This is a genomic window from Bacillus sp. DE0042, from assembly GCF_007680225.1.
In the GTDB taxonomy this organism is placed as follows: Bacteria; Bacillota; Bacilli; order Bacillales; family Bacillaceae_G; genus Bacillus_A; species Bacillus_A wiedmannii.
The window spans coordinates 244,408-341,162 of sequence record NZ_VEJP01000004.1 but is presented as its reverse complement, the minus strand read 5'-3'; the positions used below and the strand labels follow the sequence as shown (position 1 = coordinate 341,162).

Below are 96,755 nucleotides of genomic sequence, written 5' to 3'. Positions count from 1 at the left end.
TTCCACGATCACTTCCATTGGTTGGTGGCGTTGTATTTCCACGGTCACTTCCATTAGTTGGTGGCGTTGTATTTCCACGATCACTTCCATTGGTTGGTGGCGTTGTATTTCCACGGTCACTTCCATTAGTTGGTGGCGTTGTATTTCCACGATCACTTCCATTAGTTAGCTCACTTTGCTTTTGCTCTTCTGGTTTCTTTAATTCTTCTGGTTTCTTTTGCTTTTCTTTTTGCTTATTTTCACTCGGCTGTTCAGTCGTATTTGCTATTTTTGTATTTGGAGAAGAATCACGCTTCTCACCTTTAATACGTAATTCGCTACCTTCTTGAACTACACTGTTCGGCATTTTAAATCGCGACTTATCTGTAGCAAACTTACTCATCATTTCTTTAAAAATCAATTGAGCTATTTTCGTATTTTTACTACTAATATAATCATCTTTACTATCCTTTGTATATCCGGTCCATACTGCCATCGTATATTGTGGTGTATAACCAGCAAACCAACTATCACGTGTTGCGCTTTCTGGTAGATTATATTGTGCTATTTGTTCTGAAGAATAGTTTGTTGTACCTGTTTTACCCGCTATATCTAAAGAACCTATATTGGCTGTTGTACCCAAACCAGATGAAACAAAAGTACGAAGCATATCAGTAATCATATATGCTGTGAAATCCTTCATAACTCGTTTTGTTTTTTGCTCAAAGTTTTTTGATTTTCCATCTGGATAAACGACTTTCTTAACAAAATACGGCTTCGTATACTTACCACCATTACCAAATGCCGCATAAGCACCTGCAATTTCAGTTGGAGACGCTTCATTTGTACCAATCGCTGTTGATTCGGTCGGTGCTACATTAAAAGTAATACCTAGCTTTTCAGAGAAACCTTTTGATTTATTAATTCCTACTTCTTTTGCAGTTTTTATTGCCGGGATATTTCGGGACGTCTTCAATGCATCACGCATTGTAATTGGTCCTAAATGCTTTCTATCTGCATTTCTAACTTCTTGTCCTGTTGAATACTTAAATGGAGAGTCATCAATTTGATGGTAAGTAGCCCATTTTAAATATTCAATTGCAGGAGCGTAATCAAAAATTGGTTTCATCGTTGAACCTGCTGAGCGATTTAATTCAATCGCAATATTATGTCCTTTAAATACAGCTTTATTTTCACCACGTCCGCTACCAATTGCACGAACTTCTCCTGTTTTCGTATCCATAAATGTGAAAGCCCCTTGAAATTTCTCATTTGGATAATTAATAATATCTTCATTTAAAAGCTTGTCCGCAAAATCCTGTGCCTTTTGGTCTAATGTTGTATAAATTTCTAAACCATCAGATCCAATATTAGCTTCTGGCAACTCTTTTTCAATTTCTTTCACAACGGCATCCATAAACGCAGGATATGGCATTTCTTTTTGTTCAGTTGCTCCCTTAAGTCCTTCTGTTACTGGAACTTTTGATGCTTCATCCATTTCTTTTTTTGTAATATAACCATGTCGATTCATTAATTCAAGAACAACATCTCTTCTTTCTGTTGCCTTTTGAATATTTTGTTCTTTCGTTGGATCATAGTTATTAGGCGCTTTCATTAAACCAGCAAGCATCGCAACTTCTGGTAGTGTTAAATCTTTTAATTCCTTACCATAATAGTTTTGTACTGCTGTTGCGATTCCGTATGAACGGTTGCCTAAGTAAACCTTATTTAAATACATCTCTAAAATTTCATGTTTTGAATACTGTTTTTCCAGCTTATACGCTAAATATATTTCTTGCGCCTTTCTCTTTGACGTTTTTTCCATCGATAAGAAGTAATTTTTAATAACTTGCTGCGTAATCGTACTTCCACCTTGAGAGCCGTAATCACCTTTTAGGCTGACTAAAACTGCACGTGCAGTACCTTTAAAGTCTACGCCACTGTGCTCGTAAAAACGTGCATCTTCTGTCGCTAAAAACGCATTTTCTACTAATTTAGGAATTTGATCATACATAATATTCGTTCGTTTCTCTTTCCCATACTCATATATCAATTTCCCATCTTTATCATAAATTTTTGAGGATAACGGGTTAACAAGTTTTGTTTTCTCAAGTTTTGGCGCGTCCTTGATCATAACGAAAAAAGTAGCAACCCCTGCGACTAACCCCACAATACCTAGTAATAAACAACTAATTAAAAATTTACGAAAAAATGGGGTTTTCCCCTTTGGTTTTTGTTTTTTAGAAGCTGGCTGTTTTTTCTTTTTAACTTGTCGTCGCTCCTCTCTAGAACGATGATTTTCTAACATGCTATATTCTCCTGCCTTTCAATTCTCCTGTTGATTTACTTAAAATTTTAGAGGTCACCTTCAGAAATATACTTATATTTTAAAAGTGTGCTAACCGGAAACAGTAAATCCCCCCTAATATATAGATTATAAAAACTTAGATTAACTCTTGATCTAACTATTTCCTCTCTATTCTTTATAATAATGCTGCTCCTTAAAGTAAGAATATTGTTTGCTGTTCTTCATCTTTTTGTTATATAACCAAAATTTTAAATATTACATCATTTAATAACCAGTCTAAAACAATGGTTCATGTTAACATAATCAGCATGAAAAGAATCGACTACTAATTTTATCCTATAGTTTGTATGGATACAGGGAATCAGAAAACAAAGGTAAAATCAATGCCCTCACTTGAGAGCATCTTAGGATTACATTGAATAGACAATTTAAGTAATAAATTTGTTCCACTTTAAGATGAGAAAGAAATTTGAGTTTGTATAGTAACGGAGCAGAAACGTTACTAGGGGTACAGCAACGAAAATGGAATTTCATAGAAAATCCAATCTTAGCGTGACGGGTATGGGTTACCATAAACATTCTGGAACATTACCCCACTAAGCAAAAAATCTCACTTTTCATCTTTTTCAGATAAGAAGTGAGATTTTTCATTTTTGTGTATTTCTTTTGCTTAACTTGATTGTGACAGAGTTCTACCCAAATAGACGTAATTGTTTACTTTTCTTTAATATTCAAAAAATTGACAGATCTCCCGTCCTCAGTACCTAAAGCCGTTTTTACTTTATCTAATTCCTTACTTAATTCTGGTGCTTTCCCTTGATTGACTAAATTAAGATTCCCAAAAGATTTATTAAAAGATAAAATCTGTCTAGTCTTTTCTTTCCCATTTATTTCTTTAAATAATGTATCATCTACTATTAATAGGATTACATTGGATCCACTACGATATGGCGCTAGCCATACATCACCTTCGTATTGAGTACTCATTTTTTCCGCATCATATGTTATTTCTTTTAAGTCCTTATATTCTTTATTTGCAAATAAGATAGTTTCACCTTTTTTTGATTTTGGTAATGAATCCACAGGATCTGAAGATATGTCCCCCTGATTATTATCTCTTTCAAGTATAAGCCCCTTTTTGACCATTTTTTCAGCAGTTGTTCTACTAATAAATAGTAAATTACTAGGAGTATCCGCCCCAGCATCCCCAAACTGTGTTGGGAGCTTTATGTTTAGTTTGTTATTATCAATGCTACCCTCTTTTATTTTGAATTGGTCTTGTGATATGGTTATATCTTTGTATAGGTCTATAATAGAATTTCTTGTTTGTTCATTTAACTGCTCTACCTCTATTGAAAGCCCATTTGCTGGGGAATTTTTTGTACCAAATAATGAACATGCTCCTAACATGGCAATCGAAATACCAGATACTATTAATAATCCAAGTCTTTTTTTCAACCTATATTTTCCTTCTTTAAATTATATTTGAATTAAAAAATTGTTTTATACATTTTTTTCAAGTATTGAGCACGAACAACGAAAAAGTATATAATTTGCAAAACTAAGAAACAAATTAATACCATAATTGAACTACCCAAGACTGAAAAATCGGCTAATTCTTGTAAGGCCGTAAAAGCTACTGCACTATGTGTAATTGCTATTACAATGGGTAAAAAGAATAGTAATGCAAGTTGACGTGACACAATTTTCTTTAATTCAGGTTTACTTAAACCAACTTTTGCTATCATTTTATATTGCTGCTGATTTCGTTCTAAGTCTGTGTATAATCGGAAATATAAAAAGCTTGCAGCAAACGTAAAGAAAACAATCCCTATTAATACACTCATAATAGATGCAAGTCCAAAACCTTGCTTCATCACTATCCATTTAGAAATTAAAGAAAACAATGTATATTGTTCGTTGTATACTATAGGCTCATTTATACCTTCATTATCTTTCTGAATAGCAGATATAATTTTTTCTGCAACTTTTTGCGTGTTCTCCCAATCCTTCACAATAAAACCATTAATAGTGGATTCACCATGGTGATCCTCTGGATCCACTATCATTTTATTATATACAGCATCTGGTATAATAACTGTCGTTATGCTTGTATCTTGTAGTTCTTTTGGCGTTAGTGTTTTATTTACATGCATATCTATTTTTATATTTCTATGCGACAATCGATAGTTATTTTGATTAGATTTTGTTTTAGTTACTTTTCTTGAAGGTATGACAAAACTATCATTTTCTTCTTTTAAGCTTTCTTTTTCAAAACCAAATGCCTCAGCTAACTTATTATAATCACTTAGTTTTATAACGCTTAATAATATATTACTGTTATAAAGGGTATCTGGAATTTGTTTTATTGAATAAGTTACTTGTTTGAAATTAAACCCACCATTATTGAGTTCGTTTTCTATTTTTTTTAGATGCTCTTTTTCTAAAGAATTTTTAATATAAGACTGATAAGTAAATGCAAAGGGACTATTCGATTCCGCCATGGATGAATTCCCTAACCCCATACAAGTCCCCACTGCAGTAAAGGCAACGGCTGATATAATAGTGACCATAAAAAACATTTTTGCATTATCTTTTAATTGATACACTAAATCTGAGATGGTGAGTATATTTGTTTTCTTAAAGAAAATATTATCTCTTTTCTTTAATGTACGTAGCACATACACACTGAGCTGTGTAAATAAAAGATAAGTCCCAAGTACAACAAAGCTCACCCCTGTTGCCATCATGACTAATAAATAATTTATATCCTTGTAATGTATTGCTTTAACACTATGGAAAACAGCCGCATATCCTAGTCCAATACAAATGAGCGCTAATAAGGATAACCATAAGGATGCTCTAGGTTCTGGCTTTGGCTTATCCTCTGCTTTTATTAATTCAACTAGTTGTTCTACATTTACTAGTCGAGAAGTGAATAGAGAAATAAATAAAAAGAGCAACAAGAAAGCTCCAAATGTTATTCCAATTGCTTGAAAGGGTACGTAAAATGGGAGTCCTTTATCAATCATTAATAGATTGTTGCTCATAATTAAGATAAACTTAGAGAACGCCAATCCAATTGTAATTCCTGTTAAAATAGAAACGATGCCAATTATTATATTTTCAATAAATACTAATGTATTCAGTTGTGAACGTGACATCCCATGCAGCATTAGAATCCCAAAATCTTTTTTTCTTGTTTTTAAAAATGCACTTACAGAATATAGGATAAAGAAGAATGAGAAGAAAAATATTAATCCCTGCGATATCTGTAATCCTGATTTTGCAAATGTATTGATTGTTACACTGGTGGCAAGATCCCCTTGTAAATTAGGATGAAATGCAAGTAGTGCATAAGTAAAGAAAATCATAATAGCAAATGTACTACTTAAAAAATGAGCCAAATATGTTCGTTTACTTCGAATGATGTTATTAAGCGCGAACTGCCGAAAAGTCATGTGCATTTCCTCCTAATAATGCTAAAACCTCTAGAATTTTTTGATAGAATACTTTGCGATTATCTCCACAGTAAATCTCGTTGTATAACTGTCCATCTTTGATAAACACAATTCGATCACAATAACTGGCAGCCATTGCATCATGTGTGACTAACATCATCGTTGTACTATTTTCTTTATTAAGCTTTGTCAATAATTCCATCACATCACAAGCAGATTTTGAATCCAGATTTCCTGTAGGCTCATCCGCAAGTAATAATTTTGGATTATGAATAGTAGCACGCGCGATTGCTGTTCTTTGTGCCTGCCCACCTGAAATTTCATACGTACGTTTATCTAATATTTCAGTTATCCCTAGTTTTTTAGCAATAGCTTCAACTTTCCCTTCCATTTCTCTAGGGCTTACACCATCAAGTGTAAGTGGAAGAACAATGTTTTCTTTCACTGTCAATGTATTAAGGAGATTAAATGATTGAAAAACAAACCCTAATTCACGTCTTCGAAATAAAGACAACTGATCTGGAGATAACAGATATGGATTTTCTCCATGAATTAATACTTCTCCTGATGTTGGAGCATCTATAGTAGACACCATATTTAAAAGCGTTGTTTTACCGCTCCCAGATGGTCCCATAATTCCTACAAATTCACCTTTGTTTATTTTTAAATCAATATGGGATAATGCTGTATAAGAAATTTTCCCTGGATAAACTTTCCCTAAATCTGAAACATGTAGTATCTCCACAAGTATTTCACCTTCCATTTCTCTTTTCGATACATGAAGTGTAACCTATATATAGTATGTCTAATATCGATTTCCCTAACATTTATCTAACAAGTTTGTAAGATTCAAAAGAAAAAACCGATGAAAGGTATACCTTTCATCGGTTAACGAGATGCAAATGGGAATACTATTCTAACATTTGTTCCCTTACCTACCTCAGATTCTATCTCAATCTTATGATTTAATTTTTCACATACTTCTTTAACAAGATATAATCCCATTCCCGTAGACTCTTTAAATTTTCTACCATTTTCTCCAGTATAAAATGGATTGAAAACACGAGGTAAATCAGCGGTAGGAATACCCACTCCATTATCTGTTACTTCCAAAATAATTGCTCTTCCTTTTGAATACGCCGATACTATTACTTTCTCTTTCTTACTTGATGAATATTTAATTGCATTCGACAGTACTTGATTGAGTATAAATCGAAACCATTTCTTATCTGTTTCTACAATAAGATTCGGATTCACTTTTACCTCTGGATACACATAACTACGTATAAACAAACGTTTATTCTCATGAATTACAGAATCAATCATTCCCACTAATTGCAATTTGTCCACATGAAAATCCTGTTCAAATGTTTCTAAACGTGCAACATATAAGACCATTTCTAATCCTTTTTTGATTCTTTCAGTTTCTTCATTAATACTTTCAAATCGAGAGTCATCCGCATCTTGTGTAATTAACTCAATAACAGAAAGCGGTGTTTTCATTTGATGAACCCATTGATTCATAAAAGTCATTTGTTCTTCTTGTTTTCTTTCCCATTTTTTTAATTGGCTTTGATAATATTGATATTGAGTTTGTAGTAATGTTTCTAAGGCCATTGATAATGGAGTCAAATTACTATCTTTTATTGACTCATTTAAAGTTTCCATCGGTGTTGATAGACGTTTGTAGAATGAACGATGACTATAATAACGATATATTAAATAGCCCATTAATAAAAAAACACCCAAAAATACAGAATATAATGCTGTTAAGATATGTGGATAACCATCAAACCAATATATAAAAAGAATGATAAGCAATTGAGCAAATGTATAACAAATGAGTGGAATATGTTCTTGTAAAAATAATTTCATTATTCCTTTCCTTCCTTCTCCCAAGTGGCATGCAAACGATATCCAGCACCACGAACTGTCTCCAGTGCGTTTTCAATACCTAAATCATGCAATTTTCTTCTAATTCTACCTATATTTACACTCAATGTATTCTCGTCTATATATGAACTATCCCATAGTTGTTCTAAAATCACTTCACGTTTTACAAGGAGCGGAGACTTTGTTATCAATATTTCCAATAAAGTCGTTTCTTTTCTAGTAAGTAAAATTGTCTTATCATTTAGTTGAATTTCCATTCTTTCTGGGAACAGGAATAATCCTGATTGCTCAACTATTCGTTCTTTTACTTTAGGAGCATATTCACCGTATGCTCTTCTGAGTTGACTACGGATTTTGGACATTACAACTTCATAATAAAAAGGTTTCGTAATGTAGTCATCACCACCATTTTCTAAAGCCATAACTTGATCCATCTCTCCACTCCTTGCAGATAGAAATACAATTGGACAAGTAGAAATAGCTCGTATTTGGCGACACCAATAATAACCGTCAAAATTAGGTAAATTTACATCTAATAGCACTACATCTGGTTTTATCTCTTGAAATATATCTAAGACATTTTCGAAGTCCTCTATAATAACACTTTGGTATCCATATTTTTTAATATGAGTTCCCAGTAATTCAGCAATTTTCATATCATCTTCTACAATCATGATTGTATTCATAACGTACTCTCCTTTAATTTAGGCGCAATTTCTAAAGTTCATTTTTTATTTAATATTTTACTTTTGTAAAAAAGATGATATCTTACCTACCCCCTCAAATGCAATAAGTATCCAATAAAAAAGATTCCGAAATACATTATAACTTTTCTCATAGAGTCTCTCCCGTTATGTGTAAGAATAGTATAGTATGTATTATGTAATTCAATATATTTCCTTGGATAGAATAAGTTTCTAGTTTAGAGACACTTTTATATCGCCATATCGAAAAATTGTATCAGAGGATAACCGTGAGGTATCGGAACGGAGTGAATAGATGAACGAGTGTTTTTCATTAACATATGAAAATAAGATTTTTAGGAGAGTGATGACTACTGCAAGCATTGTCATACTTTTTTTCATCGTAACTGGTTGTGATTCTGGTCAAAACGATGCAAAGGATGTAAAGGACATTCCACTTAACTGCAAATTAGATTCCCTTATTTCAGAAAGTATTATTGCCTGGAATCTAGACAAATTAAATCATACAGAAAAACAATTTGAGACACCTGTAATCTATGGAACGGAAATGAAGGATGAAAAAATGTATGTCTACCTTCATTCCCTCATGCAAGGATACAACCGCGAAACACAGACAATTGGCTGGAAGCAAATGTTTTCGATACGACAATGACTTGTTTACCATACCATTTTGCTTTATATTCCAACATGGTTCGAAACTGTGACCAAGATACTTCACTAATTGCTTTTGCTAACTTACGATTTTTTAACATATTCGATACTTGCAAATCCTCTATACCAATAACATCGTGGTTTTTGATGATTTCAGTTGAGATTTTTTCCAAGTAATCTTTTCTAGCATTTGATATGTATTCATGAATTCTAGCTACCTTTACTCGCTGTTTATTCCAGCGACAAAATCCTTTCATTCTTCTAGAAAGGAAACGCTGTGCTTTCGCCAACTTATCTTCTAATGATCGGAAAAACTTCGGATTTTCATAGGGTGTTCCATCTGACAAAATGGCGAAATCTTTTAGTCCTACATCTACTCCAATGTAAGAATGTGTTTTCGGAAGTTCTTGTACTTCTGTTTCAACTAATAGTGACACAAAATATCTACCAGAAGGGTTCCGTCTAACTGTAGCATTTACAATACGTCCCGTTATTTCACGACTTTTGGCAAATCGAACAAGACCTAGTTTTGGCAATTTTATTTTGTTTCCTACAACGGCAATGTTTTCATTTGTTTGTTTTGTGATATAAGATTGTAAGTGATTTTTCTTGGATTTGAAACGCGGGGCACTATTTTGTTTTTTGAAAAATCGTGTATACGCATCCGCAAGATTGCGAACAGACGACTGAATCGCAATACTATCCACTTCTTTGAGCCAAACAAACTCTTTCTTCATGGCAGGCAGTTTGGCAGAGCATGTACCATATGTTAAACCTTTTCCAGTTTCTTTATATGCGTGATTCCATAGGGATAGGAAATAATTGAATACAAAGCGAGAACAACCTATCGTTTTATTAATTAGAATTGCTTGTGCTTGATTTGGATAGATACGAAACTTATAGGCTTTCTTAATCATCATTTGATTCACCTCCATTTCGGTATATAACTATTATACACCGAACTTACATTCGACACATAGTAAAGTAACACTTTCTGTATGTCGAACAATTAAGATGGCTTCCTGCCTTCCCTTGTTCGAAGCCCATTCATATCCCACCTACTCACTATGATATGACCCTTCAAGCCCCTTGAGGAAGGAGTCTTCTTGGCGAAAATGATAAAAGCTACACTCCTACTTAGTGTTTTGTGGGCATTTTGGCATCTTTCGCATTTCTTAACGGCTGCCCAAAGAGGTGGACCAACTTCTGATCTTTCTATCCTATATATTCATTTAAAAATTTTTATTTTGATGTGTTTACCAATCTCAATCATTCTTACTTGGATCTACAACTGTCATCACGGCAACTTATTTATTGTTATGCTTGTTCATGCGAGTGTAAATACGTTTAACTTGGTACAAACTCATTCCACCAACTCAGTTTTAAAGAATACGGATATATTTGTAGTGATAGAATTAGGCCTTGTAGCTTTGCTTATACTTATTTTTACACAAGGCAACCTTGGATATAAACAAACTACTAATGAAGTAGCGTTCAGTAAGAATGAAAATATAAGTAAATAGATACGAAAAGCATAAAAATGAACTTTGAAATTCATGTACTCATTCCAGATTCCACACAAGATCCTGAGGTAATGGGACTACTTGTGGAAAGTAAAACAATGCTAAGAGAAATGTTAACACAAGAATAATGCAGCAAACGGACATGCAAGACGTGATATAGAAATAAGGGTTTCTTCACTACATCAAAAGAACCTTTTTAATTTTCTTAATATTAATATTGTTAAAAATATTAATATATATTATTATAAATAATGGTATATTAGTAAATTTTAGTATTACATCTTTTCAGCTTGTGAACTATGACTTGGAGGCGTTGTTTTGCGTAAAAAATGGAAACTTGGACTAATGAATACTCTTCTTGCCTGTTCTACCTTTACATCTGTTGCATTTGCAGCAGAAAAACCAGTCGATCAACCTAAATGGGAGGAATGGATAAACGGACATGCAAAAATATTAAATGAACCAACTTCCCAAACAACAGAGGATTTATCATTTCTTAAAGAGGCCGTACAGGACAAGCGTATTGTTGTACTTGGTGAAAGTACGCATGGTGCAAAAGAAATGAATCAATCCAAAATTCGTATGATTAAGTACTTACATGAGGAAATGGGATATGATGTGATTGCTTTTGAAACAGGGCTTGGGGAAGCAGCAGCTGTTCAGCAAAATTTTGATAACTTAACCGCTACGGAAGCGATGAAACAATCTTTATACGTTGTATGGCAAACAGAGGAAGTAGAACAATTATTTACCTATATGAAAGAACAAAAAGAAAAAGAAAAGCCACTCACATTAGCTGGTTTTGATATGAATTTGTTTTATAAATCTTCATTCCACTCCTATGCAAATGAATGGTTGCAAAAAGTAAGTCCTGAAGTGGCGAGTGAATTTAATGCAGCAGTGTCAGAGTTAATTGAACTGAATAAATATTACGATCCAAAGAAAACATATCCCTATGATCAATTTAAAATGGAAATACAACCCGTAATTAACAAGTTGGAAAAGGTTAGAACATTTATTCAGAATCATAAATCTGAATTGACTCAAGTTGCGCCTCATGCTTCCTATGATGTGAACTTTCTGGAGAAATCTATTAATATACGGATTGATGCGATTAAAACGCATTTAGATGCTGAAATGAAAGTTAAAGGTGGTATCTACTCACCTAAAATTGCAGACTACGCTACCTATATCCGAGATCAAAAAATGGCACAAAATCTCGCATGGCTCACCGAAATGCAGTATAAAAACAAAAAAATCATTGTGTGGGGGCATAATTATCATATTCGAAAACAAAATTCAAAAATGATATTAGACTTTACAAAGGTGCAGCAATACAATTATGTTGGCCCAAATATGATGGATTATCTTCCGCATCGCATCAAAGACCAAATGTACACAATTGGTGTATTTGCGTATAGTGGAAGCAGTTGGGATGATGTTAATGAATATATTATTCCTGTACATAATCAACATGAAGAACAAAGCGTTGAAAAAATTATCAGCACGGTGGGAAGTCCCCATGTTTTTGTTAACCTAAAGGGAGAAAGTTACCGACCAGAAACTTCATGGATGTTTACTCCTACTGCAGCAAGTTATTGGGGAATAAAAGATAAAGAAGAAATCATGATTCCGACAGAACAATATGATGGCATTCTCTGGTTAGAAAAGACGACGCCTTCTGTACTGAAGTAAATACAAAAGCATCCTTACAATATAAGGATGCTTTTAATTATATTTTTATAAATTCTTTTTCTATGAATAAATCTTTGTACATATACGTTTTAAATAGTGCTTTCTAATAATAAGGAAGTAAATAATTTGCATACAAATAAAGCTTATTAATACAACAATTGAGCTTTGAATAACGGACATTTCCTTACTTACTGTTTGTCCTAATTGATGAAACGTTAGAAATGCAAAACTGCTGTGAATCATAGCAACTACAATCGGTAAGAAGAATAGTAGCATCATTTGTCTTGTCACAATTTTCTTCAACTCACTTTGACTTAAACCTAATTTTGAAATCATTTGATACTGTTCTTGATCACGTACTAAATCAGTAAATAGACGGAAATATAAAAAGCTAAGCGTAAATACGAAAAATACAATCCCCACCATTACACTTGAAATAGAAAGTAATCCGTTTTGTTGTTTCAATTCGATCCATTTTAAATACAAGGATGAAAAGGCATAATAATCCTCTTGATTCATACCAATAAACTTCGTAAGGTTTGAAGAAATCGCACTTGTTTCAGACCAATTTTTAACGATAAAACCGTATATCGTGTAATCTCGGAGTACGCCTTCTTCTTGAACAATTAGGACCTTATTATACACAGCATCAGATACAATAACAGGGCTTTCAACCATTGCTAATTCTGGGATATAAATTGATTTTTTTACAGAAAGCAGAACCTCTAGATCACCATGTTTTATAACAAAATCCTTTAAATCTTCTGCACTTTTTTCGTTCTTATTTAGTCGTATAGCAATGCTATCATTTTCATTTGTTAATTTCTCAATTTTATACCCTAAATTTTTTGCGTATTCATTATACGCAGAAAGACTAATTAACGACAATCCGTTTAGTGATCTTTTAAATTTTGTTGCTACAAGGTCATAAGAAAATCCAGATTCTTTTAATTGTTTTTTTATCTCTTCAATATGGGCTTTTTCTTGTGTATTCCCCTTATCAGATCGATAGGTAAATGCATATGGGGTCTCATGTTTTGCCAATTCAGGATTTGCGATAGCTGTACAAACTCCAATTGCTGTAAAAGAAACAGCGGAAATAATTGTAACGATAAAGAACGTATTTGCATTATCTTTCATTCGATACATTAATTCTGAAATAACAAGGAGATTGGTTCTATTAAAGAATATAGTTTCTCTATTTTTTAAAGTGTGTAACACATATACACACAATTGAGTAAACAAAAAATAGGTTCCAAATACAATTAATACGACACCTACTCCTACGAGTAGGAATAATTGATTCAAAGTCATGTAATTTACCGCGGCAATACTGTGGTAGACGCAGGAGTAACCCGCTCCCAATAAAATAAGTACCAATAAGGATATCCAAACAGACACTTTGGGTTCCATTTTTGGCTTTTCCTCTGATTTTATGAGTTCTACAAGCTCATTCATTTTCACCATTTTTGATGTAAACAATGAAATAAGTAAAAATAAAACAACAAAGGACATAGCTGTTACTACCATAGCCTTTAATGGAAAGTAAAATGCTAACGTATGCTCTACTCCTAATAAAGACCCACTAACTAGTAAAAACAACTTAGAAAAAATTACCCCCAGTCCGATACCTACTACTATAGAAGGGATTCCAATCAACATATTTTCGAAAAAAATTAATCGATGAAGCTGCTTATGAGACATTCCTTGTAACATTAATAATCCAAACTCTTTTTTTCTATTTTTTAAAAATGTACTAACAGAATAGAAAATAAATAAGAAAGAAAAAACAAAGATTAAGTAATAAGATAAATGAAATCCTATTTTCCCAAATGTACTCATGATGGTACTTACATGAGTCAGTTCGCCTTGTAGGCTCGGATGAAATACAAGTAGCCCATAAGTGAAAAAAATCAATACCGCAAATGTACTACTAAAGAAATGACCAAGATATATTCGTTTATTCCGTAAAACATTATTGAATGCAAGCTGTCGAAAAGTCATGTTTTTTCCCCCCTAACATAGAAAGACTATCCATAATATTTTTATAAAATAATGGACGATCGTCATTGTAGCAAACTTCATTATATAGCTGTCCATCTTTAATAAAAATAATGCGGTCACAGTAACTTGCAGCAACAGGATCATGCGTTACTAACATCATTGTTGCCTTCTCTTCTTTATTTAATAGTGTTAATATCTCCATTACGTCTTGAGAAGCTTTAGAATCTAAATTTCCTGTCGGCTCATCGGCAAGAACCAATTTAGGAGAGTGAATGAGTGCACGAGCAATCGCTGTTCGCTGCGCTTGTCCTCCTGATATTTCATATGTTCGTTTATTTAAGATTTCGTTGATTCCTAATTTTTTCGAAATAGATTCTACTCGTTTATTTATTTTCTTCACATTCATGCCATCTAATACGAGCGGAAGAACCATATTCTCTTTTACTGTTAATGTATGCAACAGATTAAAGGATTGAAAGACGAATCCTAATTCCTGTCTGCGAAATAAGGCCAAATCATTGACCGAAAGCTGATACGGATTTTTACTATTAATGAATACACTACCTGATGTTGGTGAGTCAATAGTAGATATCATATTCAATAAAGTTGTTTTTCCACTACCCGACGGTCCCATAACCCCAACAAATTCCCCTTCTGTAATTGTTAAATTAATATTTGAAAGTGCTGTATGTGAAACATTTCCTGTGTATTCTTTACTAAGTTCTTTTACTTCTACTATTTTCATATGAGAAATTCCCTCCAATTTTATCTACTAAGAATGAGATTTGATAACTAATGCATGCCTACATTTTGACTTAATCATTTGTTTCAGCTTTTCTTATTTAAGCTGTCATACTTGTTCGAATGTATTAAGCAGTAAAATAACTTGCTATCGTACCTCAGGATTTTTAAACATGTTTCTGTTTTTCATTGTAGTAGTATGGTTGTTTTTCTCATATTGAATTATCTTTCATTTTTCTTACACGCTTGAAATGTTTCTGAAAACACAGTCTATAAGCCAAAAAACATAATTTTTTTGAGAGATAGCATTAAGGAATTTTTCATATGCACTGTACTATACGGTACTAGATTTCCATATAGATTTTATTTGCAATTCATCGTATTTTCTTTACCGTTCACCAAGTTCTTCCTATTTTTAAAATGGAACAAATTTATTACTTAGAGTGTCTATTACGTGTATTCCTAAAAATATGAAAGGACTTATTATTACCAAAAGTAAAGTGATGTAAAAAAGTGTGTATTGAAATACAGCATTAAAATGTTACGAGTTTAATACTTTCACAGGTGGACTATTACAAGTGTAATTAAAAAAAGAAACAATCCAAACAACGTCTGTTCATTCATCTAAACGTTTTAATTCTGCTTAACCTGTTAAAATTCAACTTCAAAAGTATTGTTATCCTATACACACTTTAATTCACATCGGTATTTAAAATACCAAAACAAAATCCATATATTCTTGAAAGAGGTTGAAAATTTATGTTCGTTTTAAACAAGTTCTTTACCATTACACATTACAAAAAAATTGTACCTGTCGTATTACTTTCATGCGTAACACTAATAGGCTGTTCCAATAGTAATACTTCATCTGAATCACCTAAACAAACGAAACAAACAAATCAAATTAAACAAGAAAATACTGGTAATGATTCTTTTGTTAAACTTGAAAAAGAATATGATGCCAAGCTTGGTATTTATGCACTGGACACAGGTACGAATCAAACTGTTGCTTACCATGCAAATGATCGTTTTGCATTTGCCTCTACATCTAAATCATTAGCAGCGGGAGCTCTTTTACGTCAGAATTCAATAGAAGCTCTTGATGAAAGGATTACGTATACGCGAGAAGACCTTTCTAATTATAATCCAATTACTGAAAAGCATGTGGATACAGGAATGACGTTAAAAGAACTTGCAGATGCTTCTGTTCGATATAGTGACAGTACGGCACATAACTTAATTCTTAAAAAATTAGGTGGTCCATCCGCATTTGAAAAAATATTGAGGGAAATTGGTGATACTGTTACTAATTCCGAGAGATTTGAACCTGAATTAAATGAAGTAAATCCAGGAGAAACACATGATACTAGTACACCAGAAGCGATAGCTAAGACACTTCAATCATTTACATTAGGAAATGCACTTCCAACTGAGAAACGTGAACTATTAGTAGATTGGATGAAGAGAAATACAACTGGAGATAAATTAATTCGTGCGGGCGTACCAAAAGGATGGGAAGTAGCTGATAAAACAGGTGCAGGATCTTATGGGACAAGGAACGATATTGCAATTATTTGGCCACCAAATAAAAAACCAATTGTACTTGCCATCCTTTCTAATCATGATAAAGAAGATGCAGAATACGATGATAAACTCATTGCAGACACAACCAAAGTCGTGTTAGATACTTTAAAAGCTACGAATAAAAAATAATAGATTATTGGAGCGTGTAATATAAACCGTGTAAGTAACCTACCATGCTAGATAGAGGGTTACTTCACGGTTTTTCTTTTTCTAAAATTATTAAGAAGGAGTGGTTACACTTATAGTTAGATAGAAAAGAGATTCAAAATCCGTGAAGTTAGCTCAATCAATTTTTGAAGCTTACCAATCGGAAACTGTTGAAGATATTCAAGAGGCTTTGAAAGACATCGGTGGACCTTTGTTTGAGGCCATGGTTCAGGGCAAAATGAATCACCATCTTGGTTACGATTTAAACTCAAAAAACGGAAAGAACACGAAAATTGTCGTAATGGATACCCACACTTTGGATACCTAAAGTGCCACAAACTTTGCGGTCATTTAGTAGCACTCCGTATCCAATCTCACTTTCATCCCATGCCTAAAGGCTATGTGCTTTTTTGTTGGGGAAAGATTGTAAAAGAACCCCCTAACAAATGGAATGGCGATCATATCCCCCAATTGGTCAATCTTGTTGAATCAACTTATGGTTAACGTTAAATTTGCCAAACTTATTGAAAAATACAGAATCTACCTACCGTGATTTAAATCCGTCGTTTGTTCGATAAGATAATTTGATATATCTGTGTTGGTGCCATTCCTCAAGAGGAATTTCACTAAATCTTGTTTTTGAAGAACAGGATTAATAACTGCTACATCTAACTGACTCAGAATCTGAACGATGCCATGATGTGAAACACTCTTGATTGTTTTAAAAAGTTCTGCATCACGTTTCTTTCGTTCGGCGGATTCTTGAGGATACCCAGTATTGAACGGTTCTTCAAAAAGTTTCTCAAGCGTGAAGCGAAGATTTAGTTCGCCCGCCCAACCGAAATTCAATCCAAGTGGCAGTGATGCACAGTTTCCGTTATTTATCCTACCAAACAGAAACGCATCTGTTGGAGTTGGCAGATAACCACTAATGACATTCGGAAGTGTATTACAGGCAATCGACATACCAACACCGCTACTACATCCAGTGACGACAAAATCAACTGCGCCTGAATTTAGAAGTAGACCAACAGCTAAGGACACTTGTATATAGCTTAACTCCGAATCTTCAATTGTAACACCAAAATTAAACACTTCATATCCATGCTTCGCCACTGCCCTTTTTGTTTCTTCAAAAATCAGTTCATTTTTGCTAGTTTGGGTACTTGCTTGTATCACAGCTATCTTCATTCTTCCACGACCTTTCGATTTAATTATCACACATACCGAAAGTCAAAAGTAGATAAAAAAGATAAAACCAATCTTACCTTAAAATTTGCTATTCTATGTGTTCGTTTCAAAAACTTACACAGATTTCTTTACAATCCCGGTTATTCTTTTTCATTTTTCCATCACAATATTTTGACGTTTTTTTATGTATTTTGAGAGGTATTGACCATTTAATGTTACAAAAACGGTTATTCTTCCATTTCTAAAGAAAAAGTTGGGGATTCCCCCAACTTTTTTATACATCTATTTTCTTATTAATCCTGTGGATGTAACCTGATATGTTCTTTTCTTACCTATATATTCCTGTTTTCCATTCTCAAGGTTAGTTAAAGTCGCTCGCGTTTTTTCCTTTGCTGCTTCCCCTTCTAAATGAGTAAATTCTATATAATCTCCCACTTTTATAGGTACTGTTTGGGTTTCAGCATTTTGTTGTCTATTTCCCATGATTTCCTTATTGAACATAACACTACCGGATGAGCTTTGGACCTTAATACTTGCATATGTACTATTAAAGTAAACATGCGGTACGCCAGCTTCTAATTTGATTTTCAGCTCTTCTGCTGTTTTATTATAATCTACTTTAGCAATTTCTCGATCACTATATCCTTTTAATGACCATGCAAATTGTTTTCCATCTAGAATCGTTGTCTCTGGCATTTTTTCAACTTTTTTTAATCCCTCTATTGTAACCTGATATCTTGCTGTCTTTCCAATAGTCTCATTTTTGTTATTTTCAAGATTTGTTAATGTTGCGCGTGTCTTTTCCTTTACTGCGTCTCCTTCTATATGAGTTAATTCAATGTAATCCCCCACTTTTACAGACACAGTTTGGCTTTCGGTATTTTGTTGTCTATTCCCCACGATTTCCTTATTGTATAATACGCTACCAGATGAGTTTTGGACCTTAATACTTGCATATGTGCTATTGAAGTAAGAATGCGGTACACCAGCTTCTAATTTGATTTTCAGCTCTTCTGCCGCTTTATTATAATCTACTTTTGCAATTCCTCGATCACTATATCCTTTTAGGGACCATGCAAATTGATTCCCTACTAAAATATCAGAATTTCCATTTGTAATTCCTACTTTTTTCTCTACAGTTCGATCAAATATGTCTGTTAATGTAATTTTAGCAAAAGCCGTTTGAGGCAATTGCATAGTTTGACTTACCTCAGTTTGGTAGGACTTAATATTATCAATTACTTTCAAAGGTTGTCCCATTAACTTTTCATTGTCATAGATTTCAATTTTCCCTTTAAACTGTGGGGTACTTTGTTCTTTCAATTTCCAAGACACATTTAATTTTTCAGCTTCAAAGCGAATATTTTGAATATCAAAATCTAAATTTCCCATTTCTGGTTGACTAGGCTGATTTATATTAAAAGTTTTTCCAGTACCAATTGTTGATTGAGTATTTCCTCCTGCCTTAACCCATATATATTCTGAATTTGCTCCTCCATCGTATTGATAAGATGTATCATGTTGCCCACTGATACGCTGATTATTCCAAGAATTCCATTGTTTATCTGAAACTTTTCTACTGTATCCATTTTTTAGGCGTGCTTCTCTTACATCGTTTCCATTACCAGCCCAGTCCTCTTGGAACATCGATAGACCATAATTAAATGCAACATTCGCAACTGGATGATCCATAATAGCAACTAACTTCCATTGATTTAATTTATTATCTTTTATCCATTGGCCAAACTTTGTATGGCCATCTTCTTGCCAAGAACGTAGAGTCATTCGATACCATTCACTATCTTTCCAATTATAAGTTGTTTGTACCTTCAGACCTGTTCCTTCTCCACCAAATCTACCGGCTTCTGAAGTCGGCGATAAATATTCAGCTTTTATTGCTTGGTTTGATGCTATTGGATCCCAAAGCGCAAAATGAAGAGTACGTTTACCGGTTTGATCAAAGCCACTTTGTTGTTGGAAGCCAGCATAACCACCACCCTCTCCCCCCTGATTCCAGTTATGCACAGCCCAATACGTATAAGGTGCTGTTTGGACTGGTGACCAGTCTATGCTAATGATATCTGAAGCAGCAGTATTTTGTGGTGTTACATAAACCGATGGAGCATGAGATCGGATTGCTGCCTCTGTACTAGAAATTGGTGCTCCATACATTGACATCATGGTGCAAGCCGCAGTAATTATAACAATCTTTTTTAGTCTTCTATTTGTTTTTTCTTTAAACATAACTTCCTATCTCCTTTTAATTTATTTTAGTTACATTGAATAATAACGATGTACATACTATTAAACAAATTATGTAAAAAAATAACATTAGCTATATTACCTAGTTATGTTTAATGTTTTTTTCACTACTATTACTAATTAAATTATAGTATTTAGTAAGAAAATCGTATGATTTGTGACTAAATGTTGGCTAAAAATATTATAAAAATTCATAAATATATAGTTTTAGATTTTTATGCTGAAAGACTCCTTTGATATTTCATGATTTTTCAATAGATTTATTTCCTTAATTACTCGCGCTATTAACTATAAATTTGTTTACGGAAATAACATTATGTAAACATACATCGTGATAATTAGATAAAATAGCTTATCAATTTGCACGTGTCTTTTCAATAGATTAAAAGAGCCCACAAAAAACGTAGACTCCTTTAATTACCTAAACATTAAATATTGCAACCGCCCAAAAATTAACATTAAATTCTTCTGTTAGCTTATTTAATATTTAATGAAGTAGATAATGTATTCCAAGGTGCATTTGTAGATGTGTTTTGATATTTGAATTGTCCATTTTGTTGTCCCGAAGCATCCCATTTATATTCCCATCCATCAACTGTTCTATCACCATTAATATCAATCATCTTAGAATCTACTTTTTTTAGTTTTTGACCACTCATTTGAGCAATCGGATTTCTACCATATCCCATTTCATTTGTATAAATGTATAAATAGCTTCCTCCATGATCTTTAACTGTACTAAAATTGTTTGCACCGATAAATTCAACTCCGCCTAATTGAGATTCAACTTTTACTACATTTAATGATGTTAATGGTGGTGCAGGTGCCGCAGATACATCTGTCGCTATGCCAACTGTTGCCCCCACTACTAATGACGAAACCCCTAGGATCATCCTTTTTAGCATACAATCATCCCCTTTATATTTAATACAAATTGATTCTATCATACTAATTTCATATACTTTCTTCCCTGTGAAAGAGTTAACAAAAAGTACCTATTTATATATGAAATTGTGCATATTCATTGCATTTTTACTATTTGCACTTATCATTAATCCTACTACAGCATAATTGGTTCTCTACCTTTATGGACTTTCAACACTTGGACTCGTTTCAAGGTGGCTTTTGTAAGAGCTAATAAATGGTGCGTAGTTCGGTTATTTAGCAAATAAAAAATAAAGTTGCAAATCCAACTCTATTTAAGCCGGCTTTTCTTCTAGCATTATAAGCAAGATCCACCACTTGCATCGATTAACTCACCAGTTATCCAACGGCTGTCTGATGAAGAAAGAAAACCTACAATATCAGCTATATCATTAGGTTCTCCCCACCTATTAAAAGTCGATAAACCTGCAGCATATTTTTGGCCATCTTTATTCCTCAATGTCTCAGCGTTCATTTTTGTATTAATTATACCCGGGAGAATTGCATTTACTGTAATACCACGAGCACCAAGTTGTTGTGCTAAAGTATGAGTGAGTGTATTAATTGCCCCCTTAGATATACTGTAGGCAAAAACACTTGGGGTGGCTACTCGTGTAACAAATGATGAAATATTGATAATCCTTCCTCCATCTTTTAAACGTGGCAAAGCCTTTTGAATAATGAAAAATGGAGCCTTCACATTAATATTCATAACCTCATCAAAAGACTCCTCTGTAGATTCCTCTAACGTTAAAATCTGCCCAATTCCAGCATTGTTTACAAGAATATCAAATGTAGTATTACCTATATGTTTTTGAAGAGATTGATCCATCATTAAATACAAGTTATTAATGCCGTTAAAAGTACTTAAATCTGCACTGATTGCAAATGCGGCACCGCCATCTTGTTTAATTTTATCCACTATACTTTCTGCTTCTTCTTTTCTTTTACTATAGTGAACTACAACTAACGCACCAGCCTGTGCCAAATGTAAGGCAATACTTCGTCCTATTCCCCTACTAGCCCCTGTTACTAATGCAACTTTCCCCTTCAATTTATTCATCTCATCATCCCCTTGTTTAAAATTCTACTTAGTTATATCACAGGATACTCTTTGAATTGTTGCTCACTAATTTGGTTTCCTTAAAGGACCAAGATTGTATTGATACTAATTTTATTAAATACTAAACATCTAATTTTCTTTTTATGGTATAGTGCACCCATGTCCGTTAAGCTAGGAAAAGTGAATACCACAAACAAAGAAAAGTATTAGTTTTAGATTGTAGTACCTGAAAAATATCTAGTTTCTAAACCCTTGTTAAGAAGCCACGATGAGCAATTATACTAAACCAATAATGAAAAAAGGATCTGATATGAATATCAAATCCTTTTTTACTATATATAATTATTTCACTGCTTCTCTTAATTCTTTTCTAGCTTTTAATGCCGGTGCTTTAGAATCAGTAATTCACACTTCTGTAACATTATCATATAAGGTTTTAACGAATTATGTGTTAAACTTTATTCCAAGAAGTCCTTTACTTTTAGAATCGACAATTCTTCAATACCCTTAGACTTGCCCTACGTCCCCTGTAGGGCTTTTTTCGATAAACTAACATATTCTTCTTGTACACTTTCTGAATTTTATCTCTACAATTTTGTATCCACTTCAATGTTAAATCTTTTATCAAAATAGAAGTTTAAAAAAGAGCATGAAATAATACACATTAATTTGAACGAATATTAAGATACATTCCCAAGGGTGCTGATACATACTTTCTTTAAATCAGAAAAAACAAATCCTTATCTACACAGTTTTTGAGTGCCTTATGACGTCTTTTTTGCAAAAGAATCTTCACAATTCATATATAAATAACAAAAAATATATGGACTCTATTTTCAAATCCATTACACTTATTCCTTTCTTAATTAACCCTTTTTATAGTTAATTTAGAATCTTGCTTTTGAGTTCTAAACCCTAATGCAATAGCAGCTCCAATACAGCTAGAAAAACAACCAACAAACAAATACGGGGATGGATCTGACTCACCGATTAAAACGGAAGCTATTCCTCCAATTACAGGGAATAGCGCCACCATATACCCACTTCGAGCTCCTCCGATTTTTTCTACAAGCTTCAAATAGAATAACCATGCTAAAAAAGAAGCAAACAGAGTTAAATATAGCAACATACATACATATGAAAACGATGTGGGAAACGTAAATTTTTCCCCTTGAAATAATACAATTCCCCCCATCAATATACTACCTACTGTAAATCCAATTGTATTTGCAAAGATAGGATTCACCTTGTGTTTTGCATTTCGTGCCGAGCTCGCATCACCTATTGCTGTAAGAAGCGTACCTAAGATTGCGACCATAATTCCTTTTATATCATTAAAACCTTGAAAATTATTTAAATTCGGATAGATGAGAATGCATACTCCTAATACACCTAAAATTCCTCCAACCAAAACGCGTGAATGTAACTTTTCTTTTAAAAAAATTCGAAGAGCGATTGGGGTCAAAATCACCTTTAATGAAAAAATTAACGTTACAATTGCCGCAGAACTTAAAATTGTAGCGTAATAAAGGCATAAATAGCTTAATGCAAAGTTACATACACCAAAAATCATTATAAATGGAATATCTTTTTTTGTTGGCATCCCTCTTGGGCGAAGGAACCAAATAAGAATCAAAAATAAAAAAGCTGTCATAACCAAACGATAAGTTAAGGATAGTTCTAGGCTGACAGGAGTTCCTTGAATTTTTACCGCAATAAAGTTGATTCCCCATACAATCAAACAAAATATGTACATAAATATTGTCATAAACTTTCTCCTAGATTAAATTTTGTATGAATTCATTATTTATTTATACTGTCATTCCTAAAAGGGACAGTTTACAATAAATATAAATGACAGATGAGGTGTTCCAATAATGAAGGAACTAATATTTAATATAAATCGAAAAAGTGAAAATCCTATGTATCAACAAGTTTATCAATATATACGAACTCAGATTTTATCTGGAAAATTAGAAAAAGGTAAAAAGTTGCCATCAATTAGACAACTTGCTATCCAATTAGAGGTCAGCAGAAACACAACTCAGGTTGCCTATGAACAATTACAATCAGAAGGATATATTCAAAGTGAGAACAAAAAAGGATTTTTTGTAGAGGCTATTATATCGGATGAAACACTAAATTTTCAACCTATCAGAGAACCGCATCATGAAACAAAGCATGCTGCCATGAAAACTATTGATTTTAAGATTGGGACAGTGGATCAAGAAAACTTCCCTTTGAAAAAATGGAGAATGATTACTAACAAAATTATTAAAGACTCTAGCATGTTTTCATACGGAGAAAAGCAAGGCGACATTAAATTAAGGAAAGCACTAGCAGATTACTTATTTCAATCAAGAGGAGTTAATACTTCTACAGAACAAATTATTATTGGTAGTAGCACACAACATTTGTTATTACTTTTGTCACTGATGTTAAAGCAAGACTATAATTATCTGGCCGTAGAAGACCCTGGATATAACATGGCAAGGGAACTTTTTTTTCTTCAATCATTTATTATTGATCCAATTCCTGTAAAAGAACGAGGTATCCAAGTCGATCTACTTTTAAAATCGCCTTCTAGACTTTTATATGTGACTCCTACTCATCACTTTCCGTATGGGGTGACTATCCCTGTCAATGAAAGACTAAAGTTAATTGAATGGGCCAAAAAGATGGAAGGCTATATTATCGAGGATGATTATGATAGTGAATTTCGATATATCCATCAACCTATACCGTCTCTTCAAAGTTTGGATTCTAATGATAGGGTGGTTTATTTAGGAACTTTTTCAAAGGCACTCCTCCCCTCTGTCCGTGTCAGTTATATGGTTTTGCCTAAGCGGCTAATTAATGAATATAAAAAGATACTCCCTTTACTTGAACAAACATCCTCATCTATTCATCAGCAAACATTGGCAACTTTTATGGATGAAGGATATTGGTACTCGCACTTAAGAAAGATGAAAGCTTTGTATAAACGTAAAATGAATCTATTAAATAAGGAATTATCAAAGCACTTTAAGGAATATGTCAAGATTAAAGGTGGTAGCTCCGGCATTTTCGTTATTATTGAAGTGAAAACAAAAATGAGTGAAAAAATGCTAATTGAAAGAGCACATAATCACGGCATTATAGTATATCCTTGTTCAAAATATTTCTCAGAATATTCACCAGAATATCCGCATATTCAACTTGGATTTGGTAATTTATCTGAGGAAGAGATAATAAAAGGAGTATCTCAATTAGCAAAAATTTGGTTCTAATAGGAAAAGAGATAGAACAATTAATGAATGATTTTATTTAATTACGAATAGAAATCCCTCTAGTATTTTGAAATTTTTACACAAAGTGATATTTTACTTTTTTATATATAAAAAAGACACCTTTAAGGTGTCTTCCTCCAAATTAATAACCGAATGTTATATCATAAACTTTCTCAATTATTATGAATTTAAACATTACTTTTAAATATATCCTTTTAACATATTTTTTGAGAAACGATTAGGATATAGAGCAATAAGCATTTCATATGGACTTCCTTTCCAATAGCGTTTTAACGGTGTCCATAATTTTTGTTTTATTAGCCATTTTTGATTAAATACTTTTAATAGCTGTTTTTCATCCAATTTTTCTTTTTCTTCAATAGTCCACCTTAACGCCTCTAATGCTTTACGTTTAGACCAATATCCAACAGGAGTAACTTTAAATTCCCATTCTTTAAAACGGTCTCTATACAAATCATTAATCATTCTGAACGGACTATTCCCCCAAAACATTTGACATACTGATGCTAATCCATGGGTTTTTAACCACTTTATATTGTATATATCAAGCAATTGTTTAGGAGTTAATCTCTCTTTTTCTTCAATGGTCCATTTCAAGGCTTCTAATGCTTTTTCTTTAGTCCAGAAGTTATTAGGAGTCATACCAAATTCCCATTCTTTAAAACGCCTTGGATACAGATCATTAATCATTGCATACGGGCTACTATTCCAATACATAGCCAGAGGTGCACTAAGCTTATTTTGTTTTAACCATTTTTTCCCGTATAATCCTAAGATCTTTTCTTGTGAAAGGCCCTCTTTTTCCTCAATAATCCATTTCAAAATTGTTAATGCTTTTTCTTTAGTCCAAAAATTTAAAGGAGTCATACCAAATTCCCATTCTTTGAACTGATTTGGATACAAATCATTAATAGCTTTAAAAGGGCTATTTTCATACCTATGTTTGAGTAACCCTCGTAGCCTATACTTTACAAGTAATTTTGTGTTCCATTTTATTCTTATGTCTTCCTTATTCCATTTTAAAATACTGTTAAGTAAATATGTTATTACCCTCCGCGCCATTTTATTATCTTTATCTTCTTTCCATGTATTTGCAGGGAATTTATTTCTTTTTCCATCTAATATTTCCTGATAAATATCTTCTATAGCAACTTCTTTCATTAACAATATATAAATCCCCCTACATTTTGTATTAATATTTATACACTATCATTATTTTTAATCAATATATCTATATTAAATAATATAATTAAAACCCAAATTAAAATCAACACAAAATTTGTTTTTTATAAAAATTCTAATAATTAAATAAGTAAATTTTTATTTTAATTTTCTAATTATTAGTTTATACTAATTTAGTATTGTTATATTTAAATATAAGGAGTGCATTCGTATGGAGAAGCTTAGTAAAAGTGATATTATTCGTACTGTTCCGCAAAGCGGTTTTTTCGGACACCCTAAGGGGCTGTTTACCCTATTCTTTACAGAGTTTTGGGAGCGATTCTCTTACTATGGGATGAGAGCAATATTACTTTACTATATGTATTATTCAATCTCACAAGGTGGTTTAGGGATGGATCATGCGACCGCAGCGTCAATTATGGCCATCTATGGATCTCTCGTTTACATGTCTGGCATTATTGGTGGCTGGATTGCAGATCGTCTATTAGGTTCAAGTAGAACGATTTTTTGGGGTGGAGTTTTAATTATGATAGGTCACCTGATTTTAGCACTACCAGGGACTATAAGTACTTTATTCATATCTATGGTGTTTTTAGTACTTGGTACAGGTTTATTAAAACCTAATGTATCTAGCATTGTTGGTGATTTATATAGTGAAACAGATACTCGACGTGACTCAGGTTTCAGTATTTTTTATATGGGTATTAATTTAGGAGCTCTTTTATCTCCTTTTATTATAGGGACACTTGGTCAAAAGTATAACTTCCACCTAGGTTTTGGTGTTGCTGCAATTGGTATGCTATTAGGCTTAATTATTTTCGTTCTTACAAAAAAGAAAAATCTTGGTTTAGCAGGAACACAAGTACCAAATCCTTTAACAGACATCGAAAGAAAAAAAGTTATTATACAGTTTAGTATTGGTACAATAGCTATAGTACTATTTTGTATTTTAACGATACCAACAGGTATTTTAACTATTAATAGATTCACTTTATTAGTAAGTATCTTAGGTATTCTCATTCCAACTGGTTACTTTATTTTTATGTATCGTAGCCCGAAAACTACAAAAATTGAAAAGTCTCGTTTAATTGCTTACATACCATTATTTATAGCTGCTACAATGTTTTGGGCCATTCAAGAACAAGGAGCTATCATTTTAGCTTCTTATGCTGATCAGCGTACTCAATTAAAATTGGCCGGGATTGAACTTCAATCTTCATGGTTTCAATCATTAAACCCAATTTATATTGTTTTGTTAGCACCAGTATTTGCTTGGTTATGGATAAAGCTTAATTCACGTCAACCAAGTACGGCTAATAAATTTGCTATTGGTTTACTATTTGCTGGTTTATCCTTCTTAGTTATGATTATCCCTGCATATATCCATGATACAGAATCCCTTGTAAGCCCTATGTGGTTAGCGATTAGCTTCCTATTAGTAGTAATCGGGGAACTTTGTTTATCACCTGTAGGTCTATCAATTACAACCAAATTAGCACCAGCTGCCTTCTCTGCTCAAACAATGAGTCTGTGGTTCTTAACTAGTGCAGCTGCACAAGCTATAAATGCTCAAATAGTTCGATTATATAATCCTGAAACAGAAATTATTTATTTCGGTGCAATTGGTGGCCTTTCAATCATTTTAAGTGTAATTTTATATTTTATGGCCCCAAAGATTCAAGTTTTAATGAAAGGCATAAAATAAAAAAAACTGTGCTAAAAACTTGTTATAATGCGGGTTTTTATGCACAGTTTTTTTGAATGACTATTTAGATTTTTCTATATGTAACATTCCAAAATATTTATCGTTTAAATTAACCCCCGCATAATGTAAAATTAATTCCACTTTTCAGTGCTCCGTCCTATCGAAATGTGTGCTTTTCATGCTTTATATTCTACTAGCAATGTATTTTTGTATTTAATCGTCGATTATAGTTTGTAAAATGCGAACATTTTTTACTGAGCCGATTTTTACGCCTTCCTTGTAAATAGTGTTGAATATATAAATGCTTACTTCTTTTGGTGTTTTGATTTTTCTTCAACAGGAATCTGCATATTCATAATTATCTGTCCTTCTGAATAAAACAGATTCAATTCATGTAAATCTGATTCAATTACATTACATGATCTAAACTGTAAACCATTTCTCTCTATATAGTCTGTAATATTTGTATATATTTGATGTCGTACTTCATCGATATGCTCTTCTGTACATACGTAATCAACACAAAGATAATTACCTGCAGGTATACTAAGAATATCAACATGCTCTATCTCTGTATCATTCAAAACAGGATAATAAACTGATAGTCCCAGATCATCATTGAATAGATTCTTAATAGGACACATTGTTATAAATTGTTCTTGAAAAAATTCACCTTGCTTAAAAATAGAACGGAATTTATCAAAAAAGGATTTTACACTATTAAAATCTTCTCCTTTGATGTGATAATATTTTCTTTCCTCAAAATAGACACTCTGAATTTCATTGAAGTTTTTACTTCTATTTTGTAGGAGATCGAGGAGCCTAGTAATTTTCTTTTGCATTTCCATATATCGATAAATTTCAGTTTCAATTTCATCTTTTTTGTTCTGTAGGATATTTATATTGTTTATTATTTTTCTCTTATTTATTACTAAATCAATTTCTTCAATTGAAAAACCTATATCTTTACAAAAGAAGATTTGGCTAATTCTCTGTAGTTCTTCATTTCCATAAAACCTATACTTATTTTTACCTACCTTTGGCTGAACTAATCCTTTTTCTTCATAGAATCGAAGTGTTTCTTTCGTTGTATTAAAAATCTTAATTACATCACTTTTAGTTAACTTATAGCTATCCATCTAATTATATTGCCTCCTATTAAGGAATAATATTTATACTATAAACTATGTGGTTACTTCATAGTCAATAAATAAAAAGAAATTCTTTTCACACCAAAAATGGTCGTTTAAGGAACCTTATTGAATTATTACGAGACTAACAGAAATACTTCCAAAAACCATTTCCAAAACTCATTACCAAAAACAAAGTACCGTAACAAACATTAAATATCGTTTATGGAACCCTCCTAACTCGCTGTAAACTCAAGTTTTTCAACTTAGAAAATCCTTAGCGTACGAAATTCGCGTTATGTTGGTGGGACCCCATCACCATCAAGCTAAGCTTATATAAGTTTAATTTCATGTGAGATTTTTTCTTTTTTCTAAAGATCCATTGCAAGTTCTTTAAAGATTTGCATACTAAATAAGCCCTATTGGGTTTCAATTTTTTTGATTATGCTACAGGATTGTAAGACATAGTAAAGTCATATACGATGCCTAAAATATCAAAGACTGTTTTCTTCTTGTACCGGTGAGATTTTCTCCCGTTTTTCTCTAAAAGATAAAACAAACGCAGTAAAACTTTTGATAATTCATGGATGCCCTGCTGTAATCCTTCATAAAACAATAGATAATAATTTTTTATCATATAGATGGATTTGTCTTCACTTAGCTCTTTCTTTTTCTTATCCAAGAGTAACTGACGCATTTTGAACATCGTTGATGAACAAAGTAAAATACTAATAAGTTGTCCATATAAATGGCATTCTAAGCGCTCTTTCTTGATTTCTTTGCACTTGTCAATTTGAAAGAAAGATTTCCATGTTTTGAACAAGATTTCAATTTGCCAGCGTAATGAATACAGGTCGTGGATATGTTCCGTTGGAACATTTTCTGCAGAAAGATTCGTTATATACACGTTGATTCCACTCAACCTTTTACTTCGTTCTTTGTAGGTAATACCTTTCTTCTTTTCTTTTTTGGCTTGTTCCTTCAATCTTTTCTCTGTTTGTTCTTTTGTTAATCGATGAATAATAACACGAGCTGGTAGTTTTTGATACTGCCCAATGTATGCTTCTGAAATCTCTATTGTTTGACCAGGGGTCAATTGATTCATGAGTTCTTCCATATCTAACTGAATATATATTGTTCCTTTCTTCACGGTCCCATTTCGAAAATAATCTGGATTATCATTCTTACAATAGATTCGAGAATTTAATTTCAAACGTGAGATATAGTAAGCTCCTTTATCATGGATCTTCTGTAAATCATGTAAGTCGAAATAACCTAAATCTCTTATGCACAAGTCCTTTGGTTGCATGGATTGTAGGCTTGTTGAACTAAAAGTTTTATCATTTTCTCTTCCTTCTCCTACATAAACGTGCAGAAACTTTCCACTCAATAGGTCATACTCCAATTGAATTTTAACTCCTGCAGTATGGCTACTTCCACCTGAACCTTGATAATGTGAAGAAAACTGATCTGGAAGCTGAAATGTTGTAGAATCTAGAATCCGAATATGCTTAAAAATCGTGGTATATTGATGAATTATTTCTTGTGTTGAATGGATTCTTTGGGTTAGAAGGTTAGCTAGAACTTGTTCAAGAAACTTTACTGCGGAAGCATTAAATCGTTGGTTAAGTCCTTCAGGACTTATAAGAACACCTGTAGATACTTCAAGACAGCTACATAATTGCGTGAGGGATGTACTTGCAACCTGTTGACTAAGCCATACACATAAAGCAACTAACTCCTGTGCTTGATATTTACTCTTTCGCTGAACGAATCCTTTTTCTTTGGCTAAGTGTTCTAGAACATGAGAAGACATATGTCGTTGTAATTCTTCAGCAATCAGTTGAAGTTCATCAAGAATCGAAAGATTCATAAAAAAACGCCATCCTTTCTTATAATTCTACAGAAAGGATAACTTCATTTTTGCTGTATGGATAGTGTAAAATCTTAGCTTGATATCGATGTAACGTGACCCAAAATAGCGGACAATCTACATCAGATAAAATACCAAAATATACCTTTAAAATGATATAATAAAATATAGAATACTATACATAAAACTACAGGAGGCTATTAATGGATAAAATTTTTGAACATATGAAAACCAGGTTCATTTTAATGTGGGCCATTATCTCTTTTGTAATAATGATGTTTATTTTACCTTTATTATTCACAGAAATTCCTAAAGATGTACAGTTGAATATTGCTCTTATTATTTCAATTTATGCTATTCCTATGTTTTGGATTGGCTTTAAATTTAAAAGATATAATATCTCGTTTAAAACTTACTTGTCAAAACCATCTTCCTTTTCTTTCAGAAAAATTTTTGCATCAGCAATTATGACTATGATTTTCGGGTTAGGTATGTTATTGCTAATCGTAATGGTATTCTCATTAATACCCAAGAGCACTTCACTAGAGGGTACAAACGAAATAGTTAAAACACAAAGCATATGGTTTGTTTTAATGAAAGCTATAACTCTTTCTTTCGTCGCTCCTATCTGTGAAGAAATTTTGTTTAGAGGCTTTATTCTTAGTCGTTTTACATATAAATTCGGAATAAAAAAAGCAGTTATATTCTCTTCCATCTGCTTCGGTGTTTTACATCTAAACAATGTATTTGGAACCACAATATTTGGGATTATTTCTTGTTTAATGTACTTGAAAACGAAAAGTTTATTCCCTTCTATAGTAGCTCACATGGTTAATAATATAATTGTAGCTTCAAGAGATATCTTTTCTGCATTAAAGTCTACAACTACAAGCACACCTTCAGCGCAACCTGAATTAACTATCATTCTTTTAATGTCTGTTGTGCTAATAGCAATTGGATTAATGTGGATTATTCCTTTTATTAGAAGACATTCTGAACTATTAAGATATGATAGTTTACCGCCTTTAAAGTACACAACAACCTAATTAAATTTGTATGGTGTAAAAAAAATAGTAATAGAAGTTTTTGAGTAGTAAACGTAATCATTTATAGTACAGAAAAGGATAGATAAGGCTAAAATGCCTTTATCTATCCTTTTCTCTCATATATTATGTGAAGGATTTTTTTGTTTTGGGGTTGATTTGTTTTCTTAGGTTGATGGGCATGGGGTATCTTCAGCATTTCGGAAACAAACCACGCTAAACAAAAAATACAATAAGCTGCCCATATGGACAGCTTATTTCCATAATTATCGTTATTGGAAGTTATAAGCACAGTTTGTATTATGTTTAGGTAAATCTCAATCTTCATTAAGCATATAAAGTTCCTAAAATAAATCAAATATGATATTAGTTATGTAAGTTTCTAAGAATGCAGCAACGATAATTATAGGTAAAGTTAAAACAACATAAATTTTTATTACTTCTAAAATCTTTTTACTAAGAGATACTCTTTCTTTATCCTTTTTGAATATATTTTTTAATTTGATTCTAATAAATTTATTTAATTCAAAAAGAATAGCCGCAAATAAACAAAAAGCGAAAATTTCAACAAGGTAATGAGGGATGGATGAAATTATCATCCCTAAACCTTTTTTAAAACCAACTTGTAACGCAATTCCAAAAGAAACCCCAAGAAGTGAAGCAGTTAAAATTATATGTATAACATATAAAAATTGTATTGGAATCAAGGCTAATATAAACATTTGTAAAGGCACGATAAAACCATTATTAACAATGTATTTCCATGCCTTTTCTATACCTATTGATTCCTTTACTTGATCTGGTAGCCTATTCCCTATTCCTTCCAGTATTTCTTTTAGATCTGGATTGATTATAAAAGTTATTATGGTTGCAATAACTGTTAGTGTTATCCCTAATATAAAAAAGTTAATAGCTCTTTTAAATACAACCTTATTAATTACATTCGAAATAACTCCCACCCCTTTTCTAAATTTTACCATCTTAATAATGCGGTAGTAAAGAAAATTTTCTTGTATATCGTATACATAATCGGTTGACATAACGTCTCATTATCAGTAGTCAACAATGCATAAAATTTTCGTTCTGGGGGTAATTAAAAATCTTAGCTTGATGGCGATGTGGTGGGACCCCATCCCCATCAACTTAAGAAAAATAAGCGCCCCCAAAACGAAAAAAATGAGCTGACTTCTCAAAGTAACTACCTGTAGAGAAAGTGAATTTTGGTTTTGGGGGTACTTCAAAACCTTAGCTTGATGGCGATGTGATGCTACCCCATCGCTATCAAGCTAAGCTTATGCAAAGTCAATTTCAGGCGAGATTGTTTCTTTTTTCTAAAGGGCAAGTGTAGATGATTGAAAGATTTGCATACGAAATAAACCCTAACGGGTTTCACTTTTTTGAATTAAGCGGCTTGATTATCAGACATGGTACAATTGTAAACGACACCTAATATATCAAAGACTGTTTTCTTCTCATATCGATGAGATTTTCTCCCGTTTTGCTGTAGGAGATTGAACAGGCGAAGTAACACCTTTGATAGCTCTTGAGTGTTTTTTTGTATAGTTTGGAATAGAAGAAGAAAATAGTCTTTAATCATATATATGGCTTTATACTCACTAAGCTCTCGTTTTTTCTTTATAAGGAGCAATTGGCGCATTTGAAACATGATAGAAGAACAGAGTAGAATGGCAATCAATTGACCATATAAATGGCATTCCAATCGTTCTCGTTTTATCTTTTTACAATGATGAATGTGAAAGAATGACTTCCACGTTTTAAATAAAATTTCGATTTGCCAACGCAAAGAATGCCAGTCATGTACCTGTCCCGTCGGGACAATATCTGTAGGGGTGTTTGTCATATATACATTGATACCACTGAGTCGTTTACTACGAGGAGAATACTTCATTCCTTTCTTTTTTTCTCTTACAGCTTGATCTTGTAATCGTTTTTGTTGCTGTTGTTTTGTTAATCGATGAACAATTACACGAGCTGGCACTTTATCAATCATTCCTACATAAGCATTAGCTATTTCACATGTTTGTCCTGGTTGAAGGGAGTTCATTACCGTCTCCATATCTATCTGTATATACTCTGTACCTTTCTTAATTCTTCCATCTTGAAAATAATCAGGGTTAGGATTTTTTTGATACATACGTGTATTCGACTTGATACGAGAGATATAGTAGGCCTCTTTATCTTGTATATATTGAAGGTCTTTTAAATGAAAATAACCTAAATCTCGGATACATAAATCATTCGCTGTCACAGTTGGGGCACACAGAGAGCCGTAAGTGCGATCATGTTGTTTACCTGGACCTGTATGAATATGAAGGAACTGTCCACTTAACAAATCATACTCAAGTTGAATTTTTATCCCAGCCGTATGGCTGCATCCTCCTGCACCTGGATAAACCGATGAAAATACATCCGGGAGTTGAAATGCAGTTGAATCTAAAATACGAATACGCTTGAAAACAGAAGTGTATGGAGAAGAAATTGGCATAGATGCGGCCAGTTTTTTGCTTAGTAGTTCGGCTAGTAGGTGTTGTAAAAGTTGACGGCAGCCTTATTAAACCGTTGATTCAGTCCCTCAGGACTGATGAGTACTTCTGTTGATGCTTCTAAACAGCTAGATAACTGAGTTAAAGAAGTCATAGCTACATTTTGGCTCAACCATACACATAAAGCGACTAAATCTTTTGCTTGGTACTTACTGGTTCGTTGTACAAAGCCAACGTCTCTAACAAGATCCCGTAAGGTATTTGGAGATAAAAAACTTTGAATCTCTTGAGCAAATAGTTGTAATTCGTCAGACACAGAAACAGACATAAAAAACGCCATCCTTTCCTATGATTCTACAGAAAGAATAGCGTATTTTTTCATTTTAGGGGATACTTCAAAATCTCAGATTGATAGGTATATAGCATTTCTGTTAAGTCAATTACAGGAACCAAAATTAATTACTTATTTTTCATTTCCACTAAAATTTTTGATATTGCTATCCATAAATTTATAAACATTAAAGTTCCGAAAATATCAGCAACAACTACATAATGTCCTATAAATAGGTTTTCAAAGTGAAATAATGGAGTGTTATAAATGGCTATTAATAAAGATATAATCATCGAAAACAGAAAAATTTTTTTCTTAGTTATCATATAACTGCAAAACAAGAACGTATAATAAGCCCAAAATTGTGCAGCATACCAGGCATGAGATAGCCGAATACCTGCTTTTGTATGCAGAGTTGTTAAAACCAGTACGAATAATACAAGTAATGCAATTAATGGAGCAAATTTAACGAATTGTAAAAGGTTTAAATAGCGCATGTTTGAACTTGGATGGTTTACTCCATACTTAAATACCCATTTCTTTATATAATGAATAAAAAATATAAAACCCAAATTAATAATTAACAAAAAAAACATCATTATTATTCCTTCTTTTCCAATGTATTAATCAACTAAAAAGTTAATTGATAGTTTATTTAAACTTATCTTTATTAAACTCTTTTTTTGGGTAATCTTCAAGTTTGTTTAAGTGGAATGGGCATTTTTTTCGAGTATTTGGGGGAGTGACCATTGTCATCACCCTAAGAAAACAGGTCACCCCAAAAACGATAAATAAGCTTTTTCGTTACAAGAAAGCCTAAAAATTTCGTTCTGGGGGTATAATAAAACCTTAGCTTGATAGCGATGGGGTACCGCCACATTGCCATCAAGCTAAGAAAAGCGAATATCCAAAACAAAAAAATGAACTCAATTCTCATAGATAACTAACTGTGAAGAGATAAATTTTTTGTTTTAGGGGACATCAAAATATTAACTTGATGGGTTGGGTGCTACCCCTTTATGTAAAAAACGCTAAAAACAAAAACTGGAATTTATTGTTTTAGTTAATTCAATAAGCACGAATATCATCACATTCAGTATTTATACAGTTTAACTCTACAAATTGCACATCTTTTTGGCGATTTAACAATTCTTTTTTATTCATATTGTTCCAATTAAATACTTCTGTATGAGAAACTAGGCATTTTACTTTCACAGTAGTTGTAATTCTCAGAAGTTGTTCTCTATCCTGCCATGTTGATATAAGACATGGCATCTCTAGCTCTATTAAAACTTTTTCTCCTACGGCAAAATTATTCATAACACTGGGTGCATCTGATTCAAAAATTTCACATTCTGTTGTTTTTGAAATGACTTCTGCCCAATCATCTAAATAGGCAATACCTTTTAGCATAATGGGAAGCTGCTCTATCATTTCAACTTTTTGTGTTATAACCTCCAATAATAAGGTTTCAGCTAAAATATCAATCTTTTCTTGTTTCAATATTAAATTCCCTCCTTAATCGACGAAACAAAGAAATATTTTCTATATTATATTATGAATTGATCCTTGAAAGAAAAATAAATAAATGCTCTATACAATTCTATTTAACATAACGCATTATTATCGATAGCAAGAAAAAAGTGGATCCCTCCTCTAATAAGGCATCCACCTATTCATTATGTGTTTCTATACTTGTTTTGTTCTCTTTGCTATTACAAACTTCAAAAAAGCCACAAATAGCAAGAAAAGCGGTATTATTTGAATAAAGAAAAATCCTTTCCAAAAATAAAATGGATTATTATATGTAAATTCTGTTGCCGCCTCATTTGTATAAGAAACAAACGAACCAACCAAACAAGATATTGGAATTATGAGTATATTTATCGCTAAACAAACCATTATCAATGATATATTTTTATTCTTAATTTTTGGTGAACCAGCCTTGATAAATAAAAATGTTGCAGTGCCGAATATTAGAAAAAGTGGTATCACATAAAAAATCCCCATAATATCCCTCCATGATTTTGATTGTACCATCAGCAAAGACAATTTTGTACAAATTCGCATAAATAGGGTATTCATGTGATGTTAACAAAACGTCTCATTATCAGTAACATCGAAAAGGGGAACCATATTCTCACAGAAGAACCTTCTTTTTTGTGCTATGGATCTAAGTATTTTTTGTACATTCCTATCCTAGCTCGGTTTTAGAGTTCTCGTTTGTTACTGAATTAGTCGAAAATCCGCATAAAAATTTGCATACTCTTAACCGGGGGTATTTCTACAAACCTGACGATACCCTTCACATAAAATCTCCTTTTGTACAGAAATAATAGAGTTGTTGTAAAAATGCCGGTCATGTTATTCAGCAATTGGGCCAGATTATAGAGTGATTTTATTAATTGTTTCGTTAACATTGTAAGAAGTGTATTTAAATCAACATGGCATTTTAGTTTAATGGAAAATGTTATAATATTAATAAAATTTTAGAAATGCAGGGTGAAAAATGAAGAGTATTAAAAGATTCATTCAAGTCATCTTAGTAAGTACACCACTCCTAATTCTTAGTGGATGTTTCTCTAAAGATGATCTGAATCAACCAATACAAGAATATTTAAAAACAAACTATGGAATACAAGGTGAATTTTCTGTTATTAAGACAAGTAATGATTGGCTTGTAGATATTGGCCATCAAACTTATGTAGAAATAAAAAAGCCATATCGTGCTTATCCGTTCTTAATGATTGAAAAAGATACTTTGAAAATATTAAAAGATGATAGTGACGATATCTATCTCGAACAATTCAAGGGTGCATATATTGAGCAACATCCAGAAGTAGTTCAAGTAATGAAGCAGATCATAAAAAAATATGGGTTAGTAAAATATCCTAATAAAGCTGTCCCAGAAGAAAATGGTCCTATTCGTATATTTCCTTACGACAACATCGGAATAAATGTAAATGATCACCAAAATCTACTTAGTGATTTTAAAAAGACTCAAACGATAGATACTACTGAACTTTTATCTACATTAATACCAGGTGACCACCGAAATGAAAGTCGTAATGGCAAGTATTTAGGTGTGGTGAATTTTCTATTTGAATTTGACATGTATAAAAATAAACATCCTATTCCAAAAGCCAAAGATCTAATTGTGGATTTTCAAAAAAGTAGAGTATTAACAAAAGGAATATACAGTATTAAAATGAGAGTAGATGATTCAAACCCTGATCGTTACTATATGGGGTCGGAAAATAATAATAATATAGCTTTGTTTGAAGTCGATGGAAATGGTGAATATACCATAATTGCCACTCCTAAAAGTGAGGATTTATATGATACTTACTATTATGGTGATTATGCAGCAAAAAAAATATAGAATAGAATTTTAGGTTGAATTATCACAAAGAAGTATAGACTTAATTCAGTAGCATGTAGTCTATTAAAAAGTACATTCTTTTCTTAAAACACTACAGAAACAACTATATTTTAACCCCGTCCTAAAATTAGAACGGGGTTATGCTTGTTTTTGGTTTTAAAAATTTAATAGATTTATTGTCCTTTTACAATTTAAATTAGAAATTGCTGTATTACAAATAAAAAGGATCCGATATGAGTATCAGATTCTTTTTCTCTTAGTATACTTATTTCACTGCCTCTTTCAATTCTTTTCCAGCTTTAAATGCAGGTGCCTGTGAGGCAGCAATTTGCATTTCTTCACCTGTCTGCGGGTTACGACCTGTTCGTGCAGATCTTTCACGTACTTCAAATGTACCGAATCCAAGAATCTGTACTTTCTCTTCATTTGCAAGAGCTGTTGTTATAGCGTCTAATACAGCTTGTGTCGCTGTAGCAGCATCTTTTTGCGTAAGTTCTGCTTTATCCGCAACTACTTTTGTTAATTCTGTTTTATTCATTTTCTGCACCTCTTTATATGTAATTAGGGATTATTATAACGTTCCTATACTCCTAGTGCAATTATTAATAACGTATAAAGAAAGCACCACATCACCACCAATCTGTGAAAAACAAATAGCCCAAAACGAAAATATAAGCCGTTTTCTTTCAAAAATACATGGAATCTTCATCCTGGTTTGTTATAAAATTCTTAAGTTGATGGGAATGGCCCATATAGGCAGCTTATTTACATAATTTTCGTTATTGGAAGTAAAGTAAACCCCTCTTATTGGGGTACGAACACTGTTCTTGTTATAATTAATCTTTTTCAGAACGTCTATAATCCTCTTTTAAAAAATATATGTAAATATAATAAAAAACGAATGATTAATAGAAATATTCTACGCCACTCATTTTTTATCGGACTTCTTTTTACTGTACTTTTATTTTCTTTATGAGTTATTAGAAAAATAATTGTCTATATAAGTCTTTATTTTTTCAAAATCCTTTTCCATAAATAAGATTGCTGGTACTTCAATTATTGGAAGATTATTTTCATTATCAAAAGGTGGACACGGTTTGGGAACTACCAAATAGTCAACTGAGTTTTTATCCCTAATATAATTAATTGAAACATCATAATACTTAGAAAAATATCCCTTCAAATCATCCTGATTCCTTAAAAATGGTAGAGAAAATATTGAACCATAATTTATACCAGCGTCGACAATTAATACAAAGCATATTTTTTTCATGATACACCCTCCTCGTATAATAAGTTTTAAGTTAATAACTGTTCCTTGAAAATTAAATAGTTTTTATCTTCAAGAGCTACATCAAAAAAATGATGTATGGGTAAAATTTAGTCTTGGATACTGGGGGATTTCCCTACCTTATTCAAAGAAAGGCATTACATGCTATTCCGAATGCAATAAAACAAATAAAATACTAAGACAACAACAGTAATAATACTCGATGCTGTTCTGAAAGTTTTGTTTTCATACGTTTTATTTAACAAGAAGAAGAACAAAACGACCCAGACCCCGTTGGAAAAGAATGATGTTAGTGCATTGAAAACAACTCGAAACGCAAACATAGAGTCTTCCATTAGTTTTCCACCTCGCTTTTTCCTTATTATACCATTTACAAAAAGTGATGTGTCGTGTTTTTCTTGTATATTCTATACATGTGAGGTTAACATAACGTCCTATTATTGGTAGTCAGGAAAAAGGTGGAACCCTACTCTCACAAGGGAAACTCCTTTTGTGTTCTAGCTACCTATATAATTTTTATACATCCCTATTATAGTGCGGTTTTAGGTTTCTTGTTTGTTACTGATTCAGTCAAAAAACTGTATAAAATCGTGCATAATCTTAATGTGGAGGTTTTTCAAAATACTGGCGGTATTCTTTTGATCATAAAACAAAAGTAACAATTAAAAATATTTATATATATTAATATTAAAATTAATGTTATACTAAGATTAACCAAGAAGCATCCAAGATTTTTTGATTAATCACTACATTTTCCTTAAAGCAATATCAACAAAAAAAGACACTGTATAGTGTCTCTTTTTTATGTTTCATGCCTTTGATCAATAGTAAGAGGATTTATACCTATGCCCTCCTATTGCTTATTGGTGTTAGAATTGCTGCTCCCACAAGCAGAATATCTGAAAGACACTCGTATAAGAGTGTCTTTTCTTTATGTAAAAAATTATTTTTAACAAAATCTCTTTATAAAAGAACTCATGTTCGTATATAATAAGAACATACGTTCTTTATTTAGGGAGGAATCACAATGTATGACTATTCTATCTTACCGAATAGAATCATCTTATGTGTTGATTTACGTAGCTTTTACGCTTCTGTAAGTTGCATCAAAATGGGGTTAGATCCTATGTATACAAAATTGGCAGTAGTCGGTGATGTAAATAGAAACGGTTCAATCGTTCTAGCTGCCACTCCCCCATTAAAAGCATTGGGAGTAAAGAAGATGGCCAGATTATACGAGATTCCTCGCAGAAAAGACATTCTTGTTGTAAATCCAATTATGGGTACTTACATTAAATGCTCTAATTACATAACAAAGCTAGCTTTGCAGTACGTTCCTATTGAGGATTTTCACCAATATTCCATCGATGAGTTCTTCATGGATATTACGGATAGTATTCATTTATTTGCTAACGATCCCTATGAATTCGCATTGAAATTTAAACGTGAAATATATGCAAAAACACGGATTGAATGCACAATAGGGATTGGTCCTAACCCTTTAATGAGCAAAGTAGCTTTAGATATTGAAGCAAAGAAGAATAAAAACGGCATCGCTTATTGGAAATATGAAGATGTCCCAACAAAATTATGGAGCATACGACCGCTTAATAAATTTTGGGGTATTTCGTACAAAACGGAAGAAAAGTTGAATCGAAAAGGAATACATTCTATAGGAGATTTAGCCAATTATCCTCTTAAATACTTAAAACACAGCTTTGGTAAGATTGGAGAAGAATTACACTTACATAGCTACGGAATTGACTTTAGTCGCATTTCAGAAAAATATGTTCCTGCCACAACTTCTGTTGGGAAAAGCCAAATACTCATGCGCGATTACACAATAGAAGAATTTCCGATTATTCTACTGGAACATATTGAAGAAGTTTGTTATCGGCTTAGAAGACAAAATAAACTTGCTCAAACCGTTCACTTTTCAGTCGGTTATAGCAAGAGTTATACCGGTGGCATTAGAAAAACACATACTTTAAACCGCCCAACAAATTTAACGATGGATATTTATCATATCTGTACATACTTTTTACATCAACAATATACTGGCGAACCCATTCGCAGCATAAACATATCCTTAACAAACCTAATTCAAGAAGGGGAAGAACAAATTTCTCTTTTTGATAATGTCACGAAACGAGAACAAGAAATAAAGTTAACAAAAGTAATGGATGAAATACGCACAAAGTTTGGGAAGAACAGTATTTTACGAGGGATTTCCTACACGCATAGCGCTACAGCTAGACACAGAAACACACTAATAGGAGGACATAAATCATGAGTAACGCCAATATGCCAAAAGGAAGAGGAATGGTAAAATTCACTCCGTTTGCAGTAATGCCTGAACAGTTTGCTGGTATTCGTGAAATCATCAAGGAGAAAAACAAAGTAACTCGGCCGATCTTAACCGCTGAAGAAAAAGAACTGATCGAGAACATGTTGTTATGTTCCTTATTATCTGAAGAAGAAATACTAATTACATATTATGAAGATGGTTATTTACTCTCTAGCTATATGACTGTTGTTGGCATTGACCAGCAAAATAGTGCAGTCATATGTACCGATGCTTTTTATAATAAAATGAAACTACAATTTTCTAATATAATAGACGTAAAATAGAATAGATTTAAGCGATCACGTTTGGATTGTTATAAAGGAGTGTATAAAATGCAAGGGAATCAGATAAGAAAGGATATAGCAAGAAAGGTTATTCATAACAATATAAATAACTATCCCCATTTAAATATTCCTATGATTATCAACGAAAAAGTTGGAATGATTTACGAAGTTTTAAGCGTTGGCTTTCATAATAATGATGCAGCAGCAATGATAACAACGGACGGTTTCGCTACAACTAGAGTAAATACACTGATTGTATCAGTAAAAAACGATAATGGTAGCATTCAAGTATACCGCTTACCTTCAGAACTGGAACATTGGGTACTTTCTTGTATGCGTGTTGCTTCAACAGGAAAAAATCCGTTCCCATGTAAAGTTGCTTTTGGAATCATCGATACTAAATTTTATGTAGAACTCAAATAAAAAAAGTGCTTTTCCTCAAAGCACTTTTTCAAAGGGGGTTACCAATCCCGACGGTCATCGCGATCGAAATCACGATCACGGTTACGCCTGCGACGACATTCATCACAATCGCAGTCACGATCACGTCTACAACGACGATCATCAAAATCTCTATGTCTGCGTCTACAGAACATTAAATCATTCCAAAATCTATCACAATCTCTGAAGTGCTCAAAACGACAATCATCTCTCATGAATATAATTTCCTCCTCATATTAAATAGGATTCATTATATTCTATGTTTAAAAATAGAAAACAGCTTGTTTACTAGTCTATCTTCTTTTCCTATTTTCATTAACAACAAACAAGACGTCCCCCCCCCCCGATCACAGCAGCACCTATGATACAATTTCAGGTAAAGGGCAACAATATTGAAATGGTATACATCTATTCTTTTTAAATTTGCTCATAGTTCTTAGCTTCCTTGCACTATTCACGACTATTGTGGGAATTATAATAATTGTTCGCTTGATTACTTATGGCACAACAAATCTAACTTAATAAAATCTGAAGGATCCATCTGAATCTTAAGTAGCTGAAGACGGTGAGGAAATTGCGTTTATTCATAACGGTGATACATACGGAAACTATTAAATCTATAGGATGTTTACATCATCCGAAAAAAATTTACTTTACAGATGAATAAACATCCTACGATTGTTAATCAGTCATCATTAACTCTTCAATTACTTTAATATTATTAAGGGTCTCCTCATCAGTTGGTAAGAAACGAAGAACCATTTTATTATGATGATAAGTCTGTTTATAGTCTTTTAGTTGAAAGTAGCAAAATGCTAATTGTTTATGCGGTAACCAAGTTTTAAAGGGTTGTTGTTCAATGAAATGAGCAGAATTAGCTGAAGGTGCTTCTATAGCTTGATTATACCAATAGGCAGCTTGATAAAACTGATTATTCTTAAGAAAGAATTCACCTAGGCGACAGCTAAATTCCGGTTGAGGAACATCGTATTCCAAAGACTGAAATGTGATTTCTATTTCTTTTTTAAAATTTCCGATTAGATGATAACAACTAGCTAATTTATGCATAACAAAAAGCCTGTGTTCTAATTGGATATCTTCGTAGTCTAAGAACTTGTTATAAAATTCAATGGCTTGTTTATATCTTTTATGTTTATGTAATTCTCTGGCATAATGAAATATATCGTGAACTGTCATTTTACCTTTATTTTTTTTCAAAAATTGTTCATATAGTTTGAGATTTCGATCTGATTCAATATCAGCATAATTTTTTTTATGGGTGACTATGATGCCACTTTCGAGAGAATTATACTGTTCATGAATACTTAGTTCTTCATGAACAACGCCGTGCCATTGAAAATTTTTACTTCTTTTAACTAATCTATTGCGGCGAATGCTGGTTAAAACATTATTGAATTTATCAATTTCCGCATGATAAATCATGGAAACCGCATCAATTTTTTGAGTGAGTGATTGTTTTAAATCAAGTAGCTTTTTACGTTCTTCTGGTAAAAGTATATCATCGGCGTCTAACCATAAAATGTAGTCCATTGAAGCTTGATGGAAAGAATAATTTCGAGCTGCTGAGAAATCATCTATCCATTTAAAATCTAAAATTTGTTTCGTCCATTTACTAGCTATTTGTTTCGTTTGATCTGTTGAGCCTGTATCTACAATAATAATCTCATCAGGGATGTCTTTAACTGATTCTAAACATCTATTAAGTGTTTCAACTTCATTTTTTACAATCATACATAAACTAATTGTAATCATCTGAGCACCTCTGTTATAGATATCTTTATTTTATTTGAATTTAGATTTCCCACCTAAAACGTAGTACCTAAACGAATCTCAATAGGTGGGGCTGTAAGTAGTTCTCGTTGTGGTTTTATACCTCGTAGTTCAACTATCATTTCAAGAACAATATTCCGGTACTTATTCACATCATCTAATATCTCTGCCCCTGTTTTCGAGAATGGTCCGGTCACAACCTAAATGTAGCTTTTTTTCTCCCATAAAATCACCTCATTTTAGTTTATTTTTATTTATGTTGTTCTTAAAAAATGCTAAGTGTAATTTTTCACATGAGATATTAGCTTAATTTTTGGTACAATCCATGACCATCAAGCTAATTTTTTGAATTATCCTCAAAACGAAAAATTATACTATTAAAAGTAAATATGGATTCCGAATGCAATCAATTATTGCAAGTATGCTATCTAGCTGCATAGCTAATGTTGTGAGTCATACCTGATTAAACGATTTCTATAACAACGAAAAAGACTCTCCTACAGAATAGAGTCTTTTCTTATAATATTTACATAGTTTTCGGATGTGAAAGTAACCTTAATTATCACTCTTAGTGTTTTATATTCGCTTTAAGGATTGACTCCTACTCCAAATGGACCATTCCCCACTGGAATAGTCGTAATCACGCTATTTGTTAGCCCATCAATCACAGAAACGCTGTTACTATTTAGATTTGTTACGTAGATAAGGTTAGTAGATGGATTAACTCCTACTCCAACTGGATTAATCCCCACCGAAATAGTCGCAATTACAGCATTAGTCGCCCCACTAATCACGGAAACGTTATTATTATAACCGTTTGCTATATAAATTTGATTAGTAGATGGATTGACTCCTACTTTCTGTGGAGCATTCCCCACCGGAATAGTCGCAATCACGCTATTTGTTAGCCCATCAATCACAGAAACGTTATCGCTCGCAGTATTTGTTATATATATTCGATTGATTAACGGATTAACTCCCACCCCTTGTGAAGAAATCCCCGCCGGAATAGTCTTAATCACGCTATTTGTTAGCCCATTAATCACGGAAACGTTGTCACTAATAAGATTTGTTACGTAGATAAGATTAGTAGATGGATTGACTCCTACTCCAACTGGAGCTCCCCCCACCGAAATAGTCTTAATCACGCTATTTGTTAGCCCATCAATTACGGAAACGTTGTCATTATTAGCGTTTGTTACGTAGATAAGATTAGTAGATGGATTGACTCCTACTCCAACTGGAGAACTCCCCACCGAAATAGTCGCAATCACAGCATTAGCCACCCCACTAATCACGGAAACGTTGTTATTATTAGCATTTGTTATATAAATTCGATTAGTAGATGGATTGACTCCTACTCCCCGTGTAGTACTCCCTACTGGAATAGTACTAATCACGGCATTAGTCGCCCCGCTAATCATGGATACGTTGTTATTATTAGCATTTGTTACGTAAATTCGATTGGTAGATATTAACCCCGTTGGTCCGGTTGACCCAGTCGATCCTGTCGGAAATGTAAAAGGAGGAATTGATGGAAGTTTCGAACCAATTAAATTCGGATCGAATGCCAATCCGTATAGAATCTCATGTGATTCAAACTCATTTTTCTCTGACATATGTCACCTCCGAAAATATTTATCATATCTTAATAAATGCAGTTAGGTGACAAAACGACATTAATAAGGTCTTCATCTTTTATATGTTTAATTGACGCCCTAAAAAAATACTTTATATTATGAAAACATGATAACAACAAAGACATACTGTAATTTTATTTCATCATAAAAGAGATTTTTTATAGAATCGGAAATTCTACCGTACAAATATACTTTTTACTGGAGAATTTGCTGAATTTATATACTAATTACATTCTCCCGGTCCCGGACCACATTGACTCAGATCTTCAGCAGCAGCAAGCACTAAATTAAAAAGATCTGCGTTTTTTTGATCAAAAACCGGGCTAAGTACAATTTCTTCACCATCTTGCTATATAGTTATAGAAACTTCTAGATATCGTCTGTCAAAAGGATTCAACCAAAGTCCAACACCCGCCCCATGTCCATATGGATTTCCTAACATTTCAACCAGGCCATTCCCTATCCTTCTAGTTCTCCTGTTACGCCGTACATAATCCTTGCATTATCGTAGTTATCTGGATATCCAATAGCATGAAATTTTCGAGGGAATGGAAATCCATAACTTAATAGGGGTAGCACCAAAACAAAAAAATGAGCTAATTTCTTAAAATGACTAACTGTAGAGGAAGAAAGTTCTCATTTAGAGGGTACTTCAAAACCTTAGCTTGATGGTGATGTGGCGCTACCCCATCGCTATCAAGCTAAGCTTATGCAAAGTCAATTTTAGGCGAGATTGTTTCTTTTTCTAAAGGGCAAGTGTAGGTGATTGAAAGATTTGCATACGAAATAAACCCTAACGGGTTTCACTTTTTTGAATTAAGCGGCTTGATTATCAGACATGGTACAATTGTAAACGACACCTAATATATCAAAGACCGTTTTTTTCTCATATCGATGAGATTTCCGCCCGTTTTGCTGTAGGAGATTGAACAGGCGGAGTAACACCTTTGATAGCTCTTGGGTGTTTTTTTGTATAGTTTGGAATAGAAGAAGAAAATAGTCTTTAATCATATATATGGCTTTATACTCACTAAGCTCTCGTTTTTTCTTCATGAGGAGCAATTGGCGCATTTGAAACATGATAGAAGAACAGAGTAGAATGGCAATCAATTGGCCATATAAATGGCACTCCAATCGTTCTGATTTTATCTTTTTACAATGATGGATTTGAAAGAATGACTTCCACGTTTTAAATAAAATTTCGATTTGCCAACGCAAAGAATACCAGTCATGTACCTGTCCCATCGGGACAATATCTGTAGAAGTGTTTGTCATATATACATTGATACCACTGAGTCGTTTACTACGAGGAGAATACTTCATTCCTTTCTTTTTTTCTCTTACAGCTTGATCTTGTAATCGTTTTTGTTGCTGTTGTTTTGTTAATCGATGGACAATTACACGAGCTGACACTTTATCAATCATTCCTACATAAGCATTAGCTATTTCCCATGTTTGTCCTGGCTGAAGGGAGTTCATTACCGTCTCCATATCTAACTGTATATACTCTGTACCTTTCTTAATTCTTCCATCTTGAAAATAATCAGGGTTAGGATTTTTTTGATAAATACGTGTATTCGACTTGATACGAGAAATATAGTAGGCCTCTTGATCTTGTATATATTGAAGGTCTTTTAAATGAAAATAACCTAAATCTCGGATACATAAATCATTCGCTGCCACAGTTGGGGCACACAGAGAGCCGTAAGTGCGATCATGTTGTTTACCTGGACCTGTATGAATATGTAGGAACTGTCCGCTTAACAAATCATACTCAAGCTGAATTTTTATCCCAGCTGTATGGCTGCATCCTCCTGCACCTGGATAAACCGATGAAAATACATCCGGGAGTTGAAATGCAGTTGAATCTAAGATACGAATACGCTTGAAAATAGAAGTATATGGAGAAGAAATTAGCTTAGCTGAAGATAACTTTTGGTTTAGAAGTTTGGCTAAAACTTGTTGTAGAAACTGGACGGCTGCGGCGTTAAATCTTTGATTTAGTCCTTCAGGACTGATGAGTACTTCTGTTGATACTTCTAAACAACTACATAACTGGGTTAAGGAAGTTTTTGCTACACTTTGGCTTAGCCATACGCATAAAGCTACTAACTCTTGTGCTTGATACTTACTTGTTCGCTGTACAAATCCAACATCTCTAGCTAGATTCTGTAAGGTATTTGGGGATAAAAGACTCTTTATCTCCTGTGCAAATAATTGTAAGTCGTCAGATACAGAATTAGACATACAAAAAACGCCATCCTTTCCTATAATTCTACAGTAAGAATAACGTCTTTTTTGCTTAATGAATAGTGTGAAACCTTAGCTTTATGGTAATGTGACCGTACCTCATGTAGTCACAGTTTTTATTTGTATTAAGACATTCGAAATGATTTGCCACGTAAAGCTGCTATGTAGCAAATAATAACTACTAAGCATAGGCTAACCATCACCAAATACAATTGTGGTGCAAAATGGATAATCAACCAGCCACCAAGCACTGGGCCTAAGAAGCCACCTAAGTTTTGAAATTGCATAAAACCAAGATATGTTGCTTTTTGATGCGCGGGTGCAATCATTTCGACTATAGCACTCGTCATTGGGAAAACAAAAATTTCACCAAGTGAGAACACAACCATACCGACAATAAAAAGTGTCCAATTATCAGCGAAGTGGAAGATTAACATACCAAGTGCTAATAGTCCGCCCCCGAAAATAAGACTTGTTTTGATTGCTACTTTTTCGCTTAAAATGCCGAGTGGCAATTGAAGAATTACGATTGTTGCAGCATTAATCACAATTAGAACTGAATATAATGCTACTCCGTCTGCCATAGTTAAATTAAGCAATTGTGGCATTGTTGCCTCTGTTTGCATATATACGAAATTGCAAATAACACTCGCAATAATGAGCAACATAAGTGTGCTATCTTGTAAAAGAACACGCATCAAGTCGCCAATATCTTGCGTAACATTGACCGTATTCTGCTCCTCTATACGTCGTAAAGTGATGACTAAGAAAATCGCATACAATAAGTACATCGTTGCAGTAATAAGGAATGGAAAACTTATTGATGATGCTTTTGAAATGACAATACCGAGCAAAAGGCCGATCACAGCTGATAAATTGATGGCAGTATATCGAATTGAAAATAGGCGACGACGCCTATCTTCGTCAGTATAGTCAATCATCAAAGCTTGTGAAGCTGGTTCAAAAAATGCACGACAGATACCGTTGAGAGCATTGCATAGAACGAATATCCAAACAGAGTTTGCGAATGCAAAGCCATAAAAGACTATACTCCAACAGAACATCGATATGATGATAATTTTTTTTCGGCCAAACCGGTCAGTAAAGAAACCACCGAAGAAGCCACCAAATGTCGCAGTCAATTGTGAAATACCGACTGCTAAACCAATCATAATTGGTGAGGCATGTAAATCATTTTGTAAATAAAGTGCTAAAAATGGTATCGTCATAAAGCTAGCTGTGCGGGCGAAGGTCGTACCACCGAGCAGCTGCCAGACGAGGGGGTGAAAATAATCCATAATAAAAACCTCCTGTATTAACATGCGTTTGCTTATGCTAGTATGAAGTGTGGAGTTAGTCTATAGTCAAGAGGAGTTTTTAACTTGGAGAGAAAAAACCTTAAAACCTTAAGTACAGGAGAATTTGCTAGTTATTTTGGGGTGAAAAAAGACACCTTGTTTTATTATGATAGAATCAATCTTTTTAAACCTGCCGGTAAACTTCCCAATGGTTATCGATATTATACCTACGATCAAATTAATACATTCTCAACACTCCAATCTCTTCGGAAAGTGGGAGTTTCGATTGAGGAACTAAAAGAATATCTTAATTCTCCCAACACTTACAAACTTGTTGAAATGGCAAAACAGCAGACAGTTCTGGTGGAAGAAGAAATTGAGAAATTAATTCAAATTCGTCGTTTCTTTAAGGGTATTATTTCAATGGAAGAAGAAAGAAAAAACGTTGAAGTTGGGAAGGTTTATATCCAAAAGACACAGAAAAAATCTATTTTCTTAAGCGATGTAAATTCGAAAAATAGCATGACCGATTTTGATTGGGTAAAACATTTTAGCAAGCAAATAGGCTTGTTTGTTCCTGCTCCTATTGGATCTGTGATAACAAGAGAGAGCCTGATTCAAGAAAGATATGAGGAGGTAGATCACTTATTTTGTTATAGTGATTTAGAAACAGGTCAATCAAAACCAGGAGGAATTTATGTCATATATTATCACCAAGGATCTTATAAAGATATTGAATCCGCATACCACAATATCACGGAATTTATCAAATCAGAGGGCTATGTTATTGAAGGAAATGCCTATGAAGATTACTTCTACAATCCATTAAGAACTAATAATAAGGAGGAATATCTTACTAAAATTAGTATACAGGTAACAAAGTGTTTAAAGAGTTAAAGCTATAATGTTATCTTTGTTTAGTAAAAATTAAAAATAGGAAAAACAATTGCAGCGAGTACTTTTAAAAAAAGTGATAAAAAGAGAATCGAACTTTATGTTTAGTAGGGCATACCCCATCATCAAGTTGAAATTTTAAAATACCCCCAAAACGAGAAAATTGTACGTTTTAATCTGGAGACGTCAATTTTCTCATTTTCGGGTATTTGCTTTTCTTAGCTTGATGGTGATGTGGCGCTACCCCATAAAACACATAGAGCGATATCCCCCTCTATATGAGTAATAGCGATAGAACGATTTATTTTTTAACTTTTTATGTACATGTGTACAATTACACATGTACATAAAAAAGATCCCTTCATACAAAGGGATAGAGCGGTACAACTTTATTTCAAAGGTACAACAATCTGCTTGATATAAACTGCATCTACTTATATAAGAAAGCTTATAGAACACCATAAAAAAAGGGCTGTAAGCCTCTCCTCTTACAATCCCTCATTAATCACCATTAAAGGATAAAGCGTTCATCTAATACCATATACCCATATAAAATTATACTCTAATTCCACATTATTTATAACTAAAAGGATGCGGATATCGACTCCTTTTTTACCTATTCCTTTTCTTCATCATATTTCAAATTTACCCACCTATCTTTTAACTTTAGCCCATTTATAGTTAAATTCTCCACCAAAATCGTTGGTCACAATATCTTTGACAAAAGAACGTTGTAAATATGATCTTCCTTGGTGGTAGATCGGCGCTACTGCTCCATCTTCTAATAAGATTTTCTCTGCTTGTTTCATTTCTTCCCAACGAGCCTTTTTATCATCAGCTAAATCGGTTTTTACTTTATAAATTAGTTCATCATATTGCTTATTTGAATACTTATCAAAGTTATATGTACTATCTGTCTTGACACTCCCACGGCTAAAGCCGCAAGTCCTACACCTTACGGTGTAACGGATGGGATTCCTGAATGACTAAACGTTCGCAGTCCATTTCTGTTTTGAACAGCCTTCAAGATGAGGGTGTGTCATCACCCCTCCTAAGACAGACCATATAGGTTCTTAGGCTGATTGACTATTACCGCCAACCACAGTTGCGTAGCGAATGTTCATCGCTCCAACGATATCGCGGTGTTTCTCAAATCCGCATTGACACTTATACTTTCTATCTTGTGCCTTGTTCTTTTTAGTGCATTTTGGACATGTTTGACTTGTATAAGAAGGGTTCACATATTCAACCTTTATACCAACTAACTTTGCTTTGTACTCGATGAATTGCGCTAGGCGAAAGAATGACCAAGTGTGTAGATTTTTTTCGTTTTTACGGCTTGTTCGTGCCGTCTGTCTGATGTTCGTTAGTTGCTCTAATCGAATGACAGAGATAGTATTATTCGTTGCGAAATCAACGATTTCACGACTCACTTTGTGGTCTTGGTTTTGCATCCACCTTTGTTCCTTATCATCAAGTTGTCGAAGGGCATTTAGTTTCTTAGCTTTTCCTAACTTCTTACGAACACTACGAAACTTACGTTTCATGTATTTGTTTTTCCTACCGTTTCCAAAGAAACGAACTTTATCATCATCTGTGATGGCTACCGCAGGAACTTTGAGACCTAAGTCTACTCCTAGAATTTTCGTTCCTGTTTTTTCTATTGTAGGGACCGTGACAGATATCTGAGCGATCCATTTACCAGATTTCTTTGTGATACGAAGTGTACCTAACTTGTGCTTCAACAAGTCGAAGTTGCGATTATGTTTGTCGATTAATAAAGCGCGAACCTTTAAACGTGTTGACTTGCCATTTACCATAAACGGGATTGAAATGTGCGTATAGTCAAATGAATAGTTTTGGTTATTCCACACACAAACTGGTCTTTTTAAAATCGGAACGATTTTGTATTTACTCTTTTTCACTTTTGTAGAAAATACACTTTTCGCATCTTTAATCGCTTGATTTTCGACCGCACTTGGAAGGTTGGCTTCAATATCCTTTGTGCTTTTCTTCGTACTTTGTTTCGCTTCAACCATTTCAAATACCAGTGTATTGATGAGTTTAATATAATCGGAACTACTTTGTTTCAATAGCCTGATTTGTTCTTTTGTTGGAAGCAATTTAGTTTTGACCGTGATGGTTTGTGTCACAAATTTCACCCCCTCGTTTTTTGACTTTCTACATAATGCTTTATTGTCTCACTTAATACATTCCCAGCAGTAGAAACAAAATAGGAACGCGTCCACAGACTTGGCAAATGTTGAAGATGAGGAAATTCCTCTCTTAATTTTTTAGAAGTCACTCCCTTAATTTTCGCCATTGTATCAGCAGGACTAAGTGTTGGAAGTGTATTCAAGAACAAGTGAACGTGGTCTTTGTCACATTCCATTGCGACAATAACAATATCCAGTTCGTTACATATCTCTTGGACCAACTCTTTGAAACGCTCTTCTACTTTTGTGTTAAGAAAAATCTTTCTTCTATATCGTGGGCAAAATACAAAGTGGTAGTTAATTAACGATACGGTTGTTTTAGTTCTTCTATAATCGTTCATCATGTTGACATTGTATCAGTTAATCAAACGAACTGCGACAAGAAGGTTGAAAAAATAAATAATACCCACACTTTGGATACTTAAAGTGCCACAAACCTTGCGGTTTTTTGGTAACACTCCGTATCCAACCTCACTTTCATCCCATGCCTAAAGGCGATGGGCTTTCTCGTTTGGGAAGGGCGGTAAATAAGTCTAAGAAAGTAATAGGATCAGAAATATCAGTCCCCCCGACATCAATACCTATATCATAATCTCTACTTAATAATAATTTTTATCTTCAATACGGTATGTGAAATTATAAAAAAATACTCTATAAGATTATATTACAATTCACCGGAATCAAGGCTGTTTGTAGTAAATAAAGGTTACAGTCTTCAATATAAATGTCAGTCATCTTTCAATAACGTATACCTTTGTGAGTTATTATACAAAATTCACATGTCGGAATGAGTATAATGCCAAACATGCAATACTCTCAAGAGCTGCCGCTTAAAGGCTACATATACAACGTTCTTTTTAGTGTATATTTTCATTGCAATTAACTATTTTGTAAAATTTCTCAATCCACAAAGTACTATCTATATAAAATGAGTTCATACATATTTATTAAATACATTTTAAGTTCATATATAATTAAATAATTTAGGAGCTGATTAGCATGGCAAGTAAACCACTAGTAATAACGCTTCCTCCTATATCAAAAACCAAAATTACTTTTTATTCTTCTTCTGGTGAAGTAATGAAGCACACTTTTTTTACAAACGAAACTTCAGAACCTATAGCAACGTTTGCATATTGTCCTATAGGATTTGAAAGATTTGAAACGAAAAAAATGCCCGTCCTTATCAAATAATTTTTTCATAGACAATTCCCTAAGTCCACTTGATTTCAGGGGATTATTTTATATCAAATAATGCTTTTCATTTAAATCCAATTAACTATTATTTGAAAAATAAGAAAAATTTATCTGATGTTTTTTCTTAATACTCATGATATTATTTTGTTGCTGATGTTCATCAACCCGAGCATTCAGTAACACCATCCACAGACTCTACTCTCATCCTTCCCTTTTGAGAGTAGAGCTTCTATTTATAAAACCTTCCTTAACACTCTGTATATTTGTACAAAATTCAAATTTTGTTTAATTAAATACTTCAATTACATGTAAAAATTACGTAAAGATTGCTATGATTCAATCCTTCCACTCTAGAAACGTTATATAATGAAATTGCAAACATTAGGTTTGCCCCTTTCTGTACGACATAACTAATTGCTAGGAGCAAATCCTAGCCTTTTTATTTACCCCCAATTGATCTGAATCCCAGATTTCCTCTTTCTTATTATTAATTCCAAACTGCTTCGCAATCATTTTCGCAGCTTTTTCTAAAGTCATACCATCTACATCTTACTTACTCAACGCCACTAACTGCTCAATAAGTACAACATTAAACCCTATATATTTCCTTTTCCCTCGACTATTCTTCCTTGCATCAAACCCTTTACATTCAAGAACATTCGAATACTTTCTAAGTGTGCTATCACTTACTCCTAAACGACCATAGGCCTCACTGCTATACTATTCTCCGCTTCCGACATAGCGCTACGCCACCTCCTATTAGAGAATTTCAATACATAGTGGCTGATACCTTTAGCATCCATCGACTAAGCTCGCACAGTTTTTTCCATATTTTATCGAAATTATACACTTCCACATAAAGCCATAATTAAAGATAGAAACCTTTTAAATAAACCCATTACATAACAAAAAAGAAAAACATCTCTGAACAAATCATGCAGCAGATTAGATTTAAATCTCACTTATTCTTAAAAAGGGATTACTACTTATAAGAAAACCACAGTGAATACAGATTAGAAACCATCTCTTAATATGTAATTTATTTATATCTACAGGTTTACAATGAAAAAGAATGAAGAATCATATTATGTAACCTTTACGAACGCAAAATAAGAAGGGAATCATATTTTAGATTCAACTCCCTGATTTATGTTTATCGGTTTATCCAGGTGTAAGAGGATACAGCCATACGGCTGGGATAAAAATTCAGCTTGAGTATAATTTGTTAAGGGCGCATTCCTAGATATTCATACAGGTCCAAGTAAACAACATAATCGTACTTACGGCTCTCTGTATGTCTCAACTGTGACAGCGACTGATTTCTGTATCTAAAGTATGAAAATCAGTGGCGAATACATCGCCATACTATCTATCTCTTTAATCTAATCGGTCATATTCTTTTCTAATAATCTGATTACATTGAACATAAAAAGATTTTTATTTAAGCCTATAAATTCACAGTATACTTCTCTATAGGTTCGGTAAATAATATAATGTATATTTTTTCACAAAAAGGGCTATGGAGGAGATATAATTGTCTAAAAACCTAAAATTAGCATTTTCTGGTGGTGGGTTTAGAGCGTCTTTTTATGCATTAGGAGGATATAAGCGTTTAGTTGAGTGTAAGTTAGACCAATCTATATCTAGTATTAGCTCTGTTTCTGGTGGAAGTATTACTGCTGCCGCTATCATGATTGCACTACATAAAGGCGGTTCCTTCCGTAATGTACATGATTTTGAAGAACGTGTGATTAACCCCTTAGTAAAATTAGGTCAAATCGACCTGCGAACAAAGTTACTTACAAATTCCTTTACAAAACAAGCATTATCTTTTAAATCTATTCGAGAAAAATGTAGTAATGTACTTCCAAATTTATTGGATGAGTATCTATGTGAAGGGATTCGAATGAAAGACCTAAAAAGTCTTCCTATAGACTGGTATTGCAATACAACATGCTTAGATACTATGAGGATGTTTTATTTCTCCACTGATCATATGTATGGAACTTATATTGGACAAACAACTAATATAGATGATATTACGGTTTCTTATGCTGTATCTACCTCAGCAGCTTTTCCATTATTATTTTCCCCTATTTCTTTATCTCTAGAAGATAAGGTATTTAGTGATCCAGAAAATAGAATGCAAGGCAGCCCTTTATTACAATTTGAAAAAATTTGGTTTTCTGATGGAGGAGTATTCGATAACATCGGAACTGAACCATTAATCTTGCCAGATGGCGAGATTAAAACAAATAAATATCCGGCACTTGCAAAGCATAGAAAAGAACCAATGAAATTTATTCCTAAAGCTAAAAATGAAATTTATATTGTTTTAGATGCCTCTGCATCTGAAAAAGTATGGAAAGAAAATGAGAAGCCTTCATATTTTGAATTGAATAAAAGGATTTTAGACACCTCTAATAGTCAAATTGTAGTATTAAGAAGGAAATTATTACGTAATCTAGATCCAAAAACATACCCAGGATTACAACTCATTCTTAGTAAGCCTATTCAGACTTTATTAGATAAGAATAATAATCCTTTCTATACTGACCAAATCCCTTTACCAGACTATCAATTGCCACCTCGTTCTACAGATAAAGAGGATATTGAAATGCTTTTAGCTGGGCTTCGTACAGATTTAGACGGATTCCATGACAGTGAAATTCATACCTTAATACGTGCAGGGGAAATCAGAATGGACATTGCATTAAGGACGTTACTACCAGAATATATGAAGAATATGAAAGGAACCTCTAATCCTATATTTCCATCTGAAGATTTAGAACACCTTAAAGATATATTACATAAAGGAGGAAAACATAGATTTACAGGTAGCTTTTTTCAGCACCTTCATGATACTGATAAGTATTAAAAACGTAAACAAAAAAATGTGCATTTCCCCTAAAGATGTACATTTTTCTGTTTTTGATTGTATGACCATTCGTTGAAAGAATTTCCTCATAACTATTATGATACGTAAAATTTTTATTGGTTGGATTTGTTGATGGCTATAATAATGTCATACATCCATATACTCATAATAGCTGTTGTATCTCTAAAAAATAAAAGAACGGCATCTAAATAGCTCAGAACCCCTAGAAAATGATAACGACTTACACTCAATTCCATATAAAATATTTGCTGAAGGATGTAAGTCAGTTACAGGCACTATTTCAGTTTCTCTAAAAAAAATCTTCAGTTTTTAAAAATGTGGCAAACTCATCATCTAAAGTTGCTAGTGATACATTATGTATTTGTTCAGACACAAAAATAGGCTGTAGAGAAGATTTTCTTCACAGCCTGAGAAAACACTTCTCTTAAGATAGAGAAGTGTTTTTCTTTCATTACTGATTTGAGCTAGAAGATTGTGATTTTTTTGCAGCTGATTGTGCATTTTGTTTTTGCACAGAATGCACATCTGTTTCAGTTGCAAACTCTGTACCATAACTAGCATTTGCACTTTGAGCACCAGAAGCTTGTGCTTTCTTTGCTTCTGATTGTGCATTTTGTTTTTGCACAGAATGCACATCTGTTTCAGTTGCAAACTCTGTACCATAACTAGCATTTGCACTTTGAGCACCAGAAGCTTGTGCTTTCTTTGCTTCTGATTGTGCATTTGCTTGTTTTACTGCTTGTACATTCGTTTCAGTTGCAAACTCTGTACCATAGCTAGCATTTGCACTTTGAATGCTAGCACCAGAAGTTGCCTTGTTATAACCTTGTTGTTTTTTGTTCATCTTTCTCACCTCCACAATTAATAATGTAACCAACCCATTTAAAAACTATTCTTAATTATATTTTTAAACTTCCACATATTATTTTAATCTTCATTCAAACTACATATTATAGAGATGAAATTATGTACATAGGACGAAATATGAATGAACTAACCATGCTTTTAAGAAATGAATGGAAAGAAGAAGAAATATTAATTACATATTATAAAGATGGTTATTTACTCTCTAGTTATATGACTGTTGTTGATATTGATATTGATCCGCTAAATAGTGCTGTCATATGTACCGATGCTTTTTATAATAAGATGACACTACAATTTTCTAACATAACAGACGTAAAATAGAATAGATTTAAGTAATCACGTTTGGATTGTTATAAAGGAGTGTATAAAATGCAAGGGAATCAGATAAAAAAGAATACAGCAAGAACAGTTATTCATAATGATATAAATGACTATCCCTATTTAAATATACCTATGATTATCAATGAGAAAGATGGAAAGATTTACGAAATTTTAAGTGCCGGTTTTTATACTAATGATGCAGTAGCAATGATAAAAACGGACGGTTTTGCTACAACCAGGGCAAATACACCGATCGTAACAGTAAAAAACAATGATAGTAACATTCAAGCATACCGCTTACCTTTAGAACTAGAATATTGGGTGCTTTCTTGTATGCGTGCGGCTTCAGCAGGAAAAAATCCGTTGCCATGTAAAGTTGCTTTTGGAATCATTGACACTAAATTTCATGTGAAATTTAAATAAAAAAAGGGGCTACTCAATTTGATCCCCTTCTCCCTTAAGTTATATAAACATCACTTCTCTATATTGTTTATAGGAACAAATACATTTTTTGCTTCGACTGTTAGAAACTATTCTCCCCTATGTTTATCTTCAGGTTTATAAATTTAGCGCACTCTAAGTGCAATATAAGGCTTCATTCCCCAAGTAGTAGATACTGTATTTCCACAAGCCATATTTCTACCAGAATATCTTATTGCCCCGGCTTTAAAATCAAATGTATCAAATCGTTTAAAGGTCTCTAATGGACTTTTCCCTTGAATTGCTCGTCTAATAACATCTGCAGCTATTTCATTAGCTACTCTCCTCATTTCAGCCGTAAACTTGTGTTGTGCATCAGTTTGTATAGATGAAATCGTACGATTTACTAATTCATTTATCCAGGCTAGGAAGGGACCTGGATTAGCGCTAAATACAGATACGCCTGCAGCTACTGCTCCCTGTAATACATCTTTTTCTGCAATGTCATTAGACCAAGCTGTAACCCAACCACCATTTTCGATTTTGAGTTCTAATTCAAACTTATTTGTCAGGTATCCAGTATGACCGTGACACACAGGAGGTATTACAGAAGAAGGATGATGCACTGCATGATCTATCTCATGCCCTAAATGATCTAATCCACTGCTCACCCAACTCATTCGTTCCGATTCAGAATAATGAATATCATGTATTGACGTTCCATTGTATTCATTATTCCATCCTCCATAATGCCAATTACCATAACAATTATAATGATACTCTGGATAATATAATGAATAAAATGGAGTTAATCTAGATAAATATTGTGGAGAGTAATTACTAAATTGACCACATTGAATTATATATAAACCATATGGATTAATTAACATCATAATTCCCCCTATAACCCTTTACTTGAAAGCAATATATGGTAAACAAGGTCTGTTAGGTACTTGTCTAAATTTAAATGGGTATAAATTGGAGGATTGCTAAAAGGTGAATTTGATAATAATGAATAAAATTTCGAATAGGAGACAGTTTTCTATTTTTTCACTTCAAAAATAGACTGGCCCATCTAGTTTCAGCATACACATTTCTCTAACAAATTTAACCCAGTAAGTGAAGGAACAAGTTTCTCTTTTGGATAACGTGACGCAGTAAGAACAAGAAATGAATTTAGCGAAAGTAATGGATGGAATACGAAAAAAGTCTTGGAAAACCAGTATTTGACGAAGGATTTCTTACACGCATAGCGCCACAGCTAGATACAGAAACACGTTTATAGGAGTAGCATCAAAAGGAGCTGAAACCGAAATATTTGCCTTTGATCAGAAATAAAAAAACAAAAGTTATATATTAGACTTTTAGTTTTTTATTGATTAATTTAGGAACTAAACTGAAACTCTCGCATAATATGGTAATTAGGAAAAACAGTTTTGGAAACAAAGCGTCCTTTCCATCGGGGCAACCCGAAGGGAAGACCGATGTCTTCCCGCCCTACATAAAAAGACCACCTTAGGGTGGTCTTTTTGGTTCTGGTGCAAAAATCATTTAATAACATGCCTATCAGGTTAAGAATACAAATCACCCCATGCCCATTGACTTAAGAACTCCTACTACCCCCAAGTGTGAAAAAACTTTATTCTTTCTAAATAGCTAACTAAAAAAGATGCCATTTTTTATGAATCTTTCAATCTTCTTCGAAAGTAAACTTTTGAATAGAAATTCACTTTCCATTTCATCAATAAGAAAAACCACAGCAATTGCTGTGGTTTTTCTTATTGCCCTGGCTAAAACTATGTTGTAAATACTCATGGCATTGTATGTTGAATTTCAATTATAAGTTCCAATGTAAACTTTTAATTTGCTTACATTCATATCCCCTTAAATATTAACTTCAACCCAAATCCACTGGTACCATTAAAACCACTAACAAAAGTATATATTCAAAGCACTATAAATAAAGAGACTAAAATACCTATTAATAACTATTTACTATTCTGTTTTTTATCAATATTCGTAATCAAAGAAGCTCAAACCATATATGGGGTACAGGCACATCGCTATCAAGCTAAAATTTTATAGTACCCCCAGAACGAAATTTTGTATTAACTTGTAACAAAAAATCTCATTTTTTCGTTTTAGGGTAATTCTGAATTCTTAAGTTGATAGGCATGGGATGGGACCTCTAGAATTTAATAATCTATTCATATCAATAAATTAGAACAACGATATTAAATGTAAATTAAACCTTTCTAACCTTCTGTCTACCATTTTTAAATTTAGAAAATGGTAACAATTTCTTAAAATATACTATTAGAGTCTAGATGTTTTAAATAAAAATTTATATAAAATGTAGAAGAAGACAGCCGTCAGAGCGCCTTGCCATAAACTTATGTTATACGAAAGAAATGGATGTTTTTTAAAAAAAATATATATAAGTATTGCAGAGCCAAATGGAATAGAAACTGCTAATCCAAATGAAATCCGGCTTTTCCAATTCATTTTTACATCAAAAGAAAAACCTTTTAATATATGAAAAATAATATAAATGCCCCCAGTAAGGATTGTGACAGATAATAAAGTACCTAATATATCAAATGATACACCTTGAAGTGCATGTTTTTTTGGAGAAACTGAAATTATCATTGCGGATATAGTATCTATTCCAAATTGCATAGCCAATAATAGACTTACAATAAAGCCTATAGATGCAAATTTTTCAAACATTGTTTGCTTAGGTAACGCAGTAATTAATTCGTCACAATATGCTTGTAAATCATCTCCAAAAATATCGTAAGCCGTTTTACCTTCTTTTTGAGACTCGAGAAGATGATCTAAAATCTCTAATAATAGTTCTTCCGATTGTTGCTCCGGAACATTGGAACAACGTATATACACCAAGATGTTCCCATAAGCCAATTCATTTTCTTTTGTTAGCAGTTTTCTTTTTTCATTGTTAACTTTGATCATTTCCTCAGGTTTCACTGTTTTTTCTCCCCTTTAATAACTGATTTACAGTTGTCGATACCATATCCCAACTTTCCTTAAATAACTCTAATTGATCTAACCCCTTCTTTGTTAAGTGATAATACTTACGCTTAGGTCCTAAATTAGAAGCTTTTAAAGTTCCCTCAATGAGTTTTTCTTTCTGCATGCGTAATAAAAGTGGATAAATACTGCCTTCGCTTACAAATGTAAAGCCATATTGATTTAACTTTGCGCTTAATTCATACCCATATACCTCGTCTTGTGAGATGATATATAAAATACAGCCTTCTAATACACCCTTTAGCATTTGGCTATGCATCAATTCATCTCCTTTCAGTATGTTGCTATACAAGTTAGCTTACTTTTAAATTGTAGCATCAAGTAACTTGTTTTGCAAGTTACTTGACAGTCATTAAACAAATAGTAAAAATAAGATGTAAATTGCTTTTGATCACTATTTTAAGTTTAATTCTCGAACCACAATGTAATATTTCAATTTTTAAATTAAAAACCTTAAATTAATTCAATACATTTTTTATTAGTGAGATCCCGTCTCATCGCCATTAAGTTGAAAATTAATTGGTGCACAAAACGTAAAAAACGAACCGAATTCACATAAATAACTGTAGAGAGATCAAATTTTCGTTTTGGGGGTATTTCAAAATATTAGCTTGATAGCGATGTGATGCTACCCCTATAAGACCTTTCCATTTTTTTATTTAACATAATTCACCTCCAAAAAACTACTGTCATAACTAATAGATGCACAATATAAGTAAAGTAATACAATATAAAATTGTCATTAATAAAATTCTTTGAATCAATCAAAATCTCAAAATTAAACCAATATCATAATTTAAAAAACATCTCATACTACAAAAGAAATATATTCAAATCCAAAAGCTTTGCTCGAAAATCCCAATAAAAAGGGGAATAAAAGGTGGGCAAGATTCATAAGTAGGATTTTCTATAAAGTTAGAAAAATAGACAACAGACATAATTTATAAATCACTATATACATCAAAAAACTTTAAAAGCCGTTCCAAATAAAGGACAAGCCGCATTTATTAGTAGTAACCCCATTAATGAAAGGAGGATGTTTTAATAGAATGGGTAAATACAACTATTACGAGAAATATAACGATTGTTCATGGAATAAACAACGTAAAAAGTATCACTTTGAGGATTGTAACGATTATTCATCATATAAAAAATGTGATGATCCTTATATTAAAGTACGTGTAGATTGTTGTGATTCTAACAGAGATAATACAAGGGAATCAGCATTCAGAGCTACTAGCGCTACTAACCAAGCAGTTGCAGCAAATTCAACGATTCAAGTATTGTATCAGAATGAACAATTTGACTTAGCAAATGAATATAATACTACTACATCCAAATTTATTCCTAAAAAAGAAGGGGTTTATAACATTATAGGATCTGTACATTTTCAACCAACTATACAGACTACTCCTTATCAAATAACTGTATCTATTTCAGTAAACGGTGTGTCTATAGGACCCGATAAGGAAAGCCATGGTGCAGTAAATATAGCAGGCATTACAAGAGATACTATTGTGGAAACAGTTGATATCTTAAGATTAAATGCCGGGGATATAGTTGAAATAGTTGCTACACCTAGTTTAGCTGGCCAATTTTTAGCAGGTAACGGCACACGTTTTGCAGCATCTAGAATTCCATCTCCTTCCAAATAGCAAATACAGTAGTTCAAATTGTGGAAGGCACCTTAGGGTGTCTTTTCTTTTTTAAAAGGACCTGCTCAATTACTCTATAAAAACATAAAATAAAATGAACCCGTTAAGACACTTGAGTGAACCCTTGTTTTACCCTCTTACCAAAAGGAGGATCTATTATGGGATTTGGTGGTAGTTGTGGCGGCGGCTTTGCTGGTGGCTTTGCTTTATTAGTTGTATTATTTATTTTATTAATCATAGTTGGAGCTGCTTGCTTCTGCTAAAAAACCATCAGAAAAGACACTCTTATATGAGTGTCTTTTCTTTATTCCTAAACAAACTTTCTCATTCATTCCACAAAAACATACAGTAATATAAACCCAGTAAAACCTTCGGATGTTAATTCTATAAACAAACAAAAGATGTGACCATGGTAAAAGAAATACTTATTCATCGCACACCACAAATCTAACTGGAACATATTAATTATATTAAGAAGAAAATGATGTTATTATTAAACAACTTTCATATTCACATAAAAAATCCACACTTAACTAGACTCATATACTCACACCATCCTTTCTAGACGAGCATAAGATGTACTAACGAACGAAAGGGGGTAATTTTATGGGTTTTGGTTTTGGTGGAGGTTGTGATTTTAATAGATGTGATGATCGGAGAGATCATCATAGAGATCATCACAGAAAAGAAGAGAACAATAGACAGGTGAATAATAATCCAGAATTAGCACAGTTCTTACACACATTAACTCCTGGTACTTGTATTGTTATTCAATATGATTGCCAACCACCTACAAGTGCAACATTCCAAGGTTTTCAAGGGAACAACGTAATTATTTTATCTGACTTTGATTGTTTCCCTGGATTAGCACGTATTGCGATTAACAGAATTAACGTAATCTCTATAAATTCACCTGATTGTAATCGATTCTGTTGCAAGCGTAAGCATTGTAGAGAAGATGAGCATAAACATGATCATAGCGATGATTATTAAAAATGTATGAATAGAAATACCTTTCCTTTAATTTTATAAGCCACTTTGCAGAAAAAACACCTATTAAAAAATAGGTGTTTTTTCTTTCCTAAATTTAATGAACTGAACGTAAATAACAAACCATTCCATATATCGGACATATACTATTGTAAGGTCGGCATCCAAATGACCCAAATAAATACCCACGCCAAGAAATAAAACTACAAAGTATTTCTTGGCACCTTTTACATAAAACAAATAAATTTACTAAAAATGTACAAGTTAATTACCAAATTATTCTTATTATATAAATAAGGATTAATGGATCCTATAACACCAATCCACAAAGTTATATATATTTAACTATCTAAGTTTATAAACCTAATTAAAAGTGATTCGTTTTGAAAAAAACAATTCATGTGCTAATTCTCCCACAGTAAATTTTTTCATTCGATTAACCATCATAATCATTTCATTTAATCTTTTCGCCCTAGACAACGTATCTCCTACATAACTATGACATAATTTGGAGGCGTTATAATATATAGTCATGGGAAAAAATTCATCTTTATTTTTTGTTTTATCTAGATTTCTTTAAATTATTTCTAACCGCACTTCCCGAAAGAATTCTCCTGACTCAAGCGTGTGCAAGGCGATAGCCCAACCGTAAGTGAAAGATGAATTACGGTTGGCGTAAGCCAACATATTTGATACCATATACTTTTGTACAAATTGTTTAAAATGTGTTATAAACCTGCTCACAAGTTGCGGCTGTTGGTTGAAAAAAACAGTGTTTTTTATAACGTCCGACAAGAGGCTGATTATACCATTGTTGAGGACAATCGGCTGGTGGCCTAAAATACCATAAACTAAATTTTCCAGGCCAATACCTCTCTCCATTGATTACTCGACGAGCTAAGCGTTTTTCACTTTCTCTTGCTCTTTGATAGAAATAACCATGAGTAACAGCTTCAAATGCGTGTTCTTGGAAAATCATTTGTCTAATGGTACGAAGATTTTTAAAATCGGAACAATTAGCTCTTATTCGGTTAATTCCTACATTTCCGACAAGCAACATACCCTGAGTCCCTTCTCCTTCAGCTTCTGCTCTCAGTAATCTCGCTAAAAGTGCAATATCTACATCTGTAGCGTTAACAACCCCCATGACTTCACCTCCATTATATTTTCTTCTTATTAGTATTGCTTATTAGTTAGGATAATGACTTTTTGCATAATATAGATTGGTATGTCTGCGAAGTATGGCAGATAATTACTCTTGAATATGGACTCTTTCATGGAAGGATTTGTATTGTTATTGATATGGGGCTTAAAGGTAGAACAACAGGTGAAGAAGAATTGCTAAATAAACTCATGAATAGAGGTATTCATAAGGATTATTTAGTTTCAATAGTTGAGTTTACTTATTTATATTTACTTTTGAAAAATATGATTCAAGTTAGTATTTTATCTTTTTCCGACATGCGTTTCCTCAAAATAAATAGAGAGACACTTGTCTCTCTTCAAAAAGTACTTTTGGGAATTTTAAATTGTCCCTCTTAGTATCAAACCTAGAACGGCCATAATTATCGTACTGATAATAATCCGTAAAATCCATGAGGTATTCGTGCTGATTTTTTCTAATTGCTTATTAATTGTAGAAATGTCTTTCTCGTTAATTATTATTCGAGTTTCTAAATTACGAATATCACGCATGATCTCTTTTTGTTCTGATTTTAGACTGTCAATTTTCACATTTATGTCTTCCATATACTCACGCCCTTATAATATCTTAATAGAACAGTCTTTATATATTATGAGACAACCTTTTTCGCTGTGAATGTATACGAGTTATTTCCAAGTTGAATCTTTATTTTATACATCTTTCCCGATCGTATTAATCATTACTAAACTAGTACAAGCATTTGTTAATTGACTGACGGTTGTACTAATTAATCAAATTCGGATGTTTTGTTAGAACTTAAATCGAATCTCAACTACATTCTTCATATTTTAATATTATCAATAAAAAGTTTAGAAAATCCATGAACAAAAAACGAGTGTAGTGAGAAAACGCTCTTTTAAAGAATTTTATCAATTTCAATGGTTATTACTGCCTCTATGTTTACACGTACAGAACATTAAGTGTCCATCTTGTTCAATAGAAAGAGAGCATCCATGAGGGTAGATGCTCTTAATGTAAGAGGAGTTCTAACTGAAAATTAGAATAGGAGGAGGAGTGATCAAGCTCGTCCTCTATTCTAATATATGCTTGTTCTCCTTGAAAGGTGAAAAATAAAAAGACACCTTAATTAGGTGTCTTTTCGGGTATAAGAGATAGATACTATGTGAAAAGCCTTTCTGTATCATTGTATGATTATCAATTCTCATTATACATAAAATAGCTTTTAAATACGTTTATTGTGTATTTTTATAGTAATTGATTTTTTCGCGAATAGCGGTCACAATAAATCCCTCAATAGTGCTGTTTGTTTCTTCGACTATTTTATTAAGTACTTGATATTCTTTACTGGAAATCGTAATTGATTTTGTCCCACTACTGCTATCTAAATAGACGCTATTATTAACACGTTTCACTAATTTTCCTTCAATATAGATAAAGCTGAATTTTAAAAGGAAAATAACGAAAGATAACATGGCGCTAATTAAGGAAGATGAATTCTAATTTCGTTCATATTAATATTAGTTGTATAATTTATATACAACTAATATTAATAACATGTTATGGACACCTTTTTATACGAAAAGATATTAAATTGAATTGAATTGAATTTAATTGGTGATGTATACGTTGATTTGAACAAGCCCTACCTTTACGCTCCTTGAGGAAGGAGTCTTCTTGGCTAAAATGATAAATTCTAATGAAAAAATTATTAGTAGGCTTAATCATTGATACGAACTAACTTGTTTTTTAATCATTTCCCATATATTTAAATAGACCTGTTTTACTCCACTCCTGTATTGTTAATTTATTTGCACAATTCAATTCAAATTTACATATACTACTATGCACATGTATTCAGATTACATTTGGGCGTGTGATCTGAAACCTACTTTTTAAAAAGCGCTATATAAGCGCTTTTTTTCATGCATAAGTAAGTTCCATAAAATGGGGTTTTTATACAAAAGATACACAATTAAACAAACATATGATATATTGCATCCTTTCTTTTTAGAGTGGATAGTCATTACAGAAGGGCACTTTTCGAAGGGCTCTTACAATTACATACCAAATAGCGTTTTTGTTAAACCTTCACTTTAATCCACTTTATTTATGGTATAATCTGTATAATTAATTTTTTCAAGAAAGGCTAAAGTAATGAGAAAATACTTCGGTTTCGTTTCAATGTTGTTAACTTCAATTTTATTTTTCAGTTCTTTTTCTAGGTATATCCACTTTGATTTTTTTACTGCTATTTTTATACTCTCTATCTCAATTGTTTTAGCTATTCTTGCTCCAAAAGGCGATACAGCAAAAAAAATTACTTTTACTATGTTAATCATTTTAGGTATTTTAATTGCTTGCGTATTAATTATCGCTACTATTATTGGCGCAGGGTTAGCTGAATCACAGCTACAACATTTGAAATAATTCTTTTTCTCATAAATGACGATTTTGTTCAATAAAAAGAGAACATCCGGGGTAGCAGATGCTCTTAATACGATTGGAGTTTTAACTGGATAAATGGAATAGGGTGCAGTTAAGCTCGTCCTATACTTTAATATATATGAAAAGTGAAAAGTAAAAAGACACCTTTATTAGGTGTCTTTTCAGAGTGCCGGAGGTAACCTATATGTTGGATATACCTTCTATATCATTGTATGACCATCAATTCTTATTATGCCTAAAAAGGTTTTAAATACGTTGATGTGAACTACTCGCCACTTAGCAAAGCTTGAAGTCGGAGCTTCTCAATTCCGTGACGAAAGTAACCTTTCGACTCCCTGAGCGTTACTTCGGGGTGTTCCACCCCTAGATGTCCAACGCATGGATGCTCTTTTGGTACGGTTGCTATTTTACGCAGGAACCGAATGGCTTGGTTTTCGTACTCTATTTTCTTCCTGCAGCCTTCTATATCAAGTTATCAAAGAACTTCATATAGCTAGTTTATCAAAGTTTTTTGGCTATGCCAAACCGAAATTCATCTCCCACCTATCGTTGGGATACGCCCTTCACACACTTGAGGAAGGAGAATTCTTTCGGGGAATACGTTAAATTTTAGTGAAGAAATATTAATAGGCTTAATCATTACATCATTGATACGAACCAACTTGTTTTTTGAAGTATTCTCCATATATTTAAATACAACCTATTAATTTTTTGGGATTCATGTTAAATTTATACTCTTTCCCGCCGTTCATAAATACTTTTACTCCACTCCGTTATTGTTAATTTATTTGCACAATTCAACTCAAATTTTCATATGCTACTGTGTACTACACATACAGCTAGATCACCTATGGGCAGGCATGATCTAAAGTCCACCTTTTAAAGTGCGCTATATAAGCGCTTTTTTTCATGCATAAATAATCTCTACAAAATGAAATTATTATTATTATATTCCCTTCCGAATAACATTTCCAATCCGGTTTATACTATAACTGTAGCTTTAAAGTTACACAACCTAACTTGTAGGGCCTAATTTTCCTTTGTACAACAAGTCGTTAGCTAGTCAAGCTGGCTGCTTTGTTGTGCTAAATGAAGTTTTCACTCGAATTTACGCTTCAATTCGTTCCATACCAAGCACACACCTTTTTAGAGTAATAATATCAGTATGTCCAAGTTTTATAGATTTTTTGCACAAGAACCAAAAATAATTTTTATTAAACCAATTTCATATTTACATAAAAAATCCACACTTAACTAGACTCCTATACTCACACCATCCTTTCTAGACGAGCATAAGATGTACTAACGAACGAAAGGGGGTAATTTTGATGGGTTTTGGTTTTGGGGGAGGTTGTGATTTCAATAGATGTGATGATCGGAGAGATCATCATAGAGATCATCACCGAAAAGAAGAGAACAATAGACAGGTGAATAATAATCCAGAGTTATTACAATTCTTAAGAACATTAACTCCTGGTACTTGTCTTGTTATTCAATATGATTGTCAACCACCTACAAGTGGAACATTCCAAGGTTTTCAAGGAAACAACGTAATCATTTTATCTGACTTTGATTGTTTCCCAGGATTGGCACGTATTGCAATTAACAAAATTAATGTAATCTCTATAAATTCACCTGATTGTGATCGTTTCTGCTGTAAACGTCGCAGACATTGTAAAGAATGTGACGAACATAAACATGATCATAGAGAAGATTAATAAATTTTAATTAAAGGAAAAATCTTTCCCTTAATTTATAAGCCAATTTGCAAGAAAAAACACCTATTAAAAAATAGGTGTTTTTTCTTTCCTAACTTCATTGAACTGAACGTAAATAACAAACCATTCCATATATCGGACATATACTATTGTAAGGTCGGCATCCAAATGACCCAAATAAATACCCACGCCAAGAAATAAAACTACAAATTATTTCTTGGCACCTTTTACATAAAACAAAGAATTATTAAAAATGTACAAACCTAATTGAAAATCTGTACATATAATGTATTCTACCTTTCTATTATTATATTGATGGGATTTATCTTATATAAATCCCTTCTTTTTAAAATATTTAAATATTTCATTCAACCTACATAACATAATAATCCCTAAAAACAAAATAATCCCTAAAAACAAAATAAGAAAAGATAAGAGTCTTCCCCTCTTATCTTTTCCTAATATTTATTAAAAATTCTATTAAACTACTCGTTGAATACTAATAGCATCTAGGCTTGTCATATTAAGGTTCGCAGCAGCATCCACCCAAATAAGAAATCTATCCTCTATACGAATAAAGACTCCTATTCCATCGATCTGATCTCCATCTGAAAAACTCTAATTTTATCGCCTTCCCGTAAAGCATTTAATCTTCTTCGTCTTTTAAGATTCCCCAATTCCCTTATTTCCTCACGGTCTCTTTTTCTTCGATTTCTATTACATTCATCACATTCACACCTACGTTCAAAAGACATTTAACATACCCCCTTTTTCCTAAAACACTTATTTGCACTATATATTATGAAAGAAATACTTTAATGGATTAGATGTTCTTCCTTTATCAATTGCCCAATTAGCTAATTTATTTAAAATAAAAATTACTAATTTCAACAATTGTACAAGCCATTTTGTATTACTTACATACATTAACAATGAGATGATAATCATCTTACACCCCAAAACCCTAAATTACCTGTTCGGTAACTATCTTTAAAAGATAGAAAAAAGGACAGTTTTTAACTGTCCTTTTTTATTTTTACTAAGATACATATTTTAGAAATTAAACACCCCTTACTAATAAATACATATATTATATAGCGCCCCAACACACTGATAGATACAACTTCATTAACAAAGAAAGGACTTATTTTCTATCTGCCAAGAATTTAGGCTCTTTTTACACTGTTTTACACCCGTTTACATTAATATCCAGATGTTATTTCCCTTCCATATATCAATTCTACGCTTTTTATCCTACATTTATTAGTCATGAGAATTTCTATCACCCTCAAAAAATATTCTTAGCGCTGTTAAAATTTTCTTAACGTGAGCTTTTGGAGTCTGTGGTCTGCCCCCTTCACAATCAAGCTAATAAAAAGAAATGCCCCTAAAATCGCTTAATTTGATAGGTATTTTGTGAGACACCCCTCAGAACAGGTTTCATTTAAATTCTATATACCTCTTTCAAATAGATACAATCTGTGCGTTAGAACCGGATTTACTATTAATACAAAAATACTATCATTGGATTATCACAAAACAAAACACACAATAGTAAAGGGATAACATATTATATAATGCTAAATAAATTTCATGTAAGGTAACTGTATATATTCCTATAATAAAGTATCCACGTAGGAGGTAGTTATATGTTTGATGAAAATGAAATACTTCAAGCTAATGCATTGAATCCAAATTTAATTGGCCCTACACTTCCACCAATTCCGCCATTTACTCTACCAACAGGAGGGACGGGCCCAACGGGAGCAACAGGAGCAACTGAAAGTTGTCTTTGTGATTGCTGCGTTTTACCTATGCAGAACGTTTTACAACAACTTATTGGGGAAACAGTAATTCTTGGCACTATTGCAGACGCGCCCAACGTCCCCCTCTTTTCTTTTTATTTACTATCACTTCCGTAAATGATTTTTTAGTTACAGTTACAGATGGTATCACATCCTTTGTGGTCAATATTTCTGATGTAATAGGGGTAGGATTTTTACCACCAGGGCCATCTATAATATTATATTACTTCCACCTGTAGACTCAGGATGCGAATGTGATTGTCGTGAACGACCAATTAGGGAATTACTAGATACGCTTATTGGTTCTACAGTGAATCTTTTAGCAAATACTGGTTCTACTGCAGCAAATTTTAACGTGGAACAAACAGGTCTTGGTATCGTTCTAGGTACTTTACCTATAAATCCAACTACAATCGTTAGGTTTGCTATTTCAACCTGCAAAATTACAGCTGTGAACATTCTCTAAAATTTAGAGATGTATAATAAAAAATAGCACCAAATGCCTATCTATCACCCTAACATTTTGAAGTACCCCCATAATGAAAACTCTCTTCATTATTAACTACTGATAACAAGAGAAATGTGAAATATACCCTTTTTAAAATAAATATAAGGTAGAATTTTTATTTTTAGGTATATTACATGGGCTGGAGTTAAAAGTCAGTTTTTTGTTTCTCAACTATTTATACGGAATTTTCTATTATTTCGTTTGTCATTTCCAATGAACCTTGATAAAATATGAATTACATATCGAAACACCCTTATTGGATACCTGCGCCTCTCTGTGCAGGTATTATTGATGTTAGTTTTTAAATAAAGAATACATTTTTCTCATTCCTTCCTGATGCTTTCACGCATCGAAATATCATTTCTCTTTCAAGAAAATCCAAATCATTTTCAACATTTGCAATTCGTCTAAAGGTATCCATTTAACATCGGTTTAATTTTCATCTAGATTATCTGAAAGACAAGGTATCTCCCCTTCTTTTAACTCATATTCAAAAATCATTGTTAACGAAGGAACTGTTCCACACTTCTCTTTATTTTTAAAAGGTGCATGTTCATATAAAAATTTAACTTCCTAATGTTTTTTCGCCTGTTCATCCAAGTATAGGTGGATGCAGCCATACAATGGGAAGGAACTTTAGCATGAGTATGGTCTTATTTATTAGACAGTTCCTACATATTCATACAAATTCAGGTAAACAAAATGATCCAACTTTATTTTAAATCTAGTATCTTTTCTTTCTTATATTCTTTTTAATGTATTCATAAATTTTATCCATGACAAACGTTTCATGTTCTATCCAAATGGCTTCAGCTTCTTCTAATGTAACTACTCTTACTAATTTCTCAATTGCTGTGTCTTTAACTAAAAATGTAGCTACAGCACCTGTAACTGTTGAATATTTACTGATAACTAAATTTATAATGTTATCAATCTCTAATACTGTATCGTTATGAGAACCATTCTCATTTTGACTACTTTTGTTTGTTATTTCTTTATCAGACAGTTCTTTTAATCGGGAATTTAGAGTGAATTCTATATAACCTATTGGAGAACTAATATCTGAACGAAATCTTATATCCTCAATTATTTCTAATACAATTTCTTTATGAGCTTCCCATTTTTTTAACACTTTAGGAAATACTTTTTCTTTACAGCGTTCTTCAAATCTTTTAATTTTTTGTTCAAATGTATTGGGCTGTTGAAATTTATCTAAATTCTTTTCAAAATGAACTAAATTGTTATCTTTCTTTTTTTGGCTATAGATAATAAATTTGATTTTTTGTACTTTCCTGCCTAATTTAATTTCTTCAAATTCAAAAGAAATATCTGTTTTTTGATTCAATTCTTTTTGAGATGGTTTTAACACACGTTGCTTAAAATTTGCATAGTTAGGGTATATATCCATTGCATCTAAGTAATACCTTAAATTTTCAAGACTAATTGTACGTTCCTTTAAATCTTCATATTGTTTTAGTAGTTCATAAATACGTATAGCGTATGTACTTTTCAATTTAATAACATTAGCTAATCTATAGCTTGTAAACTTGTTGCTTAATTCTAATAGAAATGGCTTTAATAGTGGATCGAAACGCATATCAATTGTTCCTTTATTTCTGTTGTAAATTGCTGAAGACAGCCAAGATACCTGTATCAGCTCTTCCCCAGTACGAATTTCAATTACTTTTGATAATAATTCTTTAGTAATTTTACTTAACTCCGAATATTTAGTAGATCCATTTAGACCAAGTAGATCATGAAAATGTTTAATCGAGAATGTGTAGGTTTTAAAATCCCAATCATTAGGTTCAATATTACTAGCCAAACAAAGTAATATTTTTTGTTCTACTAAATTCAAACGTGAATTTGCTTCAATTAAAGTATTTGATTTTGAAACAATATTATTTTCTTTAATCTGCAAATCTTTACTATCAGACATACCTACATACGTCCCTTCTTTCTTACCTCTACTGTTCTACTAACTATAACAAATATATTCCTTTTGTTACAATTTATTTTTTACCAATTCAGAAAATTCAATTCTCACTATTACAGTTAAAAAAACCTTTGCTATATACATAAGTATTCCGAAAGTCATTTGAATAGCAATATTATTTTGAAAATATTTACAGTTATAAAGTATATAACCAAATTTGTTATCTTTAGAACTGTTTTGTTATGCTTAAAATCAGATTTGTTATTTTTAGAACCATTTTTGTTATAGTTAAAACTATTACCTTTAGAACTATTTTTACTAAAGTTAAGCAACCAAATTTGTTATCTTTAGAACTGTTTTATTATGCTTAAAATCGAATTTGTTATTTTTAGAACCATTTTTGTTATAGTTAAAACTATTATCTTTAGAACTATTTTCGCTAGAGTTAAGCAACCAAATTTGTTATCTTTAGAACTGTTTTATTATGCTTAAAATCAAATTTGTTATTTTTAGAACCATTTTTGTTATAGTTAAAACTATTATCTTTAGAACTACTTTTGCTAGAGTTAAGCAACCAAATTTGTTACCTTCAGAAATGTTTTTGCTAGAGTTAGGCAACCAAATTTATTACCTTTAAAACCATTTTTGTTATGATTAAAACCATTTTTGTTATGATTAAAACCATTTTTGTTATGATTAAAACCATTTTGGTTACCTTTAAAACCATCTTTGTTATAGTTAAGCAACTAAATTTGTTACCTTTAAAACCATTTTTGTTATGATTAAAACCATTTTTGTTATCTTTAAAACCACTTTTGTTATAATTAGGAGTTATAATCCCTTATATATCAAGACATTCCATGCCCTTAAAACATATAAACATATAAACATATAAAACATATAAAAGAATTAATATATAAAACAAGTAAAACATGAAGTATTGAATGCATACACTTATTATCATTTTTTAAATAAAATTCCCATGTTATAAAACCAAATTTGTTATATTTAGCTTAAATAGACAAATGAACGTTAATTAACCACAAATCATTTAGGAATATTTAACTGGCATTTTAGTTATATACTTGATTAAAAATTCATACAATAAAAAAGCCCCAAAAAAGGGCCTTATGAGTTTCATTAGAAAGGAATGTTTTCTATATAGTATATGCTTGTTGCAATAAAATGTGAAAAAATACATAATAGTCTCATTTGGCGGAGAAGTGAAGTAGCTTAATTGGGATGGAGGAATAGTTGAAGGTATCCTTTGTATGGAGATGCTGTTTTATGAAGATTAAGACTCAGTATCACGAACTTTTTTAGAAAAGTTCCTGAATCTTCCGAAAAATAATAAATAATCTAGATTGACACTCCCTTGACTAAAGTTGAGAGCTTTAATTCTAACGGATTAACGAACCAAAATCTTGGATGACTGAGAGTTCACAATCCATTTTTTGTCGTAAGGAAATACATATAATGGCGTTTTCTATCGATTATGGGTATGAATGTATATTTGGTTAGCAATAATTTCGGTAAGACCCCGTTTCTTAGTAAAACAATGATCTGTTCCTTAATGTTATTTAGGTATTATACTTGTCTGATTGAGATGCCTACAGATATCTTTTTTCTTTTTGCAATTACAATCGGTTAGGTTGTATTTTATTCCCCTGCGTTAACACTGGTCTTTGAAACATGAAAAGACCGCAAGGCTTTTTGAAAAAGCACTTTGCAGCCATATAATTTCTATTCTTTTTTAAATGAAAATCGATTGTATTCTCTGCTGATTTAAAGGTACGATATAAATATATTTAACTACCTAACTTTTATATATGTTTAATCAAATCTTCAGGAATCGCTTGTTGACCTCAAGTGTACGTTTGTTGAATCCGTTTTCAAAATTATTTTTTACCTGTTTTATTTTGTCCATATATAAGATTAAGAAGCTGCATATATTCATCTTCTTGTCCGATGTCAAATCGTTTCCCTTCAATCATTTTTCCATATACTTTTTTAGTCATAATTAAAGAATGAATTGCATCTGTTAATTGATATTCCCCCCCAACACCAGGTTGAATGTTTTTTAATAAAGGAAAAATATCAGGCGTAAAAACATATCTACCAATTACTGCAAGATTAGATGGAGGATTTACTTTTGGCTTTTCTATTATATTTGTAATATTCATATAATTACCCTTTACAATATTCCCTTCAATAATACCATACTTCTCTATGCACTCATCTGGTACCGTATGAATGCCTATTACACTATTTTTCGTCTCTTTATAAATACTAATTAACTGATTTAAAGCAGTTTCTTTATCCGAAACTACAATATCATCTGGCAAGAGTACAGCAAAAGGTTCATTACCAATAAATGTTTCACCTAATTTTATCGCCTCACCAAGTCCTCTCGCATATGGCTGCCTTATATAATGGATTTGAACATTAGGAATAGCAAGCCCTTTTAACAAATGGGATTTTTTTTCTTTTTCTAAAAAAGCCTCCAATTCTAATGAATAATCAAAGTAATCCACTATTAAATCCTTTCTGCTAGAAAGTACAATTAATATTTGCTCAATACCTGACTTTACAGCCTCTTCCACAATATAATGAATCGCAGGTTTATTACCTATTGGAAACATTTCTTTTGGAATTACCTTTGTAATTGGAAGGCTCCTTGTGCCGTAACCAGCGGCTGGAATGATTGCTTTTTTTATCACTAATCTCTCACTCCCTCGAGTGTTTACAATATTAATATTCAGTAACCTCCTTACCTGCGCATGACGATTCCAAAAGAGGCTTTTACCTTCTGATTGCTTTCATTGCTTATATGAATAGGCCTTTCATTTGTCACCAATCCAACTTGTCCCTCAATATACTGTAACAACTAGTACTATTGTACTAAGTTCAGAGAGGTGATTATCATATGGATATATGTATTATAGGCTCTGGTTATGTGGGAATCACATCAGCAGCAGTATTAGCAGATTTAGGTCATGATGTTATATGTGTAGATAAGGATCAAGAAAAAATTCGTTCTCTCCAAAAGGGGGAATGCCCCATTTATGAACCAGATTTAGAGGAGCTTATTCACAAAAATAGAAACAGATTACAATTCAGTTATGATATCGATAATGCGATTCGACAATCACCCGTTATTTTTATCGCTGTAGGAACCCCTTCTACATCAAGTGGAAAGACGGATTTAAAATATCTTTATTCCGTCATTGACCTACTAGTTCCAGCTATAACATCGTATAAAACTATTATTACGAAAAGTACAGTTCCACCAGGTACAAATCAACAATTATATGAAACACTTATTAAACGTGGGGTTTCATCGGCCTTATTCAATATTGTTTCCAATCCTGAATTTCTTCGCGAAGGCACTGCTGTTCACGATATGCTCATTCCAGATAGAACTATTATAGGTATCCAAAAAGGTGACACAAAGTCGTTAAAAATTATGCAGGATATATATAAAGGGATTAGCGCGCCTTTCCTTTGTACAGGTTTAAATGAAGCAGAGATGATTAAATATACATCTAATGTATTTTTGGCTACCAAAATATCTTTTATAAATGAAATTTCTCGAATTTGTGATGCGTATAACATTGATATTGTTGAAGTGGCAAAAGGAATTGGTTATGACTTTCGAATTAACCCTCATTTTCTTCAGGCGGGAATGGGGTATGGAGGATCCTGCTTCCCAAAAGACTTACATTCACTCATTTATACAGCAAATGATAGGCACGTAGCAGTTCCTATTTTACAAGCTGTACAATCCATTAACTCCACACAGATAGATCTCTATGTTGAAAAAATTAAAAAAGCTATAAAAGAACCTTCTTCAAAAAAAATAACGGTTTTAGGAATTGCCTTTAAGCCAAATACTGATGATATTCGTAGCTCCCTTGCCGTAACACTTCTTGAAAAGTTAATCCCTCATGGCTATGATCTACATGCTTATGACCCCAAAGCTTTTCTTCCTTCACATTTAAAAAGACAAGTTACCCAGCATGATAACCTAGAATCTTCAATCACAAATTCTGATTGTATTATTATCGCCACGGACTGGAATGAATTTAAAACACTTAATTGGAAACAAGTCAAACAAGTTATGAAGGGATGCACAATCGTGGATGGACGCAATTGCATTGAAAAAGATGAAATAGAAAAATACGGATTACAATATATTGGAGTGGGTCGGTCATGAAAATACTTGTAACAGGAGCCGCTGGTTTCATTGGCTCACATTTGTGTCAAGCGTTACTTAAAAATAGTGCATATCATGTAGTTGGAATTGATCATTTCATCGGTCCTACTCCAGCTACTTTAAAGACAGGTAATATACAATCTCTCGAATTGAATTCACGTTTTCAATTCATACGAGAAGACATTCTAAATACAGATTTATCAAAACTTTTACAAGATATAGATGTTGTTTATCATCTAGCTGCCATTCCTGGTGTGAGATCAAGTTGGGGAAAAGATTTTCAGCCTTATGTTACAAATAACATAATGGTTACACAGCAGTTACTTGAAGCCTGTAAACACATAAAATTAGATAAATTCATTCACATATCCACATCTTCTATTTATGGTGAAAAATCTGGCGCAGTTTCTGAAGATTTATTACCTACCCCTCTATCTCCATACGGTGTTACCAAATTAAGTGGTGAGCACTTATGTCATGTTTATCACAAAAATTTTCACATACCAATTGTTATTTTAAGATATTTCACTGTGTATGGGCCAAGGCAGCGTCCTGATATGGCATTTCATAGATTAATTAAACAACTACTAGAAGATAAACCTCTCACAATATTTGGTGATGGAACACAAACACGTGATTTTACCTATATTGATGACTGTATACGAGGAACGGTGGCCGCTTTAGAGACCAAAAAAAATATAATAGGTGAAGTTATCAATATCGGTGGAAAAGAACAAGCATCCATTTTAGATATCATTTCTATGTTAGAAAAAATATCAGGGAAATCAGCAACCAAAAATTTTCTAAAATCAGTTCCTGGAGAACCGAAGCAGACATGGGCGGATATATCTAAGGCCAGTACATTACTGCAATATTCTCCAACAGTTTCTCTATCCGACGGACTGGAAGCAGAATATCAATATATAAAACAACTATACAAAGGGGATTAGTTTATGAAAATTGCATATATATGTACAGAAAAATTACCATCTCCCGCGATTAAAGGTGGAGCAATTCAAATGATGATTGATGGGGTGTCCCCCTATATAAGTCAAGATTATGAACTTACTATTTTCTCTATTTCAGATCCAAGTCTTCCAAATCAAAAAACACAAGACAATGTCAATTACGTGTATTTGCCTCAAAAAGATTATGAACAGCATGTTATAAGAACACTCCAAACCAATATCTTTGATATTATACATGTCTTTAATCGTCCTAAAAATATACCTCTATATAAACAAGCTTCTCCACACAGTAAATTTGTATTAGGTCTTCATAACGATATGTTTGCTGAACATAAACTATCTATTTGTGAAGGCAATCTTATTATTGAAATGGTTACCGCCATTGTGACTGTTAGTAACTATATTAAACAAACTGTGATTGAGAGGTTTCCACAAGCTGAAGAAAAGATTTCCATTGTCTACTCTGGTGTTAATTTAAAACACTCTCCCGCCATCTGGACACCAACAGGACAAAAGATAAGAAATGCATTTCGGACAAAATACGGTATCCAAGATAAAAAAGTGATTCTATTTGTTGGCCGATTATGCAAAAATAAAGGTCCAGACTTGCTCATTCAAGCTATGAGGAAGATTATTCAAACGCATAAAGATACGGTACTTGTAATTGTTGGTGGTAAATGGTTTAGTGATAACCGAGTAAATAAATATGTTAAAAAGCTATATAGAATGGCTAGGCCAATTAAAGAACACGTAATTTTCACCAAATTTATTCCTGCAGATCAAATTCATAATATATTTCTAATGGGGGATATATTTATATGTAGCTCACAATGGAACGAACCATTGGCACGTGTTCATTATGAAGCAATGGCCGCTGGAATCCCAATTATTACAACAAACCGTGGGGGAAATGCAGAAGTTATAACAGATGAATATAACGGCTGCCTAGTAGAACAATATGATAACCCAATGGAGTTTGCCAGACTTGTCCAGGCTTTGTTATCTCAAAGAGAATTTGCACAATGGATTGCTGAAAACGGAAGAAAAATTGTGGAGGAAAACTTTACATTTAAGCATACAGCAAAAAAACTAGATCAGGTATATAAACAAGTAGCAGAATCTACTAATCAACCTGCTAGAAATCTAATACGCCCTCTCAAAATTCTAATTGTTTAAACTGCCCAGCATTTAACGTTCTGATGGGCTATTTGAATTAAGGGATTCCTAAACGGTTTCTAACTAATTAAGCTATTCCTGTAGTTCCTAGGGGTAAGAGGTGGAGCGCTTTGTTGCTAAGATTCTGTCCTACAGTAACTTCTCAATCGTAATATGTGTGCTAAAAGAAGAGAGATCCTACTCAAGAAGATTTGGATTTTTAACGTTTTTATTTTAATCAAAACAATTCGAACATAACTAACTAGAAATAAACATTATTGATACAACTACAATTTTCTTCCCGTACCATTTTGCTTTTTATTGAGGAAACTCGGCAGATCAAGAATGGTACTTAATGTTTTCTCCATTTCTTTATAAGTATGCTTCCGCATAGCGAGGAAACGATTAAATGCAAAACGGCTATAAACAATGGTTCTCGCACTTCAGACTTTGTTTTTCCGATTCTTATAAATGCGAAAACTCCAAATTTTATTGATTAATATGGATCGCACCTCTTCTTTATGAATGGTCCCTGTATTGTACAAAATAAGACAGACTAATGCTTGCCGATATTCAACCTCTTCCTAAATTGAGTGCTTCACATCTTTATATTTTTGAGGAGAGAGCCTTCTAACGAAAAAATAAATACGTGTATTTGATATAAAAGATATATAAAGGCCGCCTATTATGTATATGTTAAAGAACAAAAAACGCTTGGAGAACCAAGCGTATTTTAGTGCTAATTATTTTACGCGTCTTCTTCTTCACCATCGTCGTCCTCGTCCTCGTCTTCTTCATCTTCATCATCTTCTTCGTCTTCATCTTCTTCATCTTCGTCTTCATCATCTTCTTCGTCTTCATCTTCGTCTTCGTCCTCGTCTTCTTCATCTTCGTCTTCTTCATCTTCTTCTTCATCTTCGTCTTCTTCTTCATCTTCGTCTTCTTCGTCTTCGTCTTCTTCATCTTCGTCTTCTTCATCTTCGTCTTCGTCTTCATCTTCGTCTTCGTCTTCATCTTCGTCTTCTTCATCTTCGTCTTCATCTTCGTCTTCTTCATCTTCGTCTTCGTCTTCGTCCTCGTCTTCATCTTCGTCTTCATCTTCGTCTTCGTCTTCATCTTCGTCTTCTTCATCTTCGTCTTCTTCATCTTCGTCTTCGTCTTCTTCATCTTCGTCTTCGTCTTCATCTTCGTCTTCGTCTTCATCTTCGTCTTCGTCTTCGTCTTCATCTTCGTCTTCTTCGTCTTCTTCGTCTTCTTCGTCTTCTTCGTCTTCGTCCTCTTCTTCTACTTCTTCGTCTTCTTCGTCTTCGTCCTCTTCTTCGTCTTCGTCGTCTTCTTCGTCTTCTTCGTCTTCTTCGCCCTCTTCTTCTACTTCTTCGTCCTCGTCCTCTTCATCATCTTCGTCTTCTTCGTCTTCCTCGTCTGTAAAGATAACTTCTGTTTCATCAGCATATTGAATTTCAACCTCTACACCATTATGTGTACCAGATTGAATTATTTCAGCTAGAGCTTTTAGAACTTCCTGTAAATCACCATCTGAATTAACACTAAAACCATTCTCAACATCTAATTTTATTTTTGCTCTTTTCACATCAGCCATTTACCTAACTCCTTCAATATATTTTTATATATACTATGTTGAAAGAATATGAAAAGATTAATCTATTTGCGGAAATTTCATTATTCATTTTCCTTAGCACTCTTTACTAAGTTTGCTATCCATGGGCTTTTTAATGGATGATCGGGAGTAATAATTTTGACTTTTACTTTCGGCTTTTCTATTTGAGTTGGAACGACCTCATTTTGTTCCGGGTTTTGTTCTTCTATTTCTATTGAATTTTGAGTCTCTTCATCTTTTACTTCATCAATTAATGTAGTTTTTTGTGGGGATTTTTCATCTAGTTCTATTGTATTTTTCTTTTTCTTCCTCTTCTTTTTCTTCTTCGTCGTCTTTTTCATCTTCTGAATCTCTTCATCTTGTACTTCATTTTTCTCTTCATCTTGTACTTCATTTTTCTCTTCATCTTGTACTTCATTTTTCACTTCATCTTTTACTTCATCTTTTACTTCATCTTTTATTGTAGTTTTGTGTGGAGACTTCTCTTCTAAATCTAGCAATCCGATTTTGGGTAACTCCTCTAATTCTATTTCCTTAATAATCTCTAAATTCTCTAGCACCGAAGATTCATTTAGTACAATATTTTTTTGCTGCTCATACTCTGACATTTCCCATCCCATTGGCCCTGGTGGAGAAAACACAAATTTCTCTAAATCTAAAATAGGGATTACTATCTCTTCTTGTTCTGAATTCATTTTATTTCCCTCCGCTATTGCTCTTGATTTCGTGGTAAATATCAGAAAAGTTTTGTAAAAATTCTTCCTTAGAGTCTTCAAGTGCAATGATATTTTGCAATGCCCAAATATACTTTTCATCAGACCAAGAACGCTTTTGTCCTAAATAGTATTTATGTGCAATTGCACAGAATAAGTGAGGGAACGATAAATCAGTCCAAAGAACACGAAATTGTTTTTCTGATAAGGGATTTTCCGAATTATATGCACTTAACATATGAATCGCTAAATTAGTATCCCAAACTGACATTTTTTTCATTACTTTATTTAAAATGATACGTAGGTCCCTCACGGGTAAATCACTTGTAATAGAATGTAGCTCTTTCATAAACACAGCATCATCTATTTCTGCAAACCTTGCTAAAGTAAAATCTTGCTGACAGAAACTATTGGATGCAATAACTTCTTTTGTCCATTGGTCATAATATGGATCATCTATTTCTTGTAATGCTCTCTTACCACGTGCTAACATTTTATCGACGTACTCTAAAAACATCGTTGAAAATACATCATCTGGAAAGGAGAGTGCAATTCTTTTGTTCCCTTCTAATTCTTGTAATTTCCATCTGTATAATTTATGCCATTTTCCTAATCGACTCCGAATTTTACTTTCTTGCATCGGAATATATCCTTCTGATGCTTGATGAAATTTACCTGCATATATGAGTACCTTTTCTAATTGTTCTTTATTATAATATATAACTTCTTTCCCTTGATGCTTATCATATAGTACATAAGCATACCCATCAGATCCGATACAAAAGCCCCCTCTTTTTGTTTTATGAATGTTTGTAATGGGTAATCCATTTTGAAGGAGATGTAAATGTGCTCCAGCAATAAATAGCATCCTTTTGGGGTGCATATGTGCTTGCTTTAATATTTTTAATCCTTCTTCTGTTTCAACTTCCCACATTGTTCGCCCACTTCTGCTTGATTGTAAAATGATATTACTTACTTCAAATGGATAAAAGCTAAGGACCTTTTTTAAATGTTCACTCTCTAATCCAGTTGTTTCTTCCAACTTTCATCACCCTCCTCTTAAATTTTATAAAACTTCCCCATACACTTTCATTAAATCCATAGCGACTCGGTTCCAATTAAATTCTTTTTCGACCTTCGCACGTCCATATTTCCCTATCTGTTTTCTTTTATTTTCATTATTTAATAGATTAATTATCTTTTCTGCATATGCATCAGGATTCTCAAAGTCATTGACAATATATCCATTTTTTCCTTCTTCAATAACTTCAGGGTTACCGCCTCGATTACTTGTGATAATTGGTAAACCCGCTGCCATCGCTTCGTAATGCACCCTAGCAAGAGGCTCTTGCCACTGTGAAGAGCAAACAAAAATATCTGACATAGCATAAAGTGTTGAAATATCCTTTGGCTTAACAAATTTAATAAAGACTACATGTTCTGGAAACATTGCACCTAAGGTATATAAATGTTTTACATAATTATTTACATTGTTATCTCCAAACCACTTTGAACCAATAAAAACCATTACGATGTCTGGATTCTTCTCAATTATTTTAGGAAGAGCTTGTAGCAAAATATGAGGACCTTTTACTTTGCTCAAGCGTCCAACAAACAAAACTATTTTTTTATTTTGTAAATTCAACTGTTTTTGCACATGATTTTTAACTTTTGTACCATTCGCGGTCCACGAAGGATAATATTCATTTACATCTACACCAGAATATACTGTTCTTGTCTTCGCTTTTGCAGTTTGAAAGCGCGAGGTAATTGTTTTTCCTATATAATCACTAACTGTTACAATTTTGGAAACAGCGGCAATACATGCTTCGCCCTCTTTATCACTTATCTTTTCGTATGCAAACATTTCATTATGCACACTTAACACGAATTTCGTCTGTGGTGCCGCCTCACGTAAAATTGTAATCCAATTGGGACGATTACATAAATGAACCACATCATATTTTTCCTGTTTCAAATGTTTAATAACATCAGGCAGATACTCCTCTTCTGGAAAACGTATATACCTTACACCTTTGTTTTTTTCTTCTGATTTTAAATTAGGATCTGTTATAGAAATAACTGTCACATTTTTTCCATTTGAAGCAATAATGGAAGCAACAGAATCTATATAAATTTGAATAGCTCCACCCCGTACAGCTGGTACAGGTAGCTTTTCAGTGGATATTATCGCAATTTTCATTAAATCGCCTCCCTGTTTCATAAAATACAACTTTCTTCATATGTTACGAAAGAACCCTTATATTTGTGAGTTATCAAGCATTATTTCATCTTTTATAATTAAATTTGGTAAATAGTACTTTTTCTTCTTAAAGGCAAATGGCTAGAGCAAAAATGGTCATGTACCATACAGTAATAAGAGAGTATAAAAGGATGGTGGTATATGTGGAGAATCATAATGAAGAAGCGGTGTATACATTATCGCCCGAAGAGGAGCAAAAATTAGTAGCATTGGCAGAGACAATGATTCAACATTGGGACATTCAAGCAACTACAGTCGAATTAATACAAGGTGGACAACTAGCCTTAGTATGGAAAATTCATACTGCAGATGGACCATTTTGCTTAAAGAGAATTCATCGCCCTGAAAAAAAGGCTTTATTTTCTATTCACGCTCAAGATTATCTTGCCAAAAAAGGCATGCGTGTTCCGAGCATAATTCCAAGCAAAGTGAATCAGTTATATACAAAACACGGTCCATTTTTATTTGTTGTTTATGAATGGATTGAGGGAAGACCATTTGAGCTTACAATGCAAGAAGACCTTGAAATGATTATGAAAGGGTTAGCGGATTTTCATGTAGCTTCTATTGGCTACAAACCGCCACCAGGCATACCTATCTTTACAAAACTGGGACGTTGGCCCAATCATTACATTAAAAGATTTCAACAGATGGAGATTTGGAAAACTTTATCCGCAACTATGCCGGATGACCCATTTTCACAATTGTATTTGGCTGAAATTGATGCTTTCATTTCAGAAGCAAAACATACTCACCAAAGACTATTGGAATCTGAATATACAAAATGGACTGACGAATTAAAAGAATTCCCTAATTTATGTCATCAAGATTATGGAACAGGAAATTCCTTATTAGATCCAAGTAATCAAATTTGGGTAATTGATTTAGATACAGTTTCTTACGATCTTCCTATTCGGGACTTGCGTAAAATGATTATTCCTCTCCTAGATACAACTGGTGTTTGGAATGCAGATCAATTTCAAATTATGATTAACGCATATGAGTCAGTTTCCCCTTTAACAGCTGAGCAGAAGAAAATTATGTTTATAGATATGTTATTTCCTTACGAATTGTATGATGTGATTCGTGAAAAATACGTCAGAAAATCACCATTACTTGCTGAAGAACTTGCTGGAGCTATGGAATATGAAAGGATAAAGTCAAAAGCTTTAAATATGTTAATAGAGGAATTTTAATACGCAATACAAACCGTTTTGATGCAAAGGTTACTGTTATCTTTTTCCGACAGAAGGACGCTTCCTCAAAAATGTGAAGGCGTGAAACACCAATTTTAGGTGGAAGATAAATGTCGGTAGGCATAAGTCTACGTTTTTTCGTTTTTACTAGAAGCAAGAATAAGAAGCCTTAATTGCGGGAACCATTGTTTGAAGTTATTTTGTATTTAATCGTTTTCTTGCTATATGGAATCATATTTATAAAAAAGCGGGGAAAAGGTTAAGGTATCATTTTTTCACTGACGAGCTTACTCAATAAAAAAAGAAAATGGTACAGGAAGCAAGATGTAGTTATATCAAAAACGTTTATTTTTAGTCAGCTATGTTCGAATTGCATTTACCAAAATAAGACGTTAAAAATCTTAATCTTCGCGAGTGTAATTGCCCTTCTTGTAGTACACATAACGATAGATATGTGTACGCAGGACTAAATCTTAGAAACGAAGCTATCCCTCTCTTAACTACAGGGATAGCTTAATTGATTAGAACCATTAGGCGGTTAAGTAAAGATTGTTTCAGCAAGGTTCTGTAACGAGGATCATTTAATAGAGGCATTGAACTTACACGAACTGTTCAATTCAAAATTATAATACACTTCCAAACAAAATATGTACAAGCTGACTTTATTTAACGAATTACCCGAAAGAATTCTCCTTCCTCAAGAGTGTGAAGGGCGTAGCCCAACGGTAGGTGGGAGATGAATTTCGGTTTGGCATAGCCAAACACTTTTGATAAACTAGCTAGATGAAGCTCTTTGATAACTTGATATATGAGGTTGCAGGAAGAAAATAGAGTGCGAAAACCAAGCCATTCGGTTCCTGCGTAAAATATCAACCGTACCAAAAGAACGTCCAAGCGTTGGACATCTTAGGGGGGAACACCCCGAAGTAACGCTCAGGGAGACGAAAGGTTACTTTCGTCGTGGAACTGAGAAGCTCCCACTTCAAGCTTTACTAAGTGGCGAGTAGTTCACTGCATGCCCCTCTAAAAGGAGTTTATAGAATAGCCCCTTCAATATAGTATTTTTAACAATTCTTGGTATGCAAATGAAAAGAGCATCCACAATTGTTAGATGCTCCTATATAAAGTGGTCTCTCACCACATTCTAGTATATGCTTGTCCTTCTCAAAAGGTGTAAACAAAAAACACCTTATTTAAGCGCCTTCTCAATATATATGGGATAACTCTAAAGTATAGATTAACATTTCTCGATGTTACGGCAATTCTATATTTGAAATCACCTAATATGCATGGATTTAACACTCCCAGCGCTAAAGGAGCAAGGAGTGCCAATCTAAAATATATTGGAATTAACAAGGAAAAAAGATAATATTCTTGATACATTTTCGATTTGATTTTTCCATATAATATAAAGCAACTTTAAAAATTACATGTTACTCTATTATTTTTTGCATTTTAATGAGAAATCCATTCTACATCACCAATTGCTTGAATAGATTCAAGTCTAACATTAATCTTGTTCGGAAAACCTATAATATTACCGGTTGAATTACTTGTTATTTCTACATTTGGTCCAATAACAGTAACAAAATTTTGCCTCACATTCATTATAATGCCTTTAATATGAATTCCTTCTAAAAACAATACAGTACGTAAATGAAGCAACTGATAGGCATATAAAAGTTCTCTAATCTCTTTTGTTACTTCTGCAAAATTATTGCTAGAACTATTCATTACTGAATGATAAGAAGAAGATCTCTTTAATTCTAAAGCGGTGTTAGGGGACATTTTTGATTTTAATAAAACATCAGAAGATTTTTCTGATTCTAATGAAGTATCAAAACACCTTCTTGATTTAAATGGAGCGATAAGAGGAATCGGATTTATATCAAACAATCTAAATTTACGTTTACCATTATCAGAATTAAAACAAAACTGACACACCTATACCCCTCCTATAATAAGTATGTATTATATAGTAAACACATTATACAAAAATGTACTGGGTATTTATCATACCCAGTACATTTTTAATTTATTATGCTCCTCGATCATCACTTACCGCTAAAATGCTACTAATTGCAACACTAATTTGGTTTGGATTTTCAAGAGCCCCACCACTTGCATTACTTTCTACTTCAACGCCTTCCCCATTACCACGACGAAGAGTAACAAAATTTTCTCCAATCTGTGTAATAAGGCCTTCTACGTGAAATGATGGTAAAAATAATACAACTCTTGCCCCTACCAATTGAAATGCTTGCAACAGCGTTAGAATTTCATTATTATCCATTCTCTATCACCTTCCTTTACTTCTAATTTTGACACCTAACAATGCAATGCAATTCTATTAAATTAACTTATTATTAGTTGTCAAAATAAAATATGTTTAAACGTAATAATTGAAATAGACAAGTTGGCAAAAACTTTTTATTAATACTTTATTATGATATATTGTTTTAAAACAATTCATAAAAAAGCTCCTTATTAAACACATTTTATATTTACATAAAAAATCCACACTTAACTAGACTCATATACTCACACCTTCCTTTCTAGACGAGCATAAGATGTACTGACGAACGAAAGGGGGTAATTTTATGGGTTTTGGTTTTGGTGGAGGTTGTGATTTCAATAGATGTGATGATCGGAGAGATCATCATAGAGATCAGCACAGAAAAGACGAAAACAATAGACAGATGAATAATAATCCAGAGTTATTACAATTCTTAAGAACATTAACTCCTGGTACTTGTATTGTTATTCAATATGATTGCCAACCACCTACAAGTGCAACATTCCAAGGTTTTCAAGGAAACAACGTAATTATTTTATCTGACTTCGATTGTTTCCCAGGATTGGCACGTATTGCAATTAATAAAATTAACGTAATCTCTATAAATTCACCTGATTGTAATCGTTTCTGTTGCAAACGTAAGCATTGTAGAGAACGTGATGAGCATGATCATGATCATCACGATGACTTTTAAAAATGAATGAATAGAAATACCTTTCCTTTAATTTTATAAGCCAATTTGCAGAAAAAACACCTATTAAAAAATAGGTGTTTTTTCTTTCCTAACTTTACTGAACTGAACGTAAATAACAAACAATTCCATATATCGGACATATACTATTGTAAGGTCGGCATCCAAATGACCCAAATAAATACCCACGCCAAGAAATAAAACTACAAAGTATTTCTTGGCACCTTTTACATAAAACAAAAAATTATTAAAAATGTACAAACCTAATTAAAAATTTACACATATAATGTACCCTACCTCTCTGATTATCTCCTTAAAGGAATTTAAATACTTAATTTAACCTACATAACATAATAATCCCTAAAAAAATAAGATAAGAGCCCTTCCTCTTATCTTATCTTTTCCCTATATTTAATTAAGGCGCTATTAACCTATGCGTCGAACACTAATAACATCTAGGCTTGTCACATTAATGTTTGCAGCAGCATCCACCCAAATAAGAAATCCATCCTCTATACGAATAAAGACTCCGTTTCCATTGATCTGATCTCCGCCTGAAAAAACGTTAATTCTGTCGCCTTCTCGTAAACCATCTAATCTTCTTCGTCCTTCAAAATTCCCCATTTCTCTCACCTCCTCATGGTCTCTTTTTTCGATTTCTATTACGTTCAACACATTTACATTATTTAAAATGCTATTAACCTACGCGTCGAACACTAATAACATCTAGGCTTGTCACATTAATGTTCGCAGCAGCATCCACCCAAATAAGAAATCCATCTTCTATACGAATAAAGACTCCTGTTCCATCGATCTGATCTCCGCCTGAAAAAACGTTAATTCTGTCGCCTTCTCGTAAACCGTTTAATCTTCTTCGTCCTTCAAAATTCCCCAATTCTCTTACTTCCTCACGTTCTCTTCTTCTTCTTCTTCGGTTTCTATTACATTCATCACATTCACATCTACGTTCAAAAGACATTTAATATACCCCCTTTTTCCTAAAAATTTTTATCTGCATTATATATTATGAAAGAAATAAATTAATTGATTAGACTTTCTTCCTCTATCAAACATCCAATTAACTAATTTATCAAAAAAAAATCACTAATTTTAACAATTGTACAAGCCATTTTGTATTACTTACATACATTAACAGTGAGATGATAATCATCTTACTATAATCCAAATCCCAAATTACCTGTTCGTTAACTATCTTTAAAAAATAGAAAAAAGGACAGTTTTAAACTGTCCTTTTTTCTTATTTACAAAGATATATATTTTGGAAATTAAACACCCCTTACTAATAAATACATATATTATATAGTGCTCCAACACACTGCTAAATAAAACTCCACTAACAAAGAAAGAACTTATTTTCTATCTGTCAAGAATTTAGGTTCTTTTTTTACTATTTTAAATTATTTTATATTAATAATAGGATTCACATTCCCTTCCATATAATAAATTCTATGCTCTTTATTCAGCATTTCCTTTACCATGAGAGTTCCTCTCACCCTCATAGAAATTTTGCAGTATGAAAGCTAGGATTCATCAACTCCAACTGTGGTATCACCACAATTCTTTTTAATTATTTACTGGTTCGTTGCACGAAACCAACATCTCTAGCAGAATCTCCTAAGATATTTGAAGAGAAGAAAATTTGAACTTCTTGAACCAATAGTTGTAATTCATTATATACAGAAATAGACATACAAAAACGCCATCCTTTCCTATGATTCTACAGAAAGTATAGCGCTTTTTGGTTATATGGCTATAAAAACATTATGAATTGATGGATTATGTGGTGACGCCCTGTAGTAACCCTAATAAGCATAAATCATGCTTATTGATATAGATTTTTAACTCTGTGTTATTAAAACGGTTGTCCCATTGTTTTCGGAAATAATATTCTAACTATTTCACCATATTTTGTAGAAAGTAAATAAAAAAAGAGAGCTTTCGCTTATGCGAAGGTCATTTATCTAGTATTGAGCATTTAATAATTATGATAAGTACAAGCTTCGTAAGGAGGTGTGTACATGAATGAAAAAGATGAGTTTTTGATTGGAACAGCATTTGATCCGAATTTACTGGGTCCTACATTACCGCCTATCTCGCCATTCACTTTACCCATGGGACCTACTGGGCCAACAGGACCCACTGGACTAACTGGGGCAACGGGACCTACTGGGCTAACAGGACCCACTGGACTAATAGGAGCAACAGGACCTACTGGACCTACTGGAGTGACACCAGTATTCGGAATGTTGAATACTGATCCAGTTACAGATATTCCAGCAGTAGCTAATACAAATATAAATTTTACAGTGACAGGACCTTTTAGTGGGGTTATATTAAGTACCCCTGATAATTCAATAACGGTTGGTAGTGCTGGTGTATATGCTGTAACGTTTTCGACAGGGGTTAGTGTATTTGGAGAAGATTCAGGAACTCTTATTATGAATTTTACAATAAACGATACCGTTAATTTTCTTTCTCAAATACGAATCGATTTGGACCAAGGCAATAGAATTATGGTATCAAAAACAGTTTTACTTTCATTAAACCAAGGGGATGTTCTTCGAGTATTAATTAGACTTTCTGCTGGACCTGTTTTTACTGGGGATGCATCATTTGTTGTTGAAAAGGTTGGCTAACATAAAAAATTTTCCCTCTTTATTTTGGAAATATTTCTTTTGTGATGAAATCAAGTCGTGGTCTCTCTTTGTTTTCATGCAGCATTTTCGCATATAAAGAAACTTGCTTAGCAAAACGACCTTGCTGACGTCCATCAATCTAATACTTTGAAGTCCCAAAAAACGTAAAGTTCATATCATCACATTTATCTATAAGAGTTCAGCTTACTTTTTTCATTTTTGGGAGCAATCAATTTCTTAACTTAATAGCGATGGGGTGCCACCCCTATTATTAAAAAATCCTATCGATATATGACATAAGCTCATTTTGGAAAATTCCTTGCCAAAAAGAAGCATATATGATGAAGAGGACATATTTTAAATTATATTCCATTGGAAAGGTGCGGAAACGTAAATGAGTTTACATTACAAGAAAAATTGCATTATAACAAGTACGCCTTATTTCCCACATATTAATTTATCAGGCCTTCCTGAAGTAACTAGAATATCTTTATGCTTTTCTAAAACTCCAAAAACGAAAAAAACACCAAAATTCCTCAAATCAAGAACATTGTGCTTTAGGCAACTTATAGAGCATAAAATCCAGTTAACTCCTCCTGCAAAAAAAGGAACCATCAAAGTTGATAAACAACTATTTACTACGATTGAAAGGGTGAGTTCAGAAGTAGTCACTATTTCAGGATTTATCCGTAAGACTATTACTTATACAGCTTTAGCTTATAACAAGGTAATCCCAAACTATAGGATCCAAGGTGACGTTCCCTTTCAAGGTCTTATAGAATCAAAAGACATTAAAGAGGAGCATCAATTTAGCATCATCGAAGAAAAAATACTCAGCAATGTTTATACACGTGAAGCTAACTTTGAAAATCCAAAGAAATCTCAAGTATACAAATCACCCTTTGCTTTCGATTTTATAGAGAAAGATGCTGTAAAAGTTTCTATAAAAATGAGTACTTAGTAATTCATATTCTCTTATCTTAAATATGAAATTGGCTCATTACAAAGTCTAACTTTGCAATTACTGTTCTTTCTACCATAACTTGTTATCTACTGAAAAAGCATTTTCAAATAAATTCAATACCTTATGTAGAATTTAAAATAATTATTTTATCGTTTTCCGACAGAAGACTCCTTTCTCAAAAATGTGAAGGTGTGAAACACCAATTTTAGGTGGGAGATGAATGCCGGTTGGCATAGGCTAACATGTTTGCTATCATTTACTTGTACAGATTGTTCTTCGAAAACTGAAGATATGAGGTTGGTTGCAGAAAAACGTTGCAACCGTAAAATCTTCAACGTTCTATCGCACCACGATTGCCGAAGTTGCGAAAACCAAGCTAAAGTAGGTAGTGTGGTGAGTCAACGTACAAAATACTTATGTTCTCACCGTAGGGACTACGGGTAGAGCCTGTTAAGATAACCGATGGATACATCGGTGTTCGCAGGAATCTCCCACTTCAAACAGTCCGTAAGGGCGTTCAGTGGTGAGTAGTTCAATTGAAAGAATAAGTAAAAAAGATGAATTTGACTCTGATAGTACAACGCCTATTTATCTTGCTAGAAAGTTAAATAGAACTAGGGGAAAAGTTTCAGAGTTAATGAACGGTTTAATACAAAAGGGATTATTAATAGTTGCAGAAACTAGAACAAATACCAAAGATGGTCGTATTGGTATAACTCATACATGGCTTGTAAACCCAAATATTATCTGCTGTTCTCCAGAAGAGCAAGTAAGTAGATACAGCAACTCAAGGAATCTATAAGAACCACTTAATAGTTTTGTAGCTGAAGATGCTAAAAAACATATTTCACCAATTTAAGGGATAATATTTGTAGACCTACACAACAAATCTTTACAAAAGCATTACTTGATATTCAACTTGAAGGAAGTAAGAAAAGGTATACATTACCTGTATATTTATTTAAAAAAAGTGCAACGTCTATTGCACTTTTTTTAAAACTAAAAATCATGAACTTTTTTACCAATGTTTGCGATGACAGCAAATAAAACATTTACAAAAATGTTTATGATGTTTATGTTCACAACCATGATTATGATGCTTGTGCTCACAACAATGGTTATGATGTTTATGCTCACAGCGATGAGGATGATGCCCACCGTGATGATTCCCTTGATTATGATGCTCACAACGATGAGGATGATGCTTATGTTCACAACAATGGTTATGACGTCTATGCTTACAGCAATCATTATTCCAATTCATTTTTTACCTCCTATCAAACAAGAGTTATATTATTCTATGTTGTAATAGGAAACATGCTTGTTTACTAACCTATATTAAATTCACAAAAAACTTCTATGATTATTTATTTTTATAGAGTTAACATAACGTAATATTATTGATAATATAAAAGGAGTTTTTTTATTCTTTTTTTGGGAATACAATTATAAAACAGGCTTTTCTACTTGATTAATGTGTCTATACTCTAAAAATACATATTATAAGTTTTAATTATTGTATTTTAAAAAGAGAGTGCAATATTAATATATTATAACAACCGATATTCCACGTTCATATATCCACATATCTATAATCTGAATTTTTATCTTTATTAGGTTCTTGGGTAAGTTTGAAATTTAAAGTATATATGAAATTCATTTTAAATTATCATCACGCAGCTTATCGGTTGCAACAAAAACACTATATAGAAAATAAAGAACTACTTAGAACAGAGGGAAGACAAAAAACAGCTCAAACTTATTGGGATTTGAGGCATCTAAGAACCTAACGAGTGGATCAAGTACTTTGCATAAAAATCCCCTTTTTTCCGAAAAATCTAGGTATCCTTTTAAATATGGCAGTAATTATTCTAGAAGTTTTAATCATAAAGACATAGCAGCTTTAGAACAAAAGAGGTCATTTGGGAGTCGCTTGTTTGATAAATAAATTAGAGCCTAATGGTAAAGAGAAATTTGCTTTTTATTTGAAAAAAGATAAGAAGTGAGTTTTCCGTCTATTATTAATGATAATATTTAATTTTTAACACTATAAGTGTTATTCAAGCATATATTATAGTATTGGAATTTGTTTCACTCACTTATTTCAATTTTATAGTTTCCTTTTAAGAACACCAACGGGCATTGGTGTTCTTTTTAAGTAGGTTGATTTTGAAAAATAAGAAGTTTTCTTAGTTACAAATTTATAAAACAAAAAAGCACTCAAAATGAGTGCTTTTTTGTTTTATAATGTTATTTGTACTTGTTGTACTTGTAACACTTTTAAAGTAAGATCTAGTACGATTTTTTCGCGAAGTGTATCAAATGATTCGTTTAGTTCTGTTGGACAAGGTGAAAAGTCTAATTCAAAGAATTGAGCGCTTACTAATTCAACATATGGTTGTTCGTTATAAAAAACTGAATTCTGGAAGAAATATTTATCTAAACGTGGTAAATCACCGTTTTTAGGATTAATAAAATGAGAAGTAGTGTCTGAAGAAGATGCTATTAAAGCCAGTGATAAAAAATCAGTTTCTGTTAAATCTGCAAAGCCGGAAAATGGAACATTTGCAATACGGTCATATAGAACTCCATTACACTCTTCATTTGCATATTCAATATTTTTACGAATATACCCTTGTACAAATAATTTTCCTCTTGTAACTCGGCTGTAAGGTGTTCCTGGTACCGGTTCAAATGCTACAGGGACTAATTTGCCTTGTGTTAAAAATACATTTTTCAACACACGTTTAATCTCAGTTGCTGGAGGATCTAATGGAACATCGGATTCTACAACAATTTGAATTGTGCTTTCTGCTAATACAATTGGTACTTTTACAACAGGTGTTCCTGGAGTAGTAATTGGTGTCACAGGAGTATCGCTTAACGGTGTTTGAGTTTGCCCTGTTACTTGACATGGTACATTAATTGGACATTGTTCGCTCATATTTTCTAATCTCCTTTTCAAATCGTTTTAAATTTTTAAAACCGTTCAATTGCAATATATTCGTTTTTTTTATTGATGTATAAGCTTGTATAATAGGTTTTTAAATTTTTTTTTATTTTTTGCGAATATTTTATTTGCTATCTCATTGAAAATTTTCACGAGTTGATAATTTATCGGTCATTCCTATATAAGCGTCGGATATTTCACATTGAATTATTAGAGAAAATCCCTTGAAAAATCAGAGTATATTTTTCGGAAAAATGAAAACACTGTAAGGATTTTCACCGATATAGGTGAGTTAACATTTAGAGTTTTAATTCAAGCTAGAAAAGAAGTTGGAGTAAACCTCGATATGGTGGCTGCCGTAGCAGTGATACAAAGACAGAAGCAAGAATCACCGATACAAAGCGTTCACTCTTTGATAAATAGGGAATCAGAGGACGATTTAATTCCGCACAGAATGCAATATGAGATTCAAAAATTAACGCATTCATTGCAAAAGCAAATAGAACAAATTGAAGATATGCAAAAAAAACGATTGAATATATTACAAAACGAGATACGACTTTTGATAAAAAAATTGAAAAAATTTATTAAAAGCAAAAAAACTTGGTGGAAGAGATAGTAAGATACAAGGTTTAACACTTGCTTGTATTATATTTTTTACAAGTTTTCTAGAATAATAAAAAGACGTTATGCGAACCGTTATAAATACTGTATTTAAGTAATCAGAGTCTTGAAATGGAGGTGAATTTTTATATTGTATGAAGAGGGACAGGAGATTTGAAATGTGTAACTTTTGCGCGAAATAAAACAAGTCCCCTATTCCCTTCAATCGCGTTAATACAATTCTGTCTCTAGAACATCTCCTCGGGCTTCACAAGAAAATGATATATAAATAGAAAAACTCCTCATACTCCAACTAAATTTTAAGCACAAAATGTTAAGGTGTGTTTTCCACTAATATTTACCCTCATTTTAACAATCCAAAAACAATTAACTGTCGAACAAATAACCATTTTCTTTTCCCTTTTTCAACTTATTAGCACCTATTCATATTTCCCTTTATTTGCGC

At 32.8% G+C, this 96,755-nt stretch carries 77 protein-coding genes and 15 pseudogenes; 35 read left to right on the top strand and 57 right to left on the bottom strand.

Going from position 1 to position 96,755, the window contains the following annotated elements:
- The 6 genes from FS802_RS18110 to FS802_RS18085 form a co-directional block, all read right to left on the bottom strand.
- Positions 1 to 2,287: transglycosylase domain-containing protein (locus FS802_RS18110; protein WP_260989079.1), on the bottom strand; the 2,287-nt coding region annotated here is incomplete at its 3' end.
- Between the two features lie 714 nt (positions 2,288 to 3,001).
- Positions 3,002 to 3,745 carry a lipoprotein BA_5634 family protein gene (locus FS802_RS18105; protein WP_144525312.1) on the bottom strand — a complete coding sequence of 248 codons (744 nt, stop codon included), beginning with the start codon at positions 3,743 to 3,745 and terminating at the stop codon, positions 3,002 to 3,004.
- Positions 3,746 to 3,777: 32 nt separating this feature from the next.
- Positions 3,778 to 5,748, bottom strand: coding sequence for an FtsX-like permease family protein (locus tag FS802_RS18100; RefSeq protein WP_098707888.1), 1,971 nt, complete (start codon positions 5,746 to 5,748; stop codon positions 3,778 to 3,780).
- Positions 5,723 to 6,493, bottom strand: a complete 771-nt coding sequence (locus FS802_RS18095) for an ABC transporter ATP-binding protein (RefSeq protein WP_098654308.1) — start codon at positions 6,491 to 6,493, stop codon at positions 5,723 to 5,725. Before FS802_RS18095 ends, FS802_RS18100 begins: the two co-directional genes overlap by 26 nt.
- A 143-nt stretch (positions 6,494 to 6,636) precedes the next feature.
- A complete protein-coding gene (locus tag FS802_RS18090) occupies positions 6,637 to 7,623 on the bottom strand; it encodes a sensor histidine kinase (protein ID WP_098654307.1) in 987 nt (328 codons plus the stop codon).
- Positions 7,623 to 8,327 (bottom strand): response regulator transcription factor, encoded by a 705-nt coding sequence (locus tag FS802_RS18085; RefSeq protein ID WP_098654306.1) that lies wholly within the window; start codon positions 8,325 to 8,327, stop codon positions 7,623 to 7,625. Before FS802_RS18085 ends, FS802_RS18090 begins: the two co-directional genes overlap by 1 nt.
- Positions 8,328 to 8,640: 313 nt before the next feature.
- Between FS802_RS18085 and FS802_RS18080 the strand changes: the two are divergent.
- Positions 8,641 to 8,964 (top strand): annotated as a pseudogene (locus tag FS802_RS18080) (peptidase M56); the annotation flags it as partial.
- On the opposite strand, the pseudogene tnpB reads toward FS802_RS18080, so the two are convergent.
- A pseudogene (gene tnpB, locus FS802_RS18075) lies at positions 8,960 to 9,916 on the bottom strand (IS200/IS605 family element RNA-guided endonuclease TnpB); the annotation flags it as partial. The pseudogenes FS802_RS18080 and tnpB overlap by 5 nt on opposite strands.
- Before the next feature lie 198 nt (positions 9,917 to 10,114).
- Here tnpB and FS802_RS18070 point away from each other — a divergent pair.
- A pseudogene (locus tag FS802_RS18070) lies at positions 10,115 to 10,519 on the top strand (CPBP family glutamic-type intramembrane protease); the annotation flags it as partial.
- 318 nt (positions 10,520 to 10,837) lie between these two features.
- On the top strand, positions 10,838 to 12,214 hold the full coding sequence (locus tag FS802_RS18065) for an erythromycin esterase family protein (protein ID WP_144525310.1): 1,377 nt from the start codon (positions 10,838 to 10,840) through the stop codon (positions 12,212 to 12,214).
- A gap of 60 nt (positions 12,215 to 12,274) precedes the next feature.
- Here FS802_RS18065 and FS802_RS18060 read toward each other — a convergent pair whose 3' ends face one another.
- Together FS802_RS18060 and FS802_RS18055 are read right to left on the bottom strand one after the other, a co-directional pair.
- Positions 12,275 to 14,218, bottom strand: coding sequence for an ABC transporter permease (locus FS802_RS18060; RefSeq protein ID WP_144525308.1), 1,944 nt, complete (start codon positions 14,216 to 14,218; stop codon positions 12,275 to 12,277).
- Positions 14,190 to 14,963, bottom strand: a complete 774-nt coding sequence (locus FS802_RS18055) for an ABC transporter ATP-binding protein (protein ID WP_070168774.1) — start codon at positions 14,961 to 14,963, stop codon at positions 14,190 to 14,192. The genes FS802_RS18060 and FS802_RS18055 overlap by 29 nt, the downstream gene beginning before the upstream one ends.
- Before the next feature lie 755 nt (positions 14,964 to 15,718).
- On the opposite strand from FS802_RS18055, the gene blaIII reads away from it, so the two are divergent.
- Together blaIII and FS802_RS18040 are read left to right on the top strand one after the other, a co-directional pair.
- Positions 15,719 to 16,672 carry a class A beta-lactamase BlaIII gene (blaIII, locus tag FS802_RS18045; protein ID WP_098654210.1) on the top strand — a complete coding sequence of 318 codons (954 nt, stop codon included), beginning with the start codon at positions 15,719 to 15,721 and terminating at the stop codon, positions 16,670 to 16,672.
- Between the two features lie 142 nt (positions 16,673 to 16,814).
- Positions 16,815 to 16,999, top strand: a pseudogene (locus tag FS802_RS18040) (IS256 family transposase); the annotation flags it as partial.
- A gap of 231 nt (positions 17,000 to 17,230) precedes the next feature.
- Here the strand turns inward: FS802_RS18040 and FS802_RS18035 are convergent.
- The 5 genes from FS802_RS18035 to FS802_RS18010 all read right to left on the bottom strand — a co-directional run bounded on the left by FS802_RS18035 (position 17,231) and on the right by FS802_RS18010 (position 23,898).
- The gene (locus FS802_RS18035; protein WP_098708011.1) at positions 17,231 to 17,881 is read right to left on the bottom strand and encodes an RpiB/LacA/LacB family sugar-phosphate isomerase; all 651 of its coding nucleotides are present in this window, start codon (positions 17,879 to 17,881) and stop codon (positions 17,231 to 17,233) included.
- Positions 17,882 to 18,163: 282 nt separating this feature from the next.
- Complete coding sequence (locus FS802_RS18030) at positions 18,164 to 20,125, bottom strand: DUF3472 domain-containing protein (RefSeq protein ID WP_144525306.1); 1,962 nt, start codon at positions 20,123 to 20,125, stop codon at positions 18,164 to 18,166.
- A gap of 494 nt (positions 20,126 to 20,619) precedes the next feature.
- On the bottom strand, positions 20,620 to 21,048 hold the full coding sequence (locus FS802_RS18025) for a DUF4879 domain-containing protein (RefSeq protein WP_186367223.1): 429 nt from the start codon (positions 21,046 to 21,048) through the stop codon (positions 20,620 to 20,622).
- 317 nt (positions 21,049 to 21,365) lie between these two features.
- Entirely contained in the window at positions 21,366 to 22,130 is a 765-nt protein-coding gene (locus FS802_RS18020) for an SDR family oxidoreductase (protein ID WP_144525302.1), read from the bottom strand.
- 862 nt (positions 22,131 to 22,992) lie between these two features.
- Entirely contained in the window at positions 22,993 to 23,898 is a 906-nt protein-coding gene (locus FS802_RS18010) for a DMT family transporter (protein WP_098823195.1), read from the bottom strand.
- 109 nt (positions 23,899 to 24,007) lie between these two features.
- On the opposite strand from FS802_RS18010, the gene pdxR reads away from it, so the two are divergent.
- On the top strand, positions 24,008 to 25,399 hold the full coding sequence (gene pdxR, locus FS802_RS18005) for a MocR-like pyridoxine biosynthesis transcription factor PdxR (protein WP_144525300.1): 1,392 nt from the start codon (positions 24,008 to 24,010) through the stop codon (positions 25,397 to 25,399).
- 201 nt (positions 25,400 to 25,600) lie between these two features.
- Here the strand turns inward: pdxR and FS802_RS18000 are convergent, their stop codons facing one another.
- Positions 25,601 to 26,587 carry a DUF4046 domain-containing protein gene (locus FS802_RS18000; protein WP_098708014.1) on the bottom strand — a complete coding sequence of 329 codons (987 nt, stop codon included), beginning with the start codon at positions 26,585 to 26,587 and terminating at the stop codon, positions 25,601 to 25,603.
- A 226-nt stretch (positions 26,588 to 26,813) separates the two neighbouring features.
- On the opposite strand from FS802_RS18000, the gene FS802_RS17995 reads away from it, so the two are divergent.
- Positions 26,814 to 28,307 carry a peptide MFS transporter gene (locus tag FS802_RS17995; RefSeq protein ID WP_098654217.1) on the top strand — a complete coding sequence of 498 codons (1,494 nt, stop codon included), beginning with the start codon at positions 26,814 to 26,816 and terminating at the stop codon, positions 28,305 to 28,307.
- Between the two features lie 305 nt (positions 28,308 to 28,612).
- On the opposite strand, the gene FS802_RS17990 is transcribed toward FS802_RS17995, so the two are convergent.
- Together FS802_RS17990 and FS802_RS17985 are read right to left on the bottom strand one after the other, a co-directional pair.
- Complete coding sequence (locus FS802_RS17990; protein ID WP_098654218.1) at positions 28,613 to 29,446, bottom strand: MerR family transcriptional regulator; 834 nt, start codon at positions 29,444 to 29,446, stop codon at positions 28,613 to 28,615.
- Between the two features lie 433 nt (positions 29,447 to 29,879).
- A complete protein-coding gene (locus FS802_RS17985) occupies positions 29,880 to 31,310 on the bottom strand; it encodes an IS4 family transposase (protein ID WP_144525298.1) in 1,431 nt (476 codons plus the stop codon).
- Between the two features lie 203 nt (positions 31,311 to 31,513).
- On the opposite strand from FS802_RS17985, the gene FS802_RS17980 reads away from it, so the two are divergent.
- Positions 31,514 to 32,356, top strand: coding sequence for a type II CAAX endopeptidase family protein (locus tag FS802_RS17980; protein WP_000357771.1), 843 nt, complete (start codon positions 31,514 to 31,516; stop codon positions 32,354 to 32,356).
- A gap of 341 nt (positions 32,357 to 32,697) precedes the next feature.
- Here the strand turns inward: FS802_RS17980 and FS802_RS17975 are convergent, their stop codons facing one another.
- The 5 genes and pseudogenes from FS802_RS17975 to FS802_RS17955 all read right to left on the bottom strand — a co-directional run bounded on the left by FS802_RS17975 (position 32,698) and on the right by FS802_RS17955 (position 37,198).
- Entirely contained in the window at positions 32,698 to 33,393 is a 696-nt protein-coding gene (locus tag FS802_RS17975) for a stage II sporulation protein M (protein ID WP_260989078.1), read from the bottom strand.
- Positions 33,394 to 33,755: 362 nt separating this feature from the next.
- Positions 33,756 to 35,185 (bottom strand): annotated as a pseudogene (locus tag FS802_RS17970) (IS4 family transposase).
- Positions 35,186 to 35,316: 131 nt separating this feature from the next.
- Positions 35,317 to 35,787, bottom strand: coding sequence for a hypothetical protein (locus tag FS802_RS17965; RefSeq protein WP_098654220.1), 471 nt, complete (start codon positions 35,785 to 35,787; stop codon positions 35,317 to 35,319).
- A gap of 469 nt (positions 35,788 to 36,256) precedes the next feature.
- Entirely contained in the window at positions 36,257 to 36,691 is a 435-nt protein-coding gene (locus FS802_RS17960) for a hypothetical protein (RefSeq protein ID WP_098823266.1), read from the bottom strand.
- 186 nt (positions 36,692 to 36,877) lie between these two features.
- Positions 36,878 to 37,198, bottom strand: coding sequence for a hypothetical protein (locus tag FS802_RS17955; protein ID WP_098823265.1), 321 nt, complete (start codon positions 37,196 to 37,198; stop codon positions 36,878 to 36,880).
- 499 nt (positions 37,199 to 37,697) lie between these two features.
- Here FS802_RS17955 and FS802_RS17950 point away from each other — a divergent pair, with 499 nt between their 5' ends.
- Positions 37,698 to 38,570, top strand: coding sequence for a hypothetical protein (locus tag FS802_RS17950; RefSeq protein ID WP_098654223.1), 873 nt, complete (start codon positions 37,698 to 37,700; stop codon positions 38,568 to 38,570).
- A gap of 265 nt (positions 38,571 to 38,835) precedes the next feature.
- On the opposite strand, the gene FS802_RS17945 is transcribed toward FS802_RS17950, so the two are convergent.
- The 3 genes from FS802_RS17945 to FS802_RS32085 form a co-directional block, all read right to left on the bottom strand.
- Positions 38,836 to 39,108 carry an HU family DNA-binding protein gene (locus tag FS802_RS17945; RefSeq protein ID WP_098654224.1) on the bottom strand — a complete coding sequence of 91 codons (273 nt, stop codon included), beginning with the start codon at positions 39,106 to 39,108 and terminating at the stop codon, positions 38,836 to 38,838.
- A 432-nt stretch (positions 39,109 to 39,540) separates the two neighbouring features.
- On the bottom strand, positions 39,541 to 39,843 hold the full coding sequence (locus FS802_RS17940) for a hypothetical protein (RefSeq protein ID WP_000717620.1): 303 nt from the start codon (positions 39,841 to 39,843) through the stop codon (positions 39,541 to 39,543).
- A 155-nt stretch (positions 39,844 to 39,998) separates the two neighbouring features.
- Positions 39,999 to 40,196 (bottom strand): hypothetical protein, encoded by a 198-nt coding sequence (locus FS802_RS32085; protein ID WP_002170404.1) that lies wholly within the window; start codon positions 40,194 to 40,196, stop codon positions 39,999 to 40,001.
- A 692-nt stretch (positions 40,197 to 40,888) separates the two neighbouring features.
- Here FS802_RS32085 and FS802_RS17925 point away from each other — a divergent pair.
- From FS802_RS17925 to FS802_RS17915, 3 genes are read left to right on the top strand one after another with little or no spacing between them, the layout of a single operon-like run.
- Positions 40,889 to 42,154: a Y-family DNA polymerase gene (locus FS802_RS17925; protein ID WP_098654225.1), complete on the top strand. Its 1,266-nt coding sequence runs from the start codon at positions 40,889 to 40,891 to the stop codon at positions 42,152 to 42,154.
- Positions 42,151 to 42,492 carry a YolD-like family protein gene (locus tag FS802_RS17920; RefSeq protein WP_144525296.1) on the top strand — a complete coding sequence of 114 codons (342 nt, stop codon included), beginning with the start codon at positions 42,151 to 42,153 and terminating at the stop codon, positions 42,490 to 42,492. The genes FS802_RS17925 and FS802_RS17920 overlap by 4 nt, the downstream gene beginning before the upstream one ends.
- Before the next feature lie 48 nt (positions 42,493 to 42,540).
- The gene (locus FS802_RS17915) at positions 42,541 to 42,915 is read left to right on the top strand and encodes a hypothetical protein (protein WP_144525294.1); all 375 of its coding nucleotides are present in this window, start codon (positions 42,541 to 42,543) and stop codon (positions 42,913 to 42,915) included.
- Between the two features lie 38 nt (positions 42,916 to 42,953).
- Here FS802_RS17915 and FS802_RS17910 read toward each other — a convergent pair whose 3' ends face one another.
- The 5 genes from FS802_RS17910 to FS802_RS17890 form a co-directional block, all read right to left on the bottom strand.
- Positions 42,954 to 43,148, bottom strand: a complete 195-nt coding sequence (locus FS802_RS17910) for a hypothetical protein (RefSeq protein ID WP_098436705.1) — start codon at positions 43,146 to 43,148, stop codon at positions 42,954 to 42,956.
- 466 nt (positions 43,149 to 43,614) lie between these two features.
- A complete protein-coding gene (locus FS802_RS17905) occupies positions 43,615 to 44,706 on the bottom strand; it encodes a tetratricopeptide repeat-containing glycosyltransferase family 2 protein (RefSeq protein WP_098654877.1) in 1,092 nt (363 codons plus the stop codon).
- A gap of 605 nt (positions 44,707 to 45,311) precedes the next feature.
- The gene (locus FS802_RS17900) at positions 45,312 to 46,343 is read right to left on the bottom strand and encodes an exosporium leader peptide-containing protein (protein ID WP_144525292.1); all 1,032 of its coding nucleotides are present in this window, start codon (positions 46,341 to 46,343) and stop codon (positions 45,312 to 45,314) included.
- Between the two features lie 837 nt (positions 46,344 to 47,180).
- Positions 47,181 to 48,611: an IS4 family transposase gene (locus FS802_RS17895; protein WP_000072035.1), complete on the bottom strand. Its 1,431-nt coding sequence runs from the start codon at positions 48,609 to 48,611 to the stop codon at positions 47,181 to 47,183.
- A 128-nt stretch (positions 48,612 to 48,739) separates the two neighbouring features.
- On the bottom strand, positions 48,740 to 49,912 hold the full coding sequence (locus tag FS802_RS17890) for an MDR family MFS transporter (RefSeq protein WP_000384374.1): 1,173 nt from the start codon (positions 49,910 to 49,912) through the stop codon (positions 48,740 to 48,742).
- Positions 49,913 to 49,996: 84 nt separating this feature from the next.
- Here FS802_RS17890 and FS802_RS17885 point away from each other — a divergent pair, with 84 nt between their 5' ends.
- Positions 49,997 to 50,809 (top strand): MerR family transcriptional regulator, encoded by an 813-nt coding sequence (locus FS802_RS17885; RefSeq protein WP_000440177.1) that lies wholly within the window; start codon positions 49,997 to 49,999, stop codon positions 50,807 to 50,809.
- A gap of 650 nt (positions 50,810 to 51,459) precedes the next feature.
- Here FS802_RS17885 and FS802_RS17880 read toward each other — a convergent pair.
- From FS802_RS17880 to tnpA, 3 genes and pseudogenes are all read right to left on the bottom strand, one after another.
- Positions 51,460 to 51,723, bottom strand: a pseudogene (locus FS802_RS17880) (peptide ABC transporter substrate-binding protein); the annotation flags it as partial.
- Positions 51,724 to 51,879: 156 nt separating this feature from the next.
- The gene (locus FS802_RS17875; protein ID WP_098654879.1) at positions 51,880 to 52,959 is read right to left on the bottom strand and encodes an RNA-guided endonuclease InsQ/TnpB family protein; all 1,080 of its coding nucleotides are present in this window, start codon (positions 52,957 to 52,959) and stop codon (positions 51,880 to 51,882) included.
- 5 nt (positions 52,960 to 52,964) lie between these two features.
- Positions 52,965 to 53,366: an IS200/IS605 family transposase gene (gene tnpA / locus FS802_RS17870; protein WP_098654880.1), complete on the bottom strand. Its 402-nt coding sequence runs from the start codon at positions 53,364 to 53,366 to the stop codon at positions 52,965 to 52,967.
- Between the two features lie 655 nt (positions 53,367 to 54,021).
- Between tnpA and FS802_RS17865 the strand changes: the two genes are divergently transcribed.
- On the top strand, positions 54,022 to 54,216 hold the full coding sequence (locus FS802_RS17865) for a hypothetical protein (protein WP_000157209.1): 195 nt from the start codon (positions 54,022 to 54,024) through the stop codon (positions 54,214 to 54,216).
- 459 nt (positions 54,217 to 54,675) lie between these two features.
- On the opposite strand, the pseudogene FS802_RS31665 reads toward FS802_RS17865, so the two are convergent.
- A pseudogene (locus FS802_RS31665) lies at positions 54,676 to 54,936 on the bottom strand (DUF3967 domain-containing protein); the annotation flags it as partial.
- Between the two features lie 418 nt (positions 54,937 to 55,354).
- Here FS802_RS31665 and FS802_RS17855 point away from each other — a divergent pair.
- A pseudogene (locus tag FS802_RS17855) lies at positions 55,355 to 55,548 on the top strand (IS4 family transposase); the annotation flags it as partial.
- 205 nt (positions 55,549 to 55,753) lie between these two features.
- Positions 55,754 to 57,097 (top strand): patatin-like phospholipase family protein, encoded by a 1,344-nt coding sequence (locus FS802_RS17850; RefSeq protein WP_144525290.1) that lies wholly within the window; start codon positions 55,754 to 55,756, stop codon positions 57,095 to 57,097.
- 472 nt (positions 57,098 to 57,569) lie between these two features.
- On the opposite strand, the gene FS802_RS17845 is transcribed toward FS802_RS17850, so the two are convergent.
- Positions 57,570 to 57,977 carry a gamma-type small acid-soluble spore protein gene (locus FS802_RS17845; RefSeq protein ID WP_144525289.1) on the bottom strand — a complete coding sequence of 136 codons (408 nt, stop codon included), beginning with the start codon at positions 57,975 to 57,977 and terminating at the stop codon, positions 57,570 to 57,572.
- Between the two features lie 107 nt (positions 57,978 to 58,084).
- On the opposite strand from FS802_RS17845, the gene FS802_RS17840 reads away from it, so the two are divergent.
- Together FS802_RS17840 and FS802_RS17835 are read left to right on the top strand one after the other, a co-directional pair.
- Positions 58,085 to 58,306: a YolD-like family protein gene (locus FS802_RS17840; protein ID WP_255291350.1), complete on the top strand. Its 222-nt coding sequence runs from the start codon at positions 58,085 to 58,087 to the stop codon at positions 58,304 to 58,306.
- Between the two features lie 48 nt (positions 58,307 to 58,354).
- The gene (locus FS802_RS17835; RefSeq protein WP_098654883.1) at positions 58,355 to 58,729 is read left to right on the top strand and encodes a hypothetical protein; all 375 of its coding nucleotides are present in this window, start codon (positions 58,355 to 58,357) and stop codon (positions 58,727 to 58,729) included.
- Positions 58,730 to 58,872: 143 nt separating this feature from the next.
- Here the strand turns inward: FS802_RS17835 and FS802_RS17830 are convergent, their stop codons facing one another.
- Complete coding sequence (locus tag FS802_RS17830) at positions 58,873 to 59,616, bottom strand: hypothetical protein (RefSeq protein ID WP_098654884.1); 744 nt, start codon at positions 59,614 to 59,616, stop codon at positions 58,873 to 58,875.
- 175 nt (positions 59,617 to 59,791) lie between these two features.
- Here FS802_RS17830 and FS802_RS32080 point away from each other — a divergent pair.
- Positions 59,792 to 59,953 (top strand): annotated as a pseudogene (locus FS802_RS32080) (Y-family DNA polymerase); the annotation flags it as partial.
- A 1,089-nt stretch (positions 59,954 to 61,042) separates the two neighbouring features.
- Here FS802_RS32080 and FS802_RS17825 read toward each other — a convergent pair.
- Both FS802_RS17825 and FS802_RS17820 read right to left on the bottom strand, forming a co-directional pair.
- Positions 61,043 to 61,714, bottom strand: coding sequence for a DUF1129 family protein (locus tag FS802_RS17825; RefSeq protein WP_098708020.1), 672 nt, complete (start codon positions 61,712 to 61,714; stop codon positions 61,043 to 61,045).
- The gene (locus FS802_RS17820) at positions 61,704 to 62,036 is read right to left on the bottom strand and encodes a PadR family transcriptional regulator (protein ID WP_098154906.1); all 333 of its coding nucleotides are present in this window, start codon (positions 62,034 to 62,036) and stop codon (positions 61,704 to 61,706) included. Before FS802_RS17820 ends, FS802_RS17825 begins: the two co-directional genes overlap by 11 nt.
- A gap of 790 nt (positions 62,037 to 62,826) precedes the next feature.
- On the opposite strand from FS802_RS17820, the gene FS802_RS17815 reads away from it, so the two are divergent.
- From FS802_RS17815 to FS802_RS17805, 3 genes are all read left to right on the top strand, one after another.
- Positions 62,827 to 63,432, top strand: coding sequence for a hypothetical protein (locus tag FS802_RS17815; protein ID WP_255291351.1), 606 nt, complete (start codon positions 62,827 to 62,829; stop codon positions 63,430 to 63,432).
- A 158-nt stretch (positions 63,433 to 63,590) separates the two neighbouring features.
- On the top strand, positions 63,591 to 63,695 hold the full coding sequence (locus FS802_RS17810; RefSeq protein ID WP_000505684.1) for a YjcZ family sporulation protein: 105 nt from the start codon (positions 63,591 to 63,593) through the stop codon (positions 63,693 to 63,695).
- Positions 63,696 to 64,038: 343 nt separating this feature from the next.
- Positions 64,039 to 64,425, top strand: a complete 387-nt coding sequence (locus FS802_RS17805; protein WP_098708022.1) for a hypothetical protein — start codon at positions 64,039 to 64,041, stop codon at positions 64,423 to 64,425.
- Positions 64,426 to 65,140: 715 nt separating this feature from the next.
- Here the strand turns inward: FS802_RS17805 and FS802_RS17800 are convergent.
- Positions 65,141 to 65,569 carry a cell wall hydrolase gene (locus tag FS802_RS17800; RefSeq protein WP_098654888.1) on the bottom strand — a complete coding sequence of 143 codons (429 nt, stop codon included), beginning with the start codon at positions 65,567 to 65,569 and terminating at the stop codon, positions 65,141 to 65,143.
- Between the two features lie 62 nt (positions 65,570 to 65,631).
- On the opposite strand from FS802_RS17800, the gene FS802_RS17795 reads away from it, so the two are divergent.
- Entirely contained in the window at positions 65,632 to 65,964 is a 333-nt protein-coding gene (locus tag FS802_RS17795; protein ID WP_260989077.1) for a hypothetical protein, read from the top strand.
- On the opposite strand, the gene FS802_RS17790 is transcribed toward FS802_RS17795, so the two are convergent.
- The 3 genes and pseudogenes from FS802_RS17790 to FS802_RS31190 all read right to left on the bottom strand — a co-directional run bounded on the left by FS802_RS17790 (position 65,947) and on the right by FS802_RS31190 (position 67,926).
- The gene (locus FS802_RS17790; RefSeq protein WP_098823259.1) at positions 65,947 to 66,171 is read right to left on the bottom strand and encodes a hemolysin XhlA family protein; all 225 of its coding nucleotides are present in this window, start codon (positions 66,169 to 66,171) and stop codon (positions 65,947 to 65,949) included. The two genes, FS802_RS17795 and FS802_RS17790, sit on opposite strands and share 18 nt — an antisense overlap.
- A gap of 648 nt (positions 66,172 to 66,819) precedes the next feature.
- A pseudogene (locus FS802_RS17785) lies at positions 66,820 to 67,014 on the bottom strand (DNA-binding protein); the annotation flags it as partial.
- Positions 67,015 to 67,680: 666 nt separating this feature from the next.
- Entirely contained in the window at positions 67,681 to 67,926 is a 246-nt protein-coding gene (locus FS802_RS31190) for a hypothetical protein (RefSeq protein WP_186367225.1), read from the bottom strand.
- 1,434 nt (positions 67,927 to 69,360) lie between these two features.
- Here FS802_RS31190 and FS802_RS17770 point away from each other — a divergent pair.
- The gene (locus FS802_RS17770) at positions 69,361 to 69,750 is read left to right on the top strand and encodes a hypothetical protein (protein WP_098654893.1); all 390 of its coding nucleotides are present in this window, start codon (positions 69,361 to 69,363) and stop codon (positions 69,748 to 69,750) included.
- A 480-nt stretch (positions 69,751 to 70,230) separates the two neighbouring features.
- Here the strand turns inward: FS802_RS17770 and FS802_RS31660 are convergent.
- Positions 70,231 to 70,505 (bottom strand): annotated as a pseudogene (locus FS802_RS31660) (hypothetical protein).
- Between the two features lie 37 nt (positions 70,506 to 70,542).
- Complete coding sequence (locus FS802_RS31185; RefSeq protein WP_180236359.1) at positions 70,543 to 70,698, bottom strand: hypothetical protein; 156 nt, start codon at positions 70,696 to 70,698, stop codon at positions 70,543 to 70,545.
- Between the two features lie 701 nt (positions 70,699 to 71,399).
- Between FS802_RS31185 and FS802_RS31960 the strand changes: the two are divergent.
- Positions 71,400 to 72,021: pseudogene (locus tag FS802_RS31960) on the top strand (exosporium leader peptide-containing protein).
- Positions 72,022 to 72,787: 766 nt separating this feature from the next.
- Here FS802_RS31960 and FS802_RS17750 read toward each other — a convergent pair.
- The 3 genes from FS802_RS17750 to FS802_RS17740 all read right to left on the bottom strand — a co-directional run bounded on the left by FS802_RS17750 (position 72,788) and on the right by FS802_RS17740 (position 76,719).
- Complete coding sequence (locus FS802_RS17750) at positions 72,788 to 74,002, bottom strand: replication initiation protein (protein ID WP_098655091.1); 1,215 nt, start codon at positions 74,000 to 74,002, stop codon at positions 72,788 to 72,790.
- Positions 74,003 to 75,636: 1,634 nt separating this feature from the next.
- The gene (locus FS802_RS32075) at positions 75,637 to 75,807 is read right to left on the bottom strand and encodes a DDE-type integrase/transposase/recombinase (RefSeq protein ID WP_371410395.1); all 171 of its coding nucleotides are present in this window, start codon (positions 75,805 to 75,807) and stop codon (positions 75,637 to 75,639) included.
- A 90-nt stretch (positions 75,808 to 75,897) separates the two neighbouring features.
- Positions 75,898 to 76,719, bottom strand: a complete 822-nt coding sequence (locus tag FS802_RS17740; protein WP_098655090.1) for a UTP--glucose-1-phosphate uridylyltransferase — start codon at positions 76,717 to 76,719, stop codon at positions 75,898 to 75,900.
- A 206-nt stretch (positions 76,720 to 76,925) separates the two neighbouring features.
- Here FS802_RS17740 and FS802_RS17735 point away from each other — a divergent pair, with 206 nt between their 5' ends.
- Genes FS802_RS17735 through FS802_RS17725 form a run of 3 tightly spaced genes read left to right on the top strand, consistent with a single transcriptional unit; the run spans position 76,926 to position 80,359 of the window.
- The gene (locus FS802_RS17735; RefSeq protein ID WP_098655089.1) at positions 76,926 to 78,215 is read left to right on the top strand and encodes a UDP-glucose dehydrogenase family protein; all 1,290 of its coding nucleotides are present in this window, start codon (positions 76,926 to 76,928) and stop codon (positions 78,213 to 78,215) included.
- Complete coding sequence (locus FS802_RS17730; protein WP_098655088.1) at positions 78,212 to 79,165, top strand: NAD-dependent epimerase/dehydratase family protein; 954 nt, start codon at positions 78,212 to 78,214, stop codon at positions 79,163 to 79,165. Before FS802_RS17735 ends, FS802_RS17730 begins: the two co-directional genes overlap by 4 nt.
- Positions 79,166 to 79,168: 3 nt before the next feature.
- Positions 79,169 to 80,359 (top strand): glycosyltransferase family 4 protein, encoded by a 1,191-nt coding sequence (locus FS802_RS17725; RefSeq protein WP_098720611.1) that lies wholly within the window; start codon positions 79,169 to 79,171, stop codon positions 80,357 to 80,359.
- Between the two features lie 266 nt (positions 80,360 to 80,625).
- On the opposite strand, the gene FS802_RS31955 is transcribed toward FS802_RS17725, so the two are convergent.
- The 5 genes from FS802_RS31955 to FS802_RS17700 all read right to left on the bottom strand — a co-directional run bounded on the left by FS802_RS31955 (position 80,626) and on the right by FS802_RS17700 (position 84,872).
- Positions 80,626 to 80,769, bottom strand: coding sequence for a helix-turn-helix domain-containing protein (locus tag FS802_RS31955; protein ID WP_141546001.1), 144 nt, complete (start codon positions 80,767 to 80,769; stop codon positions 80,626 to 80,628).
- Between the two features lie 317 nt (positions 80,770 to 81,086).
- Positions 81,087 to 81,938, bottom strand: coding sequence for an AAA family ATPase (locus tag FS802_RS17715; protein WP_144525287.1), 852 nt, complete (start codon positions 81,936 to 81,938; stop codon positions 81,087 to 81,089).
- 80 nt (positions 81,939 to 82,018) lie between these two features.
- Positions 82,019 to 82,651, bottom strand: coding sequence for a hypothetical protein (locus tag FS802_RS17710; RefSeq protein ID WP_144525285.1), 633 nt, complete (start codon positions 82,649 to 82,651; stop codon positions 82,019 to 82,021).
- A gap of 1 nt (position 82,652) precedes the next feature.
- Positions 82,653 to 83,711: a spore coat putative kinase CotS gene (cotS, locus tag FS802_RS17705; protein WP_098708025.1), complete on the bottom strand. Its 1,059-nt coding sequence runs from the start codon at positions 83,709 to 83,711 to the stop codon at positions 82,653 to 82,655.
- Between the two features lie 24 nt (positions 83,712 to 83,735).
- On the bottom strand, positions 83,736 to 84,872 hold the full coding sequence (locus tag FS802_RS17700; protein ID WP_000684274.1) for a glycosyltransferase family 4 protein: 1,137 nt from the start codon (positions 84,870 to 84,872) through the stop codon (positions 83,736 to 83,738).
- 152 nt (positions 84,873 to 85,024) lie between these two features.
- Between FS802_RS17700 and FS802_RS17695 the strand changes: the two genes are divergently transcribed.
- Together FS802_RS17695 and FS802_RS31645 are read left to right on the top strand one after the other, a co-directional pair.
- Positions 85,025 to 86,128, top strand: coding sequence for a spore coat kinase CotI (locus FS802_RS17695; RefSeq protein ID WP_098708026.1), 1,104 nt, complete (start codon positions 85,025 to 85,027; stop codon positions 86,126 to 86,128).
- Positions 86,129 to 86,412: 284 nt separating this feature from the next.
- Positions 86,413 to 86,645 (top strand): annotated as a pseudogene (locus FS802_RS31645) (zinc ribbon domain-containing protein); the annotation flags it as partial.
- Positions 86,646 to 87,583: 938 nt separating this feature from the next.
- Here FS802_RS31645 and FS802_RS17680 read toward each other — a convergent pair.
- Positions 87,584 to 88,072, bottom strand: a complete 489-nt coding sequence (locus tag FS802_RS17680; protein WP_098165031.1) for a hypothetical protein — start codon at positions 88,070 to 88,072, stop codon at positions 87,584 to 87,586.
- Positions 88,073 to 88,166: 94 nt separating this feature from the next.
- Positions 88,167 to 88,421 carry a hypothetical protein gene (locus FS802_RS17675; RefSeq protein ID WP_000369713.1) on the bottom strand — a complete coding sequence of 85 codons (255 nt, stop codon included), beginning with the start codon at positions 88,419 to 88,421 and terminating at the stop codon, positions 88,167 to 88,169.
- A gap of 307 nt (positions 88,422 to 88,728) precedes the next feature.
- Between FS802_RS17675 and FS802_RS17670 the strand changes: the two genes are divergently transcribed.
- A complete protein-coding gene (locus FS802_RS17670) occupies positions 88,729 to 89,118 on the top strand; it encodes a hypothetical protein (RefSeq protein WP_098708027.1) in 390 nt (129 codons plus the stop codon).
- 423 nt (positions 89,119 to 89,541) lie between these two features.
- Here FS802_RS17670 and FS802_RS17665 read toward each other — a convergent pair.
- Positions 89,542 to 89,797, bottom strand: a pseudogene (locus tag FS802_RS17665) (hypothetical protein); the annotation flags it as partial.
- 15 nt (positions 89,798 to 89,812) lie between these two features.
- Positions 89,813 to 90,094 carry a hypothetical protein gene (locus FS802_RS17660; protein WP_098163502.1) on the bottom strand — a complete coding sequence of 94 codons (282 nt, stop codon included), beginning with the start codon at positions 90,092 to 90,094 and terminating at the stop codon, positions 89,813 to 89,815.
- A gap of 1,060 nt (positions 90,095 to 91,154) precedes the next feature.
- On the opposite strand from FS802_RS17660, the gene FS802_RS17655 reads away from it, so the two are divergent.
- From FS802_RS17655 to FS802_RS17635, 4 genes and pseudogenes are all read left to right on the top strand, one after another.
- A complete protein-coding gene (locus FS802_RS17655) occupies positions 91,155 to 91,772 on the top strand; it encodes an exosporium leader peptide-containing protein (protein WP_144525284.1) in 618 nt (205 codons plus the stop codon).
- A gap of 394 nt (positions 91,773 to 92,166) precedes the next feature.
- Positions 92,167 to 92,733, top strand: coding sequence for a hypothetical protein (locus FS802_RS17650; RefSeq protein WP_098708029.1), 567 nt, complete (start codon positions 92,167 to 92,169; stop codon positions 92,731 to 92,733).
- 526 nt (positions 92,734 to 93,259) lie between these two features.
- Positions 93,260 to 93,538 carry a MarR family transcriptional regulator gene (locus tag FS802_RS31180; protein ID WP_098708032.1) on the top strand — a complete coding sequence of 93 codons (279 nt, stop codon included), beginning with the start codon at positions 93,260 to 93,262 and terminating at the stop codon, positions 93,536 to 93,538.
- A gap of 222 nt (positions 93,539 to 93,760) precedes the next feature.
- Positions 93,761 to 94,068 (top strand): annotated as a pseudogene (locus FS802_RS17635) (hypothetical protein).
- Between the two features lie 910 nt (positions 94,069 to 94,978).
- Here the strand turns inward: FS802_RS17635 and FS802_RS17630 are convergent.
- A complete protein-coding gene (locus tag FS802_RS17630) occupies positions 94,979 to 95,680 on the bottom strand; it encodes a CsxC family protein (RefSeq protein WP_144525282.1) in 702 nt (233 codons plus the stop codon).
- Positions 95,681 to 96,755: the final 1,075 nt, after the last annotated feature.

What these genes read in the sequence shown, in the direction of transcription:
- FS802_RS18100 (WP_098707888.1), bottom strand. Translation starts at nt 5,748, where the DNA reads ATGACTTTTCGGCAGTTCGCGCTTAATAACATCATTCGAAGTAAACGA.
- FS802_RS18090 (WP_098654307.1), bottom strand. Translation starts at nt 7,623, where the DNA reads ATGAAATTATTTTTACAAGAACATATTCCACTCATTTGTTATACATTT.
- FS802_RS18085 (WP_098654306.1), bottom strand. Translation starts at nt 8,327, where the DNA reads ATGAATACAATCATGATTGTAGAAGATGATATGAAAATTGCTGAATTA.
- FS802_RS18060 (WP_144525308.1), bottom strand. Translation starts at nt 14,218, where the DNA reads ATGACTTTTCGACAGCTTGCATTCAATAATGTTTTACGGAATAAACGA.
- FS802_RS18055 (WP_070168774.1), bottom strand. Translation starts at nt 14,963, where the DNA reads ATGAAAATAGTAGAAGTAAAAGAACTTAGTAAAGAATACACAGGAAAT.
- blaIII (WP_098654210.1), top strand. Translation starts at nt 15,719, where the DNA reads ATGTTCGTTTTAAACAAGTTCTTTACCATTACACATTACAAAAAAATT.
- FS802_RS18035 (WP_098708011.1), bottom strand. Translation starts at nt 17,881, where the DNA reads ATGAAGATAGCTGTGATACAAGCAAGTACCCAAACTAGCAAAAATGAA.
- FS802_RS18030 (WP_144525306.1), bottom strand. Translation starts at nt 20,125, where the DNA reads ATGTTTAAAGAAAAAACAAATAGAAGACTAAAAAAGATTGTTATAATT.
- FS802_RS18025 (WP_186367223.1), bottom strand. Translation starts at nt 21,048, where the DNA reads ATGCTAAAAAGGATGATCCTAGGGGTTTCGTCATTAGTAGTGGGGGCA.
- FS802_RS18020 (WP_144525302.1), bottom strand. Translation starts at nt 22,130, where the DNA reads ATGAATAAATTGAAGGGGAAAGTTGCATTAGTAACAGGGGCTAGTAGG.
- FS802_RS18010 (WP_098823195.1), bottom strand. Translation starts at nt 23,898, where the DNA reads ATGACAATATTTATGTACATATTTTGTTTGATTGTATGGGGAATCAAC.
- pdxR (WP_144525300.1), top strand. Translation starts at nt 24,008, where the DNA reads ATGAAGGAACTAATATTTAATATAAATCGAAAAAGTGAAAATCCTATG.
- FS802_RS17995 (WP_098654217.1), top strand. Translation starts at nt 26,814, where the DNA reads ATGGAGAAGCTTAGTAAAAGTGATATTATTCGTACTGTTCCGCAAAGC.
- FS802_RS17990 (WP_098654218.1), bottom strand. Translation starts at nt 29,446, where the DNA reads ATGGATAGCTATAAGTTAACTAAAAGTGATGTAATTAAGATTTTTAAT.
- FS802_RS17985 (WP_144525298.1), bottom strand. Translation starts at nt 31,310, where the DNA reads ATGAATCTTTCGATTCTTGATGAACTTCAACTGATTGCTGAAGAATTA.
- FS802_RS17980 (WP_000357771.1), top strand. Translation starts at nt 31,514, where the DNA reads ATGGATAAAATTTTTGAACATATGAAAACCAGGTTCATTTTAATGTGG.
- FS802_RS17975 (WP_260989078.1), bottom strand. Translation starts at nt 33,393, where the DNA reads ATGTCAACCGATTATGTATACGATATACAAGAAAATTTTCTTTACTAC.
- FS802_RS17965 (WP_098654220.1), bottom strand. Translation starts at nt 35,787, where the DNA reads ATGATGTTTTTTTTGTTAATTATTAATTTGGGTTTTATATTTTTTATT.
- FS802_RS17955 (WP_098823265.1), bottom strand. Translation starts at nt 37,198, where the DNA reads ATGGGGATTTTTTATGTGATACCACTTTTTCTAATATTCGGCACTGCA.
- FS802_RS17950 (WP_098654223.1), top strand. Translation starts at nt 37,698, where the DNA reads ATGAAGAGTATTAAAAGATTCATTCAAGTCATCTTAGTAAGTACACCA.
- FS802_RS17945 (WP_098654224.1), bottom strand. Translation starts at nt 39,108, where the DNA reads ATGAATAAAACAGAATTAACAAAAGTAGTTGCGGATAAAGCAGAACTT.
- FS802_RS17940 (WP_000717620.1), bottom strand. Translation starts at nt 39,843, where the DNA reads ATGAAAAAAATATGCTTTGTATTAATTGTCGACGCTGGTATAAATTAT.
- FS802_RS32085 (WP_002170404.1), bottom strand. Translation starts at nt 40,196, where the DNA reads ATGGAAGACTCTATGTTTGCGTTTCGAGTTGTTTTCAATGCACTAACA.
- FS802_RS17925 (WP_098654225.1), top strand. Translation starts at nt 40,889, where the DNA reads ATGTATGACTATTCTATCTTACCGAATAGAATCATCTTATGTGTTGAT.
- FS802_RS17920 (WP_144525296.1), top strand. Translation starts at nt 42,151, where the DNA reads ATGAGTAACGCCAATATGCCAAAAGGAAGAGGAATGGTAAAATTCACT.
- FS802_RS17915 (WP_144525294.1), top strand. Translation starts at nt 42,541, where the DNA reads ATGCAAGGGAATCAGATAAGAAAGGATATAGCAAGAAAGGTTATTCAT.
- FS802_RS17910 (WP_098436705.1), bottom strand. Translation starts at nt 43,148, where the DNA reads ATGAGAGATGATTGTCGTTTTGAGCACTTCAGAGATTGTGATAGATTT.
- FS802_RS17905 (WP_098654877.1), bottom strand. Translation starts at nt 44,706, where the DNA reads ATGATTACAATTAGTTTATGTATGATTGTAAAAAATGAAGTTGAAACA.
- FS802_RS17900 (WP_144525292.1), bottom strand. Translation starts at nt 46,343, where the DNA reads ATGTCAGAGAAAAATGAGTTTGAATCACATGAGATTCTATACGGATTG.
- FS802_RS17895 (WP_000072035.1), bottom strand. Translation starts at nt 48,611, where the DNA reads ATGTCTAATTCTGTATCTGACGACTTACAATTATTTGCACAGGAGATA.
- FS802_RS17890 (WP_000384374.1), bottom strand. Translation starts at nt 49,912, where the DNA reads ATGGATTATTTTCACCCCCTCGTCTGGCAGCTGCTCGGTGGTACGACC.
- tnpA (WP_098654880.1), bottom strand. Translation starts at nt 53,366, where the DNA reads ATGATGAACGATTATAGAAGAACTAAAACAACCGTATCGTTAATTAAC.
- FS802_RS17865 (WP_000157209.1), top strand. Translation starts at nt 54,022, where the DNA reads ATGGCAAGTAAACCACTAGTAATAACGCTTCCTCCTATATCAAAAACC.
- FS802_RS17840 (WP_255291350.1), top strand. Translation starts at nt 58,085, where the DNA reads ATGTACATAGGACGAAATATGAATGAACTAACCATGCTTTTAAGAAAT.
- FS802_RS17835 (WP_098654883.1), top strand. Translation starts at nt 58,355, where the DNA reads ATGCAAGGGAATCAGATAAAAAAGAATACAGCAAGAACAGTTATTCAT.
- FS802_RS17830 (WP_098654884.1), bottom strand. Translation starts at nt 59,616, where the DNA reads ATGTTAATTAATCCATATGGTTTATATATAATTCAATGTGGTCAATTT.
- FS802_RS17820 (WP_098154906.1), bottom strand. Translation starts at nt 62,036, where the DNA reads ATGCATAGCCAAATGCTAAAGGGTGTATTAGAAGGCTGTATTTTATAT.
- FS802_RS17815 (WP_255291351.1), top strand. Translation starts at nt 62,827, where the DNA reads ATGGGTAAATACAACTATTACGAGAAATATAACGATTGTTCATGGAAT.
- FS802_RS17810 (WP_000505684.1), top strand. Translation starts at nt 63,591, where the DNA reads ATGGGATTTGGTGGTAGTTGTGGCGGCGGCTTTGCTGGTGGCTTTGCT.
- FS802_RS17805 (WP_098708022.1), top strand. Translation starts at nt 64,039, where the DNA reads ATGGGTTTTGGTTTTGGTGGAGGTTGTGATTTTAATAGATGTGATGAT.
- FS802_RS17800 (WP_098654888.1), bottom strand. Translation starts at nt 65,569, where the DNA reads ATGGGGGTTGTTAACGCTACAGATGTAGATATTGCACTTTTAGCGAGA.
- FS802_RS17790 (WP_098823259.1), bottom strand. Translation starts at nt 66,171, where the DNA reads ATGGAAGACATAAATGTGAAAATTGACAGTCTAAAATCAGAACAAAAA.
- FS802_RS31190 (WP_186367225.1), bottom strand. Translation starts at nt 67,926, where the DNA reads ATGATTAACATAGTAAAAGTAATTTTTTTTGCTGTATCGCCTTTTGGA.
- FS802_RS17770 (WP_098654893.1), top strand. Translation starts at nt 69,361, where the DNA reads ATGGGTTTTGGTTTTGGGGGAGGTTGTGATTTCAATAGATGTGATGAT.
- FS802_RS31185 (WP_180236359.1), bottom strand. Translation starts at nt 70,698, where the DNA reads ATGATTATCATCTCATTGTTAATGTATGTAAGTAATACAAAATGGCTT.
- FS802_RS17750 (WP_098655091.1), bottom strand. Translation starts at nt 74,002, where the DNA reads ATGTCTGATAGTAAAGATTTGCAGATTAAAGAAAATAATATTGTTTCA.
- FS802_RS17735 (WP_098655089.1), top strand. Translation starts at nt 76,926, where the DNA reads ATGGATATATGTATTATAGGCTCTGGTTATGTGGGAATCACATCAGCA.
- FS802_RS17730 (WP_098655088.1), top strand. Translation starts at nt 78,212, where the DNA reads ATGAAAATACTTGTAACAGGAGCCGCTGGTTTCATTGGCTCACATTTG.
- FS802_RS17725 (WP_098720611.1), top strand. Translation starts at nt 79,169, where the DNA reads ATGAAAATTGCATATATATGTACAGAAAAATTACCATCTCCCGCGATT.
- FS802_RS17715 (WP_144525287.1), bottom strand. Translation starts at nt 81,938, where the DNA reads ATGGCTGATGTGAAAAGAGCAAAAATAAAATTAGATGTTGAGAATGGT.
- FS802_RS17710 (WP_144525285.1), bottom strand. Translation starts at nt 82,651, where the DNA reads ATGAATTCAGAACAAGAAGAGATAGTAATCCCTATTTTAGATTTAGAG.
- FS802_RS17700 (WP_000684274.1), bottom strand. Translation starts at nt 84,872, where the DNA reads ATGAAAATTGCGATAATATCCACTGAAAAGCTACCTGTACCAGCTGTA.
- FS802_RS17695 (WP_098708026.1), top strand. Translation starts at nt 85,025, where the DNA reads ATGGTCATGTACCATACAGTAATAAGAGAGTATAAAAGGATGGTGGTA.
- FS802_RS17675 (WP_000369713.1), bottom strand. Translation starts at nt 88,421, where the DNA reads ATGGATAATAATGAAATTCTAACGCTGTTGCAAGCATTTCAATTGGTA.
- FS802_RS17670 (WP_098708027.1), top strand. Translation starts at nt 88,729, where the DNA reads ATGGGTTTTGGTTTTGGTGGAGGTTGTGATTTCAATAGATGTGATGAT.
- FS802_RS17660 (WP_098163502.1), bottom strand. Translation starts at nt 90,094, where the DNA reads ATGTCTTTTGAACGTAGATGTGAATGTGATGAATGTAATAGAAACCGA.
- FS802_RS17655 (WP_144525284.1), top strand. Translation starts at nt 91,155, where the DNA reads ATGAATGAAAAAGATGAGTTTTTGATTGGAACAGCATTTGATCCGAAT.
- FS802_RS17650 (WP_098708029.1), top strand. Translation starts at nt 92,167, where the DNA reads ATGAGTTTACATTACAAGAAAAATTGCATTATAACAAGTACGCCTTAT.
- FS802_RS17630 (WP_144525282.1), bottom strand. Translation starts at nt 95,680, where the DNA reads ATGAGCGAACAATGTCCAATTAATGTACCATGTCAAGTAACAGGGCAA.